The following is a 114,102-nucleotide window of genomic DNA, read 5'->3' as shown; positions in this document are numbered from 1 at the left end:
GGACGGGGTGGCAGGCGGTGAAGACGAGCCGCAGCAGGTCGTCGTCGATGTCGTCCGGGTCCGCCGGCTCGGGCGGCGGCGGCGCGTCCTCCAGGGTCCGGCCGACCTCCGCGAGCTTGCGCGCGTACGTCTCCTTGCGGCGGACGAGGTCGATCGCGCGGTGCTTGGCTGTCGCCATGAGCCAGGCTCCCGGCCGGTCCGGGACGCCCGCCGCGGGCCACTGCTCCAGGGCGGCGACGAGGGCGTCCTGGGCGAGCTCTTCGGCGATGCCCACGTCCCGCACGATCCGGGCGACTCCGGCGATGATCCGCGCGGACTCGATCCTGAACACCGCTTCGACCGCCTGGGCCGTACTCGCTGCCGTCACGGCCACCCATCAGAGCAGCCTCGGGGCGGCGGGGCAAACAGGCGGGCCCGGCGGCCCGGGGAGGACGCCCGGGCCGGCCTGCGGGGCCGGCCCGGGGGCGCCGTTTCCGACGCCGCGCCGGGCGGCCGGCCCCGCGAGCGGATCACATCTCGGCGATCTCGCGGACCTCGGCGCTGAGCGTCCAGTGTGCCGGGTGGATCTCCAGGAACCTGCGGGTCCACTCGATGGCCTCGGCCTTGTCCTTGCACTGGCTCAGGGAGTAGCCGCCGATGACCTCCTTGGTCTCGGTGAAGGGACCGTCGGTGCAGCTGATCCTCCCGTCGGACCAGGTGACCCTGGTGGCCTCGGAGGTCGGCAGCAGCCCGGCGGTGTCGAGCATGACCCCGGCCTTGGTGATCTCCTCCAGCAGCGCGCCCATGCGCTCCTCGAACTCCGGGGGGAAGCCCTCGGCGGGCAGGTTCCGCTCGTCGATACGGATCATCGTCAGGAAGCGCGGCATGGTGACTCCTCGGTCGGTGGGCGGGGTCCGTCCCCGCCTCTACCCCTGCGTCGAACGGGGGACGACCGAATCGACAGCCCCCGGAAGATTCTTCGAAGAACATTTCCGGCTCCGGCCGCCGGGGCCCGCAGACGCGCCGACGGGGCCGTGCGGCCGGGTGTGCCGCTCCCGAGGCGCGGCCCCCTGGACAACAGGCGCTTTCGGCTGTGTCCTGGGGAAGGGCGGGGCACGGGGCGGGGCAGGGGACGGGGGCGCTTGCGGTGGCACGGGAACACGAGCTCGACGGGACGGCCGGACAGCGGCCGCCGGAACGCACCGAGCACGATCCCGTGGGCGATCCCGCGGGCGTGGAGCGGGCGGACGGCCACTCGTACCAGGGAATGGACGGCGACGCCTTCGTCGATTTCGACCGGTTCGTCTGCTCCGTCTGCGACTACGCGTGGCCCGTACTCGATGTCGGCGACCCCACTCCGCCGCGCGAGCGGTGCCCCCACGACGGCTCTGCGCTGACGTACCGGACCGCCGGATGGGGACCCGGTGCTGAATGACTTCTGGAAGGGTGTGGGCGGAAAGCTCTCCGACCGCTGGTTGACGGCCCTGTTCTCACCGGCCTGGCTGTTCTGGCTGGCGGGGCTCGCGGCCTGGCTGCGGGGCGAGGGGTGGCCCACGGTGCAGCGGCTGGGCTGGCTCGGCGCGGCGAAGGAGTGGACGGCGGGGCTCACCGGGCTGCCCGTGCTCGTGCAGGCGGCCGCCGTGGTGGGGCTGTTGCTGCTGCTCACCTTCTCGGGCCTGCTGCTGCGCTTCTTCTCCCGCCCGCTCGTACGCGGCCTGGAGGGGTACTGGGTCTTCACGCGTCCGCGCCGGCGGCTGCGTGAACGGCTCGGGCGGCGCGCCGACGCCGACATCGCGCGGCTGCGTCCGCTCGCCGCCCGGCCCGCCGACTCCCTCGACGCCGAGGCCCTCGCGGAACGCGGCCGGCTGGCCCTGCGGGTGCGGTCCGCGCCCTTCGACCCCCGGCGCAGGATGCCGACCCGGTTCGGCAACGTGCTGCGGGCCTCGGAGGAGCGGATCCGCGCGCACTACGGACTGGACCCGGTCGTGTGCTGGCCCCGGCTGTGGATGGTCCTCCCGGACGCGACCAGGAACGAGGTCGTCGCGTCCCGCCGCTCGGTGCACCTCACCACCCAGGTGTGGGTCTGCGGCGTCCTCTCCTCGGTGTGGTCGGTGTGGACGCTCTGGGCGCTGCCCCTGTCCGTGCTCGTCGCCGCCACGGCCTACCGCGGCTTCCTGCTGTCCGCCGCGCGGGTCCACACGGAGCTCCTGGAATCCTGCTTCGACCTGTACCGGACGCAGCTCTACCAGTCCCTTCGCTGGCCTCTCCCGGAACACCCGCTCGCGGAGCACCGCGCGGGGCGGCGGCTCACGACGTACCTCTCCAGCGGGTCCCGCCGCCCGGAGCCGCTCTTCGCCGATCCGCCCGGGCCGCTGCCCCCGTTCGGGCCCGGTGCTCCCTCCGGAGGTGCGTGACCGTGCTGGGAGAGCTTTTCGCCCGGGCCTGGCAGCTGCCTCGGGAGGCCGACCCGGACACCTGTGTCGAAGCGTGGGAGGCGGTGCTCACCCACCCCGGTTTCGGCGCTCTGCCGGTGCCCGAGCGGTGGTCGACGCTGGCCGCCCTCGGCACGGCCCGGCTGGAACGCTGCACGCGGGACGGCCGTCTGGAGGACCTCGCGGGGGCCCTGAACTGCCTGGAGCGCGCCTTGGCCCTGCCCGCCATCCCTGCCGCCAAGCGGGCCGCGGTCTCCTTCAACCTCTTCCGCGCACAGGAGCACCGGTACGCGCTGACCGATACGGCGGAGGATTTGCTCACGGCGGCCCGGACCCTGTGGTCCCTCGTGGACGAGCCGCCGCCCGGCATGACCTCGCGCCAGATCTGCCGCACGCTGTTCACGTTCGTCGACGACGCCCCCGACGAGCTGACACCACCTCTGCGCCGGCTCCGCCGCACGGTGCTGGAGCGCCTCCTGACGGACCCCGTGGATCCGGACCGGCCGCGCTACCAGCTGACGCTGGCCGCGGCCCTCGCCGGCGATTTGGGCGGCGGGCCCGCGGCCCATCTGGCCCAGCTGGCGCGCGCGGTCGAGCTGGCGGCGGAGGGCGAGAGCGGACTGCCCGACGGTGCGGACCGGCGCTCGGCGTCGACGCTGCTGGCGAAGCTGCGGAGCCTGCACGCGTGGGCCGAGGAGCACGTTCCCCGGGAACCCGCTCCCGCGGCGCCCGGCCGGATCGACGCCTTCGAGTTCATCGACGACGTCAAGAGGCTCACCGACCGCGACGCCCGCCTGGCCCGGCTCCGGCAGGCCCTCGCCGACAACCCGTACGAAGCCGGCGGGGAGGGGTGGGTGTTCCTGTGCGCGTCGCTCGCCGAGGAGGTCCTCTCGCCGCGCACCAACGGAGAGATCGACACGGACGAGGCCGTCGCCGCCCTGCGGGCCGCCCTGGCCGTGCCCGAGGCCGTTGAACTCGGGATCGCCCTGGAGCTCCGGTACAACCTCGGTATCGCCTACGCCCGGCGCAGGGAGGGCGACCGCGCGGCCAACGAGGCCGAGGCGCTTGCCCAGTTCGAAGCATGTCTGGCCGAGGTGACCCCGGCTCACCCCCGCTATCCGGCGGTCGTCGGGTCCCTCGCCCAGCGCCTGCTGAACGAGGCCAACCGCACCGACCGGCGCGGCGGCATCGGGCGTGCGATCGGCCTCTGCCGCACCGCACTCGCCTCCCTGCCCCACGATGCCGAGGACTCCGTCCGGGCGGACCTGTACGGCACGCTGGCGAAGCTCCTGCCCCGGCAGGCGGCAGGCGACCCCGCCCGGCACATCGAGGAGGCGATCGGCGCGGCCCACCAGGCCCTCGACCTGCTCGATCCCGTCGCGGACCGCTTGCAGCGCGGGGACGTCCACCACAACCTCGCCCACCTGTACCGGGAACGGCTCGCCGAGGGCCGCGAGGCGAACCTGTGGCGCGCCATCGAGCACTACCGCGCATCCCTCACCGCGCAGCCCAAGGCGGAGATGCCGGTCGACTGGGCGATGTCCCAGACCTCACTGGGCGTGGCCTACAGCATGATGCGGGGCCGCGACGTGGAGGCCACCCAGCGGTTGGCGGTCCAGGCCTTCATGGCGGCCCTGTCGGTCTTCACCCTCGAAGAGCACCCGGGGCACTGGGCCCAGGCGCAGTTCAACCTCGGGGTCGCCCTCGGGGACCACGAGGTGCGCGCCGAGCCCCGGCCCGACAGCGCGATCACCCATCTGACCTCCTGCCTCCAGGTCTTCACCGAGGAGGCGTCCCCGCGCGAATGGGCTCTGACGCAGTCCTTCCTCGGGATCATGCGCGCCCAGACGGGGGTGCCGGAGCAACGCGCGGCCGCCATCGAGCACTTCCGTGCCGCCCTGCGGGTGCTGACGTTCGAGAACAGTCCCAGGGACTGGGCGGTCATCCAGGTCAACCTGTCGCAGCTGGAGCCCCCGGAGGACCGCACCGCGCACGAGAACATGATCAAAGCCTTGATGGAGCGGGGCCAGGGCAACGAGGCTGTCACGGCCTGCATCCTCTACCTGCGGTTCCTCGGCGCCCAAGGGGACTGGTCGGCCGCGGCGGACGCCGGAGCGCGGGCCGCCGAGCTGCACGAGGGCCTGTACCAGGACGCCCTGCTGCGGCAGAGCCGCCACATGGAGCAGCGGGCGGTCGCGCGGGACGTGCTGGAGATCGTCACGGCCATGGTCAGGGCGGGGCGCACCCTCGACGCCGTCCTGCTGCTGGAACGGACCCGGGCCCGGGAGCTGGGCGAGACCCTCCAGCAGGATCAGGACGTGCTGCGCAGCGCGCGCGACGCCGATCCCGCCGCCCTGGACGCCTACCGGGCTGCCGCCGAGCGGCTCGCCCGGCTGGGGAGCGCCGAGCGGTCGTTGCCCGTCGCGGGTTACGGCACGGACGATGTCGAGCGGCTCCAGTTGCAGCTGGTGCGCTCGATCGCCGGGGCGCGGAAGGAACGGGACGCCGCGCTGGCGCGGCTGACCGCGGCGGCCGAGCCGCTGCGCCCGCCGGGCGTCGGCGAGTTGTCGGCGGCGGCGCCCGCGCACCGGCCCCTGGTGTACCTGTACCTGTTCGAGGAGGCCGCGCACCTCCTGCTGGTCCGGCGCGACGGCGAGGGCGGGTTCGACCTGGACACCCGCCGGGTGGGACTGCGGGAGGCCGCGGCGGACGGCGCCCTGGGCACGGCTCTCCAAAGGGAGCGGCTCACGGCCGTGCTGGCGGCATGGCTGCGGGAACTGGGCGCGGACCAGGTGACCCTGGTCGCCTGCGGGGCCCTGGCCGGGATGCCGTTGCACGCCTACGTCCACGACGGCCGCTGCCTGCTGGACGAGTTCACGGTGTCCTTCGCACCGTCGGCGGCCGTGCTCGCCCGCAGGCCGTCGCCCCGGCCGGGACCGCCGGTGCTGGCGGCCGTCGGCGACCCGACGGGCGATCTGCGGTTCGCCTCGGCCGAGGCCGCGGCCGTCGCCGAGCTGTTCCCCTGGTCCCGGTCCGCGGTGCTCCGGGGCGCCGCGGCCGCCGCCCCTGTGCTCCTGGCGCGGGACCTGCCCGGCGCCACGCACGTCCACCTCGCGTGCCACGGCGTCTTCGACCCGTCCGGCCCGCTGGAGTCGGCCTTCGTGCTGGCGGGGGGCAGTCGGATGACGCTCCGCCGGATCATGGCGGACCGCGCGTTCCGGGGGGTGGGGCTGGTCTTCGCGTCGGCGTGCCGCACGGCGTCCACGGACGCGTTCCTGCCGGACGAGGCGATCGGGCTGGCCTCGGGGCTCCTGCAGGCCGGTGCGGTAGGGGTCGTCGCCTCGCTGTGGAACGTGGACGACCTGGCGGCGATGCTCGTCGCGACGCGGTTCTACCGCGAGCTGGCGCGTGGCGGGGACCCGGGGGCTGAGGCAGAAGCGGGCGACGGCCCGGGCGCAGGAACAGGAACAGGAACAGGAACTGGCGGCGGCACCGGCGGCGGTTCGCGGTTCGGCACGGGGCAGGCGTTGCGTGCCGCGCAGCTGTGGCTGCGGGATTCGACGGCCGCGCAGCTGTCCGCGTGGTGCGCCGAGCTCGCCGACCTCGTACGGGACGATGCGGCCCGCGTCCGCCTGCGCGAGGCCTGCGCCCGCCTCGACGGCATGCCGGGGGCGGTTCGGGTGTACGCGGAGCCGCGTTTCTGGGCCGCGTTCGTCCATGTGGGGGCCTGACTGACCGGCTACTGGTGAGTAGGATCGCGTGTCCAGGCCCCTCCGAGAGGAATCCCGATGCCACGCGTCCCCTCCTCCCCGCTGTTGCTCGCCGGCCTGCTGGCCGGAGCGGCGGTCGCGCACGCCGTCGCGCCCCGGCAGTTCGACGCGATCGTGCCGCGCTCACTGCCGGGCAGCCCGCGCCAGTGGACGTATGCCAGCGGGGTGGCCGAACTCGCCCTCGCCGCCGGCGTGGCCCATCCCCGCACCCGTAAGGCGGCCGCGCTGGCCACGGCGGCCTTCTTCGTCGGGGTGTTCCCGGCGAACGTCAAGATGGCCGTCGACGCCCGGCGCCGCTCCCCCGCCACGCGGGCCGTGGCCCTCGGCCGGCTGCCGATCCAGCTGCCGCTGGTGCTGTGGGCCCGCAAGGTGAGCCGGGAGGCCGGAGGCCGCTGACGGCCCGCCGCGAAAACGCCGGCCCGGCGGCGCATCCGGTCCGGGGCGCGTACCGGAAGTACCGACCAGAGCTCCCGGTCCCCGTCGGCGGACCGGGAGCTCGTACGCCGCGTCCGGACGCGGACGGCCCGCGGTCAGCGGCTGTCGCCCACCCAGTCCCAGCGGCCGGGGTCGGCGGACCGCCGGCGGTAGTGGGCGCGGCCCCCGGCGCCGTAGCGCCCGATCTCCGTGGGGAGCCGCACCTCTTCGTCGAGCCGGGGCCCGCTCCAGCCCGTGACGTCCAGCAGCAGGCCGTCGAGAGGTCCGCCCACGAGTTCGCCGTAGACGTGTCCGCCGCGCGGCCCGGGGTCGGGGTCTTCGTGGTCGGCGCCGTAGACCCGGCGCCGGAGCATCCTGTCGTCCATACCGGTCAGCTTCACAGGCACCACTGACAACGGGACCCTCCGCGAAGTCCGCAGCCGTAGCGGGAGGGCCGCCCGGCGCTGCCCGGAGGGCGGAGCGGCGATGATGGTGGCCCCGCCCCGCCGACCCGGGGCGTACGAGCGAGGAGCGGCACGCATGGCACGTCGGGTACACCAGCCCCTGGAGGACCAGGAGTTCGACTTCATCCTCTCCCTGTCGGCGGGCCCGGTCCTGGCCTACTTCTGCGGCAGCTGGCCGAAGGCCGTCGAGGCGTGCCGGGCGATGGACGGCGTCGTCGGCGATGTGGCGCGGGAGTACGGGGATCGGTACACCGCCGTCCGGACCGACATGACCCGCTGCCCCGGCACGACCCGGCGGTTCGGGGTGGCCACCGCCCCCACCTCGGTACTGATCAGCGGCGGCGAGGCGGTCGCGATCCGGGCCGGGGCGATGACGCACGAGGAGTTCAGGGAGTTCCTCGACGCCCACCTCTGAGCAGGCCCTTCCGAGCGTGGGGCGGCGGGCGCGCCGCAGTCCCATCCGATTTCCTGTACAGTCGTCCATAAATTCCTGGACGACTGTCCATGAAGCCTGCCCACGCGACGGGAGACACACCATGCACACGGCCGCCCAGATCCTGATCGGCCTCGTGGCCGCGCTGCACGTCTACATCCTGGTCCTGGAGATGTTCCTGTGGCAGCGGCCGCCGGGCCGCTCGCTCTCCGGCTTCGACGCGGACACCGCCCGGATCACCGCGCCGCTCGCCGCCAACCAGGGCCTCTACAACGGCTTCCTGGCCGCCGGACTGGTCTGGGCCCTGGCCATCGACTCCCTCGCGACGCAGGTCTTCTTCCTCGTCTGCGTGATCGTCGCCGGTGTGTACGGGGCCGCGACCGCCAACCGCCGCATCCTTGTCGCCCAGGCCCTGCCCGGCGCCCTCGCCCTCGGCGCGGCGCTGCTGGCCGCATGACGCCGCAGGACGGGCGCCCGGAGGGCGGACGGGCGCGGGGCGTGCGGGCCGAGGACCCGCGCACCGCGCGGACGAAGGCACGTCTGCGGGAGGCCCTGCTGGACCGGTGCGCCGGGCGGAGCCTGGCCGAGGTCAGCGTCTCGGAGGTGGTACGGGGGGCGGGCGTGGGCCGCGCCACCTTCTACCTGCACTACGAGGACCTCACCGCGCTCGCCGTGGACGCGTGCGCCGAGGTGGTGCACGCCGCCGTCGACGCCCTGCACGCCTGGCAGGCCGACGGCCCCTCGGCGCCCGCCCCGGCGCGACCGCCCGGGGCGCTGGCCGCGTTCCTGGCCGAGGCCGGCGACCGGGCGCCGCTCTACCGCACCCTGCTCCTGCCGGGCGGGGGCGGTCCGCTCGGCGACCGCCTCCACCGGGAGCTGCGCGCCCGCACCCGCGCCGAGCGCCTGGCCGCCGGCGCCCCGCAGGCGGACCTGGTGGCCTCGGCGGTGGCCGCGACGTTCACGGGCGTCCTCGCGGACTGGCTCCACGGCACGATCCCGGCGCGACCGGCAGCGCCGGCCGCCGCCACCCCGCCCGCGAATCCGGCCGCGCTGACCGCCCCCACCCCGCCCGCAAATCCGGCCGACCCGGCGGGTCCGCCCTCACCGCCCTCACCGCCCTCACCGACCGATCCGGCCTCCCCGACCTCCCCGACCGATCCGGCCGCGCTGGCGGACCGGCTCTGGCGCCTGCTCCTCGCCCTGCACCGCGCGCTACCGCACGACGTGGCCTGACGGCGGGCCCGGCGCGCTACCCGGCGCGCTTGCGCAGCGCCACCACCTCGCCGGCATCCGGATCGCCCATCAGCACGAACAGCTCCGGCCGCTCGTCCGTACCTGCCACCTGCCAGCCCAGCTCCGCGCCCTCGCAGTCGGGGACGGCCAGACGTACTCCGGCGCGGCCGCCGTGCGCCGCCTCCCCGGCCTTCCATGTCCCGGGCCCCGAACAGCGGCCCACGACGTCGAACCCGTCGTGGACCGGCAGCATGCGCGCCGTCGCCCCGCCGTCGGCGCCGAGCTGCAGGCGGACACCGTCGCCCGCCCACACGCCGACGTAGTCGGCGCGCTCCAGGACCGGCGGCCGGTACTGCGGCGCGGCGGCTCCCACGTAGAGGGAGGCGACGACGCCGACCGCGGCCGGCGCCAGCACCCACCGCCGCACCGCGGCTCTCGGCACCAGTCGCATGCGCGCGAGCACGGCCACCCCCACGGGGAGAACCCCGGCGGCAGCGATCCAGCCGAACGCGGCGGCATAGGAGGTGTCAGCGGCCAAGGACACCGGTACGGCGTACCCGGCCGCGAGCACGCCGACCGTCGGCAGCGCCCACCACGGCGCGGCCAGCCGGGTACGCATGCCCGCGGCGTTCGAGGCCACCATCACCGGCGTGGTGAACAGAAAGCTGTGCACGCAGCCCAGCAGGACCGCGACGAGAGGGCCGAGGACGCATGTGACGACCAGCCCGAAGAGCACCGCGATACCGCCGCCGTAGCCCAGACCGTAGGGCTCGGCCGCCAGCGCGGCGAGCTGCGCGTACAGCAGTGCGCAGAGGATCTGCGCTCCCCCGACGGTCTCCGCGCCTGGCGCGATACTGCTCCATGCGACGGTGTGCCGCTCCGTCGCCCCCGCATGGTTCCGCACGGCGAGCTCCCCCGCATTCATTGAACACGTTCAATTGACGTGAACCCTACACCTCGCCCCTCCGCGCGCCCCGAGCAGGCTCCGCCCGGCCCCGGGGCCGTTGTGCTGAACCGCGGCGGCGCCGCGCATCGCGCCCGCCGGGACCGGGCAGCCAGCACAGGTGACCCCTCTCGCAGTGCGTCCCGCGCCGCCGCCGGCCGCCGCCCACCCGCGGCGCGCGCTGCTCGCGGGCTCGGCCGGCAATTTCGTCGAGTGGTACGAGTTCGGCGTCTACGGCTGCTTCGCCACGGTCATCGCCGCGCACTTCTTCACCCCGCCCGACGCGGCGGACCCCGGCGCCGGGCCGCTCCTCGCCACGTACGCCTCCTTCGCGCTGGCCTTCTTCTTCCGTCCCGCCGGGGCCGTGCTCTTCGGCCGGCTCGCCGACCGGGTCGGCCGCCGTCCCACGCTCATCACCGTGGTCTGCCTGATGACCCTCGCCACCACGGCCATCGGCGTACTCCCGACGCGCGCCACGGCCGGCGACGCCGCCCCCTGGCTGCTCACCCTGCTGCGCGCCCTGCAAGGCCTCTCCGCCGGCGGTGAGTTCGGCGGCGCCGTCGCCCTGATGACGGAGTCCGCTCCGCCCGGCCGACGGGGCCGATACGGCGCCTGGCAGTCCTTCACGGTCGCGCTCGGGCTGCTCTGCGGCGCCGGAGCCGCGGCGCTGCTGGCCTCGCTGCTGTCGCCGGAGGCCCTGTACGCCTGGGGCTGGCGGATCCCGTTCCTGACCGCCCTGCCGCTGGGGCTCGCGGCGCTGTGGCTGCGTACCGGCCTGACGGAACCGGACCGTCCGCCCCCGGCCCGTACGGTCGGCCCAGCGAGGCCGGCCGGCCCCGCGGGGACCGCTGATCCGCCCGTACTCGCCCGGATGATCGCCCTCGGCGTCGGACGCGTCATGGGGTGGTCGGCCGCCGGGTACACCTTCCTCGTCGTCCTCCCGTCCTACCTCCAGGCCACGCTCGGGGCCTCGTTCCGGGAGGCCCTCCTCGCCACCACGCTCGCCAACATCGGATTCGCCGCGTCGATCCTGCCCGCCGGGGCGCTCAGCGACCGCGTCGGCCGGCGGCCCGTCATGCTCTGCGGGGCCGTCACCGTCACCGTGTTCGCCCTTCCGCTGCTGCGCCTCCTCCAGGACCCCGGCACATCGACGGCGGTCCGGGCGGCCGCCGTCCTCGCCGCCGGGGCGGCGGTCGGCCTGCTCGCGGGGCCGGGGCCCGCGATGCTCGCGGAGATGTTCCCGGCGGGCGTGCGCTGCACGGGGCTGGGAGTGGCGTACGCGCTCGCCAACGCGGTGTTCTCCGGCTGCGCGGGACTCGTCATCACCGCCCTGGTCTCGACCACCGGCAACGCCGACATCCCCGCCTACTACGCCGCCGGCGCGTGTGCCCTGAGCGCCGTGGCCCTGGCGGGCCTGAACGGCGACGACCACCGCCGGGAGCTGCGATGAGGGTCATCGGCCTGATGTCGGGCACCTCGTACGACGCCGTCGACGCCGCCGCCGCCGACCTGACGGTCGAGGACGGGGGCGACACCCTGCGGCTCGTGCCGCTCGGCATGGTCAGCGCGCCGTACGGGGAGGAGCTGCGGCGCGCGCTGGCCGACGCGCTGCCGCCGGCTCCCACCAGCATGGCCGAGGTGTGCCGGCTCGACACCCTCATCGGGCGGTCCTTCGCCGCTCTCGCCCTCCGTGCCGATAGTGAACTGTGCGACGGCCGGGCCGAGTTGATCGCCTCGCACGGGCAGACGGTGTTCCACTGGGTGGAGCAGGGCCGGGTGCGGGGCACGCTGCAACTGGGCCGGCCCGCCTGGATCGCCGAGTCCACCCGCCTGCCCGTCGTCTCCGACTTCCGTCCGGCGGACGTCGCGGCGGGCGGGCAGGGCGCCCCGCTGGTGAGCCTGGTCGACGTGATGCTGCTGCGCGGCCGGCCCGGCGTCCCCGCGGCCCTGAACATCGGCGGGATCGCCAACCTCACCGCCGTACCCGCGACGGGGGCCCCCGTGGCTTTCGACACCGGCCCGGGCAACGCGCTCATCGACGCGGCGGTGCGCGAGCTGACCTCGGGGCGCCTGGACTTCGACGAGGACGGGGCGGGCGCGGCGGCGGGCCGGGTCCACGAGCCGCTTCTGCGGCGGCTGCTCGACGAGCCGTACTACCGGCTGCCCGTCCCCAAGACCACGGGCAAGGAGCTGTTCCACCACGGCTACCTGCGCGCGGCCCTGGACGGCTGCGGCGCCGTGGCGCCGAACGACCTCCTGGCCACTCTGACGCGGCTCACCGCCCGCACGGTCGCCGAGGCACTGGCCCCGGTGGGCGCCACCGAGGTCATCGCCTCGGGCGGCGGCGTGCGCAACCCGGTGCTGATGTCGATGCTCCGCGAGGAGCTGGCGGGGCGGGCCGCGGTGCTCACCTCCGAGGTCCTGGGGCTGCCGGGAGCCGCGAAGGAGGCGTACGCCTTCGCCGCCCTGGGCTTCCTGACCCTGCACGGGCTGCCGGGCAACGCTCCGGAGTGCACCGGCGCACGGGGCCCGCGCGTGCTCGGCTCCCTCACACCGGGCCACCGCCCGCTGCGGCTGCCGCCCTGTCCCGACCACCCGCCGCGCGCCCTGGTGGTGGGCCCGTAACCCCTCAGCCCCGGCCCGAGGCCGGTGGCCGAGGACGCGCCCGGGCACGCGAGAGCCCCGCCGGACTGGCCGGCGGGGCTCGGCTCACGGGCGAAGCTCGTGAAGCGGCACTACGGGGGCGGCCCTACGAGAGCGGAACCACCCGCTCGGCCTGGGGACCCTTGGGGCCTTGGGTGACGTTGTACTCGACCTTCGCGTTCTCCTCCAGCGACTTGAAGCCGCTGGTCTCGATGGCGGAGAAGTGCACGAACACGTCCGGGCCGCCGTCGTCCTGCTGGATGAAGCCAAACCCCTTCTCCGAGTTGAACCACTTCACGATGCCTGTTGCCATCTGGCTGATCCTTCACAACGTTCCACTGCGGGCCGCACACGCGGCCGTCTCGATCCTGCCCAAGGCTTCCGTAGAGCACACGCTGAACGCGGCCAACCGGGGCGCGCCGCGCATTCGAACTTCCGGCCGACTCGTCCGTGGATCGGGGGAGCGGCGCCTTCGCGGCGCTCGCGGGGGCGCACCCGCGACGGGTCCCCCGGGCGCGTCGGGACCCTCGCGGGGAGCGCGGGCCCTCGCGCGTTCAGGCGCCGGCGTCCGTCGCGGGCAGCGGCGCGGAGGACCGGCCGCGAGGGACCGCCGCAGGGGCTCGCCGGGGCTTCGCGGCTCGGCAGCCCAGGCAGTCCGCGTGCCCGGCGCGGGCGGCGGTGTCCCTGGTCCGCCAGTCCCACTCGGCCTCCGGCCGCGGCCCGCTCGGCTTGCCCCAGCCGGCGAGGTGCAGCAGCCAGGTGACCACGCCCGCCAGGGCCACGACCGCGAGGCCGAGCCACACCCCGGGGCTCCAGGCCGCGCACACGGCGGCCCCGGCCCCCGTGAAGCCCACCAGGGCCAGGGCGGTGCCGGTCCAACCGGCCACGGTGTGGCCGAGGTCGACGTGTCCGTGCGCGCTCATGATTCCCCTTGATCGGAGGGTCGGCAGTAGGCTCGGAGAAGGATTATTTACCTCACGAGCTAAGTAACTTAGATGCTAAGGAGAACTCGGGTGGAAGGCAAGCCCCGCCCCCCGGCGACGGCCGCGGACGCGCTGTCCCGCATGGACCAGTACGTGGCGCTCGGCATCGTCGCCCAGCAGGAGATGGCGCACCGGCTCGGCCTCAACGTCACCGACCTGACCTGCCTGGGCCACATCCTGGGAGCCGGGGACGCCCCGCTCGCCGCCGGCCGGCTCGCCGAGCTGGTGGACCTCACCACCGGCGCCGTCACGGGGGTGCTCAACCGGCTCGAACGCGCCGGGTACGCGCGGCGGGTCCCCGACCCCGCCGACCGGCGCCGGGTGCGGGTGGTGGCTGAGCCCGCGGCCGCCGCCCGGGTGGTCGCGGTCTACCAGCCGTTCTACGACCGCCTCGGCGCCCTGTTCGCCGACTACACCGCCGAGGAGATCGCGGTGATCGCCGACTGGTTCGAGCGCGCCGCGGCGGAGGTACGGGCCCACGGAGTCCTGCTGCGGTCGGGCCAGCTCGACCCCGACGAGGTCTGAAACCGCCCGGCGGGCCGCTGGTACCATGGGCGGTTGACCATCTCCTTCCCCCGCTTTCGAAAGGCCCTGCATGAGGAACCCGTCAGCTCATGGACGCTTCGGTGTGAAGGGCGCTGCCAGGTCCGGAGCCACGTCCGGCGGCAAGTCGCCGCGGAGCGTCGGACCGCAGGGCGAGTTCACGGCGCACCAGCCGAAGGTGCCGGCGCTGCCGCCGGTGGCGTCGTTCGCAGAGCTGGACCTGCCCGCCGAGCTGACGGCCACGATGGCCGACCTGGGCGTGACGGAGCCGTTCCCCATCCAGGCCGCCACCCTGCCGAACGCCCTGGCCGGCCGGGACGTCCTCGGCCGCGGGCGGACCGGCTCCGGCAAGACCCTGGCCTTCGGCCTGGCCCTGCTGGCACGGACGGCGGGCCGGCGCGCGGACCCGAAGCGCCCGCTGGCGCTGATCCTCGTACCGACGCGCGAGCTGGCGCAGCAGGTGACCGAGGCGCTGGACCCGTACGCGCAGGCCCTGGACCTGCGGCTGGCCACCGTCGTCGGCGGACTGTCCATCGGCCGGCAGGTGAGCACGCTGCGCACCGGCGCCGAGGTCGTCATCGCCACGCCGGGACGCCTCAGCGACCTGGTCGGACGGCGTGACGTCCACCTGGAGCGCGTGCGGACCACCGTGCTCGACGAGGCCGACCAGATGTGCGACATGGGCTTCATGCCGCAGGTCACGGAGATCCTCGACCAGGTCCACCACGCCGGCCAGCGGATGCTGTTCTCCGCCACCCTGGACCGCAACGTGGACCAGCTGGTGCGGTCGTACCTGAAGGACCCCGTCTCGCACTCCGTCGACCCGCAGGCGGGCGCGGTGACCACGATGGACCACCACGTGCTGCACATCCACGCCGCCGACAAGATCTCGACGGCGACCGAGATCGCGGCCCGCGACGCCCGGGTGCTGATGTTCCTCGACACCAAGCACGGCGTCGACCAGTTCGTGAAGCACCTGCGGGCCATGGGCGTACGGGCGGAAGGGCTGCACAGCGGCAAATCGCAGCCGCAGCGCACCCGGACGCTGGCGCAGTTCAAGACCGGCGCCGTCACCGTCCTCGTCGCCACCAACGTCGCGGCGCGCGGCATCCACATCGACGACCTCGACCTCGTGGTCAACGTGGATCCGCCCGCCGACCACAAGGACTACCTGCACCGGGGCGGGCGGACGGCCCGGGCCGGCGAGTCCGGCCGCGTGGTCACACTCGTCACCCCCAACCAGCGCCGGGACATGGTCCGGCTCATGGCGGACGCCCGGATCCGGCCGACCATCACCCAGGTGCGCTCCGGCGAGGACGCCCTGAGCCGCATCACCGGCGCGAAGGCGCCCTCGGGCGTGCCGCTGGCCGGATCCGCCCCGACCGACGCCAAGGGCAAGCCCTCCGGTTCGGAGCTCGGCTTCCGCGGGATGGGCACCCGGCCCGGCCGCACGGGCCGCGGCAAGGAGTCCCGCAAGACAGCCGAGGCCAGGCAGACCGCCGAAGCCCGCCGCGCGGCCCGCGTGCGCCGGGGCGCCTGACCCGGCACGCCCCCGAAACGGGTACGCCGGCCCCCTGTGCGGGGGGCCGGCGTACCCGACCGGTCCGGTCGCGGAGCGGTCAGCGCCTGCGGCGGCGGTTCCGGGCGACGATCGCGCGGGTCACCACGGGCGGCAGCAGGTCCTTCGCCAGCCTGCGCCAGCGGGCGCCCGGTCGCCGCACGGCGGCGGGCGCGGGAGCCGGGGCCGGTTGCGGCGCGGGGTGCAGGGGCTCCGGGGGCGGGGGCGGCACGGCGCCCTGGTCCCCGATACGCACCACCGGGCGGCCGTCGATCACGTCCACGCCGTGCCAGAGGTCGGCCCGCTCCTCCAGCCACGCGAGCAGCGCCGCCTGGTGGGGCGCGGGGTCGTCCCAGGTCGCGTAGAGCTTCGAGGCGGACACGCAGATGGGGTGCAGTCCGCCCGTGACCACCGCGGTCCACACGGCGGCCGCGACGCCCGGGCAGTGCTCGGACCGGTAGTCGTCGAAGACCACGACCGCGTCCGCGTCCGCGACGAGGCGCGAGGACTCGATGTCCGTGACGACGTGCTCGTAGAGGTGCGAGGCGTCGACGTGCACGAACCGGCAGCTCGCCGGCTCGACCCGGCCGGGGACGACCGAGGTGGGGGCCTGTACGAGCGTCGGCAGCGCCTCGTGGAAGGCCAGGTAGTTCGTCTCGAAGCCGCGCCGGGTGAGCGTGGGGTAGGAGCTGCGGTTCTCCGCGACGTTGAAGTCGTCCGCGGCCGGGGAGTCGAAGAGGTCGCAGACGGTGAACTCCTCCCCCGGCCGCACGTACCGGCCGAGGAAGATCGCGCTCTTCCCCAGGAAGGCGCCGAGCTCCAGCAGATCACCGGGCCGCCCCCCGACGCCGTTCTGACGCGTCAGGAACCAGTCGAAGAGCACCTGGTCGTACGCCGAGAACCAGCCTTTGACCTCGCTGTACGTGGTGGGGACGAGCGGAGCCGGCTCACCGTCGGGGGTGGTGACGGAAGCTTGTGGAACGTGCGACACGGAGAGTCATCCTCCAGCGAAGTGGCATCGGTCTTCACGCTGATACCCGGCCGGGTAACGGCACCTTAAGCCCTCGGTGGACGTGTGACGAGACGTGTGCGGGACCGGTGTTCGGGACGCGTGCGCGTGCCCCTTCCGCCAGTCCCGGCACGGTGCGCGCGGACCCGCGGCGCGGCGCTGTAGACCCGCGGCGCGGCGCTGTCAGACCTGCGTGCGGCGCCGCAGCCGCTCGTTGGCGGCGTTGCGGACGCGCCGGGTCCGGGCGGCGCCGGCGAGCAGGCGCAGCGCCTCGTACGAGTCCAGGCTCTGGGCGGCGGTGCGCTGGCACCAGTCGGAGGCCCCGGTGAGCTGCGAGGCGGACCAGGCGTCGCCGCGGGTGATGGCCTTGAGCAACGACCACTCGCGCAGCCGCCGCTCCGGGAACGCCCAGCCCCGCAGCACGGTGGCCATGGCCCCGGCCCAGGCCGGGAAGGCGCCCTCGGCCGGGAGCTGCGCCGCACGGCGGTTCAGGTGGGTCACGACGGCGCTCTCGGCCATCACCGGATCGGGGTCGCGCAGGACGGCGGCGACCACCTCGGCCTCGCCTTCGCCGCCAGGCGCGACGGCGGCCAGGGATTCCAGGTGGCGCTCGTAACGCCAGTGCTCGGCCGGCATGGCGCCGTCGGCGGGCGTGAGGCTCATCGGGCGCCGCCCGCGCGGAGCCGGCCCGTCCGGCCGGCGACGGCCCGGATGCCGGCGACCCGGGCGCGGTGGACGCTGTGCGGTGTGCCGGCGGTGCGTGTCCGCCGGTGCTGGCCTCTCCCCATGGCACCCATTCCACACGACCGCCGTGCGCGGTCGACATCCAGGGTGCCCCCGGGGTCTCCCCCGGCGGCGTCCCCGCGCGGCGCCCGTCCGTCCGCCGGGCTCCAGCCGCGCCCGTCCGTCCAGCGGGCTACATCTCGTCCGTCCGCCGGGCTACATCTCGTCCGCTTCGATCCCGGACCCCGGCAGCGGCGCCCCGGTCTCCAGCAGTGTCTTGAGGCTGGAGGCCAGCAGCGGCCAGGCCTGGCCGCACATACCGATCAGCGTGCCGCCCGGTTCGAAGCCCTCGTGCAGGATCGTCAGGCGCGCGAGCGCGTCGCCCACCGGCTCGATCTCGTACGTGACCTTGGTGCGCGGGCGGCTGGCCAGCTCGGCCCGCAGGTCCTCGTCGATGCCCACCGAGGCCGCCCACGCGGGACTGAACGTGTGCCAGGTGTAGGAGAGCAGCCGGTCCGGGACGCAGGCGAGGACCAGCTGCGCGGGATCGCTCGTGCGGGCTCCTCGCTCGACCCAGTCCATCGGCGATCCCACCGCCCAGTCGGTCTCGAAGCTCAGCCCCCAGTACCGGCGGGTGAGGGCGGGATCGGTCAGGGCCTGCCAGACCCGGGCGGGGTCGGCCTGGACGTACAGGGTGTAGGTGATCGCGGTGTCGCTCATGGGCCCATGCTGCGGGACCGGGGCCGCCGGACGCCGGATTTCCCGATCATGGCGGTGGCCGTCGGATCACCAGCGGATGCCCTCCTCGGGGAGTTCCGCGGGCGGTGTGCGGGCGGCGGCGGGCAGCGAGAGGCGGATGCGCGCCGAATGGACCGCGGCGAGCTCCCGCTCGCCGGCCGGGCCCCAGTCGCTCAGTTCGCGGACCTGCTCGGGGGTGGCCAGCAGCCGGGCGTACGCGGGATCCGCCGCCGGGGCGAGCCCCGTGAGGCGCGCCGCGGCCCGGAGGTGGGCGCCGCGGCCGTCGTACCGGTAGCCGAGCGGCGCGCTCCCGGTGACCGTCCCGGCCGTCGGGGACGGGAGTCGGGCGGCGCCGGTCGCACGGGCGATCAGGACGAGGACCCTGCCGTCCGGCGCGAAGAGCCAGCCCGCCCGGTCGCGGACGGGCAGGTGGGCGGGGACCGGGCCGGGGCACCAGTCCCAGTGCTGGCGGGGCCGGGGCGTACGGAGCACTCCGAGCCGGTCGAGCGCCGTGGGGGCGGTGGGGCGGCCGTCCTCCAGCAGCGCGGCGCCCGCGCCGCCGATCCGGGCGCGCAGCGCGGACAGGGTCCGGCGGGCGTCCCCCGGGTCCATGAGCGCGGGCAGGGTGGCCGGTTCGGCGAAGTGGATGGCGGTGATCTCCTGCGCGGGCAGCCGGACGGAGTCGATCCGCTCGGCCGGCCAGGTGCCGCCGTCGTACACGTAGAGGACCTCGCCGGGGAAGCCCATCTCGGGCGGGATGCCCGGGGCGTCGGACGGGATCCAGTCCACGGCGAGGCCGCGGGGGAAACGGCCGTCGATGCCGAGTTCCTCGCGCACCTCGCGGGCGGCGGCCGCCGACGGGGCCTCGCCCGCGTCGACGGCTCCGCCGGGCAGCAGCCGGTCGGGGCGGTAGTCGACGCTCTGGATCAGGACCCTGCCGTCGCTGTCGGTGACGAGGACCACGGCACCCGTCCAGAGGGTCGCGCGCGAGGCCGCGTAGGCCCGGGGGGTCATCCAGGTCCCGGCCCGCCCGTCGCCGCCGGTCCGCGGGCACCCGTCGTCGGTCCGCGGGCACCCGTCGTCGGTCGCGGCCCGGTCCGTCGTGTCACCGCCGCCGGGGGCCTCGTCCGTCACGGCTTCGTCGGTCAGCTCCGGCATCGGTACTCCGTTCACCTGGGTGGACCCGCCGGCTGTGAAACAGCGGGCCGGGTCCCCGGGTTACGGCGGGTGCCCGGACGCGGGACCCGGATCGCCTCTTTGCCATCCCTATACCTTCTTATGACCTGATTACGCGGGCCCTGCTACCTTCGCCGGGCGGACTGGCGGCGTGAAAACCGCTGGTCCGACCACGTCACCGGACCGGGCCGGACGAAGGGGGACCCCGGCGGGCGTCGGAGGGGTGCCGGAACGGCGGAGGCGGCAGGGTCGGAGGCGGGGACGCCCGTGGCGGGGACAGCAGAGGCAGCAGAGGCAGCGCCGTCGGGTACGGCGGTGGTGGGGGCGGGGATGTCGGTGGCGGGGATCGCGAAGTCCGGAGTGACGGGGGGCGGCTCGGCGGAGGGCGCCGTAGCGACGGGGGGCGGCTCGGCCGTGGGCGCCGTAGCGACGGGGGGCGGCTCGGCCGTGGCGGCGGCAGCGGGCGGGGGCATCCGCCCCGGCGGCCGGCTGGCGGGAGTGGACGCCGTGCGCGGCTTGGCCGTGCTCGGCATGTTCGCCGTCCACGTGGGTCCGGGCGCCGAGCCCGCAGGCGCCGGCTATCTGCTCGTCGCCGCCGACGGACGGGCCCCGGCGCTCTTCACCCTCCTCGCGGGATTCTCACTGGTCCTCTCCCAGCGCGGCCGCAACCCCTCGGACGCTCCCGGCGGCTGGGCGGCGCGCTACCGCCCGCTGCTGATACGGTGCGCGATCCTGGCCGCGCTCGGGCTGGGGCTGGCCTCGCTCTGGCCCGGGATCCTGGTCATCCTGGCCTTCTTCGCCGTGTACTTCCTGGCCGCCGAGCCGTTCACCCGCCTCTCCACCCCGGTGCTGACCGCCGTGGCGGGCGTGTCGGTGGCGGCGGGCCCGCTGCTGTCGTTCGTGCTGGGCCCGGTGTTCGGCTACGGCTCCTCCGGGCGGGGCATGGTGCCCGAGGCCTCGGATCTGACCAGCTGGGCGGGGCTGGGCGACGTCGTGACCGCGCTGCTGCTCACGGGCGCGTACCCGCTGGCCACCTACTTCCCGTACGTGCTGGCCGGGATGGCCCTGGCCCGGCTCTGCGACATACGGGAGCGCGCGGTGTCCGCCCGGCTGGCGGGCTGGGGTGCGGCGGCGGCCGCGGCCGGCTACGGCTCCGCGTGGCTCGCGACCCATGTCCTCGGCAGCCGGGAACGGCTGCTGGAGGCGATATCGGTGCACCACCCGGAGGCGTTGGGCGCCGCCGATCCGGTGCGGGAGGTCCTGAACGGGCAGTACGGCGCGGTGCCCAGCACCTCGTGGGACTGGCTGCTGGTGGCCGACCCGTACAGCCAGACCCCGCTGGAGACCCTCGGCAACGCGGGCGTGGGCGCCGCCCTCATCGGGCTGTGCGCGCTGGTCGCGCGGCACCGGCTGGGCGCCGGCCTGCTGCGGCCGCTCACCCTGCTGGGAGCGATGGCGCTCAGTGCGTACGTCGTCCACGCGCTGGTACTGGCGGGCCCGGCCCACGGCGCCGCGTCGTGGGGCGCGTGGATCGCCTTCAGCGGGGGTGCGCTGGGGCTGACCTGGGTCTGGCAGCGGGCCTGCGCCGACAGCCCGCTGCGCCGGGGCCCGGTGGAGTACGCGCTCCGCCTGGCCGCGCAGGGTCGAGCCTAGGCCGGCCTTTTCGGATCTTGCCGGGCGCCCCAGCGCCGCGGCCGGCGGTTCCGGCGAGCCGGGACCGCCGGAGGCGGGACTGCGGGGAGCGGCCGGGAGCCGCTCGGGAGCAGGTGTCAGGCGTTCTCGTCGCGGGCCTTGTCGGCGCGCTCCGCGTTCCGCTCCTTGATGCGTACGGCTTCCTTGCGGACGTCCGCCTGGGTGGCGCGCTCGCGCTGGAGCCACTCGGGCGCCTCGTTCTTCAGCGCGTCGATCTGCTCGGTGGTGAGGGCTTCGGTGACTCCGCCACGGGCCAGGCCCGCGATCGAGACGCCGAGCTTCGCGGCGACCACGGGGCGCGGGTGCGGGCCGTTGCGTCGCAGGTCCTGCAGCCACTGCGGCGGGTCGGCCTGCAGGGCGCTCAGCTCGGTGCGCGAGACCACGCCCTCCTGGAACTCGGCGGGGGTGGCCTCAAGGTACACACCCAGCTTCTTCGCCGCGGTCGCGGGCTTCATCGTCTGGGTGCTCTGGTGCGATGTCATGGTCCCAAGGGTATCGAGCATGTGCGCTACCTCCGACCACGACCGGTAACCTGGCGGGGTGACAGGCTCGGAAGTATCCCCATCATCGTTCCGGCTCGCGTATGTACCGGGGGTGACTCCCACCAAGTGGGTGCGGACCTGGCACGAGCGGCTGCCCGACGTTCCCCTGACTCTCGTGGCGGTGTCGCCCGCCGAGGCCTTCGACGTGCTGCGCGGCGGCGGCGCGGACGCCGGCTTCGTCCGGCTGCCGGTGGACCGCGACGACCTCAGCGCGATCCCGCTGTACACCGAGACGACCGTGGTGGTGATCCCGAAGGACCACCTGGTGGCGGCCGTCGAGGAGATCTCCGTCTCCGATCTCGCGGACCAGATCGTGCTGCACCCGCTCGACGACACCCTCGACTGGGAGCGCCCGCCGGGCCTGCCCGCGTTCGAGCGTCCCGCCACGACGGCGGACGCCGTCGAACTCGTGGCGGCGGGGGTGGGCGTGCTGGTCGTCCCGCAGTCCCTCGCCCGCCTGCACCACCGCAAGGACCTGACCTACCGACCCGTCTCGGGGACCCCCGAATCGCGGGTCGCGCTGTCCTGGCCGCAGGAGCGGACCACCGACCTGGTGGAGGAGTTCATCGGGATCGTCCGGGGACGGACCGTGAACAGCACCCGGGGCCGGCCGCCGACACCGCCGCAGCCGAAGGCCAAGCGCGCGGACAAGGCCGGAGCGCAGCGCAAGCCGGCCGGCGGCAAGGCCACGGGCCGCAACTCCCGTGGCGGTGCGGGCGGTTCGGTCGGCGCCAAGGGCGGCAAAAACGCCAAGGGCGCGAAGGGCGCGAAGAGTTCGAAGCCGCGCCGCAGGCCGTAGCCGCGCCGCGGCGCCCATCCACTCCCCCGGTTGTCCCGCTCGTCACCCGTCCGCGTGACGGGTGGGACTCCGGCGGTGCGCGTACGGCAGGGTGGGCGGATGCAGCTGCGCCGGGCCCTGCCCCTGACCCTCGCCGCGTTCGTCATGGCGACCGGATGCGTGACGGTGCGTCCCGCGCCCGGCGCGCCGCGTCTCGCGCCGGCCGCGGCCGGTGCCCCCGGGGATCCGGCGGAACGGGAGGGGGCCGCCCTGCCGCTGAGCCGACTGCCGCTGGCGGCGCAGCCCTCGCCGGCGCCGGCGGGTCCCGCGGCCCCGGACCACCCGGGACCGGACGCGGTCGCGGAGCGGCCCCCCGCTCCGGCCGGCGCCGGCCCGCGGCAGCGTCCCCGAGCGGTCGAACCGCCGCGGCGGGCCCGGCCGGCGAAGCCCGCGCGCCCCGCCCCGGCGAAGCCCCGCAAACGGCCCGCGCCCCCGAAGTCCCGTAGCGCGCCGCAGCGTTCGTACGACATGGCCGACCTGTGCGAGGCGGCCCGGGGCACGGTGTCGCCCTCCATCGTGGCCCTGTGCCGATAGGCGGACCGCGGGCCGGGTCATCCGCGATTCCCGGCGGCTGTCCCCCGACACCGGGGAGCCGTGGACCCGGCCGGCCCCGGTAGCTGGTCGCCGCCGTACCGGCCGACGCCTGAGGAAGGCACCCGGCGGGACGCGCCGTGCGGCTACCGAGTGTTCCGGGCGCCGCCCCCGGACTGCCCGGGATGCGCGTTTTCGTATGGTTCCCCGCTGGAAAACGGGTGGATGCGCACCCAGCGCGTACCTACAGTGACGGGGCACCACACCGTCGAGCAGGAGCGGACCATGCGCACCCACTACCCCCGCACACCGCACCTGCCCTGGTCCCCCGGAGCCACCCCGGACGACGTACGGGCGACCGGGCCGGCGGGGCTGTCGGGGCTGGCCGGGCGCGAGGTCGTGGTGACCGAGAAACTCGACGGCGAGAACACCACCCTGTACGCGGACGGGCTGCACGCGCGCTCGCTCGACTCCGCGCACCATCCGTCCCGGGCCTGGGTCAAGAGCCTCCAGGGCCGCGTCGGCGCCCGGATACCGGCGGGTTGGCGGGTGTGCGGGGAGAACCTCTACGCCCGGCACTCGCTCGCGTACGACGACCTGGACAGCTGGTTCTACGGGTTCTCGGTCTGGGACGGCGAGCGCTGCCTGGACTGGGACCGGACAGTCGTCTTCCTGCGGGACCTGGGCGTGCCCGCGCCGCGCGTGCTGTGGCGCGGCGTGTTCGACGAACGGGCGCTGCGCGGGCTGCGGTTGGACACCTCCCGCCAGGAGGGGTACGTCGTGCGGACGGTGGACGGCTTCGCTCGTGAGGACTTCGGCCGGTGCGTGGCGAAGTGGGTGCGCGGGGGCCATGTGCGGACGGACACGCACTGGATGTTCGCGCGGGTGGTGCCCAACGGGCTCGGTGCGGCCGCCCCCCTGTGGGCCGTGCGCTCGGGCGCCGGGGCCGACGCGGCGGACCTGCTGGCGGCGGCCGGGGTCGGGGCCGGTGCGGCAGCGGGTCCGGTGGGGGCGGTGGGTGAACCGGTTGGAGCGGGTGCACCGCGTCCAGCCGATGGGGCGAGCGCCTCGGACACCGGCCCCGCCGTGGCCGATCCGGCCGTGGCCGACGAGGTCGCCGCGCTGCTCGACGGGCCGGATCGGGAGCGCACCGGGGACGCCCGACTGGCCGGAGTACTGGCCGCCTTGCTGCACCGCGCGCCCCGGGCCCGGATCGCGGCCAGGCTCGCGGCGGGCCCGCTCGGAATGGGTCTCGCCCGCCGGGTGGCCGACCTGGTGGGCCTGTACCCGTACCTCCAGCGGCCGTTCCCCGAGGCGGAGCGGCGGGCGGGGCTGGTCCGGCTGGCGGAGGCCGCCGACCTCGGCATCCTGCACGCGCTCGCCGGCGCGGCGGCGGGGGACGCGGAGGCGCGGGAGTGCGTGGAGTGGTCCGCGCTGTGCGCCGAGGACGCGGGGCTCCTCGGCCCGGATCCGTTGGGGTTCCTGCGGGACGGGCTGCGGACGGACCTCGCGGGACTGGGCGCCGACGCGGCGGACCGCTGCTGGGCCGAGGCGCGGCGCGCGTTCGGCGCGGGCCGGATCAGCACGGCGGAGGAGGCTGTGGCGGCCACGTGGCGGTGGCGGGACGGGGCGTTCCCGCGGCTGATCCAGCTGTGCGGGCCCTCGGGCAGCGGCAAGAGCACCTTCGCGCGCGGCCTGACCGGCGTGGACACGTACATCGGTCTCGACGACCTGCGGACCGCGCGGGGGTCCCGGGCGGACCAGAGCGCCAACCCCCAGGTGCTGCGCGAGGCTCTGGACCGGCTCGACGACGCCCTGGCGCGGGGCTCCACCGTGGTCTGGGACGCCACGTCCCTGAACGACCGGCAGCGCGCCATGGCCGGTTCGGTGGCGCGCCGGCGGGACGCGCTGGTGACGCACGCCGTGGTGCTGGTCGAGGAGGCGGAGCTGCTGCGGCGCAACGCGGCGCGGGTGCACCCGGTGCCGGCGGGGGTGCTGGCCGGGCAGCTGCACCGCTTCGGCCCGCCGTATCCGGGCGGGGCGCACCGGACCTGGTACATCGGAGCGACCGGCACGGTCGAGGACGTGGCGGGCGGCCTCGGCGGCGGCCCGCCGGGCCGCCCGGCGCGTTCGCCCGGCTCGCCGGCCGGGACGCGTACGGCAGCGGGCGGGGAGCACTGATGCGTACCAGCGAGGAGCTCTACCACCAGGTCCGCTGGGACCCCCGGTTCGATCCGGCCCGGTTCGTCCTCGGACTGCTGCAGCGGGGAGCGGACCCCAAGCGGGTGCCGCTGCCGTCCTTCGTGCCGGGCGGCGACATCCCGTGGCACCGGGTGCTGTTCGTGGAGGCGGACGGCGAGCTGGTGTGGGACCGCGCGACCGGTGTGGACCGGATCGACCTCACCGGCGCGGGGCGGGTGCGCGACCCGCGCCTGCTGCGCGCGCCGTTCTTCACCGCGCGCACCCCGTACGCGTGGGACCCGGCGGGAGCCGGCGCCTGGAGGCCGGCCGACGCCGTGCCGCGCGCCGCGGGGACGGGCCCGGCGACGGTGCGGCTGCTGACGTGGAACACCCTGTGGGACCGGTACGACGCGCCGCGCATCGACACCGCGCGGCGCAGGCCGCTGCTGCTGGCCGAACTGGCCGCTGCCGACGCCGACGTCATCGCGCTCCAGGAGGTGGAGCCGGAGCTGCTCCGCATGCTGCTGGCGGAGCCGTGGGTCCGGGACGCGTACACGGTCGGTACGGATCCGGGCGGCCGCGACGTCGCCGCGTACGGGCTGCTGGTGCTGAGCCGGCTGCCCGTACGGGAGGCGGGGCTGCGCGAGCTCAGGGCGCACAAGGCGGTGGCCGCCGTGACGGTGGACACGGCGGCGGGTCCACTGGTCGTCGCGGACACCCACCTGACCAGCGACCACTCGCAGGACGGCGCGGCGCGGCGATCGGCCGAACTGGCGCTGCTCGCGGAGGGCCTGGGCGGCATCGGAGCCGAGGTGGCGCTGCTCGGGGACTTCAACGACGGCCGTTCCGGGACCGAGGGGCCGGCGAACGCGCTCGGGTTCCGGGACGCCTGGACCGAGGTGCACGGCGCGGCGGACGACACGCCGACCTTCGACCCGGCGGCCAACCCGCTGGCGGCGGTCGGTTCGCTGTCCGGGCGGGCGGCCCGGCTCGACCGCGTCCTGCTGGAGTCGGGGTCGTCCCGCAACCCGCCGGCGCGCGTGACGGGGGCGGCGCTGCGGGGCGACTCCCCCGGTCCGCAGGGGCTGTTCGCCTCCGACCACTTCGGCGTGGAGGCGTCGGTGGAGTTCGACGGCCCGTCGGACGGCGGTCCCGCCGTGCTGGACGGTGCGGCGACGACGCGGACGGCGGTGGCCTGGCTCCCGCCCCGGCTCCCCTCAGGGATGGAGGAGCTCCGGCGCGAGCACGACCCGCGGGCCGAGCGGTGGCCCGCGCACGTGAATCTGCTCTTCGGCTTCGTACCGGAGTCCTCGTTCACGCGGGCGGCCGAGCTGCTCGCCGAAGTCGCCGCAGGGGTACGGCCGTTCCAGACGCGACTGGAGGGCGTGCACAGCTTCGGGCACCGCGAGGACGCCACGCTGTGGCTGGACCCGGCGGCGGGCGGCGACGCCCCGTGGCAGGAGCTGCGGCGCGCGCTCGTCGAGCGGTTTCCCGGGTGCCGGGGCCGTGCGGACGGTCCGGACGGCTACACCCCGCACCTGACGCTGGGACGCGACCGCGCCCCGGTGCGGGCGTCCGCCGCCTTCGCCGACCGCCTCGGCGCGGGTGTGTCGGCGTGGGTCGGGGAGCTGGCCGTGCTCTCGCGGCGCGGGGACGGGCCGATGCGGGTCCGGGCGACGGTGGAGCTGGGCACGGGGCGGGTGCGGTGGGCGGCGGAGCCGCCGAGCCCGGCGGCCGTCTCGCCCCCGACACCCCCGACACCCCCGTCACCTCCGGGACGCGAGGCCGGAGGCCGGGACGCCGGGGATCGCGGTGACGGTGACTCTGGCCGGGACGCCGGGGTCGAGGCGTCGGCGCGGGTCGTCGCGCGGATCGCCGGGGCACTCGCGGACGGGGTGGTGCACGTCGCCGGGTCCCGGCGGATGGGCTGCGCCCTGCCGGACGCCGACCTCGACCTGGTGGCGGCGCTGCCGGGCGAGGTGCGCGTCGCCGACGTACGGGAGCGGATCTCGGCGGCGCTGCCGGACGCCGAGCGGCTGCGGGAGGTCACCGGGGCGCGGGTGCCGGGACTGCGGCTGCGGGTCGCCACGCTGGACGTGGACCTCGCGGTGGTCGCCACCGGTGCGCTGGACCCCGCGGCGGCCGTCGGGCGCCGGGCCGCCCTGGGCGAGGCGGCGGCCGTGGCGCTGAGCGCCGTGAGCGACGCGGAAGCGATTCGGGGCTTCGCGGGCGCGGAGCACGCGGCGTTCGCCCGTCTGGCCCGGGAGGTCAAGGCCTGGGCCCGGGCGCGCGGGCTGGACTCGGCGCCGTTCGGCGGGCTGCCGGGACTGGCCTGGACGGTGCTCGCCGCCCGTACGGTTGGCGAGGCGGGGCCGCGGGCGCCCGGCGTTCTGCTGCGCGAGTTCTTCGGCATGTGGGCCGCCTGGGACTGGCGGGAGCCGGTCTCGCTACGAGCGGCGGGCCGGGCAGTGCCGGCGCAGACCGCCGGCACGCGGGACGCGGCGGCCCGAGCAGCGCACGACGCCGTCGGCGCCGCCGGTCCGGTGACCGTGCTCACTCCCTCGGAACCGGTGCGCAGTTGCACCGCCCAGGTCGGGCCCGGCATGCGGGACCTGCTGGTCCGGGAGTTGTACCGGGCCTGGGAGCTGCTGGAGGGCGACGGGGTGTCCCTCGCGGAGGTGACGGTCCCGCCGCCGCTGCACCGGCGGCACGCGGCGTGGGCGGTCGTGACCGTACGGGCCGCCGGGCCGCGGGAGTTCGAGCAGTCCCTGGGCCGGACCCGGGGGCGGCTGCGGGCGTTGCTCCGCGCCCTGGAGGAGGCCGGCCACGGGGACGTCCATGCCTGGCCCCGTCCGTTCGAGTCCGGTCCGGGGATCGCCCGTTACGCGATCGGGCTGGGCGCCGCCCCGCCCGACGCGGCTCGGTTGTCGGCCCTCTCCGCCTCCTGGTCGTCCGGGCTCACCGGCGTGGAGGTAGCCCGGGTGGCGTGCGGCGACGTCCCCGACCTCCGTTGAGCGCGTGGCCGGGCATGCGGCGCGGCGTCGCCGGGTGCGGCGCCGCACACGGACCAGCGACGAGTAACGAGTAACGAGTAACGAACGCATCATCACCTCTGGGGTGCGGCGGGGCACACTTCCCGAACGCGGTCCGAGCTCCGTCCCGCCCAGCGGGCACGGCGGGACAGAGCGGCCATGAGCATCAGTACAGCCATGCCACCTTTTTTCGTCAATACTTTTCACAAGGATTGAAGAAACGCCGAGTTCACAGGCCTGGCGCGGAGTTGACATCCCGTTCGGCCTTCAGTTCATGAACGCTCAAACCCTTGACGGTGTGCCCGGGGGGCAGTTCACTCACGCTTCGGTCCCCCCGGATCCATGACCTCAGGAGCCCCCACATGCCCCTCCTCTCCGATCGCCCGCCGCGGCTCACCGCCGCGGCGCTCGCCTCCGCCCTGATCGCGGCCCTGCTCGTGCTGCTCCCCGGCGCCGCCGCCCACGCGGCTCCCGTGCTCCTCTCCCAGGGCAAGCCCGTCACCGCGTCCAGCCTGGAGGGCGCCGGAACACCCGCCGGCGCGGCCGTCGACGGCGACAACGGCACCCGCTGGTCCAGCCAGTTCGCCGACCCGCAATGGATACAGGTCGACCTCGGGGCCCCGGCCCAGCTGAGCCAGGTGGTCCTGCGCTGGGAGGCCGCGTACGCGAAGGCCTACCGCATCGAGCTGTCCCTGGACGGGACCAACTGGAGCACCGCCTGGTCCACCACCGCGAGCCCGGGCGGGGTCCAGACCCACGACATCACCGGCACCGCCCGCCACGTCCGCGTGTACGGGACCGCGCGGGCCACCGGGTACGGCTACTCGCTCTGGGAGTTCCAGGTGTACGGCACCTCCGGCACCGGTCCGGTGATCCCGGGCGGCGGCGACCTCGGCCCGAACGTGATCGTCTTCGACCCCTCGACGCCGAACATCCAGGCCAAGCTGGACGAGGTGTTCACGCAGCAGGAGGCCGCCCAGTTCGGTTCCGGCCGCTACCAGTTCCTCTTCAAGCCCGGCACGTACAACGGCCTCAACGCCCAGATCGGCTTCTACACCTCGATCTCCGGCCTCGGGCTGAACCCCGACGACACCACCATCAACGGTGATGTGACCGTGGACGCCGGCTGGTTCGGCGGCAACGCCACCCAGAACTTCTGGCGTTCGGCCGAGAACCTGGCGCTCAACCCGGTGAACGGCACCAACCGCTGGGCGGTCTCGCAGGCGGCGCCCTTCCGCCGGATGCACGTCAAGGGCGGCCTGAACCTGGCCCCGAACGGCTACGGGTGGGCCTCCGGCGGCTACATCGCGGATTCGAAGATCGACGGCCAGGTCGGCAACTACTCGCAGCAGCAGTGGTACACGCGCGACAGCTCGATCGGCGGCTGGTCCAACGCCGTCTGGAACCAGGTCTTCTCCGGCACCCAAGGCGCCCCGGCGCAGTCCTACCCGAACCCGCCCTACACCACCCTCGACACCACGCCCGTCTCGCGGGAGAAGCCCTTCCTCCACCTGGACGGCACCGAGTACAAGGTCTTCGTACCGGCCAAGCGCACCAACGCCCGCGGCACCTCCTGGGGCAACGGCGCACCGCAGGGCAGCTCGATCCCGCTGAGCCAGTTCTACGTGGTCAAGCCCGGCGCGAGCGCTGCGACGATCAACGCGGCGCTGACCCAGGGCCTGCACCTGCTCTTCACCCCGGGCGTCTACCACGTGGACCGGACGATCCAGGTCAACCGCCCGGACACGGTCGTCCTGGGTCTCGGCCTCGCCACGATCATCCCGGACAACGGGGTGACCGCGATGAAGGTCGCCGACGTGGACGGTGTGAAGCTGGCCGGCTTCCTGATCGACGCGGGTCCGGTCAACTCCCCGACGCTGCTGGAGGTCGGCCCGGCCGGTGCCGCCGCGGACCACTCGGCGAACCCGACCACCGTCCAGGACGTGTTCATCCGCGTCGGCGGCGCGGGTCCGGGCAAGGCCACGCTCGGCATGGTGGTCAACAGCGACGACACGATCGTCGACCACACCTGGATCTGGCGGGCCGACCACGGCGACGGGGTGGGCTGGGAGACCAACCGCTCCGACTACGGCTTCCGGGTGAACGGGGACGACGTCCTGGCCACCGGCCTCTTCGTCGAGCACTTCAACAAGTACGACGTGGAATGGAACGGCGAGCGCGGGCGCACGATCTTCTTCCAGAACGAGAAGGCGTACGACGCCCCCAACCAGGCGGCGATCCAGAACGGTTCCACGAAGGGCTACGCGGGCTACAAGGTGGCCGACTCGGTGAACACCCACGAGGGCTGGGGCCTGGGCAGCTACTGCTACTACAACGTGGACCCGACGATCCGCCAGGAGCACGGGTTCCAGGCCCCGGTGAAGCCGGGAGTGAAGTTCCACGACCTCCTGGTCGTCTCGCTCGGCGGCAACGGCCAGTACGAGCACGTCATCAACGGTATCGGCGCTCCCACCTCGGGCACCTCGACCGTCCCGTCCACCATCGTCTCGTTCCCCTGACCCCGCCTGACCCACCCCTGTTCCCATGACCTCGCCTGACCTACCCCTGACCCCGCCTGACCCAACCCCTGACCACCCTTGACCCCCACCTGACCCCCGCAGGACGCGGGGCGGCCCGGCGGCCGCCCCGCGTTTTGCGGGCCGTTCGAGAGAGCGCTCTCCCAACCGGGAGGCGCCCACACCACCGGAGGAGCAGAAGTGAATCTCCGACCGCGGACCCTGTCCGCCCTGCTGGTCTCGGCGGCTTTCGCCCTGACCGCGACCGCCGGCCTCGGCGGCCTCGCCCTGACCGCCCAGGCGGCCCCCGACGCCGGAACCGCTCCGGCCGCACACGCCAACCACGCGGCGGCGGCCCCGTCGGCCACCGGCGACGACCCCGACGGGGACGGCTACATCCCCGCCGTGCCGCAGGTCACCGGGGTCACCCCGTCCTGGGCGAACCCGCCCGACCGCTACTTCCACGAGTTCCAGGCCAACTGCGCGGTCACCCGTACCGCCGCGGACGACCCGATCGTGTTCGCGGGCCGACCGGGCGCCTCGCACGACCACACCTTCCTGGGCAACACCACGACCGACGCGTTCAGCACGACCGCCTCCCTCAGCGCGGGCGGCACGGCCTGCACGGCCCCGGGCGACCTCTCCGGGTACTGGATGCCGACGCTCTTCAACGGCGACCGGCCGGTCCTGCCGACCGGCCCCCAGGTGATCTACTACAAGACGGGCGTGACCGACTACACGAGCGTGCGCCCCTTCCCCAAGGGCCTGCGGTTCGTCGTCGGCAGCCCGACGCAGAGCGCCGCCGAGTTCCGCGGCCACCGGGGCTGGGTCGAGGGCTGGGAGTGCGGGGACAGCTTCAAGAACACCGAGTTCCCGGCCCACTGCCCTGCCGGGACCCAGCTCAACATCCGCATGCAGTCGCCCAGTTGCTGGGACGGAAAGTACCTGGACACGCCCGACCACAAGGCGCACATGGCGTACCCGGTGGTGAAGCCTGGCAACAACGACAACGTCTGCCCGGCCAGCCACCCGGTAGCGGTCCCGATGGTCGAGTTCAAGATGGCCTTCCCCGTGAGCGGCGACATGTCGCGGGTCCGGCTGTCGAGCGGGAGCGGGCACTCCTTCCACTACGACTTCTTCAACGCCTGGGACGACCGGACCCTGAAGGCGCTGGTCGACCACTGCGTGCGTGGCGGACTGCAGTGCAACGCGCGCGGCTACGACGAGACCCACCCCGGGGCGGGCGCGGCACTGGGCCCGGACTTCCGGCTTCCGTAACCGGCGGCGGGCTCCCGTAACCGGCTGGTGGCTACTGGCGGACTGCTGCCGTCTGACCGCTGACGGCTGTCCCCTTCCGGGTCCGTGCCCGACCGCCGCCGAGCGGACCCCGCGCGTGCCCCGTACCGGCCGGCCTCAGATCTCGATGACGATCTTCCCGGCCGTGTGGCCCTGCCGGCTCAGCTCGAAGGCCGCCCCCAGCTCGGACAGCGGGAACGTCCGGGCCACGGACACGGTGAGCTGCCCGGCGTCGGCGAGGCGGCCGAGCGCCTCAAGGTCGCTGCCCACGGGTCGCACCCACATCCACTCCCCTCCCGAACCGGTTACGGTGGGGTCGGCGATGGAGGCGTGGCGGCCGTCGTCGTGGAGGACTTCACGGGTGACGGCGAGAACCTCGCCGACGAAGTCCGCCACCACGGTGACTCCGTCGGGGGCCAGGGCGCGCACCCGCTCAGCCAGGCCGTCCCCGTAGGCGACGGGCTCCGCGCCCAGGGCCCGTACGCGGTCGTGGTTGCGGGGGGAGGCGGTGCCGATGACCCGGGCGCCGAGGGCGCGGGCGATCTGCACGCCGAAGGAGCCGACGCCGCCCGCCGCGCCGTGGATGAGGACGGTGTCGTCCTTTCCGGTGCCGAGGCGGGTCAGCACCTGGTAGGCGGTGAGCCCGGCGAGCGGGAGGCCGGCGGCCTCGGCCCAGCCCAGCGAGGCCGGCTTGCGGGCGAGCGCCCGTACGGGGACGCAGACGAACTCGGCGCAGGTACCGCCGTGCACGTAGTCCTTGCGGACGTAGGCCATGACCTCGTCCCCCTCGGCGAACTCGGGCGTGTCGATACCCGTCCGCTCGACGGTGCCGGACACGTCCCAGCACGGCACCACGGGGTACACCACGTCCATGAGGGCGTCGAGGCCGCCCGCCATGATCTTCCAGTCGACGGGGTTGACGGATGCGTACTTCACCCGGACAAGGACCTCGCCGGGACCGACCTTCGGCAGGGGGAGCCTCGTCTCGGCGAGCACCTCCGCCCCGCCGTACGTCTCGTACGCCATCGCCCGCATGGTGTTGTCGTCCTGCTGCATGTAGCCGACCTCTCCGTGAGTTGCTGCGCCGCCCCCGGCTCCCATCCCACCACGCACGCCGCGCCCGCCCCGAGAAGCGGGGCGGGCGCGGTGCGGCGGGGCGTCAGCGGGCGCCGCGCGGGGCGCGGCTCCCGGGGGTCAGGCCGAGTCGCGGACCACCAGCTCCGGTGCGAACAGCACGGCGGCGGGCTCCGTACCTGTCGGGGCGCCCTTCGCCGGGCCGGGGTCGGCGCCTGCCGCGGCGCCCGTGACGCCTGTGATGCCCGTGACGCCTGTGATGCCCGTGACGCGGTCCAGGAGCAGGCGGACCATCTCCGCGGCCATGTCCTCCACCGGCTGCCGGACGGTCGTCAGTCGCGGCCGGCTCGCCGCGGCCGCGCTGGAGTCGTCGAATCCGATCACCGCCACGTCGTCGGGAATCCGGCGGCCGTGCTCGCGCAGCACCAGGCAGGCGCCCTGTGCCATCAGGTCGTTCGCGGCGAACACCCCGTCCAGGTCGGGCTGTTCGGCCAGGAGCAGCCGCATCGCGTGTTCGCCGCCGTCGAGGGTGAAGTCCCCCGTACCGGCCCGTACCCGCCCTCCCGCGGCCGCCACCGCGTCGCAGAACCCGGCCACGCGCTCCCGGCTCGCCGGGATGTCCGCCGGGCCGCCTATCACCGCGAGGCGCGCGCACCCCCGCGCCAGCAGGTGCCGGGCCGCCAGCGCCCCGCCCTCCCGGTGCCGCAGATCCACGTGGTCCAGCGGCACATCCGCCGGGGGCCGCGCGAACAGCACCGCCGGTACCCCCGCCGCCGCCAGCATCCCGGGCAGCGGGTCCCGCGCACGGGTGGTGACCAGCAGGGCTCCGTCCGCGCCGCCCCGGGTGAGGTACGAGAGCACCTCGGCGCGGTCCTCGCCCGTATCGGCGAACATCAGTACTGGATGGACGCCGCGAGGCCGCAGCCCCCGGACGACTCCGCCGACCACCCGCCCGAAGAAGGGGTCCTGGAACACGCGCGCCGCGAACTCGTCCCGGCCGCCCGTAGCGGCGGAGCCCGTACCGCACACCACCAGGGCGACGGCGCCGGACCGCCGGGTCACCAGCGAACGGGCCGCCCGGTTCGGCACGTACCCGGTCGCCGCGACGGCCCGCTGGACCGCCTGCTGGATGGCCGGGTCCACGTTGCGGACACCGTTGACCACGCGGGACACGGTGGCCCTGGAGACCCCGGCGGCGCGGGCCACGTCCTCCAGTGTCGGCACACCGCCGGCTTCGCCCGCCCGGCCGCGCCCGCGCGCGACCGCACCGGCCCGCCCGTCCGTCCCCGTACCCCGCCCCGTGTCCATGGCCGCACTGTAGCGGCACCCCCCGGACACCGAGGAGGACCTCGGTGGGGGTGCGCCCGGGGGCGGCTACGGCCGGGCGCGGAGGTACGGTTCCAGTTCGGCGGCTCCCGTCAGCATCGCGCGGCCGCGGGCGGACAGGCGGGCGTTCCAGTCGTGGAGGGCGGCCTCCAGGGGCTCCAGGCCGCCCGCCGCCCGTACGTGCGTGAGCAGCGGGGCGATCTGGTCCAGCGGGTAGCCCCCGCGCCGGAGTTGGCGGGCGAGTTGCGCGTCCCGCGCGTCGGCGGCGTCGTAGACGCGGTAGCCGGTCCGCGCGTCGCGGCGCGGGCGCACCAGTCCGGCGCGCTCCCACGCGCGCAGCGTGGCGGGCCGGATCCCGAGCTTCCGCGCCAGCGGGCCGATGAAGGTGACGCCGGGCGGGGACGCCGTATCCGGCCCGGGGGCCGCGTCCGGCTCCAGGTCGCGCAGGGCACTCCGTACGGCTTGCAGGGTCCGCCGGTCCTCCAGGAGCTGCGCGTGACTCTCGTCGATCAAGCGGAACGCCTCGTCGACGGCGCCCCGGTTCACGGCCCGCATGATCGAGGCCGCCACCGGATGGCCGTGGCCGGGCAGCAGGGCCACGAACGCGCCCAGGGCCGCCGCGTGCAGCGGGGTGTAGGTGCGGTAGCCGTGCGGTGTCCGCCGGGCGGCGGGGAGGATGCCGGCCTCCTCGTATTTCCTGACGGCCTGGGTGGACAGGCCGTGCGCGCGCGCCAGGTCGATCGGCCGGAGCCGTTCCCCTTTTTGAGGCTTCTCCCCCATTATTCCGCCGATTCTGTGCCTCTCGTGCGCTCAAGTCTCAACGGAAAGTTCAACGATAGCGTTGACGGCATGGCATCCGACATCGAGAAGCTCACCCGTTCCGTCGCCGCCTCCGCCGCCATGGAACTGTTCCCGGCTCGGCCCCGGCTGCTCGCCCTGGGCGAGCCCACCCACGGCGAGGAGTCCCTGCTCGACCTGCGCAACGAGCTCTTCCGGCAGCTCGTCGAGCAGGAGGGCTACCGGACCGTCGCGATCGAGAGCGACTGCATGGCGGGCCTGATCGTGGACGACTACGTCACCGCGGGCCCGGACGCGGCGACGGAGACCTTGGGGGCGGCCGCGGCGGCAACGCTCGACGAGGTCATGGAGCGCGGATCAGCCACGGCTTCGGCGCGTCCGCGGCCAACCGCGAACTCGTGCGCTGGCTGCGCGCGTACAACGACCGCCGACCCGCGTCCGAGCGGATCCGCTTCGCCGGGATCGACGGCCCGCTGGAGATCACCGCGGCCGCGAGCCCCCGGCAGGCCCTCACCGCCCTGCACGACTACCTCGCCCCCCGCGTGGACGCGGAGCAGCTTCCCTGCGGGGCGGACACACTCGACCGCCTGCTCGGCGCCGACGACAGGTGGACCGAGCCCGCCGCGATGAGGGACCCGTCCCGCTCCGCGGGGCAGTGCGCCGAGGCCCTCGAACTGCGCCTGCTCGCCGAGGACCTCGGGGCGCTGCTGCACGCCCAGGCGCCGCACCTGATCGCGGCGACCTCGCGGCAGGACTGGGACCGGGCGTGCCTGTACGCGCGGACCGCCCTGGGACTGCTGCGCTACCACTTCTGGATGGCTGACACCTCGCCGGGCCGCATGGCGCGGCTGGCCGGCCTGCGGGACCAGATGATGGCCGACAACCTCCTCGCCGTCGCCGAACGGGGCCCGGCCCTCGTGCACGCCCACAACGCCCACCTGCAGCGGGACGCGAGCACGATGCGGATAGGCGGCCTGCCGGTGCGGTGGTGGAGCGCCGGGGCGCTCGTGAGCGCCCGGTTGGGCGAGCGGTTCGGATTCCTCGCCACCGCCCTCGGAACGATCCGGCACCGGGGCGTGGACACACCCCCGGCGGACACGCTCGAAGGACTCCTGTACGCGCTCCCGGAGGCCCCCTGCCTCCTCGACGCCCCCCGACTGGCGACGGCCCTCGGCGAGACCCCGCCCGCCCCGCGCATGTCCCCGTACTACGGCTACGCCCCCCTGGACCCGGCACACCTGGCCGGGGTCGACGGGATCGTCTTCCTCAAGGACCTCCCCAAGCCCTGAGCCGGGCGCACCGGGGCACCGCGCACACGTGGTGTGGCGGCCCCGCACAGCACCAGGCGCCGCCGCTGTCCCCGGCTGTTCGCCCACAGCAGCCGCAAACAGGCGGAAGCGTCGCCACGTGCGCACGGGCGGCTTCCAAGCCAGGTTGCTCAAGGGGCGGCTGTGTGATGGGTGGATCCGCGGCGCGGGTCATCGCCGGCCTGCAGCAGCTTGAGCAGGTCGACGGTGACCCGGACGCAGGTGATGCGGCCGTCCTCGATGTGCGGCCGACCAGCGACGGGGAAGGGATCGGCATCCCCGTGGTGGGAGGGGTGCCGCACTTTCCCCCGGACGAGATCCGCCTGCCTGCACCGGGATGGCTCGCTCACCCCTAACGCTGAGCCCCCGCTCAGCCCGTTCTTCCTGACGTACGGGGGTGAACAGGGGTCCCGCCCCATCCGCCGGCTTGACTCACCGGGCTTCCGACAGTTGGGGAGCCTGGCTCCGTTCAGCACGGGTCTTCGTGAACTGAGTACGCTGCAACAACTGTCCACTTGCCAGGAACGCCGGAAGCGATTCGCACTCCAAGCCGAAGCCGGAGTGCAAGCCAGTTACTCAGACTGTTCCCGCGGAAGAGCACGGCTGCTGATCGCGTCGGCGATGGCGTAGGCGATGCGGACGAAGGACGCCCATCCCGGGGCTCATTGGGCCCGGCGGCGCGGGTGACGGTCCGGGCAGGCCTCAGGTGAGGGCGGGATAGTCGGTGTAGCCGCGCTGGTCGCCGCCGTAGAAGGTGGTGTGGTCCGGGGTGTTGAAGGGTCCTCCCTGCGCCAGGCGGCAGGGCAGGTCGGGGTTGGCGAGGAACATCGCGCCGTAGGCGAGCATGTCGGCCGTACCGTCCTCGATGAGAGTGAGGGCGTCGGGGCCGGTGGCTGCGGGTGCCGTGAAGGGGTTGAGGATGAAGGTGCTCGGCCACGCCTTGCGAAGTTGCAGCGTCAGGTCGCGGTCTGGGCCTTCAAAGACGTGCAGATAGGCCAGGTCCAGCGGTGCGAGGCGTTCGAGAAGGGTGCTGTAGGTCGCGGCTGCGTCGTTTTCGGTGATGTCGTTGTTCGGGTTGCCCGGGGAGATGCGCAGCCCGGTGCGTTCGGCGCCGATGGCGTCGGCGACGGCGGTGGCGACCTCGATGGCGAAGCGGACGCGGTTGTGAATGCTGCCACCCCAGGCGTCGGTGCGCTGGTTGACATTGGTGGACAGGAACTGGTGGATGAGGTAGCCGTTGGCGCCGTGCAGTTCGACTCCGTCGAAGCCGGCGGCAATGGCGTTGCGTGCGGCAGTGGCGAATTCAATGATCGTCTGTTCGATCTCCCGCTCGCTGAGCTCCTTGGGGACCACCATGTCCTGCGGGCCCGTGGTGGTGAAGACCCGCCCCGTGCCGGCGACCGGTGAGGGAGCGACAGGGACCATGCCGTCGGGCAGGAGGCTGGGGTGGCCGATGCGGCCGGTGTGTAGCAGCTGAGCGAAGATGACCCCTCCCTCGCGGTGCACAGCGTCGGTCACCGGACGCCAGGCGGTGATCTGTTGCGTGGTGTGCAGCCCGGGGGTGTTCGGGTAGCCCTGGCCGACGACGGAGGGCTGGATGCCTTCGGTGATGATCAGGCCGGCGCTCGCGCGCTGCGCGTAGTAGAGGGCGGTGTCCGGCGTGGGAGAAGCGCCGGGGCCGTAGGCGCGGCTGCGGGTCATGGGAGCCATGGCGATGCGGTTGGCCAGGGGTGTGCCGGCGAGGTCGATGGGGTCGAAAGCGGTCGTCACGAAAACTCCAAGATCGTGGTCGGCAGGTTGTGAGGCGTTCGGTATGTGCTGGTGCGACAAGGGCCGCTGAGGCAGCGCCCGGGTCTCGTTACGGTTTGGACCGTCGAGCGGCCCCGCAGGTTTGAGGGGCCGTTCAGCGGCCGAAGGCGTGTCAGCCGAAGAACTGCTGCAGTTCGCGGGTGAGGTCTTCGGGACGCTCCTGGGAGAGAAAGTGGCCGGCGCCCTTGAACTCCACGTAGCGCACGTCGCTCGCCTTGCCGTCGAGGAGGGCGGGGACGAAGGCGAAGTTCATGCCGCCCATGGCCAGGACGGGCATGGTCAGCTGGTCGTAGGTGCGGGCGTCTTCGATGTCCTGGCTGAAGGTCTGGTACCAGGCGTTGGACGCGCGGACCGCGCCGGGCTGCTCGTAGGCGGCGGCATAGATGGCGCGGCTGGCTTCGTCGATGGCGTGGGGGTCGAGGGTTTCGAGGCTGATGATGTGGTCGAGCAGGAGCCGGTAGCGGCCTGCGAGGAGCTTTTCGGGCAGGTCGTCGACCTGGTTGAAGGCGAACCACCACAGGTGCGGTTGTCCGGGCTGGGGCATCATCCGCAAGTCGTTGAAGACCTCGCCGGGATGGCCGACCTCCCAGAAGGCGAGCTTGTTGGTGGCTTCGGGGTGGTTGGCGGCGAAGGCGTAAGCGACCATCGCGCCGATGTCCTCACCCGCGATGTTGACCTTCTCGTGCCCGAGGTGGCGGACGAGCTCGTAGATGTCGCGGGCCATCGTCTTCTTGTCGTAACCACCCTCGGGCTTGGCCGAGGCGCCCATGCCGCGGTAGTCGACAGCGATGACCTCATACCGCTCGGCGAGAGCGGGCATGACCTTGTGGAACTGCCACCACGTCTGGGGCCAGCCCGGCAGGAGCACCAGCGGCTCCCCGCGGCCGCCGCTCACGTAGTGCAGGCGGGTTCCGTTGACATCGGCATAGTGATGCGCGAAGCCCTCGAGAGCTTGTTCGGCGAGGGAGGTGGTGGTCATGTCTGTCCTTCGTTGTTCCCGGACAGCAAGGTGGTCCAGGAGGGGATGTGTGCCGGCCTGGCGGCGAACCGCAGCACAAGCCGGTCGGGCGAGCCGGCCAGGCCCACGGTGTGCAAACGGCTGTCCGCCCTCAGCTCGGTGACGAACCACCAGCCGGTAGCCGGGGGGCGGAATGGCTGCGGTACTGCGCCTTGGGAGTGCGACGTCCGGTAGGGGGCCGTAGCCGGCCGGTGTGTCGGCTACGGCCCAAGACCACGTCGCTCGTTCCAGCGACGTGAGGTGGGCATCAAGGCAACAGGACAGCCTTGCCCCGGTTGCGGTGGGCTTCCAAGTCGGCCTGAGCCAGAGCGGCCTCGGCCAAGGGGTAGGTGCGCCAGATCGGCACGGTCAGTTTTCCGGAGGCAGTCAGTTCAGCCAGTTCGGGCAACGCCTCCGGGACGCGGTCGGAGGGGTCCATGCCGGTGAAACGCACACCATGCTGGGCGGCGTTCATGTCGGCTATCGTGATCACACGCTCCGGGCCGCCGACCAGCGCGATCGAGTCGGCAAGCACGCCCGCACCAGAGGTGTCGAACACTTTGTCTACGCCCTGCGGTGCGGCCGCGCGCACCCGTTGAGCCCAGCCGTCGCCGTAGGGAACGGCGATGGCACCCAGGCCCGAGACGCGCTCAAGGTCAGCCGGTGCGGCAGTACCGATGACGGTGATGCCGCGGGCAACCGCGAGCTGTACGGCGATGGCGCCGACGCTACCTCCCGCTCCATGGATCAGCAGCGTCTGACCGGCTTTGAGATCCAGGTGCCGTAGTGCCCGGTAGGCGGTCTCGCCGACTGTGGGCAGGGCAGCAGCCAGTTCCCACGACAGGCCCTGCGGCTTTACTACTGGTGCGGGCATCAGGGCGTACTCGCCGTAGGAGCCTGACGGTGTCACACCGAAGACGTCGTCGCCGACCCGAACACCGTTGACGGCCTCTCCGACGGCGTCAACTACACCGGCAGCGTCCAGGCCCGGGATGATCGGAAAGTGGGCCGGGAAAATGTTGACCAGCTCACCACGGCGGATCTTGTTGTCGACCGGGTTCACCGAGGCCGCCCTCACCCGCACGCGGACCTCATGCGGGGCGGGCTGGGGAACGTCGATCTCTGAGACGGTGAGAACGTCGGGGCCGCCGAAGCGGGTGTAGGTGATAGCGATAGCCATAGGTACTTCCCTGGATGAGCGGCGGGCGCAGTCTTCGCCGGAGTCCTGCGGGGTGGGCCGCGTGGCCCGGGGCGTCGGCCGAGGTGCGTTGCCCTCCGCGGGGGGCCTGCCCCGGACCGGCCGGTCCGGGGCAGGAGTGGCCTTTGGAGCTGGAGGATGGGGTTACTGCGGCATCAGGCCGGCGACGATGGGGAGGATCTTCTGCCCGTTGGCGCCGGTCCAGGACTGGGCGAGTTCGGCCAGGAGCTGGTTGGTGGAGGTGATGGTGGCGCCGCCGGTCTCCATACGGCGCAGGGCGACCTGGTCGGCCAGGGCGGTGGGCGAGCCGCCGGCGTCGGCGACGACCTGGACCTGGTAGCCCTCGCTGAGGGCGGTGAGGGTGGGGAAGACGGTGCAGACGTCGTTGGTGACACCGGCGATGATCAGGTTGCGCTTGCCGGTGGCCTTGACCGCGGCAGCGAAGTTCTCGTCGTCCAGCGCGTTGACGACGCCCTGGCGCTGGACACGGGCCGCGTGCTCCTGGGGGGCGATCTCCTCCAGCTCGGACAGCAGCGGGCCCTGGGCGTAGCTCTCCATCGAGGAGGTCAGGACGAGGGGGATGTCGAGGGCCTTGGCGGCCTTGGCGAGGGCCAGGGCGTTGGCCTTGAGCTCGTCGAAGCCGATGGACCGGACCCATCCCATGGTGCCGACCTGGTGGTCGATCAGCAGCATCGCGGTGTTCTCGGCGTTGAAGGTCTGCTCGGACATGGTGACTCTCTCCAGGTGAGGGTGGCGCGTCTCGCCATCGGGACGACGTTGGGGGATCAGCCAGACCTAACCAAAAGGTACGGTTCTTTGGTCGGCCAATCTTCTCTTCCAACCTACGACGCCTCGTCGCCATTCCCAAGCACCCAGGAAAGTTTTTTCGTCCTGTCCGGACCCGCACCGGGAGCCCTGAGGTGCCTGTGGAGGGGTGCTCTGGTGGTCTTCAAGGAGGTCAGAGCTGTCGGAGGGCGGGGGCGACTTCCCGGGCGAAGAGGGCGAGCTGGCGTTCGTGGTCCTGCTCGGGCCAGTAGACGAAGCCGTTCATGCCGAAGCCTTCGACCAGCTCGTGGATCTGCTCCACCCACTGCTCGGCCGGGCCGTGGAACGGTCCGGTCGAGGTGGGCGTGATCAGACCGTTCAGGTTGTAGACCTTGCGGATCGCGGAGGGGTCGCGGCCGGCCTGGAGTGCGGCGTCGTCGATGCGGGCGGCGGCCTCAGCCAGGCGGTCGGGGCCCAGGTAGGACAGGGAGGGAAGCCAGCCGTCGGCTTTCGCTCCGGTCAGGGCCAGCATGCGGGGCCCGTAGGCCCCGAGCCAGAGACCGAGATCGACAGAGGGCGTGGGACCCGGGTGGATCCCTGCCACCCGGTAATGGGCGCCGCCCGCCCGGGCCGAGCGCTGCCCGCTCCACAGCGCGCGGATGACCTCGATGGCCTCAGCGAGTGCGTCAACGGCTTCGCCCTTGGCGCGCCGCGGGCCGCCCATCGCCTCGATCGCCTCCCAGAAGGCACCCGCGCCCAAGCCCAGGCGCAGACGGCCCCCGGAGAGGACATCGAAGCTGGCGGCCGCCTTGGCCAGCATCGCGGGCGGGCGCAGGGGGAGGTTCGCGACGGTGGGCACGAAGGCGACCCGGTCGGTGCGGGCAGCCAGGAAGGACATGAGGGTCCACATGTCGTGAAAGGCGGCCTGGTAGGGGTGGTCCTGGATCGTGATCAGATCCAGCCCGTCCTGTTCGGCTTGGGCGGCCAGCCGCAGAGGGCCGCCCGCCTCAGCCCACGCGGGCTCGATGTTCGCTCCGAACAACACCGCCATACCCATAGAGATCACCCTTTCCGGACATTCAGTATGGAGCGCCATCCTTGGCCGCGTCCGGATGCGCCACGGCCGCAAATCCCCAGTCGGCGCAGCAACCCCAGCGAGAACATATTGGCCGACCAAAGCGTCGGGTGGGTGGGAGAATGACAGATACCGGCCGTCGGCCGACGTGTTCACCGAGGAGGCTTTCCATGGGCGTAGTGCCGTCTGACTCCGTGCCGCAGGAGATGGTGCCGCGGGCCCCCGGGGCCCCGGTCAGCGAGGCGTTGTTCCGGGCCGCCCGCCTGCACCGCGTGGCGGCGGGGCACCTGCTGCGCACCACCGGTCTCTTCCCTGGCCAGGAGATCCTCATGATGCAGCTGTGGGAGCACGGTGAGCAGCGCCAGTCCGACCTGATCAAGGCTTTGGGACTGGATGCCTCGACGGTCACCAAGATGTTGCAGCGCATGGAGCAGGCCGGATTCGTCACCCGTCGGCGTGCGGAGCTGGACCGGCGCATCATCCTCGTCTCGGCCACCCGGGCCGGCCAGGCGCTGCGCGGCCAGGTCGAGCAGGCCTGGCGTGAGCTGGAGGTCCTCACCGTCGCCGGCATGAGCGACGAGGAGCAGTCCTTGGCGATGCGGATCCTGGAACGGTTCGAGGCCAACCTTGGAACACCGCAGTGCCGCACGCCCGGCCCTGCCTCGGACACCTGAGCCGGCCTGCGGTGCCCAGCAGGATCTCGGGCCCGCCGGGGCACGCCATCAGTTTCGTCAGGCGGCGCGCGGGCGCTTCGTACGTGCGCTGCGGATATCGCGCAGGTAGAGCAGGGCCACGCAGGCGAGGATCCAGGCGGTCAGGATGGCCAGGGCGGACCAGAGTCCGTCGTTGTGGAAGTAGGACATGCCTTGCAGGGCGCGCACTCCGGCGCCGACGGGCAGTACGCCGGAGAGCGGGTGGAGCCAGTCGGGCAGGTAGAAGGCTGGCATCACTCCGCCGCTGGTGGCGTTGCCGAAGATCAGCAGGACCACCGAGGCGATGGCGGCGCCCGCGGATCCGGTCCATTTCACGATGGCCATGGTGGCGCCGCCCGCCGCCATGGCCATCAGTGCGGTCACCACTGCGGTGCCGGCGAAGGAACCGGGTAGGGCGCCGAAACCGGTGTCGCCCGCGAGGAGGGCGACGATGATGCCGCCCAGGGCCCCGAAGAGGGTCAGGCTGGCGATCCGCTGGCGAAAGCGCAGAGCCGGCGCGGCCTGGTAGGTCATCATGCCGAAGAGGTAGCCGGCCAGGACCAGGCCGAAGGCTGCGTAGAAGACCGACAGGCCGCGGGTGTCGCCGGCGGACACCGGAAGGATGTCCTCGCCGGCCGGGGGTGGGCCACCAGGGGTGGCGGCCTGGGCGAAGGCTGCGGTCAGGGTGGCGGTCACGGAGGGGCCGTTTGCGCCGGCGTGGAGCAGCGTGCCGCTGCTCTGGCCGTGGTCGGGGAGGTAGGCGGCGTAGACCTCGCGGTGCTCGACCGCCTCGCGGGCTGCGGCTTCGTCGCCGTAAGGCCGGACCTCGAAGCCGCCGGGGAGGGCGCGCTCCAGGTCGGCTTCCAGGCGGTGCGCCTCGGCGGCGGTGCCGACGGCCGCGACGGGGAGGTCATGCGGGCGCGGGGCGTGGAATGCGGCGAGGTAGACGCTCACGAAGATCGTCCCGATGACCAGGACCACGGCGACGGGCAGCAGGACGCCCTTCAGGCCGGAGCGAGGATGCGGTTCGGGGGCGGGGTCGGGTATGTCGCCGTGGGCGGCCGGCAGGGCGTCGGCGAGATGGAGGGAGGTGGGGGCTGGCATGAAGGAGGAACCGTCCACAAGTTGTAAGGTGCCTGATAACCGAAGCAGTAAAACATAAGTTGCCTTACAAGTGGGGTTCATGTGAGCGAGCAGCCCATCCACACCGGCTATCTGGCCTGGCACTTCGCCCAGGCCATGGCCACCCGCTTGGAGAGGGAACTGCGCACCCTCGAGCTCAACCTGGCGCAGTACAACGCTCTCCAGCAGGCCGATCGCCAGCCGGGGATCTCAAGTGCCGACGCCGCCCGCCATGCCGGCATCACGGCCCAGTCCATGGGGCCCGCCGTGGGCAGCCTCGCCGAACGCGGCCTGATCACACGCTCACCCCACCCCACCAACCGCCGCATCCTGTGCCTGCACATCACCCCCGACGGCTCTGGGCTCCTCGAGCAGGCCAGAGACGTGGTCCGCCGGGTCAATGAAGAGGCACTGGCGGTTCTGGAACCCCAGGAGCAGACCTCGGTGCACCACCTCCTCCACCGTCTGGTCACCCATCTCAACCCCGGCGCCCTGCCCCCCACCGCCGGCCCCACAGCAACGCCCAACCCGTGAGACCAGCCGCGTACCTGCTCGCACCACTCGCGTAGGTGACTGGAGGGCCGCCCCGGCGCGCACGCGGGGGGCCCGTCCTCGTCATACTTCAGAGCTACGCAGCACAGCAGCTCTGCAGGGTGACGCCGACGACGGCCGCTCATCCCTAACGTCGGTGGAGGCACCCTCCCGACACCTCAGACCATGAACACCACTCCCGGCCTGCCACCGCCGTACCCGGTGACAGCCGGCCTCACTCGATGCAGGTGAACGTGAACGACGAGCTCCCCGCCGACCGGCCCGGGGAAGTGAACGCCCTCCACATGGTGGCGCGCACCTTGTTGCAGGATCTGCTGACGCTCAGGCGCGACCCGCTGCCGCCCCTGCGTCGGCCCCGTCGACTGGGCCGGCTGCCCCACGTATGCGTCGCCGCGGCCGCCGTCGTCGTGGTGATCGCCACCAGCGATCAGCTCGGCCACCGCAACCAGCTCGGCCTGAGCTACGGCATCCTCCTCGCGCTGCTCCAAGGCGGCGCGCTCCTGCTCGCTCTCGCCCACCCCGCGCCCGCCTGGTGGCTGTCCCTGACGGGGGCCGGCGTCGCGGCCGCGGTCAGTGCTCCTCATCTCCTTGAGAACACACCCTGGCCGTGGACCATCCCAGGCCTTGTCGCGCACGCCGCAGTACTGCTTCTGCTCTCTCTGCGCGTCCGCACCCCCACCGCATGCGCGGCCCTCGCCGCCTCCATCCTCATCCCCTTCCTGATCGAACTCGCTGCGGGAGCCGGCCGGTACGAGGGCAACAGCTTCCTGACGTTGATGCTGTTCTCGCTCTCCGTCGTATTCGGTGGCACCATGCGCGGTCGGCGCGCGGCCCGGGCGCAGCTGGCCGAGCAGGCCGCGCTGACCACCGCAGAACGAGCACAGCGCACCCTGCTGGAGGAACGCGGACGCATCGCCCGAGAACTGCACGACGTCGTCGCCCATCACATGTCGGTGATCTCCATCCAGGCACAGGTCGCCCCCCACCTCACCGCCAACCCGCCCGAGCTGGCCGAGAACCTGGCAGGCATCCGGCAGAACGCGCTGGACGCTCTGACCGAACTGCGCCGCATGCTCGGAGTACTGCGCTCCGACGACACCGAGAGCCTCCACGGCCCGCAGCCCACCCTGGACGACCTCGATGCTCTGGTGGCCAACGTGCGCGGAACCGGCCTGACCGTGACCACCGAGATAGCGGACCGTCCTGTCCAGCCCCTCGACCCGGGCGCGCAGCCGGCGCTCTACCGCATCGTGCAAGAAGCGTTCAGCAACTGCCTGCGCCACGCCCCCGGCGCCCACGTCCACCTGCGCCTCGCCCACAGCGGCGACGCGATCGAACTCGACATTGCCAACACCGCCCCCACCACACCCGCTCCGCCCTCCCCCGGCTCCGGACACGGACTTCTCGGCATGCGCGAGCGCACCACCATGCTCGGCGGCCACCTCACCGCCGGCCCCGATGACACCGGCGGCTACCGCGTGCGCGCGCGCATCCCGCTCAGCGGGCTCCTCACCGCCCACCGCGATGACGACACGTGCACGGAGAAAAGCACCACATGACACCGGCCCGCGCTGCGACGGCGGCCGCGGTGGACCGGGACGTCGCCGCTGCGGCGCGCCCTGCCCCCAAGGCAGCCGCCCGGTGCACAGCTGCTGTGGCCAGAACAACCGGCCCAACACGAACGAGGACGCCATGCCCCAAGACGCCCACACCCCGCTCCACACCCGCTACGGCGCCGACGACCCCCACGCACTGCGCGAACGCATCCACGAGACCCTGCTCGCAGAGATCACCGGCGGTACGCTGCCGCCCGGCACGCCTCTCGACGAAGAGGACACCGCCCGGCGGCTGGACGTTCCCCACGTTCGGGCGCGGGAAGTCCTGCTGACGCTGGCCTCACAGCGCCTGGTCGAATACACGGGCCCGGACAGCGCACACGTCACCCACACCAGCACCGCCGAAGCCCGGCACACCGCGACCGTCCTGCACGGCCTCTACCGCACCGCCCTCCTCACCGCCCCCTGGCCCCTCACCGACGACCGCGTCCAAGCCGTGCGCAACTGCGCCGCAGCACACACCCGCGCCGCTTCCGCAGGCGATGGCCCCGAAGCCCTCGCCTGCGAACTGGCCCTGTGGGACACCATCCTCCACACCTGCGCCAACCCGCCCCTCCATGACGCCGTCAACCACCTCAAACCCGTATGGCAACGAGCCCACCGCCTCCACCCGCCCACATCAGGTGTCAGCGACGCCGACTGGAACCCGCTCCTGACCGCCTGCGCCACCGGCGACCGCGCACAGGCCCTCCACCACCTCGACCACCACTGGCAGCGCATCGACCGCCGCCTCGCCCACCCCGGGACCTGAGACACCGGGCACCATCAAACGTCAGACGTTCACGACCCATGCAGAGGCTCCCGGCAAAGCGGTCAACGACGTGGCGGCCCGGCGCTGTCTCCCCCACCAGTCGAGGAGGAACGAGCACCGCGTTCAGGACGTCACCACTCCCCTACGCCGCAGCAAGCCGCACTCCCGGCCGGGGAATCTCCGAGGCCGACGGCCGCCAGGTCTCGCCGCCGGGCCGCCGCCGGGGCTCAGCGGGACCGTAGACCCGGCCGCTTGCGGCCAGCCCCGGTACGACAACGCCGCGACGCGGCACAGGCCCGGACTGTCGGAACACGGGTCGAGGCATCGGCCGCCACTTTGCACCCCGAGCGCCGGCTACACCTGACCGGCCTGCCCAGTGGGTGAGACCGCCTGGCCGCCGGTCTCCTGTTGCGCATGCCGGGTCGCGGCGACGGCCAGACTCGCCTCGATCTGCTCCAGAATCTGGACAGCCTCGGCCTGCCGCTCCTTGGGAAGCTGCCCGGCGGTACATTCCTCCAGCTCCGCCCAGACCTCGTCGACCCGGTGGCGCAGGGCGAGGCTGGCCTCGGTCGGCTCGATGATGGTCGCCCGCTTGTCGGTGGGGCTGGGGCGGCGGCGAACGAAGCCCGCGTGTTCGAGCCGCTTGACGGTGCGGGTCATGGTGGCCGCGTCGGAACCGAGCAGCCGTACCAAGTCGATCTGACGCTGCGGCCCCAGGTCCCACAACTGCATCATCACCAGTTCCTGACCAGGGTGAAGGCCGACCCGGCGCAGCAGCTGCCCGGCGAGCATGCGGTGCAGGCGGGCAACCCGGATGATCGCGTGGGCCATCGGCCCGGCCTGGACCGAGGGCGGCAGCGGCATGCCGGCCGCCTCGGCAGTGTCAGGCCGGGGAGCCTCGGAGTCTGGGCCGATCATGTGATGCTGCGCTCCTTCATTTAACTGCTCGAACATCTATATCCTGAGTCTATCGCTCCAGACCGGCCAGGACCGAGCGCTGTTCGGGACGAAATCCACCCATTTTTGAGTCGATCGAGCGAGACAGAATACCCAGGGCACTTTACTTGTTCGAGCAGGTAACGTCAGACTGTGTTCAGCGGTCCTGCGAGGGACCCGCCGCACGAACGAGGAACGATCACATGAACAAGGCTTTCTCCCCCTACGACCTGGCCGGCAAGCGTCTGGCCAACCGCATCGTGATGGCGCCGATGACCCGCAGCCGCGCCTACGGGCCCGGCCAGTCAGCCACTGATTTGATGGCCACCTACTACGGTCAGCGCGCCGGTGCAGGTCTGATCGTCACCGAGGGCGCCCAACCGTCCGTGGTCGGTCAGGGCTACCCCGACACCCCCGGTATCCACTCCGCTGAGCAGGTCGAGGCGTGGAAGAAGGTCACCGGCGCAGTCCACGAGCGCGGCGGGGTGATCTTCCTGCAGCTGATGCACACCGGGCGGGTCGGTCACCCGAGCCTGATGGGCCTGACCCCCGTCGGACCCTCTGCGGTCAAGGCCGCGGGCCAGGTCTACACGAACGAAGGCCCGCAGGATTTCGTCACCCCGCACGCGCTGACCGAGGCGGAGATCGCCCAGACCATCGCCGACTACGCCACCGCCGCGCGCAACGCGGTCGAGGCCGGTTTCGACGGCGTGGAACTGCACGGCGCCAACGGCTACCTGATCCACCAGTTCCTCGCCCCGAACTCCAACACGCGCACCGATGCATGGGGCGGCTCCCGGGACCGCCGTATCCGCTTCGCGGTGGAGACGGCGCAGGCAGTCGCCGAGGCGATCGGGCCGGAGCGGGTCGGTTTCCGCATGTCGCCCGGCAACCCCTTCAACGACATCTCCGAGGCCGACCAGGACGACGTGGAGCTCACCTACGCCGCTCTGGTCGAGGCGCTGGCTCCGTTGAACCTGGCCTACCTGCACCAGATGGAGTCCGCCGGGGCCCGCGGGCTGACGCTTCGGCTGCGTCGCCAGTGGCCGGGCACCTTCATCCTCAACCCGTTCACCGGCACCGAGCCCACCGGCCCCGAGGAGCTGGGCTTGATCGAGGACGGCGCCGCCGACCTGATCGCCTACGGCGCCCTGTTCCTGGCCAACCCCGACCTGCCCGAGCGCCTCGAACGCGGTGGCCCCTTCAACACCCCCAACCGGGCCACCACCTACGGCGGCGACGAGCACGGCTACACCGACTACCCCGCCCTGCCCTGACCCCACACACACGACCGACCCAAGGAACGAAGGCACCCGCAATGAACGCTGGCCCCACCAGCTCGGCAGCCCCGAAGAAGCCCAAAGCGCGGCTGAACGGCACCGTCGACCGCACGACCACGATTAACGCCCCCTCCCTAGAGCAGCTGGATCTCACGTCCAAGCGCGTACTTGTCGTCGGCGGGACAGGGGGCCTGGGCCGGGCCGTGGCCCAGCAGGCCCTGGATCTCGGCGCCGAGGTGACCGTGGTCGGACGGACCTTCCGCGACCAGGCCACGGACCGGCTGGCCTTCGTCCAGGCGGACCTGTCCTCGATGCGCGAGGCAGTCCGACTGGGCAAGGAGCTGCCCACCGAAACCTACGACGTCGCCTTCTTCTCCCTGGGCATCATGGCCGCCAAGACCCGCGAGGAAACCGCCGAGGGCATCGAGCGGGACCTGGCCGTCAGCTATCTCAGCCGCCTCGCGGTGCTACAGGGCCTCAGTTCCAGGCTGGGAGCCGCCCGCCCGATCAGCGCCCGCCAACCTCGGGTGTTCATCATGGGAGCACCCGGGGCCGGCAACATCGGCCGGCTCGAGGACCTGAACTCCGAGCGCGGCTACAAACCGATGGCCGCGCACATGACCACCGTCGCCGGCAACGAGATCCTCGTACTCGCGGGCCACCGCAGGCTGCCCGGCCCGGCGTACTTCGGCCTGAACCCCGGACTCATCAAAACCGACATCCGCTCCAACTTCCTCGGCGAGGGCAGCCTCCTGCACCGTCTGGCCGAAGTTGCGGTCGGCGTGGCTGGGCCCTCCCCGCAGACCTACGCGACGAGAATCGTCCCCCTGCTGTTCACCGACGACCTCAATGGTCGAACCGGTCTGATGTTCAACAACAAAGCCCAGGTCATCCTGCCGAGCGCCGGACTCGACACGGCCTACAGCGACCGCTTCCTGGACGCCTCAGAAGCACTCCTGCGCCGCGCCGCAGGCTGACCCCGAAAACCGCCACCATCAAGGCCGCGTTTCGCGTCCCGAGGAGAGACCCCCATGACGTTCACCGTCACCGACGTCCCGAGCCTGCCCGCCGGGTTCACCGACACCTTCACCAGCCGCTCCGTCACCACCAGGGAGGTCACCCTGCACGCCGTCGTCGGCGGTGACGGCCCGCCGCTGCTGCTCCTGCCCGGCTGGCCCCAGTTCTGGTACAGCTGGCGCCTGGCCATGCCCGCCCTCGCCGAGCACTTCACCGTCATCGCCCCCGACCTGCGTGGCATGGGTGCCAGCGACAAGCCCGCCACCGGCTACGACGCCGCCACCCTCGCCGACGACATGGCCGAGCTGATGACGGCCCTGGGCCACGACCGCTTCGCCGTCGTCGGCTACGACCTGGGCATGCTGGTCGCCTACGCCCTGGCCGCAACCCACCGCGACCGCGTCACCCGTTTCGTCGGCGCCGAGGCGATCCTCCCCGGCCTCACCCCGTTCCCGCCGATGCTGACGGACCCGGCCACCAACGAGTTGATGTCGCACTTCGTCATCAACCGCCTCGCAGACCTCAACGAACGCCTGATCGCCGGTCGCGAGGAGATCTACTTCGGCCACCAGTTCGCGACCAAGACCGCCACCCCCGGCGCCATCCCGCAGTACGCCGCGGACCTGTACGTCGACCATCTGCGCGACCCGGCCGCCCGGCGTGCCAGCTTCGAGTACTACCGCACCCTCGATACCACCGCCGAGCACGTCCAGCGCTGGCGCGACCAGGGACCGCTGACCATCCCGGTCCTGGCCATCGGCGGCCAGTACAGCACCGGCACCATCCCCGCGGAAACCATGCGCCTGGTAGCCACCGACGTCACCGAACTGGTAATCCCCGGAGCCGGTCACTTCCTGCCCGAAGAAGTTCCGCAGGAGCTGACGAAGCGGCTGCTGGAATTCCTGCGCTGACCCGACCGGTCAGCATCAGCCGCGAGGTGAGGGGCCCAGTGAACGCTCCCTCACGCGCTTCCTGACGGCGGACGCAGCCACCCAGGAAACGGAACGGCGCCCCGGAGGCCGGCGCCAGCTTGCCCGGGATGCAGATCACATGCCGAATCCGGCCATGGGAGCCATGCTGAAAGAAGGCCTCACGGGACGGGACAGGCTGTGACCTGGCCGTTGGCGCGCACCGGCCGGGAGGCGCCCGCCCCGACAGCTCCGGCAGGACGGTTCTACGGGGCGGCGGCTCACGAGCTTGTCCGGCATCGACTCGTGTGGCGCGGGCGGCCAGCGCAACGCACAGGATGCTGCCGGACGCGCCTGCCATGGGAGCAGCTCCCGCAATGCACCGGCCGTGTCCCAGCGGATGCCGGTGGGCGCCCGCGGAACCCGACTTTCACTGGGGCCGGTCGCCAGGGGTTTCGATGGCGTTCGTGTTCACCGACGGTTCGAAGGCGACGATGGACCGCCCACGGTCGTGGGCAAGGCTCTTTCGTCTGGCGACGCCGCCGCCTAATTCAGCAGCTTTGTCGAGAGGACGACCGATGAGCATGCCCTATCTCGCCCAGGCCGAGCAGCAGGAGACTCTTGAATGGCTTCACGGCGGCACTTTCTCGGTCCTGCTCGATGGACGGGCGACCGACGGTCAGCTCACCGTGGGCCGCTTCCGCGTCCCGAAGGGGGAGGCCCCGCCGTTCCACCTGCACACCCGGGAGGACGAGATCTTCCTCCTCATCCAGGGCTCCGCGCTGCTGTGGGTGGGCGACGAGCAGATGGAACTTTCCGAAGGAGGCATCGTCTACCTGCCCCGCAATGTTCCCCACGGCTACCGCATCACGTCCGACACCGCGGACCTCCTCATGATCACAACGCCGTCGGGGATCGAGGGCATGTTCCGCCAGGCGGGACGTGACGTCACCACTGACCGGCCCGAGGGTTTCGAAATTTCACGCGACGTGCTCGCCGAAGCCGCCGACCTCTACGGCCAGGTGATCGTCGGACCGCCACGCTGAGGCTGTCGTGCGCTGCTGCCAGGCGCCACCCCGCCACCGTGAGGGGTCTGATCAAGCCGCACCCCAGGAGCCTGCGCTCCCACGACCGAGCGCCATGGTGAGCAGCTGCGTTCCTGGGGAGAGTCCTGGAAGTCACCTACGCCCGACTTCGCAACCCTGCGGGCCGGTAGCTCAACAACGACCTCGACGACCTGCACTTCCTCGCGTGTGCGGCTGGGTACGCCAGCTACGTCGTCGCCGAGAAGAAGACCGGACACCTCCTGCAGGCAGCGTTCTCTGGCCGCCCCACGCGCACGCATCCACCTCAACGCCTACGGCCTGGGCAGCGAGGATCCCGGAAGGATGCGGCACGGTGCTACAAGGCCCTCGCAACAACGCGTCGCCTACGTGACGCCAGGTTGGGTCAGTACATGTACCCCTCGCGCCACCGCCGGGCCCCCAGAATCGAAGCAGACCTCTTCGATGGCAGCGCACGCACGGTCCGGACGGGATGGGGCCCAGGTCGCGACTGCGGTGCGTGGAGTGGGGGTGCTCATGAGCAGGTTCCTCTCGGCGGCGGCACTGTAGTGAACCGTTTCGCCGACCCGGCACTCCCGCCGACACACAGCACCACACGGACGCCACAAGCAGTCACCAGACCGCGCTCCAGTATCTGGGTAGCAGTGGTCCCGGAAGGGGTGCAACGCGCTCGCGTAACAGCGCGTTGCACGCGTTGCGCCAGGTCAAGAACGCAACGCACGGTTGCGTTCGACCGCGTTGCACCGCCGGTGTTGCAGGGCGCCCGCGTGCAGACGGCGGGACTACCTCCTGCCGTCCGCGCCCCAGCCGCCGAGGAAGTCGGCCAGGGCACGGCGCTGCTGCTCCTCGCGGGCGATCTGCTGCGCGAGCACGGTGCGGTCGATGTACGGGTCGACGGCGGCGAGGACCAGGCGCTGGAGTTCGTCCGGCTCCAGTGCCTCCACCTCCCACTGGACCAGGCGCTCGATGTCGAAGCCGTAGCGGCGGGCGAAGGCCGGCCACCTCGGGTCGCCGCTCTTGCCCTCGGTCGCCGGGAGCCCGTACGCGCGCATCTGCTCGTAGGTGAGCAGCACCCGGGTCACCGAGCTCCAGCAGCCCGTGCGCTCTACCCAGTCCCGCCCGATGTCCTCGCCGGAGCAGTCGAAGTCGCCGACCACTGCAAGGTGGGCTTCGCGTTGCTCCCGGTTGACGCGGTCGCGGACGACATCGGCGTAGGACTGGGAGCTGAAGCCGCGGACCACGAGCACGGGGATGCCTGCGAACTCGAGCCAGCCGGGCAGCTGCTGGCGGAGGGTGTCCTTCTCGGCGGCGACGTACAGGGCCTGCTTCTGGCCCGTGGTGCGGTCCAGGCGGAACCAGGCGGGCATCTCGGCGACGAATGCGTCCGCGTCCGGCCAGGCCGGTGGGACGTGGACTTCGCGGATGGTGTCGATCAGGTCGGGGAAGCGGCCCTCCCGCCGGGCCTGGGCCAGCTGCGAGGACAGCCGGCGGTACATCGGCGGCGTGTGCGGCAGCACGCCCTCAGCCGCGAGGCGGTACATCACCTGCCTGAGCGTGACTTTCAGCGGCGCGTACCCGTCCACGATCTCCCGGGCGCGGTCCACGACGAGAGGCCACCGGATCCGTTCACGAGCCATACCGGTACATGTACCCCTGCGGCGGCACCGGCCCCCCGGACACGGGACAGACCTCTTCGTCCGGCTATCGCGGACAAAGAGGTGTCGTTTTCCGAAGAGGGCTTGCCCACGGCATCTGACCTGCACGAATGTAAGATCACCAGATTCGGGGGGTCCCACTCACGGTCACACCTGCGGTCCCCCGCCTAGTACAACCGTGCAGATAACCCTCCAGCCACCCTCCGGTGCAACCCGTCGCGGAGTATCAGCGGGAGGGCTCCCAGGCTTCCGGGCCGGCGCCTCGCCACTCCACGAAGTCGGGGTCGGTGAGGTCCACGTCGTCGGCGTTCTCCAGCCCGGCGGCCGCGAGGAAGACCCGGATGTCGGCCGGTCGGTGCGCGACCCCGATGGCGACGCCGTCGTAGCGCACCCGGCGCCAGCCCTGCTCATCGGGCGGGTAGACGATCAGCTTCGCGGACATGCGCCCAGCCTGTTCCCGTCGCCCCCACTTCGCCTAAGGCTTGCCCAGGCTTTCAGGCTTCTTCGTCCTTTCACCCCCCACACGGGATACGCCCGCCCGGTGCCATGGCAGTGGCGGCACGATCCGTCGCCTCCGGAGGAGCCATGCGCGTTGAAGTTGTCGACGGCATCGCGCAGGAGCCGGGCGAGGCCGTCGACGTGACCAGCGTGGAGGGCAAGCTGGTGGCGCTTGCCGACCATGATCTCCAGCGCGGTCCCGGGCGTGGCAGCGCCCAGTTTGTAGGTGATGTCGCGGGTGACCGTCGTGATCAGTTGATGTAGCTGGCTCATCGTCTCCCCGCCTGACAGTTCCACTCGCGCGGTGAAGCCGATGTCGCCGGGCTGGGTGAGGGAGAGGAACGCCCAGATGGTCCGCTCCTACGTCGCCGGCCGCCGCAAGCAGATCCTGCTGCTGGCCGGCCGGGGCCCGGATTCGGTGTTCATCCCGCAGTCCCACGTCCCCGGCGCGGAGGCCGAAGTGGACTTCGGGGACGTGCACATCGTGCTCGCAGGGGTCCCCACCCGCTGCTACCTCTTCTCGTTCCGCCTGTCGTACTCGGGCAAGGCGGTCCACCGGGTCTTCGCCTCCTGCGGCCAGGAAGCGTTCATCGAAGGCCACGTCCACGCGCTGAAGACCCTGGGCGGCGTCCCTCGCGGCAGGGTTCGCTACGACAACCTGAAGGCGGCGGTCTCCCGGGTGATTGGGCTGGGCCGCATACGGGTGGAAGCCGAACGCTGGACCCAGTTCCGCTCGCACTGGGGCGTCGATGCGTTCTACTGCCGGCCTGGAATCGAAGGCGCCCACGAGAAGGGCGGAGTGGAGGGCCAGGTCGGGTACTTCCGGCGCAACCACTTCGTGCCCGTGCCCGTCGTCGACTCGCTGGCTCAGCTCAACGAGATGGTCTCCCAGTGGGACATCGACGACGAGGCCCGCCGGATCAGCTCCCGCCCCCACACGATCGGCGAGTACTTCCGCTCCGAACAGCCACGGCTCAAGCCTCTACCGGAGGAGCCGTTCGAGACGGGCCGCTGGTTCACCCCGCGAGTGGACCGCTACAGCCAGATCACCGTCCGCACCAACCGGTACTCGGTGCCGGTCCGCCTCATCGGTCAGTCGGTGCGGGTGCTCCTGCACGCAAACGACCTGGTCGTCTACGACGGCCGCAACGAGGTCGCCCGGCACGAGCGCCTCAGCACCAGGGGCGGCTCCCAACTCGTCCTGGACCACTACCTCGAAGCTCTCATCCGCAAGCCCGGCGCCTTCCCCGGCTCGACCGCGCTGGAGCAGGCCCGTTCAGCGGGCAGGTTCACCCCGGTCCATGACAACTGGTGGGCCGCGGTCCGGCCGGCGCACGGCGATGCCGAAGGCACCCGAGCCCTGATCCAGGTGCTGCTGCTGGGACGCCATGCGGCACGAACACGTCGTCGCCGGCCTGGCCGCGGCCTTCCGGGCGGGCGCCCTCACCGCGGACGCGGTCGCGCTGGAGGCCCGCAGGGCCGCCGAGGGCGACAGCCCAGCGCCACCCTCTCCGGCACCCGAACCACCTGCCCCAGCGGTCGAGGAACACGCGACGGTGACCTTCCTCGCCGACTACCGGCTGACCCACCTGCCGCCCGACACCCGGCCTCTGCCCTCGGTGGCCGCCTACGACCAACTGCTCAACCGCCGCCGGACCGGCGGCCACGGCACCAGCCAGGGAGACGCGACATGACTATCCCCCGCCAGCGCGAAATCACCGAAGAAGCCGCCACCCCCGCGATCGACCAGGCATGCCGCATGCTGCGGCTGCCCACCATCCGAAGCCAGTTCCCCGACCTCGCAGCCGCGGCCTCCCGCGAGCAGATGTCCTACCGCGGGTTCCTGGCCGAGCTGCTGATGTCCGAGTGCGACGACCGGGCCCGACGCCGGTCCAAGCGCCGGATCAAAGCCGCTGCCTTCCCCCGCGACAAGTCCCTGCGGGCCTTCGACTTCGACGCCAACCCGAACGTCGACCCGGCGGCCATCCACACGCTGGCCCAGTGCGAGTGGGTCCGCAAAGGCCAGCCGCTCTGCCTGATCGGCGACTCCGGGACCGGCAAGTCCCACCTGCTGATCGCGCTGGGCACCGAGGCCGCGATGAAGGGCCACCGGGTCCGCTACACCCTCGCGACGAAGCTCGTGAACGAGCTCGTCGAGGCCGCCGATGAGAAGCAGTTGACCAAGACCATCGCCCGCTACGGCCGCGTCGATCTCCTCTGCATCGACGAACTCGGATACATGGAACTCGACCGTCGTGGCGCCGAGCTCCTCTTCCAGGTTTTGACGGAGCGGGAGGAAAAGAACAGTGTTGCGATCGCCTCGAACGAATCGTTCGGAGGCTGGACCAAGACGTTCACCGACCCCCGGCTCTGCGCGGCCATCGTCGACCGCCTCACCTTCGGCGGCAACATCATCCAGACCGGAACCGAGTCCTACCGCCTCGCCCACACCAAGGCCCAAGCTGATCGCGCCGAAGTTGGCTGACCAGCAGTTCTTCCCCAAAATGCTGGGTCATTCGAGGAGAGCGCCCGTATGTTGGCGTCATGGTGGATGAGGGAGACCAGCAGCTTTTCGTGAACCGGTGGGGCGAAACGTCCGGCGCAGAGCCGGCTGGACGCGAGCCCTGCCAAGAGACCTGCCGCTGCTTCGACCAGCGCAAGCCGCACCCGCGTGCTCGGGTCGGCTTCCATGCCGAGCTACAAGACACCTCGGCTCCGGGCTGGCAGCACCTCCTTGAGCTCATCGACGAGGCAGCCGCCGACGGGCGGGAAGAGTTCCGTCCCCTTGTTGAGCTCAGCCCCCAGGAACGGCGGCAGGTCGTCACTCTGCCGCCGGCCATCCGCAAGCTGACCGCGGTCAAGCACCTCGTGCTCTACGGCAGCAACCTCGTCCGGCTCCCACCCGAAATCGGTGCGATGACCAGCCTGGAGGAGTTCACCCCTTACACCTCCTACCGGCTGCACTGGTTCCCCTACGAAATCACCAGATGCACCCGGCTCGTGAGGAGCACGGTCAGCACGCGTTCTCTGTTCGGAAACTACAAGCTGCGGGCACCGTTCCCCCGGCTGGCACCCGCTCTCAGCTCGGTCGCCGGCCTCGACACGACAGGCTTGGACGCACGTCGCTGGGGCACGACAGCCGTCTCATCATGCAGCGTCTGCGACCAACCCATAGAACAGGGCGGACTCCATCCGGTCTGGATCTCCTTGCTCGTGGCCACGGATGTCCTGCCTCTCCTGGTCAACGCATGCTCTCCGCAATGCGTGGCTGCCCTTCCCGAGGCGCCCCAGGACTACGTCCAATCCGCGCATACGGGCGGCCGGGTCAGTCAACCCGCAGCTGACTGGGACTGAACAGCAAGCGCCTCATCGCACAGGCAGGCGACATCAAATCTCAATGACTTGGATCTTCGTACTGCCGCCGCAGTGCCATCCGTCGTCATCGACAAACGCCTCCCGAAAAGGAAGACATAGCCACCCACCCATTCACAGAGACAGTCCTTCGCACGCATGCCCGCTGAAGATGTCTTCAGCGGGCATGCGTGTTCAGTTCGCGGCTGCGTGGGAAGTGTCGTCAGCCCTGGTCGAGCCAGGCTCTGAGGTTTTCACCTTCCCATTCGGACAGTTTTCCCTTTCCCATCACGTACTGGGCGTACCGGCGGATGACCGGGACCCGGTGCGGGTCGGGCAGGGCCAACACGGCCATGCACTGCTCGTACGTCGTGCCGATGATGACGACACTCCCCGACAAGGACATGGTGAGCAGCCCGCCCGTCCAGGGGCGGCAGGGGCCCGTGATCGTCGACGGGCTGTGTCCGGCGACGTTCCAGTTCTCGCCGAGCCGGACCCGGGCCCAGACCGAATCCGATTCTTCGTCGGCTCGCACACCGAGAAGGAATTCCCGTTCCTTCCCGAACAATCCGAACCGCGACGCTAGGCGGATCCATGCATCGTTGACATCACGAAGAGGGTCGGGGCTGCCGTACTGGATGATCTCATCCACCCGGCCGTCCTCCGGCCCGCACGAAGTCGCCAGGCCGACGACTGCCGGAGGGCAGGTCGTCACCGTCTCCGCGACTCCCACGAGGGAAATTCCGGAGGAGGCAAGAGCAGCCGACAATGCGTGCGTATCCATGATTTCCTTGATTATCACAGGCATCCGGCTTCGAACTGATTGAGATTGCCGTAGTTGTGGCCTCCATCGGGGCCGGGCGGGAACCACGCATACTTGTCCGGCTCGCCCGGCTTGGAGCGGACGACCAGACGGTACCCGTTGTCTCCCGGCCTGACGTCGTAGATCCTCGACGTCACCCGCTCATTGGCAGGAACGCCCGCATTCTCCGGAGTCGTCCCCCAGAACCTCCGCATCGACGGGCTGAGATCCCTTCCGGAGAAGAAATCGAGGGTCCCATCGGGGTTCCTGCGCTGAGGCCGGGTGCCGGCCAGTACATCCCGAGCCGCGTCGCTGACGAAGTTCGGCATCTCGCGGGGGGTTCTGCTGTTGTGCACCAGCAGCGGCACGGCGCCGGCGAGCACATAGTACGTGTGGAGGGAATTGACGGTGAGGTTGTAGGCCCCCTGGAGGGTCTTCCAGTGCCGCGTGCCGGAAATGCGAGCCGTGCTGTCGTCCGCAAGGCGGAGCTTCTCGCCGGTCTTGAGCGCGGCGGCCTCGGTCCACTTGCGGGTCGACTCGGACCAGAAAGGGTGGTTACCGGTGGCCGTGACGGAGGCTCCGCCGCGTGCGGGATCGAGGGTGATGTCCGTGAAGTCCCGGTCGTCTGGGGTATAGAGGGTAGCGTCGACCCGACGCGGTCCGGCGGCGTCGGTGACGGGGTCGGTGGCCTGGACCATGTCGCCCACACGGATCTTCTCGATGGCCTTGGCCGAGCCATCCCCCATGAGGACGCGCGTGCCCGCCGGGAAGCTGTTCGTGCTCACGCCACAGGTGAGTGCCCTTTTCCACAGGTTACCGAGCTGCTCGTACACTTCCTTTGACTTGGGGCCGAGGTTTTCGGCGTGCCGTGCCCACTTTTCCGGTGTAGTGGCCCAGCCCGCGAAGGGGATCATCGAGGCGCAGGCGAGTCCGGCGTTCATCCACAGGTCCTCGCCGCCTGTGGGCGAGAAGTGGTCGATAACCCCCTCGATTGCGTACAAGGCGCAGCTGGCGCCGTCTGCGGGCTCTCCGATACCCGGGAGCGTCCCGAAGCCGTCCAGCAAGGCGTGGGTGAGGTCGATCTGGAATCGAGCGTCTTCGAGTGACGTGATCCCGTTGATGGCCAGGGGGATCTTAATCCAGGCGGGCAGACGGTCGAAGGGGCTGTCTGTGGTGTCGGTTGCCTTGAAGCGGAGGGCTTCCTGGATATCTGCGAGGAATTGGTCGACCTGGTAGCGGTCGAGCGTAGTCCGGTATTTGTCTGCGGCTTCGTTTGCGCTGAGGCCAGCGTCAAGGGCCGATGTACGAGCCGATTCGGCTGCCTTGTAGGCGTCTTCGGCATATCCGACGGCAGTGACGAAACTCGCCTGGGCAGATGCAGCTGAGTCATCCGCCCTGCGGGCGCTGAAGGCAGCCTGGTCTTCGGCCTTGCGTGCGGTGGCGGCTGAAGCCAGGGCGTCGCTCGCGGACTGGTTGGCACGGTGGGCTGACTGCTGGGCCTCGTTGGCGTAGTCGGTGGCCTGCTTGCCGTAGGTTATTGCCTTCTGGGCGTGGCCCTTGGCCACGTCGGCGAAGCCCTGGGCCGTGGCCGCGGCCGTGGCGGCGTCGTAGGCGTCCTGGTACGCGGTGGCCGCGATACCACTGGCCTGCGCAATGATCCCCTGGACCTGGGCGATGTGGGCCGCAGTCAGTTGGTCTTTGCGTTTGGCGCGGTACTGGCCGGACTCTATGAAGGTGATCAGGTGGGTGTCGGGGCTGGCCAGTGCGGTCTCGGCCGCGGCCTTGAGCTGGGGGCCGCCGCCATCGGACAGTCGGACTGCCTCGACGCGGTAGTCCTCGATGCGTGCCCGGTGCTGCTTGGTGGTCAGGAAGTCGGTGAGGGCCTTGGGATTGGGATCGGCGAGGGCCGCCTTGACGGCGTCCTTGACACCATCCCCGCCCGCATCACCGATGCGGGTGACCTCGATGCGTTGGTCGGGGGCTGCGGCCTTGTACTGGCCTGCGGTGAGGAAGGTATGAACCTGAGCGGTGTCTCCCTTCATGGCTGCCGCCGCCGCGGTACGCACGTCTTCGTAGGGTGAGTCCTGCGAGAGGCGGTTGACCTGTTCGCGTTCGTCCTGCTCCTGTGCCTTCTTCCAGCCGATGCGGGCGTACTCCACGACAACGGCGTCGGCGCCGATGAGGGCCGCCTCCGCCGCGGATCGGCTCCATGACCCACGGGATTGGACGGCGGTCAGTGCCATCCTGCGTCCGGTGGCCGCGATCTGCGTTTCGTTGGCGCCGGGCTGGGCCGCCTGCTCGGCGAGCGTGGTGAAGGCGGCGTCGAGCTTGACCGCTGCCTGCTCAAGGCGGACGGCTTCGGCCGTGAGGAGTCTGGCTGCTTCCTTGGCGTCTCGGGCCAGGTTAACGGAGGCCGCAGTGCGTGCAGTGACCTCCTCAGCCTCGGTATTGCGGGCCGCCTCCTGGACGGACTGGGCCTGCTTGACGGCGCTGTCGGCGGCCTCGGCCGACTTGAGGGCCTGCTCGGCGTTGACCTTGGCCGCGTTGGCAGCCGCTTGCGCGTCGCCTGCGTGCTCGGCCGCCTTGAGGGCGGCCGCAGCCGCGTTACGGGCGTGGCCGGCGGCCGAACGGGCGGCGTCACGCGCCTGGCGAGCAGCAGCGACTGCGCCGGCCGCGTGGCCCTGGGCGGCGGCGGAAGCGCGCTTGGCCTCGGCGGCATGGCGGCGGGCCGAAGCTGCGGCAGCCTGCGCCTCGTCGGAGTTGACACCTGCCTCCTTGGCCCATTTACCGGAGGAGTCAGCCAAGTCGGCGCTGGCGAGCATGTCGTCGATGGCCTTCATCGACGCCACCAGAGCGACGTCGGCCTGCTCAAGCGTCTTGGCCATCGCTTCGGCCGAGTCAGCGATCTTCTCCGCCTGCTCGGCAGCCGTGAGGGCGTCGGCCGCGACCTTCGCGTTGACCTTGCCATGGGCGGCGGCGTCCCATGCCTGGGTCGCAGCGTGGGAGGCGTGCAGCGCCGCGTTGGAAGCATTGTGGGCGGCGATCGCCGCAGTCTGGGCAGCCGCGTTGGCCGCGCGGGCCGAGGCGATGGCCGACTTGGCGGCAGAGGCGGCGCGTCGGGCGGACTCTGCGGCGCGCCGTGAGGCGTCCGCAGCTTTGGCTGCATCGTTCTTCGCGGCCTCGGTCTCGGCGGCGGCCTTCGCGGTCTCCTCCTTGGCCAAGCGAGCCGAGTTCTTGGCCTTCTCGGCCTCTTCCAGCGCGCTCTTCTTGGCCTTCTCGGCCGCGACGCCGGCGTCCGCGGTCTGCTTGGCCAGCTGCGAGATCGTGGCGTGTTCCTGGTCCTGGGCCCGGGCGATGTACTGACCGTAGGTGAGGAAATCGCGGACGTCCTCGATGCCCGACTTAAGGGCGTCGGCGGCCGCACGCTTGGTGGCGGGGCCACCTGCGGATTCGATCTGCGTGACCCGCACTCGGGCGTCGTCGTCTCGCTGCTTGTACTGGCCCTCACTCAGGAAGGCGCGGATTCCCTCGATCGAACCGCGCATCGCCGCGTCGCCAACCTCGCGGACACCAGGTCCCCCGGCGTCGATGATGCGCGTCGCGTGAACGCGTTCGTCGTCTGCGAGGGGCTGCTTCCAGCCCTCCTGCATGAACGCGGCGAGATCCTGTGGCGTACCAGCCAGCGCTGTGGCGGCGGCCGCGCTGAGGCCGGGGCCGGCGTCGGTGACGAGTTTGAGCGCGGCCTCACGCAGGTCGAGTTCCTCGGCGACCTTCTGGCCGTTAGCGAGGTACTGGCGGACCTGCTCGTCGCTGCCGGCCAGTGCTGTGCCGGCGGTGGACTTGACGGAGGGTCCACCGGTCTTCCAGTGCTGGAGGACCTGCTCACGCTCCGTCAGCGGCGGGACGACCGGGCCTTCGGCGGCGGCGGGCGTCGCGGATATCAGGCCGGCGAGCAGAGCGAGCGGAAGCAGGCCTCGCGCGGCGCTTCTGACGCTCGCGATTCCTCTGCCCCGGGCTCGGGCCCACCGGTCTTGGTTATGACGCACGGAAAGGGCTCCCCTTGCTGGTCTGTTGATGCCGCCACGCGCGCGGGAAAGCCCCCTTGAGGGGGCAGTGGCGCCATTGCCAGTCGGCGCGCGCAGAGTGAGGGCCTGCCGCCTTCTGCGATTCGGCGTCCCCAGGCCGGAGGCGGCGGACCCGATCTCGGGCTTGCGGCCCGGTACAGATCTGCTTGATCACGAGCAGAGATCCACTCAGGGTCCGGATGGTTGTACACCAGAGTCAAGTCTTTCTCTCTTCGTTACATTCACTGCGCTGACCTGGACCGCTCTGCCCCTCCTGCCGCATGGCACCGGGTAGTTGTGGCTATGCTGCTCTACGGCCCCCAGGCGATCACGGCCGTCCGCAACGACGCGGTACGGTCCCCCATTTCCTTACGCCCTCCCCCTTCAGACGGTGAGGGCGTTGTCATGAAAGCGATCCCACACCAGTGCGCATACGCAGATGGCTGCCCGTAGCCACCGTCACCGCGGCCGTCGCCATGGGAATGCCCGTGCCGCTCGCCTCGGCAGCCGGCGAGACGCCGGCCAACGCCGACGCCCCCTATGTGCTCGAGGACGGGGCCTACCCCTACGGCAACGACATCCTGGCCGCCACGGGGGCCAGCCTGATCGCCGGTGACGGCAACATCACCCACACCAGCTGCTCCGGCCCGTTCCAGATCCAGGTGTGGGCGCGAAACCTGAAGACCAGCGAGTCCACGCTCTGCTTCAAGGCCGCCAACACGGGCTACCTGTCCGTTAACATCCCGCGCGCTTACCGCATCGAGACCGTCGCCCGGGACATCAAGGCCACCGTCTCGACCAGCGGAGCCACACAGACCCTGGACTTCCCCGCAGGCAGTGCCCAAGCAATCGGCGAGGGCACTGCCGCCGACCCCAAGCAGACCGTCCTGCTGGAAATGCGCGTCACCGGCTCCAGCACTCCGGCCGCGCAGCCGCCGACGGGCGACAATCCGCTGGCGTTCGCGGGCAAGCTGCAGATAGGCGACACCCGCTCCTGCACGGCGACGCTGGTCGACCCGCGCTGGGTGGTCACCGCCAAGAGCTGCTTTGCCGACAAGCCCTCCGAGAGCATTGATGTTCCGGCTGGAGCTCCCAAGCACAAGACCGTTCTGACCGTCGGCCGCGCCGACCTGGCCACCAGCGGCGGCCACACCACGCAGATCGTGGAACTCGTACCGCGCACGGACCGCGACCTGGTGATGGCCCGCCTCGACCAGCCCGCCTTCGATATCACCCCGGTGGCCGTGTCGGCGAAGGCGCCCGCCGCGGGTGAGGAACTCAGTCTGGCCGGCTTCGGCCGCACCCAGAGCGAATGGGCTCCCAGCAAGCTCCACACCGCCGCGTTCTCCGTTGGCAGCATCGCTGCGACCGGCTTCGACACCACGGCCAAGACTCCCGCCGACGCGGCCGTCTGCAAGGGCGACGCCGGCGGCTCCGCGGTACGCACCGAGAACGGCAAGGCTGCTCTCGTTGCGGTGAACAGCCGTTCCTGGCAGGGCGGCTGCCTCAACAGCAGCGAAACCCGTACCGGCGCCTACAGCACCCGTGTCGACGATCTCGGCCAGTGGATCGGCGACCTGCGCGCACGGCGTTCCGCTGCCGTGAACGAGGCCGGCGGCAGTGACCGGGTGCGCTGGGCCGACTTCGACGGCGACCGCAAGCCCGACTACGTCACCGTCGCCGACAACGGCGCGGTGTCGGTGTGGCTGAACAAGGGTGGCGACGTCGCCGGCGGAGGCGGCTGGCAGGAACTGGGCAAGGTAGCTGTCGGCACCACCGCCGACCGCAGCCGCGTCCGCCTGGTGGACTTCGACGGCGATGGCCGGTTCGACTACGTGGTCATCAACGCCAACGGCAGCGTGAATGTGTGGCTCAACCGCGGCGGTGACAAGCCCGGCTACGACGGCTGGGAGGACATTGGCCAGGTCGCGTCCGGCACCACTACCGACACCTCCAAGGTTCGCTTCGCGGACTGGGACGGCGACGGCCGCACCGACTACCTGACCTTCAACGACGCCAACAACGTCGACGTGTATCTCAACCGCGGTGGGGACAAGGTCGCCCCCTGGCAGCACGTCGGCAAGGTCACCACTGCCACCAACGACCGCAACCGGGTCCGGTTCGCGGACAACGACGGTGATGGCAAGGCCGACTACCACCTGATCAAGGCAGACGGGAAGGTCGACCTGTACCGCAACCGCGGCGGCGACGTCGTCGCCAACGGCTGGGAGGTGGTCGGACAGATCGCCAACGGCATCACTCTCGACCACACCAAGGTCCAGTTCGTCGACTTCACCGCCGACACCCACGCCGACTACATCCTCATGGGCGCTGACGGCAGCGCCATCGTCTACGCCTGGAACGGCGGTGACTCGGGCAACGGCTGGGCCAACCTCGGCAAGGCCGCCTACGGCGGCGTGTAGGCCAGAGGTGGTCTGACACAGCGGGCCCGTACGGCGGATGTGGATGTCCGCCGTACGGGTCCGCTTCGTTCAAGCGCCCATAGCGCGCCTGCGGTCGACGGCGCTCGCCCGCTCACGGGTACGGCCGCACCTCCACTTTCCCCTGACCTTCGGCAGCCGCCGGCTGGCCGCGCCGAATACGAGAAGGCACCGATTCATGAAGAAACTGACCGTCTCCCTCGCGCTGGCCGCCGCCCTCGCAGGCACAGTCCTGGCCACTCCCACCCCCGCATCGGCCAGGGCTGCCGAGGCATCCCCTCCGCACCCATTGAGAATCATGCCTCTGGGGGACTCGATCACCTTCGGTGAAGGCAGCTCCACCGGCGCCGGCTACCGGGGCCCTCTGTGGGACCTGATGGCCCAGCAGTCGCGCTACGCGCCGGACTTCGTCGGATCCGGCCGCTTCGGCAGCATCGCCGACCCCGATCACGAGGGTCACAGCGGCTATACCGTCGCCGGTGTCCGTGCCGGCATCGACCGGTGGCAGGCGGGAGCCGGCCCCGACATCGTGTTGCTGCATCTGGGCATCAACGACCTCAAAAATGACCACACCGACCCAGTGGTCGCCGCGCAGCAGTTGCTCGGCCTGGTCGACCGCGTCCGGGTCAACCAACCCCAGGTGACCGTCATCGTCCAGGGACTTCTCACCGACACGCCCGGCCTGGAGCAGCAGACCGCGGCGTTCAACGCCGTCGTACGCGCCGAGGAGGAGCCTCGCCAGGCTTCCGGGCAGCGTTTCCGCTATGTCGAGGCGCCCCGGATGGACGTGGCGGCTGATCTGCCCGACCGGCTGCACCCGTCCGATTCGGGATACCGGAAGATGGCGGCGGCCTTCCGTCCCGCGATCGACGCGGCCGTGGCCGACGGTTGGACGAGCCGTCCTGCACGCTCGCGTGCCGGCAACGAGGCCGGCGGGAGCGGTGCGCTGCGGTGGGCTGATTTCGACGGTGACGGCAAGCCCGACCACGTCACGATCGCCGAGAATGGCAGGGTGTCGGTGCGGCTGAACAGGGGCGGTGACGTGCCCGGTGGTGGTGGCTGGCAGGACTTGGGCCAGGTCGCCTATGGCACCACGCTCGACCGCAAGCGAGTGCGCCTGGCCGACTTCGACGGCGACGGCCGCTTCGACTACCTGGTCGTCAACTCCGACGGGTCCGTCAACGCGTGGATCAACAAGGGCGGCGACAAGGCCGGCTCCGCGGGCTGGCAGGAGATCGGCCAGGTGGCTACCGGGCTGACCGCGGATCTGACCAAAGTGCGTTTCGCCGACTGGGACGGCGACGGGCGCACCGACTACCTGCTGTTCAACGACGCCAACAACCTCGATGTCTGGCTCAATCACGGTGGCGACACCGCCGGCTCCAACGGGTGGCAGCACACCGGACGCGTCACGACCGCCACCCACGACCGCAACCGTGTCCGCTTCGCCGACAACGACGGCGACAACAAGGCCGACTACCACCTCATCCAGCCGGACGGAAAGGTCGACCTATACCGCAACCGCGGCGGCGATGTCGTCGGCGCGGGTGGCTGGACGGCCGCCGGACAGATCGCGACCGGCGTGACCACTGACCACACCAAGGTCCAGTTCGTCGACTTCAACGCCGACACCCACGCTGACTACATCCTCGCCGGCACCGACGGCAGCGCCGCCATCTACGCCTGGAACGGCGGCGACGCCGTCGGCTCCAACGGCTGGACCCACCTCGGTACCGTCACCGGCAGCGCGTCTGACTGAGGACACCGACGCCCGAACCAAGACCGAGGGTCCGGGCGCGGGCAGGACCCAACCGAGTGGCTCATCGTGGAGATCACCGACGCCTTCGCTATCTGGACTGAGGCCCACTCCGTGCACCCCCCTCTGCATCCGTCGCACGATCCCGAAGGAAGACGCATGTCGCACCACCGTCCGCGCACCCCGCGGATGACCGGACTCCTGGTCACCGCTACCGCAGTCACCGCCGGCTTCGCCTCTGCGAGCACCTCGCAAGCGGTTACCGGATCCGAAGCCCTGGCCGGCCAGCACCCCTACACCGTCAAGCTGCACATCGGCGACAAGGCGAACAGCCGCGCCTGCACCGGCTCGCTCATCGACGCGTACTGGGTCGCTACCGCCGCCAGTTGCTTCGCGGCTACGCCGGGGCAGCAGGTCCCCGCGGGCAAGCCCAGCCTGGCGACCGCGGCCACTCTCAGCAGCGGCCAGGCCGTCGAGATCACCGAAATAGCGCCGCGCGCGGACCGAGATCTGGTTTTGGCCCGCCTGGCCGTGCCCGCGACCGGTATCACCCCCGTCACACGGGCGAGCGCCGTCCCCGTCGCTGGCGCAGACCTGACCGCCGCCGGATTCGGGCGCACGAAGACCCAGTGGATTCCGGGCAATCTACACACGGGCACGTTCAACGTCAGCACCAGCGACACCACCACCCTCGCCGTCACCGGTAGGGGCACCGACTCCATCTGCAAGGGTGACACGGGCGGGCCTCTCCTGAACGCGGCTGGCGAACTCGTCGCTGTCAACTCCCGCTCCTGGCAGGGTGGCTGCCCCGGCACCGACCCCGCCGAGACCCGCACCGGAGCCATTGCCGCGCGCACCGACGACCTCGGCGAGTGGATCGCGAAGACCGCAGAGCCCCGACGCTCCGCTGCCGCGAACGAGGCCGGTGGCAGTGATCGGGTGCGTTGGGCCGACTTCGACGCTGACCGCAGGCCCGACTACATCACGATCGCCGACAACGGCACGGTCCACGTCTGGCTGAATCGCGGCGGCGACACGGGTGGAGGCTGGGAGACCGTGGGACAGGTCGCCTCCGGCACCACCACCGAACGCAACCGCGTACGCCTAGCGGACTTCGACGGTGACGGCAGGTTCGATTACCTCGTCATCAACGCCAACGGATCTGTCGACGCATGGCTCAACAAGGGCGGTGACAAGGTCGCACCGTGGCAGGGCATCGGCCAAGTAGCCGCCGGGATGACCACCGACGTGAGCAAGGTTCGCTTCGCGGACTGGGACGGCGACGGCCGCACCGACTATCTCCTCTTCAACGACGACGGCGCTGTGGATGTCTACCTCAACCGTGGGGGCGACAAGGTCGCACCCTGGCAGCACATCGGCCGCGTGACGACTGCCGCCAACGACCGCGGCCGGATCCGCTTCGCCGACAACGACGGCGACGGCAAGGCCGACTACCACTACGTCAAGCCCACCGGCGGCGTCGACCTCTACCTCAACCGTGGCGGCGACGTCGTCCCCGTCAACGGCTGGCAGTTCAAGGGCCAGATCGCGTCTGGGGTCACCACTGACCACACCAAGGTCCAGTTCGTCGACTTCAACGCCGACACCCACGCTGACTACATCCTCGCCGGCACCGACGGCAGCGCCACCGTCTACGGCTGGAACGGTGGCGACGCAACCGGCCCCAACGGCTGGATCGACATCGGCAAGGTCGCCCACGGCGGCGTCTAGGAATTCTCCGACTCCTCGATGCTCATGGCCGTTCAGGATTCAGGAAACTGCGGCCAGGAATGCCGGCCCCGACATTATGCGAGGCCTCTTCACCGACATCCGGCCTGGAGGAACCGGACCCACGAATATCCCGAAACGCGAGATCCCGACCAGCCTCGCCGCCCAACAGCCAATTGCATGACCGTCTGCCGCTAAGGAAGCCCGAGTGATACGCCACGTCAGCAAATCTGTGACCACCATGGCCGCAGTCGTCCTCCTCGCAGGTGCCAGCGTCACCGCCTACGCCGTCGCCCCGTCGGCTGCGGTCACCGCAGACGGTGCGGCCGCCATGCCGTACGCCGTCGAGGACTTCGCCGGCTACGTGCCAGGACCGGCGCCTGTGACGTTGGAAGCCACCTTCAACGACCCGGACAAGACGACAGAGCGTCCACACGGCGTCAGTCCCAGCGCGTGGGGCGACCAGAACGCCCTCCGCGACCAGCTGATCGACCTCATCCAGCGTGCGGAGAAGGGCTCACTCGTCCGCGGCTCCATGTACCTGTTCACCGACGACGAGGTCCGCAAGGCACTTCTCTCACGCAAGGGCGAGCTGCGGATCCAGCTGATTCTGGACGGGGACACGGTGGCCGCGGGAGGCGGCGAGTACCAGACGCTGAGCGAGGCACTGGGGAAGGTGGAGTACGGGCAGAGCGTCGACGCCGACACCGCCGGCTCGTTCGTCCTGGCCTGCCCACAGGACCGCGGATGCGTCGGCAACCGTGTCCTCCCCCCGGCGAGCGGTTCGGGTGAGGGCGAGTCCGCCATCAACCACAACAAGTTCTTCGTCTTCGAGAAGGTCGGCACCACCGCGAACGTGGTCTTCCAGTCCTCGGCGAACCTGACCACCAACCAGCGTGTGGGCATGTACAACAACGCCGTCACCATCCCCGACGCCGGGCTCTACCAGGAGTACAACCGCTACTGGAAGCAACTCCTCATGCACGGCTCCCAAGGCGCCGGCCTGGCGGACAACTACACGGCCAAGGACGTCGGCCCGTACAAGACGTACTTCTTCCCGCGAGTGGAGTCCGACAACGACACCGCCCTTGGTTCCCCCGTCGACCCGCGCAACGACGCGTCGAGCGACACAGTCGTCTCCCTCCTGAAGAACGTGGACTGCAAAGCCGTACCCACCACCCAGATCCGCATCGGTATGTACGCCTTCACCCGCACCCAGGTCGCGGAGAAGCTCCGTGACATGCGGGCCGCGGGATGCCAGGTTCACGTGGTACACAACGGGGACCCCGGCAACGTCGGCAGCACGGTCAAGAACGTCCTCACGACCGCCAAACTGAACAGCCTGAGCAAATGCCAGGGCACCGAGGCAGGTGGCACGGCTCGGGGCATCCACTCCAAGTACCTGCTCATCGACGGAACCTACCTGGGCACCGGCGGACGCAAGCTCATCTTCACCGGCAGCCACAACTACACGTACCCGAACCTGCGCTCCCAGGACGAAACCCTTCTGAAAATCGAGAACACCGCCCTCTACGAGAAGTTCCGCGAAAACTTCGACCAGACGGTCCTCGCCGGCGGGCACTGCCCTCCGGCATGACTCACGATTGGGTCTGTCAAACGAAGGGCGCCCAATCGACGCCGCGGATCACACAGGGCCTTCGGAGTCGGACAGGCCACCTCAATCCCGTCCAGGCCCGCTGTCAGCTTGTCCCAGACCAGCCGATAGCCGACCTCGGGGAACAGACACATCGCGAGCAGGAAGTACATCCCGACCCGCGACGGGAGACCACGCAGTCGCCGCTGCACCGACCGCGTTTCCTCCAGGACCGCGTCGACCAGCTCAAACGGCACGACGGCTGTCAGCTCGCCCAGGTGCCCCGGTGCAAACCGGCCCGCCGCCACGATGGCCGTACGGGTGATGGCCACCACCGGGGCCGACAGGACATGATGGAAAGGCAACGGAGCTCTTCGGGAACAAGCTGTCTTGGACGACTGCCTGTTGCTAATACTCCAGCTGTAGATCGTGATCTTCATGTCTGCGTTGCGGCTTGTCGCCGGTAGTGGCTGGTCTGGGATCGGGCCTGATGGCGACGGCGCCAGTTGGACCAGGCGAGACGGTTGGCCGTGTTGTGGACGGACTGGACGACGATGGCGATGAACAGTCGCTGTACTTCGTTGCAGGACAGCGGGATCAGATCGGCGGGGTCGGCGGCCCGGTCGTGTTCGTCGGCCCGGACGACAGCGAGGAAGGCATGGGCGAGCATCGCCAGAGTGACCCAGCGGGTCCAGGACACGAATCGTCGGACCTGATGCTCATCAAGTCCGGCCAGACCCTTTCCGGCCTGGAAGGTCTCCTCCACCCGCCACCTTGATCCGGCGATCCTGACCAGGGTGGTCAGCGGCACGGCCCCGGGCGAACAGCAGCGGTAGTAGGCGAGTTCGCCGGTTGCGCGGTTGCGGCGGATCAGCAGCTGACGGTGCCCGGGGCCGGGGTCGACGGTGTCGATGACGGCCCAGTCGTAAAACCGGTGCCCCTTCGCGCCGGCCCCGGCGGACAGCTTTTGCCAGGCCCGCCTGGGCAGCTTGCCGGCCAGGGCGTCGGCCCTGAACTTGCCTGCCTGGGTGGTGATTCCGGCTGAGCAGGCGACGGCGAGGACGTAGCCCATGCCGCGTGTTTCCAGTGCGGCCCGCAGTTTCGGGTTGCCGCCGTAGACCTCGTCCCCGGCCGCCCAGTCGGCGTGGTGCCCGGCGTCCAGGAAACCGTTCGATCATCACGGCGGCCAGTTCCGGCTTGGTCGCGAAGGCCCGTTCCTCTGGGATGCCCGCGGCCTGGCAGCGGTCGGGATCGGTGGTCCACGCGCGCGGAACGTACAGCTCTCGGTCCACCGCGGCGTGCCCGCGGCTGCCGGCGTAGACGAGGTAGACGGCGACCTGGGAGTTCTCGATCCGGCCCGCGGTGCCGGTGTACTGCCGCTGGACCCCGACGGTGTGCGTGCCCTTCTTCACGTCGCCGGTCTCGTCGACGACCAGCACCGCCGCGTCATCACGCAGATGCTCGACCACGTAGTCACGGACGTCATCACGGACCGTGTCCGCATCCCAGGACGCCCGGGACAGCAAGTGCTGCAAACCGTGCGGAGTGGGATCCCCGGCCCACTCCGCGATCGTCCAGCAGTTCTTGCGCGGCAGGTCCGCCAGCAGACCGAGCACCAGCCACCCGGCCCGGCGCCGGGGTTCAACCCGTGCGAAGCGGCCCGCGATCCTGCCCATCAGGGCCTCGAACGCACCCCGCCAACGGGTGGGATCTATGCTGTGACCTGCGGCCACCGTCTCTTCGTCAGTCCACACAACTCACGATGATCAACGGTGGCCGCACCTGTGTCCGCACAGGCCCTGACCAGCGAGATCACTGTCCATGTGCCTGCTTGCTAGACTCGACTCAGGGGGCATCTCAAGGACGGAGATGACTCCATGCCCGCCATCCTCTTCGTCCGGATCACATCCGGACTCGATGCGCAGGAGTTCGAGCGGCGCCTGCTGGAGCGGCGGCCCCGCTTCCATGACGTACCCGGTCTCCTGCAGAAGGTCTACGGCCGCGACAGCGCAACCGGCGACGTGTGCGGCATCTACTTCTTCGAGAGCCGCGAGGCGCTCGACGCGTTCCGGGAGACCGAGCTCGCCCGCACAATCCCTGCCGCGTACGAAGCCGTCGAGGTCCGCCGCGAGGTGTACGAGGTGCTCTATTCGCTGCGGCCCGACCGGGGGCCCTTCGCCGAGTCCGGCCACCCGGCGGACACGACAACGTGACCCGCCGACGACTAACGCGACCGCACCAGACCGAGCCCGTGCCGGCCACTACCAGCACCAAGCAGCCCAACAACCGCAAAGATCACGATCTACAGCTGGAGTACTAGTGGGGCACTCCCCGCAGCAGTAGCGGTGGCGGATATTCGCCTTCTCGGCATTTCCCTCTACCTATCGACCCGCCCTCCTCGTTCAGCCAAAAGGGCGCGCCGGTCTACCGCACCTTGGTCAAGCCACTGGTGACCTGACCCGTTCGGCCGACAAGGGGATCGAAGGCGGCGCCCGGGCACCCCGCCGCGCGGTGTGCCCGCCCGCGGCGCGGTGGTCGGCGTTCTCAGGGCCGGTCGGCGGGGGCGCGGGGCGCGACCTCCATCGGGACGTGGTCCGGGTGGGCCATCGCGGAGGCCGCTTCCCGGGGGGTGTGGCCGGGGACGGGACGCAGTTGCCAGCGGGCCAGGAGCGTGGCGAGGACGATGGTGGCCTCCGTCCACGCGAAGGCATCCCCGATGCACCTGCGGTTGCCCGATCCGAAGGGCACGAACGCCTCCCGGGGGATGTGCGCCCGGCGCTCGGGCAGCCACCGGTCGGGGTCGAAGCGGTCCGGGTCCGCGTACAGCGCGGGGTCGCGGTGCAGGGCGTAGAGGCTGAAGCCGACCTCCTTGCCGGCGGGGATGGTGAACCCTCCCAGCTCGACCTCCTCGGTCGTGCGGCGCATGAGGAGCGTGACACCGTGCAGGCGGATCACCTCGTCCAGCACCCGCCGGATACCGGTCAGGCGGGGGACGTCCTCGATGGTCACGGGGCGGCTGCCGACGATCTCGTCGACCTCGGCCACCAGCTGCTTCTCGACCTCCGGGTGCCGGGCGATCTCGTGGAGGGCCCAGGAGAGGGTGGACGCCGTGGTCTCGGTGCCCGCGAACAGGATGGTGACGAGCTCGTCCCTGACCTCCTCGTCGGTGAGCGCCTCCCCGGTGTCGGCGTCGCGTGCCGCCAGCAGCACGGACAGCAGGTCGGCCTGATCGGTTTGCCCCGACCGGCGGGTGCCCGCGATGACGTCGTCGATGACCTGGCGCATGCTCTGCGCGGCGGCGTCGAACGCCCGGTTGGGGGGAATGGGGAGGCGGTCCAGCAGCTTGGGCGACGCGGCCCGCAAGAGCATGTTCTTCAGGATGACGGGCAGGTCCCGGCGGACCGCGCCGACGGCCGGGCGTCCGATGTCGGTCGAGAACATGGTCTCGGCGAGGATGTCGATGGCCAGCTCCCCCATCACCTGCTCGACGGCGATGCGCCGGCCGGGGGTCCAGGACTCGGCGAGGGCGACGGCCCGGTCGCTCATGATCTGCGCGTAGTCGGCGATGCGCGTCTGGTGGAACATGGGCTGGATCAGCCGGCGGTGACGGCGGTGGACATCTCCCCCGGCGGTGGCCAGGCCGTTGCCGACCAGGGGCCGCACCCGGTCGTACAGTCGGCCCTTCTCGAAGGCGCGGGCCTGGGTGACCGTGACGTCGCGGACGAGTTCGGCGCTGGTGACGACGTAGAGCGGCATCGTCCCCAGGTCGACCCGCACGAGGTCGCCGACCTCGCTGAGCGACCGCAGGAACTGCAGCGGCCGGCGTCCCAGCTTCACGGCGTGCCCGAGGAGCGGGATCCCCCCGGGGGCACGTGGGACCGCCTTCAACGGTAGTGACACGGCGAATCCTTTCTTCTACGCGGTCGTGGTGCCGTGCGCGAACGGGGCGCGACCGGGGGCGGGGTGGTGGACCGTACGCGGAGGCCCGGCGGGCAGCAGGTCCCACCACCAGGAGATGGCGGGGATGTCCAGGGGGTCGGGGCTGGTGTCGCTCGGCGAGTCCGTGAAGTGCGTGGGCAGGGAGGCCGGATCCTCGGGGGTGGTGTAGCGCAGCGAGGTGATGCCCCAGTCCTGTGAGCCGCGGATGAACGAGGCGAGGCTCTGGAGGTACTGCCGCAGCTGCGGGCTCGCGTCGTCCAGCAGGGAGTCCCAGAGGCGCAGGAAGGCGCACAGCACCCGGTCCCGCTGGCCGATCGCCAGGGCCAAGGCCTGGTCGAGGGTGATCGCGTACTCGTGCTGGAGCACCCGCAGGACATTGAGGTAGTAGCCGGCGCCGCGGCTCTCCTTGTGGTGGGAGAAGAGGTCGTTGTCCCAGGTGATGACGAACGAGGCCATCTCCGCCGCGGCCCGCACGTCCGGCCGGTCCCGCTCGTGCGCGCCGAGTTCGTACCCGTGCCCCATCTCCAGCAGCGGGAACACCACGGTGGTAGCCCCGTCGTAGAGGCGCATCAGGGTGTAGTCGTTGAGCGAGGGCACCGTGCCCGCGGTGCGGTGGGACGCTTCCCACACGACCGAGAAGAAGTACTCGCGGAGCGCCGCGACCCAGGCCGCGGTCTGGCCGGCCGTGCCGTAGCGGGCGACTCTGCGCCTGAGGTCGCGCAGGCCCCGGGCGAGCGGGTCGTCGAGCAGCATCGGCGCCTCCGGGTTCTGCGCCACGCGCAGCAACCGGTGCAGTGCGGCGGTGAGATCGCCCGGTCTTCGCCCCAGCGCCCCCTCCTCGCAGAAACCGTCGTCCACACCGAACAGCCACAGCACGAAGTCGGAGAGGAGCGCGACGACCTCCTCGTGGCCCGCGGGCAGGATCCGCGCGGAGAAGGTGCCGATGTCGTGGCGGACGAGCCGGCCCCGCAGCTCCTCGGAACCGATCGCGAACGTCTCGGCCCAGGCGGCGGTCTGGGCGTCGACCGCCGCGTGGCGGGGATGGATGGCGGGGGGTATCGGAGCGTAGGTGGGCGGAACGGTGAACTCGGTCCCCTGCCTCATTCTTGGTTGCCTCTCAGCCGTCCGTGCGAACCCCTGACCACACGAGGACGGTGTGGGTCTGTGCCGGAGGCACACTCAACGCCGGGCAAGGGTGATCAACATCCCGGCGATGGTACCCACCGGAATCCGCCCGTCCAAGGGGTCCCCGTACCGGCACCGGAGCGGTACGGGCCGATCGGGGACGAGTTGGCGACGCGCGGCCGCCCCGGCGGAGACGTGCGGGCGACGTACCGGCGACGTCCGGGCGGCGATCCAGCGGCGGGCCGCCGACCGTGCGGCGGCGCTCCGCCGGCGTCCGGTCAGCGCCGCGGGAGCAGGGACTTCCACCACGGCCGACGCGCGGTCAGGACACCTCCCGGCACACCTGACGGCACGCCCGAAGCCACGCCCGACGGCACGCCCGAAGCCACGCCCGACGCCACAGCCGCCGCTCCCCCCTGCGTCACCTCGGGGAGCTCCGGGAGCCGGACCCGGGACCGCGTCGTGGAGCCGTCGCCGGCCGGTGCCCGGCGCGCCGGGAAGGTGACGGGCAGCGTGTCCACGCGCTGCGAGACCCACGAGGTGCTCGTCCTGAGCTCGCTCTCCGGGACGGTGAGCGTCAGACCGGGCAGCTCGGTCATCAAGGTGTCGATGGCCTCGGCCGCGATGGCCCGGCCGATGTCCTGCCCGGGGCACTCGTGCGGACCGCTGCTGAACGCGAGGTGCGAACGGTTGCCGTGGACGGGGGCGGTCAGGTCGGGGCGGATCTCCGGGTCGGCGTTGCCCGCCGCCACTCCGAGCAGCAGCATGTCGCCCTTGCGGATCTGCCGGCCGCCGAGGACCGTGTCTCCCGTCGCCCACCGTCCCGGGATGACCGACAGCGGCGGCGCGTCCCACAGCACCTGCTCCAGCGCGTCGGGGAGCGTCATGTGGCCGCCGGCCAGGTTCGCGCGGAAGCGCGGGTCGGTGAGCACCATCCTGAGCGTGTTCGCGATCAGGTTCACCGTGGTCTCGTTCGCGGCGACGAGCACGAGACGCAGGTGCTCCATCACCTCGTCGTCGCTCAGGCCGGCCTCGTGGCCGATGAGCCAGCTGGCGAGGTCGCGGCCGGGCGTCTCTCGCTTGCGCCTGACCAGCTCGCGCAGCGTGACCACCAGCATGTCGTTGCTGGCGAGCGCGGTCTCGCTGCCCTTCATCAGGTCGAGGCAGGCACGCACGAGGCGGGGACCGTACTCCTCCGGCATGCCGAGGAGTTGCGTCATGACGAGCATCGGGAGCTTCTCGGCGTACTGGGGGATCAGGTCGGCCCGGCCCGCCTCGGCGAAGGTTCCGACGAGCTGCTTAGTGTGGCGGACGACATAGCGGCGTACGCCCCGGCGGTCGAACTGGGCCAGGCTGTCGGTGACGGCGCCCCGCAGCCGCTGGTGCTCCTCGCCGTCGGCGAAGACGCAGATGGGCTGCCAGCCGACGGTCGGCCCCAGGGGGGAGTCGGCCGCGACCCTGCCTTCCTGGAACATGCGCCAGCGGCGCGAGTCGCGGGAGTAGAGCGAGGGGGTGCGTGCCACATCGAGGTTCTCGCGGTGGCCCAGTACCAGCCATGCGGGGAGGTCACCGTGCAGGAGGACGGGGGCGACCGGGCCGTACTGCCGGCGCAGCCGCTCGTAGAGCGCGGCCGGGTCGCGCTCCGCCTCCGGCCCGTGGAGCCGGGATATGCCGGCGTCACCCTGCCCGTGCGCAGGACAGCCCGGGGGCGGCACGAGAGCGGAACCGTCGCTGGGGTGTTCTGGACGCAGGGTACTCACAAGGCCTCCGAAGGCACTGCCGGACGGGACGGAGGACACGCGAGCGCGCGGGCGGGGGCGCCGGTGCGGCGCTCGCGGTGTCACTGGCGCCGGTCCGTCGACCACGCCGGTGTGGTCGTACGGGCTCCCGGGCCGGTGGCAGCATATCGCTCGCCGAAATCGGCCGAGCACGGAGGGAATTCAGGACAGCGGCGGGGAACTGGCAGGTCAGTGCCACCACTTGCCCACAGCCCTGAGCCGGCGGCCCGACGGGCCCCACCCGCGGCACACGCACGCCCCTGGTGGCCGCGCGGTGTCCCGACCCGGCGGTGATCACGCCGCGCGGGCGGCCAGTAGAGTGCTCGGGGCCCGTGCCGCGCCGGCGGCCCCCACCCCCGAGAGGAGAGTCAGCACGGTGGACGAGGACCTCTGGGCGCTGATCACGGAGACCGCCGCCCTCACCGGCCTGCTGGAAGAGCTGACCGCGGCCGAGCGTGCCGGGACACCGCCCCCGCCCGTGAAGGAGCGCGAGTACCTGCTGCGCCGCGCGATCGTCGGGCAGCTGCACTTCGCGGTCAGCCCCGCCGACCCCGGGGTCGCCGAGCAGGCGCGCGAGTGCGCGGACCGGCTGCGTGACTGGGACGCCGGCCACCGCACCTCCCGCGGCGCCGTCCCGGCCGCCGACCCGCGCTGGGGCGGCCCCGAGGGCGCGCGGGAGTACGTACTCCAGGAGGCCGAGGCCGCCGCGTAGGCCGCGCGGGTGCCCGACCCCTGGGAGGGGGCCGGGCCGTGCCTCAGCCGTCGCCGCCGTAGCGGGCGCGGTTCAGCGGCGGCACAGGGCCGTGTCCACGGCCTTCCCGACGCGCCCCGCGACCGCCGGGTCGTCCGGGACCATGGTCACCGCGACGTTGGCGGCGCGGCCGTCGTCGGTGACTCCGCCCCGGGTCTCGTACCCCACGATGTCACCGCCGTGGCCCCAGTAGACACCGCCGCACGACAGCGGCCGGCGCATGAGCCCGAGGCCGTACGCGAACTCGGTGCCCTCGATCGGGACGGTGGTGCGCATCTGGGCGAGCTGGGCCGCCGGGAGGAGGTCGCCGTCCATGAGCGCGGTGAAGAACCGGTTGAGGTCGGAGTTGGTGGAGACCATCTGCCCGGCCGCCCAGCCCGCGGAGGGGTCGATCTCCGTGGAGTCGCGCAGCGGCGCGCCCGGCGCGTCCCTGCGGTAGCCCTTGGGGTGGGGCTCGCGGAGTGTCTTGTCGCCGGCGGCGGGGAAGTACGTGTGGCGCAGCCCGAGGGGCCGCACGATGCGACGGTCGATCTCCTCCGCGAGGGGCCTGCCCGTGACCTTCTGGATGAGCAGGCCGGCCACCACGTAGTTCGTGTTGCTGTACGACCACCGCTTTCCGGGCTCGAAGACGGCCTTGTGCTCCAGCGCGATGTCCAGCAGCTCGCGGGGCTCGAAGTAGCGGTGCGCGAGGACGTCGTCGGGTATGTACGTCCCGTACTCGGGCAGTCCGCTGGTGTGCTGGAGGAGCTGGCGGACGGTGATGCGTCCTGCGTCGATCCCCTCCCCGCGGAGGAGGCCCCGCAGATGCGTGTCCACCGTGTCGTCGAGGCCGATCTTTCCCTCCCCGACCAGCTGCAGCACGACGACCGCGACGAACGTCTTCGTGTTGCTGCCCATGCGCACCTGCCCGTCCCGGGGCACCTTCGCGCCGGTGGCGATGTCTCCGACACCGGCCGTGTAGGTGCGGGTGCGGCCGCCGCGGTCCTGGACGCTCGCCAGCGCGGCGGGCAGTCCGTCCGAGCGCACCAGCGCGTTCAGCCCCTGCTGGACGGTGTCGGGCCCGGCGGCCGCGGCGGCCGCGGGCGGCGCCAGGACCCCCACCGCCATGATGCCGGCGGCCATCGCGGCGGCGATCCCGGCGGCCGCGCGTCGGCCGCCCGTCTGCCGCCGGGGGGAACGCAACCTCTGCCATGCCTGTTCGCGCACGAGACAACTCCTACGGATCCGTCGGGTAACCAGTGGTATGTGCCGGATCCAGCCTGTCCGCGGACGGCCGCCCGGACGATCCCGCTACCCGCCCGACCCCGGGTGGGGTCCACCCCCGGCTCGCGGGGGTGGTGGCCTCCGGTGCGGTCCGCGCCCGCATCACTCGTACTCCGTACCGCCCTTGCGGGTCAGGTACGCCGGGCTGACCGCCTTGGCGATGGCGCGGCCGCCCACGACCGGGCTGTACCGCTCGACCGCCGGCCTGATCACGACGCCCTCGCGCAGGTGCAGGCCCCGCCCCGACACCGTCTCGCGCCCCGTGGCCACTGCCAGGACCGCACCGAGCTCGTACGGGCCCTCGTACAGCTTCGGCACCAGCGGGAGTTCACCGTCCGCCAGCACCGCCGCGGGGTCGAACCACCGCACCTGCCCGTCGATCTCGGCGGACACGTCGAAGACGGCGTATCCCGGCGGCGTCTCGGCGGTGCGCACGTCGTGGCCGTACGCCAGGTCCTGGACGCCCACGCCGTACACCTCGGCGAAGATCCCCACCCGGGTCGCGCCGAGCCGGGCGGCGAGGTCCGCGGCGACCGCGTGTACGGCGTGGCCGTGCACGGCACGCCAGTACAGGTTGCGCTCGTCCTCCTTGAGCGCCAGGCCCTTCGCCCCGAAGCCCTTGGAGGAGACGAGGGCCCGCTCACCCTCGACGACGTACGTGAACAGGCAGGCCGTCCCGTGCAGTTTCTCGGTGAGGACGACGGGCTCGCCCGGCTCGAACAGCTCCGGGTAGCGCTGGAGGTTCTCGATGTCCACCCACGGCAGCAGGTCGGGGGCCGACTCGACGTCACCGCTCATGTGGGTCGGTATCAGCGGCACCCACTTGGTGATGCCGAGCAGCTCCGCGAAGTCCGCTCCCTCCTTCGCGGCGACTTCCAGATCGACGCCGTCGAGCGCGCGCGGCCGGCAGACGAGGCCCTGCGAGATCTCGCCGCGCAACCGGACGGCCTTGACCCGGTCGGCGGAGCCGCCGGCGAGGCGGCCGGTCAGCCCCAGCTCCTCGATCAGTACGGCGGGCAGGACGGCCTGTTCCGGTATGTAGAGGGCGAAGTCGCCCGTGCGGTACGCCCCCTTGGCGACCACGGCCCGGTAGAGGCCGACCTGGGCCAGCTCCAACGCGTCGGCGTTCGGATGCTCATGGACGGTCAGCTCTTCGACCGTGACACGGAGTGTGGACATGGAGACCCCCAGGGAGTGGCGACGCGGAGAGATCGGGACAGGACGGTGCTGAGCGGGCCGGGCGGAACGCAGTGCTGCTCGCCCCGGCCCCCGACCGACTGCGAACTCCACTCTCCGGTCGACATTTTCGCTGGTCCAGCGTTTATCGCGATGCTAGTCTCCACGCCGCCCCGCCCCGGCCCGCGGACGCTCGCACCGCCCGGTGGGTGGCGGTCCTCGCCCGGTACGCATCGACGTGCGGAGGTGTCAGCCGAACGCGGCCCGGGTGGCGGGACCGTAGACACCGCGGGGGTCGCCGGTGATGTCGCGGTCGTCCTGGAGTTGGGCGACTCCGCGCCGGGTGTTGCCGTCGTAGACGCCGGTGGTGTTGACGTACGTGAACCCCTGCTCCCGCAGGCGCTCCTGGAGAGCCCGCACCTCGGGGCCCCGGTCTCCGGGGCGCAGGGTCCCGTCCCCGGCCGCCGTGGCCCGCGGGGTGGGGCGGGTGGCGGACGGACCCGGCGGCACGGTCGGGAGCCCCGGGTCCTGGGCGGCCGACGCGTCCGGCCGCGGCGAGGACGAGGGCGCGAGGGAGGGCGTGCGCGACGGCGACGCGGGTACGGAGGCGGACTCGTCGGGGTCAGGGCCCCGGCTGTGTGCCGGGAGGACCGGAACGGGCAGCCGGAGCGGCTCCGAGGCCTTCGGCGGCGCCGGGTCCGGCCCGAGCAGGAGGGAGGCGAGAGCGCCGACCGCGGCGAGCGCGAGCAGGGCGAGTACGGCGACCTTGAGCCGGCTGCCGCCGCGCCCCTCCGCGGCCGCGGGCACGGGCGGACCGCCCCCGCGGACGGCGGCGGATCCGGCGGCCGTGCGCGCCGTGTGCGGTCCCGCCTCCCCCGGGAAGGTCGACGGGCCGCTCTCCCGCCAGGCCGGGCCGGGCGCGGCCCACGGGCCGGCGGCCGACTCCGGGTCCGTGAGATCGGCGGGCACCGGTGCGAACGGGGACAGGGGCGGTGACAGCGGCCCCGGGGCCGCGACGGGCGCGTACGGGCGTACGAGGCGGCGGTCGTCCGGGGCGGCTGCAGCGCGCTGAGCGGGATCGTGGACCATGGTGTCTCCCAGCGGGCGGGGGGCGGCGCGACGCCTCCTCCCCACCCCGCCGGTCAGGCCGCCCGCCGCCGCGCGGCCTGGGCCGGACCGGGGGCGACGGGCCGGCGGGACGCCACTACCGCGCCGCGCGTGCCGGGGGCGGGGCGACCGCCGGGTCTGGCCGGGGCGGGCGACAGGCGGGCGAATCTGAACATCTGCGGCATCTCCGGAGTGCGGCTCAAGCGTGGTGACGGCGGTAACGGCGGGTAACAGTGCTTCCCGGTCGGCGCACTCTCGCCCTCAGCGGCGGCCCCGTCAAGCCGGATGTCCGATCCCTCCCCTTGTTTCCCATCCTGCGGGTCGGCTCGCCCGGCAGGCGCCGCACGACGGGAGCCCCTGGCCCTGCCGGTTGGCGGCCTCTAGGGTGCGTGGATGCGGCGTGTACTGGTGGTGGGGATCAGTGGGGCCGGGAAGTCCACCCTGGCCCGAGCCCTGGCTGCGCGCGCGGCGTCGGGAGTAGCGGCCGGTCGCGCCCACGCCCCGTACGGTCCCGGGGGCGCCGCGTCAACCGCTCGCCCGCCGCCGGCAGCTCGCCCGCGCCGGCTCAGGGCCGGTGTCCGCGGGCGTGGGCGCAGCGGCGGGACGTGTGGCGCCGGGCCTCGCGCAGGCGCCGCACGGCGGTGTGGCGCCGGCGCCGCCACTCGCCGCGCGGCAGGGCGGCCCGCTGACCGCCGCCCGCGATCAGGGCGTTGACCGGCGTCATCGGGTCGGCGGACAGGGTCTTGGCGAGCAGGACGCCGACCACGAGCGGGACCAGGGCCACGGCCAGGGCCGAACCGGCGGTGGTCACGTGCTGCATGCGCGGGCGGATCGCGCGGCCCGGGGCGTCGGAGGTCATGCCCCTATTCGACCAGCGGCCGCGGCCCGGGGAATCGGGGCGGATACTCAGGCCGTTGGGCATGGGGTACTCAGTCGGACGGGGTTGTGGGTGGTGTCCGTGGCAGGGCAGGGGTTCGAGGCCGCGACGGGCGATGGCCCGGAACCGCCCGAGGGCAGGGCGGCGGAGCTGCGCACGGCCCACGAGGGGCTGCTGCAAATCCGCCGTCTGGTGAACGGGCCCGCCGGTACGGCGGTTCCCGCCCCGTGGGAGCTCCGGCGGCCGGCGCACGCGGTGGCCCTCGTACTGGAGGCGGCGGGGCTCCCGCCGTCGGCGCTGGACGCCCGGGGGCGGCGCACGCGGACGGGCTACCGGGTGGCCGCCGCCGCGTCGGGGGCGAACCGCGTCGAGGTGACCTGGGTCGGGCCGCCGGGCAGTGGCGCGGCGGCGCAGGAGCAGGAGCGGCTGGCGGCCTGTGCGGCCGTCCTGGAGCGGCTGGGGTGGGTCTGCCTGCTGTACCGGGGCCCGCGCCGCCACCGCTTCCTGGAGGTGGAGGCGCCGCGCTGACACCGCCGGATCGGAACCCGTTTCCGATCCGGCGGTGCCGACGGCGACGCTCACCCGACGGCGACGCTCACCCCGGGGGGCAACACTCACCCGGCGGCGACGCTCACCCCGGGGGCGGCCCGCCCGCGGCGGTCGGGCGTCCGGCTCACGGCGCGCCGAAGGTGAGTGTCAGCCGCGGTGTGCCCTCGTTGGCCTGTGCCTCCGAGGACCACAGCCACAGGGCGTCCGTGCCCGTGCTGCTCAGCGCCAGGGAGTAGCCGCTCCCCAGTGCCGCCGCGAGCGTCGCGGTGTCCAGTCCGGCGGTGTGCACCGCCGAGCCGTCGGCGATCCCCGGGAAGGCGCCGAGGGCCGGGCCGCCCAGTGCGGGACGGTTGGCGTAGGTCGTCCCGTCCTCGGTCCAGGAGCCGGTGACCGGGAGCACCGAGACGGTGTCCGTCGTGCCGGCGCCGCTCATCGTGCTCGTCTTCACGCCCAGTACGGCCGATTTCAGTACGGTGCCCGGCGGTGCGGCCGGCAGGTCGAAGCGGAGGTACGAGGCGTAGAACGAGGTTCCCCGCACCGCGAGCGAGCCGGAGGTCCCGTAGTTGCCCGCGGGGGCTCCCGCGTTGGCGTAGGTGTCCGCCGCGGCTGTGACCTCGACGACCGAGTCGGCGGGCGCCGTGGCCAGTGCGTAGTGGTGCTGCACCTGCGCGGCACTCAGGACCGTCGGGTAGACGGCGGTCTCGTCCAGCAGGCCGGCCCAGTAGTCGCTGAGCGGCCGGTCCGGCCAGCCGCCGAGGCTGTCGCCGCCCGCGTGCCAGTAGCCCGAGAAGTTCTCGTGGGCGGTGACGCCGAGGGTGCCCTTCTGCACGCCGTCCACGTACAGGACCATCCCGCCCGGGCCCTGGGTGGCGACGACGTGGTGCCAGCTGTTGTCGTTGTAGCGCTCGGGGCCGCCGGTGGTGATGGTGCGGGTCGCGCCGGTGTAGACGCCGAAGACGAGCCGCCCGTCGTTGGTCATGTAGAGGTGTTTGTCGTACTGGCTGCTGCCGCGCGCCTGGTTGTTCCCGAAGCCGACGAGCTTGCCGCCCCGGGTCGTGCCCGTCCGGAACCAGGTCTCGACGGAGTAGCTCGCGCCGACCGTCTGCCGCTTGTCCCCGTACACCTGGGTGTCGGCGCCGTCGAAGCCGATGGCGGTGCTCGCTCCCGACACGGCGCCGGGTGCCTGGCGCAGTGCGGGGTCGTTCAAGTGGACCCCGCTGCGGTCGCCGCCGGCGGAGGAGTCGGCGACGAAGGGCAGCGCCGACTCGTCGTAGCGCCAGTACTGCTGGGCGCCGTCGGCGCGGACCTGGTGGGGATAGCCGTCCGCCTTCAGCGGGACCGTCACGGCCGCCGTCCCCGACAGGGGGCTGGTGTTGCCCGCGGCGTCGGTCGCGGTCACCCGGTACGTGTACGACTGGCCGGGCACGACGGTGGTGTCGGTCCAGGAGGCCTGCGGGCGGCGGAAGAACAGCGAGTCGGCCGTGACGGTCGCGATCGGGGCGGCCGCTCCGTTGCGGTGGATCCGGTAGGTCAGCGCACTGTCGTCCAGGTCGAGGCTCGTGCGCCAGCGCACCTGGGCCTCACCGGGCTTGAAGCTGACCGCGCTCGCGACGGGGACCGTGGGGGCGCCCGTGTCGCCGGTGGAGGCGAAGCGGGTCAGGCCCTGCTGGGCCGCTCCGTTGACGGTGGTGAACTCGCCGCCCACCCACAGGTACTGGACGCCGGCCTTGGACCCGACCGTCATCACGCGCGGGCCGATGCCCTCGCCGATGCCGTCGTTGGTGTCGGGGGCCCAGCCCAGCTTCGCGGTGCCGCTGGTGGGCTGGGCGAGGAGGTGGTGGCGCTGGCCGTCGGGGAACTCGCCGACGCTGGCGCAGTCGTGGGCGTGCGAGGCGCTGTAGAGGACGCCCCCGTACGGCAGCACGGCTTGGGTGGCGCCCAGGCAGGTGTCGCGCCAGCGCTGGTTGAAGCCGGGCAGGTCGAGCCCGATCCGGCCGTCGAAGACGCCGCCGCCCGTGCCCTCGTTGGCGGTGTAGAAGCCGGTCTCGTCGGTCGCGATGTCCTTGACGACCGAGTTGGTCTCGATGAAGCCGGGGTAGGACCTGGTGAGCGCGCCGCTGGTGGCGTTCACCACGGCCAGCGCGTGCGTGTTCACGCCGTTGACCGTGAAGAAGTCCCCGCCGAGGATCACGTTCGCGCCGTCCGGGGTGACCTCGACGGCGCGGCCCGGTTCGTCCGCGTGGGCGGTGAAGGGTTTGAGTGCCCCGTCGGTGGCGCCGACGGCGGCGAAGCGGTGGCGGGGCTGGCCCGCGACGGTGAGGAAGTCGCCGCCCGCGTAGACCGTGTCGCCGGTGACGGCCAGCGCCCTGACGGTGGCCGCGAAAGCGGGGCGGAAGGACTGCTCGACGGTGCAGGTCGCCACGTCGACGGCGGCGAGGCTGGAGACGGGGGTGCCGTTGACGGCCCCGAAGTAGCCGCCGACGTACAGGGTGCTCTTGTCCGGGGACAGCGCGAGGGCGCGCACGGTGGCGGTGCCCGAGCCGATGGTGAAGGACAGCTTGCAGGAGGTCGGGGCGCCGGTCGCGGCGTCGAGCGCCACGAAGTTGACGGCCGGCTGCTCGCTGCCGCCGCCGCCCGCCGGCGGCCGTACGGTGGAGAAGGTGCCGCCGGCGAAGACCTGGCCGCCCGCCTCGGCGAGGGCCCAGACGATGCCGTTGGGTTGCCAGGTCGCCAGCGGGTCCGCGGTGAAGGCGACGGGCGGGGTGAGTGCCGCGGCCTGCGGGGCGAGGCCGAGCCCCACTCCCGCCGCGGTTCCCACCAGGGTCAGGGCGAGCGCGGCCGCCGGTCCTCGGGATCTACGCATGAACCCCCCAGTTCGGTGTGCGGAACGGCCGTAGGGCGCGCGACCGTCGGGCCATGGCCGAAAACAGCCGACCGGCCGTGCGCGACCATGCGTACGGGCGCACCCTAGGGGGATTCGGCGCTCTGTTCACCCCACTTGACGCATCGGATGCCGAACCGCGTCCGGGCCCCGCGGCCGCTGAGCCGCCCGCGACGGCGGCGGCATGGCGCCGGGCGGTCACGTCCAGGGTGGTGTACCTGCTGGGCGGCCCCTCGGCGGAGTATTCCCGCACCGTCACCAGGGACAGGTGTCCGGTACCCGTGGTGACGCGGATACGCCACTTCGGGCGATGCCGCGCGGCCACGCAGGGTCACCCGCGCCGCTTCGGGCACCCCAGCGCCCCAGCACCCGGCCTTCCGAGGGTTTCCGGGAGCGGCGGGGCCCGTTCGGCCGGACGTGGGCCACACTGGGGGAAGCAGGAGTGTCGTGGGGGGTCGTGATCGGAGGCCGTCGTGAGCACACCTTCCCCCGTACGGATCGCCGCCGTCCTGTCCACCGAGCATCGCGGACGGCTGATGTCGCGGGCCCGAGAGGTCAATTTCCCGGAGGGCACCCGGATCTTCGACGAGGGCGCGCGGGCCGATTCCTTCTGGATCGTGCGCTCGGGCACCGTGACCCTGGAGATTCCCGTACCGGGCCGCAAGGCCGCGCAGGTGGAGAACCTCGGCCCCGGCGAGCTGGTGGGCTGGTCGTGGCTGTTCCCGCCGTACGTGTGGCAGCTCGCGGCGGAGGCGATGACCCCGGTGCGCGCGTACGAGTTCGACGCGACCGCCGTGCGGCTGCTGATGGACGCCGATCCCGCCTTCGGCTCGGCTGTCGGGCACTGGGTGGGGCGCGTCCTGGCCCTGCGGCTGCACCAGACCCGGACCCGGCTGCTCGACCTGTACGCCCCCCGCCTCACGGCGAGCTGACCGAGGAGGTTTCCGGGGCGTTTCCCGGCGGTGTTCAGCCGATTCGGCGGGCCGCTCCGGCACTGGTCAGCCGCCGACGACGGCTGCGGTCTGCGCTCATCCGCACACGATCGGTGACGAGAAAACGAGGTACGAACGGGCGTTCGCGCCCCGCCTGGGCAAGACTCTGTCCGCTATCCGAAACACCGACTCAAGGGAGTGTTCGAAATGCGGTCCATCACAAGGGGTCTCGCCCTCGGTTCCGCCGCGATGACGCTCACCGCGCTCACGGCGCTGGCCTGGCCCGGAGCGGCCGGCGCCGCACCGGCGGGCACGGCGAGCCTCTACCCGCCGTCGGCGCTCGTGCTCGGCCTCACGGCCGGCGAGGACGCCGACGCGGGCACCGTGGTGCGCGCGGTGACACTCGTGTGCGCGCCGGCTCCGGCCGGGACGCACCCCGCTCCGGCGGCCGCGTGCGCCGAGTTGCGTGCGAACCGGGCCGGGTGGGACGCGCTCGCGGCGCCGGCTGCGGACACCGCCTGTACCAGGGAGTGGAACCCGATGACGGTCACGGCCGACGGGGTCTGGGAGGGCGCGAGGGTGGACTACGCGTACACCTTCGCCAACCCGTGCGGCCTGAGGAACTCCACCGGCGTGCTGTTCGACTTCTGACGGGCGCCGCGCGCGACGGGGCGGAACGAGGCCGGACCCTCGGGCCGGGCGGCGCCGTGCGACCGCCGTCCGGCCCGAGGCCCCGGCCCGAAACCCGGGCCCCGAAGCCCCGGCCCCGCCGCCCGCGGCCTCAGCCGGCGCAGATCACGTCGTCCAGCCGGATGGGCCGGGAGTCGAGGCGGACGTAGGCGGTGAAGGTGTCCGTGTCGTCGGCTCCCCAGTGCGTGGTGACGGTGGCCCAGCCGACGCCGGCCGACTGGGCGACGGTGACCGGGCCGACGCCGATGCCCTGCGGCTCGTTCTGGGCGCAGAGCAGGACGTCGACCTCCTTGTTCACGGTCTGCTTGTCCTTGAGTACCTGGGAGACCTCGTTCTCGCGGCTGTGCGCCGTGGGGCCCCGGTCCCCGTAGAAGGCGCTGAGGAAGCGGCTGATGTCGGCGGCGGTGTGCCCCCGCTGGATCTGGGCGGCCCGGTCCGCCTGGGCGGCGGCCGAGGCGGAGGCCGGGGCCGACAGCGCGAGAAGGGCCGGCAGCAGGGCGCCGAGGAAGTAGGGCTTGAGCTTCATGTCCGGCTCTGTACCCGCTCGGCGGGTGCACCGGGCCGGGTAGCGGGTGGATCTCACTCCGGTGGGGGGCGTGATTCACCGGGCACCGGCCGTCCGCGCGCTCGGCGGCGGCGACCGTACGTAGGACCGAGACCGAGGCGGGCGGCCCTACGCGGCCTCGCGTCACTCCCCGTCGGCGGCGCGGCGCATCGCCGCCACGTCCAGCTTCTTCATCCCCAGCATCGCGGCGGTCGCGCGCGCGGCCCGCTCCGGGTCCGGGTCGGCGACCAGCTCGATGGCCTCCTCCGGGGTGACCTGCCAGGACAGGCCGAACTTGTCCTTGACCCAGCCGCAGGCCGATTCCTGGCCGCCGTCCCTGGTCAGCGCCTCGTAGTAGTAGTCCGCTTCCGCTTCGTCGGCGCAGCGGATCTGGAAGGAGACCGCCTCGGTGAAGGGGAACTGCGGGCCTCCGTTGAGACCGATGAACCGCTGCCCGTTGATCTCGAACTCGACGACCATGACCGAGCCGGCCGGGCCCGGCCCCGCCTCCGTGTAGCGGCCGACGCGGCCGAGCCTGCCGTCCTTGAAGACGGACAGGTAGTAGTCGGCGGCGGCTTCCGCGTCGCCGTCGAACCACAGGCACGTGGTGAATCCGTTGCTGGTCATGGCTGCCTCCAGGCGCGTGGGGGGGCGGTTCGATCCGTTCCCTCCCATACAGACCGGCCCCGGGCCCGAAATTCATCGGTGGGCCCGGAGCCGGTCCGTGTTCGCCTGCGTTTCGCCCGTCCGGCCTACCTCGCGGCCTCGGCGCCCTTCGCGAGCATGCGGTCGACGACGCGCTCCGCGGCGCGGCCGTCGTCGAGGTCGCAGAACTCGGCGCGGAACGCCGCCCGCGCCGCGGCGTACTCGGCGCTCACCGCGTCCAGGTCGCGCACCGCCCGGACCAACTCCGCGGAGTCCGACAGGAGCGGGCCGGGGGCCTTCTCCGCCAGGTCGAAGTTGAAGCCGCGCAGCGTGGTGCGGTAGTGCTCCAGGTCGTAGGTGAAGAGCAGGATCGGCTTGTCCGTCAGCGCGAAGTCGAAGATCGCGGAGGAGTAGTCCGAGACCAGCACGTCGGCGACGAGCAGCAGGTCGGTGGCGTCGGGCCAGCGGGAGACGTCGACGACGAAGCCGTCGCGGACGCCGTCGCGGACCTGCTCGCTGACGTGGTGGTGGCCGCGGACCAGCAGGACGTGGTCCTCACCCAGTGCGCGGCGGGCCTGTTCCAGGTCGATCCGCAGGTCCAGCTTGTAGCCGCCCGACCAGCCTTCGCAGTTCTCCCGCCACGTCGGCATGTAGAGGACGACCTTCTTGCCCTCGGGCAGGCCGAGGCGGCGGCGGACCTCCGCGACGCGCTCCGCGTCGGGCCGCACGAGGGCGTCCGTCCGCGGGCTGCCGACCTCGATGACCTCGCCGTCGTAGCCGAGCGCGCGCTTGAGCAGCGGCGTGGCGTAGGAGCTCGGGGAGGCGAGCAGCGACCACTGGGCGCTGTCGTGCGCCAGCCCTTCCAGGATCTCGGGGCTGGTGTAGTAGTCGTGGACGAAGTCGTGGCCGATCTGCTTGATCGGCGTGCCGTGCCAGGTCTGGACGACAACCTGTCCGGGACGGCGCTGGAAGCGGATCGGCACGCTGTCGTTGGTCACGAAGTACCGGGCGCGGGCGAGCAGTTCCCAGGACTCGACGCTGCCGTACTGGACGGCGCGCGCGGTCGCGGGGACCTCGGCGCGGCCGTCGCGGACCAGCCAGACGTGCTCCAGCTTCTCACCGCGGCGCAGCAGCTCCTCGTGGATGGCGCGGGGCGAGTCGCCCGCGCCGTTCCCGCGGAACGTGTCGTAGAGCACGACGTCCTTGACCGGGAGGGCGCGCTGCGCCGGGTAGGTCTCGAAACGGGCCACGCGCTGGGCGAAGTTGGAGCGGTCGTGCGGGCTGAGCAGCGGGTCGGCGACGAGCACCACGCGGTCGTAGAAGCGGGTCTCGACCCGCATGCGGCGGCCCAGCACGGTGAGGGGCACCGGTCCGGCGAAGAGCAGCCCGGGGGCCACCTGCACGGGGGCGCCGCGGTCGACGCCGAGCAGGCCGGCCGTGGTTCCGCCCTGGGCGGCCGGGCGAAGGGTCGGCCACCAGCGGCCCTCGGGGAGGGTGGTGCGGCCGGCGTACGCCTCGGGGAGCACGGGTTCGAAGGTGGTCTCGAAGGTGTCGCCGTCGCGGGTGACGGGGTAGCTGAACTCCGCGCCGTGCGCGTTGTGCAGGACGAGCTCGTAGGGCTCGTCGGTGGGCGCGACGAACCGGCCCCGCAGGGTCACGGCGCCGTCCTTCGCGGCGACCGCGTCGACCAGCGGCGGCGAGGGCTGCACGGAGAGGGTCAGGTGCCCGGTGTTGCCTCGCTTGGCGAACAGGGCGCGGCCGGTGTCCTCGCCGGGCAGCGGCAGGACCAGGCCGGCGAAGCCGCCTCGCTCGTCGTGGACCAGGCGGTGCTCGGTGCCGTCGGCCGCGAGCACCGAGAGGCTCCAGGGCTCCGGGGTCCACTCGCCCGGCTCGCACGCGGCGTCCGGTACGGCGGCCAGGTCGGCCAGCGGCACGCGGACGGTGAACGGGACGCGTCCGGAGCCGGCGGCGGCGCCGGTCTCCAGCGGGAAGGAGAGGGTGGCGCCGGTGCTGACGTGGACGGCCCGCAGGGCCGTGGCCCCGACCTCGGCGGCGACCTCGCCGGCGATCTCCACGGCGTCGTCACCGGCCGGGCGGACGTCGAGGGCGCGGGCCCGTACGAGCTCGACCTGGACGGTGAAGGCGCCGGCCACGGTCGGCACGATCCGGACGTCCGGGGCGACCCAGTGCGGGGGCGGGTTCTGCCCGGTGTTCTGCTCGCCGCCGCGCAGGCGGGCGCGGTGCAGGCCGCCCGCGCCGGTGACGGCGACCGAGGTGGTCCATATCCCTTCGCGCCAGGTGCCGCCCGACTGGAAGATCGAGGGGTCGACGACGGCGGTGAAGCCGGCCCAGTCGGCGTGCCGCAGCGCGAGGTGCGGGGCGTTGACCGAGGCCATGGGTGAGGCGACCGTACGCGTGCTGACGACGGAGCGGCGGCGCTTGCCCCCCTCGCGGAAGACGAGCATCTTGCGCGAGCCGAGGCGGCTCTCCGCACCGAGGTGGCCCGGCAGGGCGTAGCCGCGCAGCAGCAGCTTGCCGTCGGCCCAGGCGGCCTGTTCCAGGCGGCTGACGACGCGGCGCTCGCGCGGGCCGAGGGTGAGGATCTTGGCGGGGACCGGGGGGCGGCCCTGCAGGAACGGGTAGTCGGCCTGCGGGCGGGCGAGGCCCTTGACCGGCACGCTGTAGTGGTAGTCGCGCTGGTGGTCCTGGAGGGCGATGAACTCCTCGACCCGGCCCTCGCTGGCGAGGTACGCCTTGAGGCGGTCGGCGACGGTGAGGTCGGACCAGGGGCCGGTGCCGATCTCCCGGACCAGGCCGCCGACCTCCTTGACGAACGCGGCGCGGAAGTCGGCGCCGCCCTCCCCGACGTACTTGTAGATGAGCGGGAGCTCCTCGCTCAGCACGTTGTAGTCGTAGTCGCGCAGGTAGCGGGTGTACTTGGCGCCCTGTCCCTGCTTGGCCTTGAGGGACTCGCGGACCAGGCGGACGGAGGTCACGCGGTCGATGAGGGAGACCGGGTCGGTGGAGCGCTGGGTGATGGAGCGCTCGCCCGTCTCGCGGACCCGCCAGTGGTAGACGCAGTCGCTGAGGATGTCGACGCTGGAGGCGAAGTAGTGCGCCGGGATGCTGACGGGCGCGTCCTCGTAGAGGATGCCCTCGGGGTACTGGAAGCCGTGCCGGTCCCAGAAGCTGCGCCGGTAGACCTTGTTCCACGCGGTGCGGTCGGTGACCAGCGCCGGGAACTTGGAGATGTGCGTCTTCAGCTGGGTCTTGGCGAAGGCCGCCCGGTGGCCCCAGGACTGCTGCATGCCGACGGAGCGGAAGCGCTTCACGTTGCCGCCGGCGAAGTCCGAGCCCGTCTCGTCGAGGGCTTCGATGAGCCGCTGGTACGCGTAGTCCGGCATCGTGTCGTCGCTGTCGACGAACGCCAGGTACTCGCTGTCCTTGTCCGCGTGCCGAGCACCCGCGTTGCGGGCCGCACCGAGGCCGGCGTTGTCCTGCATGACCACGCGGAAGCGCTTGTCCCGCGCGGCGAAGGCCTTGGCTATGACGGCGCTGGTGTCCGTGGACCCGTCGTCCACGAGGATGACCTCGAAGTCTTCGAAGGTCTGAGCGGCGATGGATTCCAGGCACTCGTCGAGGTAGAGCTCGACGTTGTAGACGGGGACGACGATGCTCAGGCGCGGGGGCATGGGTGGCGGGTTCTCCAGCTTTTTATGCTTTATCGATGATCAGCTACTCACAGCATCTTACTCTGTAACAGAATCATAAAGTCGCCGCATCCCGGACATAGTGCGGCCGATCGTCGGGGCGGACGGCAAAGAATTAAGCCGCCCGCCACCTCGACGACGCGGTCCGACGGGCTCGCGAGCCGGTCAGATCTCCAGTTCGGCCTCGATCTTCTTCAGTTGATGGCGGGCCATCGCGAGGTTGGCCCGCTGCTTGTCGAGTGCCAAGTAGAGGAAGAAGCCGGTGGAGTTCCGGCCCTTCATCAGCCGGATGAGGTGGTACTGCCCGCCGAGGGTGATGAGGATGTCCTCGATCTCGTCCTTGAGGCCGAGCATCTCCATCGTCCGGACCTTGGCGCGCACCACGTCGGTGTTGCCCGCGGCGGCGACCGTGAGGTCGAGTTCCTTGCCGCCGCCGACGGTGCCGAGGGCCATGCCGCTGCTGTAGTCGACCAGGGCGGCGCCGATCGCGCCCTCGATCGTGGTGGTGGCTTCCTTGAGCGCGGTCTCCACATTGACCATGACGTGTTCCTCTTTCTCTTTCACTGGCTACGGGGCCCGGTGCGCGGGTCCCGGTCTTCGGGTGCGGTGCGGTCGCACCGCGGGGACGCGGGGTCAGGCCGACGGGGCGCCGGGGCCCCGCCTGCCGAGGGTGTGGTCGATGAGCTCGGATATCCGCAGGCTGGAACGTCTGGCTTCCAGGTGGAGCCGTCCGACGTTGACACGCGGTTCCGCGATGAGGGTGAGGACGGCGGCCTCGCCCGCCGCGTAGGTGGCGGTGTACCCGCGCTCACCCCGTACGAGCAGCTCGCGGAATCCCCCCTGGCCGGTGCAGTCGCTGAGGCGCTGCGCCACTCCGAGGGCGGCGGCCGTCAGGGCGGCGACGGATTCGGCCTCGGTGGCCGCGCTGTCGTGGGCGAGCACCAGGCCGTCGGCGCTCGCGGCGAGGGCGCCGGTGAGCTGGGGCAACCGGGCGCGCAGTCTGCGGAGCTCGGCGAGTATCTCGGCCGCCGCCTCGGCTGGCACCGTACTCATGTCGGCCTTTCTCCTTTCGGGCTGCCTCCGCTCGGGGCGGTCGGCGCGCAGGACCGGTCGCAGCGGGAGCCTCACAGGCTTGCCTCCAGTGCGTCGCGTAACCGGCGGAGCAGCGCCACGTCCGGGGACTGGGCCTGGGTCATCCAGTCGGGCAGGCGGGGCGCGGCCGGCTGGGGGGCCGGCGCGTGGGGGGTCTCGACCAGTCCGGCCGCCGCGAGGCGCCGTACGTCGAGCAGGGTGTGGAAGGCCGGCCGGCCCAGGACCCACGCCAGGTCGGCCGGGGTCCGTAAGCCGTCGGCGCGGTCCAGCAGGAACCGCTGCCGGGCGGTGACCGTCTGGCCCGGGGCTGCGGTGCGGGGCACCACCGGCGCGGTGTCCAGCAGGGGGTAGGGCCAGACCGCGTCGAGCAGCTCGCGGCGGCGCCGGGTCTCGCGTTCCACGGCGGCGGCCGGTACCGAGCGGACCGAGCCGATCCAGTGGGTGGCCCCGCGGCGGAACCGGGAGGGGCCGCTGCCCGGCGACAGGGCGAAGAACGCGGCGTCGAAGATGGCGGCCAGATGGCAGATCTCCAGCTCACCGCCGGCGAGGCCGCCGCTGTCGACGAGGAAGCGGGCCACCTGGCGGCGGGCGCCGGCCCGGTCGACGGCCTCGCGCCAGCGTTCGGGGGCGAGGCCCCCGCCGGCGGTGAGCAGGACGTCGAGGCCGGGAGTGGCCGGGCTCTCGGCGTGCACGATGCGGCCGTCCTCCAGGAAGAGGGTGCCGCGGTCGCGGAGCAGGGCTCCGGTCGCGCGCTCGGCGGCGAGGCGGGTGAGCAGGGGGGAGACGGCGACGGAGATCCCGGTCGCCGCGGCCGGGGTGGTCACCTGAGCACCAGCCCTTCGGCCAGGGCGCGGAGTCTGAAGCGGGCGAGAGCCAGGTTGCCGTCGGTGCGGTCCAGCCACAGGTGCAGGAAGACGCTGCTGTCGAAGCTGGTCTCGACGAAGCGGAGCACGTGGTAGCCGGTGCGGGTGGTGACGATGAGGTCCTCGACGGGTGGGCCGGCGGAGTCCCCGTCGTCGGATATCAGGCCGGGTACGGGTGCGAAGGACTCGTACTCGGCGGCCGCCCGGGCCAGCTCGGCGGTCTCGGCGGCGGTGGTCTCGTGATCGCCGACGGGTGACTCACCGGCGGTGCCGAGGGCCAGTCCGCTGCTCCAGTCGACCAGCGCGGCCCCCCGCGCACCTGGCAAGGCCATGGCTTCGAGCAGGCATTCGTCGATCCCGGGCACGCGGGCTCCCCTCCCGGCCGGACGTGCGGGCTGCACGGTCGTACGGCGCGACAGGAGGGAACTTACTCAACTTCCACAGGCCGAAAGGGCGTTCTGGCATTTTCCGCTGGAACATGCGTCGAACGGCGTGAGAGCTTGGCCGGAACCCGTCGACTTTTGATCACGAAGCGAGCGGAAGATCGTCCGCGAGCCGGAACGAACCGTCCTCGTGCTGGACGTAGCCCTCGTGGCTGAGGGTCCGCAGCAGGTGGTAGACGGTGGGCAGCGGGATGCCCGTGAGCCGGGCGAGCCGTTTGGCCGTCGCGCCGCCCTCCGCGTGCATCGCTTCCACGAGGCGCAGGGCACGCTGCACGGAACCGATGAGAGTGGGTGTGCTGGCCTTGTGGCTGCGGTCGGTGCCCATGAGTAGTCCCCCTGCTCCGGTGCGAGGCCTGGCGAACCCATCAAAGTCCTTCACCGGCCGCAAAACCAGCGGACGCGCGTAAACCTGAGCATAAGATCAACTCATGCGGTGTCAGGCCGTGTCCGCCGCGGGAGCGGCCCGGCCCGCTCCCCGCGCCGACGGGACCCGGCGGCGGACCGACGGCGGGCCCGGCGGCGGGCGCGGTGGCGGCGCCGGTGTCGCGGCCCTCCCCAGCGCCCCCTCCCCCGTGTCAGGCTGCGCCTCATGGAGCGGATCATCGAGGAGATACGCGAGGACCTGGCCCGCCGCATCGCGGTCGCGGCGGACCGGCTCGCCGCCCTGACCCTGGCCGAGGATCCCGCGTACGCCGCCCTGCTCGGCCGGGCCGAACTGCGCGAGCGGATCCACCACAACCTCCGCCAGGCCGTCGAGGGGCTGGTCCGCAGCTCCCGCGGCCTGCCCGTCGAGCTGGCGGACGCCCGTGCGACCGGGACCCTCCGCGCCGAGCAGGGACTGCCGCTGACCTCGCTGCTGCGCACCTACCGACGGAGCGGGCGGCTCCTCTGGCAGACCCTCACCGAGGCGGTGGCCGCGCACGACCGGGCGGCGCTGCCCGGGATGGTGCCGGGCGCGACCGCGCTGTGGGACGTGCTGGACCAGATGACGGACGCGGTGGCCGAGGCCTACCGGCACACCGAGGCCACCCGGACCGACCGCGACCGGGAGCGCCGCGCCGCCCTGCTGGACGCCCTGCTGGACGGCGCGGGCGCGGCCGGAGGTCCCACCGCCTCGGAGGCCGCCGTCCAGTTGGGACTGCCGGACCGGGGCCGGTTCGCCGTGGTCGTCCTGGGGCAGGGGCCCGCCGCCTGCGGGCCGGGGCCCGCCACCGCCTCCGCGGCGGGCACGGGCGCTGCCCCGGCCGACGGGCCCCGCGTGCTGTGGCGCGTCCGCGCCGACGGGGAGGCCGGGGTCGTCGAGCTGGGCCCCCACCCGCTGGAGTCCGTACGGGAGCTGCTCGCGCCGCTCGGGGTCCGCGCCGGGGTCGGTCCGGTCGTGGCGGCGCCTGCCGAGCTGGCCCGGTCGTACCGGCTGGCGGCGCTGGCGCTGCGCACCGTACCGGTGGCCGCCGCCCCCCGCACCGCGCTGCTGGACGAGCGGTTGCCGGCGGCGCTGGTCGCCGCTCAGGCGGAACTCGCCGACCGGCTCCGCCGGGTGGTGCTGGGGCCGGTGCTGGCCCTGCCCGCCGAGGACCGCCGGGTGCTGTTGACGACCCTGGGCACCTGGCTGGGCTGCCAGGGCTCGACCGCGTACGCCGCACAGCGGCTGTACTGCCACCGCAACACCGTCTCCAACCGGCTGCGGCGGCTGGAGCAGCTCACCGGCCGCTCCCTGTCCGACCCGGCGCACGTGGTGGAGCTGGCGCTGGCGCACACGGCGGTGCTCCAGCGGGCGGCCGGGGAGCGGGGTCCCGGACGGCCGGAACCCTCGTAGCGGCGGAGCCCTCGCCACCGCGGCCGTCGCCCGGCTTGGGGCTTCGCCGCCGCGGCCCTCGTGCCTACCGCTCCGGGTCGGCTGGCTCCGGCTTCCCGGCGGGGCGCGCGGACTCCAGCAGGTACGGCACGTCGATCACCGCGACCCCCGGCGTGAAGAGCAGCCGCGCCTTGAGCCGCAGCGCGTTCTGGTTGTGCAGGGGCTGCTCCCACCAGTGGCCGCACGACGTACTCCGGGATCACCACGGACAGCATGTCGTTCGCGGAGGCGGCCGACAGCTCCTGGACGTGCGCCAGGATCGGCCCGACGACCTCGCGGTACGGGGAGTGCAGGATCTTGAGCGGCATCCCGGGGTCGTGCTCGGCCCAGTCCCGGCGCAGTCGCGCCGCCTCCTCCTCGTCCGCCGCGACGGTGACCGCGGTGAGGGTGTCGGCCCGCAGTCCCTGCGCGTAGCCGAGGGCCTTGAGGGTGGGTGCCTGGACGGAGGCCACCAGGACCAGCACATGGTGGCGGGCGGGTTTGCGCGGCCTGGCCCCGGGGGCGGCGGTGACCTGCACGGCGACCTCGTCGTAGTGGCGGCGCACGCCCTTCATGCCGAGGAAGAGGAGCGGCATGGCGATCACGACGAGCCAGGCTCCGTGCGTGAACTTGGTGATGAGGACGATGACGAGGACGAGGGCGGTCATGGTGGCGCCGACGGCGTTGATGGCGAGCCGGCGGTGGATGTGCACCCGCTCCTCGCGCGGGGTCGCGGGGGCGGCGAGTTCCCTGCGCCAGTGCCGGACCATGCCGGCCTGCGAGAGGGTGAAGGAGACGAAGACGCCGATGATGTAGAGCTGGATGAGGCGGGTCAGCTCGGCGTCGAAGGCGACGATCAGGGCGATGGCGGCGAGCGCGAGGAGTACGACGCCGTTGGAGTGGACGAGTCGGTCGCCGCGGTTGAAGAGCTGGCGGGGCGCGTACCGGTCCCTGGCCAGGATCGAGGCGAGCATCGGGAAGCCGTTGAAGGCCGTGTTGGCGGCCAGGATCAGCACGCCGGCGGTGACGGCCTGGAGCAGGTAGAACAGGAAGTGCCAGCTCCCGAAGGTGGCGCGGCCGATCTGGGCGAGGGCGGTGGAGGTGGGGGTGCCGGGCGGCAGCCCCAGTTCGGTGGGGTCGGCGGCGACGTGCACCTCGTAGGACATGGCGAGGGCCGTGATGCCCACGAACATCGTGACGGAGAGGACGCCCATCACCGCGAGCGTGGTGGCCGCGTTCTCGGCCTTCGGCTTCCGGAAGGCGGGGACGCCGTTGCTGATCGCCTCGACGCCGGTGAGGGCGGTGCAGCCGGAGGCGAAGGCGCGCATCGTGAGGAGTACGAGGGCCAGGCCGGTGTACGTGCCCGCCTCGACGATGGGCAGGTCGGCGGATTCGGCGCGGATGGTGGCGCCGGTCGCCATCCGGACGGCGGCGAACGCGAACATGAGGTAGATGACGAGGACGAAGCCGTAGGTCGGGACGGCGAAGACCCGGCCCGACTCGCGTACTCCGCGCAGGTTCATCAGCGTCAGCAGCACCACGGACCCGACGGACAGGCCGACTTCGTGGTCGTCGAGTGCGGGGATCGCGGACGTGATGGCGGCGATGCCGGAGACCACGGAGACGGCGACGGTCATCACGTAGTCGACGAGCAGCGCGCTGGCCGCCGTGAGGGCCGCGGTGGGGCCGAGGTTCTCGGAGCTGACGACGTAGGCGCCGCCGCCGCCGGGGTAGGCGTGGCACGTCTGCCGGTAGGAGGCGATGACCACCACGAGCAGGAACACGATGGCCGCGGCGCGTACCAGCTGAGGTGGAGCAGTGCGACGCCGCCGAGGGCGAGGATCAGCAGGATCTCCTCGGTGGCGTAGGCCACGGAGGAGAGCGGATCGCTGCAGAAGAGCGGCAGGGCGAGCCGTTTGGGCAGCAGGGTCTCGCCCAGGCGCGCGGTGTCGAGTGGCTCGCCGACCAGCATGCGCTTCGCATGGATACGCCTCATCCGGGCATGATTATCCATTTTGGCCGCATTGATGACCCCGTGAGCGCTGTGTCCTGCCGGGAACCGCTCGGCCGCCGAGCGGTGGCGATCTTGGGAAGGCGCTGCGATGGTGATCGCATCGGCGCCGCCGCGGTCGATGCGGCACGGGGGCGGCCGCCGCCCGGACGGAAGGAGGACGGCCATGCATGCGTCTGCCTACCTGGCCTACGACTACCCGGTACTCGGTGCGTTCTGGACCGTGATGTGGATCTTCCTGTGGGTCATGTGGCTGGTGCTGCTCTTCCGCGTCATCGTGGACATCTTCCGCGACCACGAGATGAACGGCTGGCTCAAGGCCGCCTGGCTGCTGTTCCTGATCCTGATCCCCTTCCTCGGCGTGCTGGTGTACGTCATCGCCCGGGGCAAGAACATGGGCAAGCGCGAGATCACCCACGCGCAGGAGCGCCAGGAGGCGTTCAACGCCTACATCCGGGACACCGTCAAGGATCCGCAGCGGGCGACCGCCGACGACCTGGTCCGGCTCTCCGAGCTCAAGGCGAAGGGCGACCTGAGCGACGACGAGTACCAGCAGGCCAAGCAGAAGCTCCTGCGCTGACCCGCCGGCCGTTCCCGCCCGTCCGACTCCGGCGCGGCCGCCCGCTCACCTGCGGGCCGCCGCGCCACGGACAGCCGGGGCGGAGGTGCGGACACACCGGCCGGGATGAACAGGTCGCCCACACCGGCGCGGGCGGGTCGGGCGCGGCCGCGAAGAATACCTCGGGTACGAAATGCTCGTACAGGTCGGCCGTACGATCGACCGACGCCGGAGGCGGGGCCGATTTCCGGCCGCCTCTGCCGCACGCGCCGCTCCCGCCGCTCCTGGCGCTCCCGCACCTCCCCCTACTCCCCCGGCCCCCGGCTTCCGCACCTCCCCCGGCTCCGGCCTTTTCGGCTCGACGCGGCACCGGGCCGAGCGCACGATGGAGGGGAGGAAAGGGAGGTGGTCCGCCATGACCATGTTCATGGACGTCCACACCGGCATGAAGGGCATCACGACCGAGCAGCTGGCCGCCGCCCACAAGGCGGACCTGGCCGTCGAGGCGGACGAGGGCGTCCACTTCCAGCGGGCCTGGGCCGACCCGGAGTCGGGCACCGTCTACTGCCTGTCGGAGGGTCCCTCCGCCGACGCGGTCCAGCGGGTCCACGCGCGCGCGGGGCACCCCGCCGACGAGATCCACCCGGTACCGGTCATGGTGTCCTGACGCGGCGTCCGTTCCGCGCTCCGGCACGGCTGACCGGATTCGTTCGCACGGGACGGTGCGACCGGAAGGCCTCGGGCATATGTCGGAAGCAAGGACGTGGCGGATGTTGCCAAACGCCTTACACGTCGTGGCGGCCTGTGCAACAGTCGTTACCGGTCCTTCCTTCAGACTTGGCCGTGCCGCGCCTGTATCGGAGTTCTCATGCCGTCCCACCTGTTCGCGGACCGTCCCGCGCAGCCGCCCGAGCCGGGGTCGGTGGACGCCCTGATCTCTCAGACCCGGCGGCTCCGGGGAGAGGTGGACGCGGTGCGCCGCGACACCGTCGTGGACGACGACGACGCCCAGGGCCGCTGGCAGCGGGCGCTGTGCGATCTCGCCGTCCACCACCTCGACGACCTGGGCCAGCACCTGGGCCAGCTCAAGGAGGGCCTGCCGCCCGTCCCGGAGCTGGTCGAGCTGCTTCCTCCGCCCGCTCCCGTGCCGGCTCCCGAGGACCGCCAGACCCGCGTCGGCAGCGCCGAGTGGAACCTCCTGACCGACGAGGTCAGTTGGTCCGACGAGCTCTTCCAGATCTTCGGGCGCTCGCCCGAGGCCGGCGCGCTCCCCCTCGACGAACTGGGCTCCACCCTGTTCTCCGAGGACCAGCCGCTGCTCACCGCCTGGGTCACCGCCTGCCTGGTGGACGGTAAGCCCATCGACGGCGAGTTCCGCATCGTCCGGGCCGACGGCCGCGTCCGGACGCTGCACATGAGGGGCGAGCCGGTGCTCGACTCCGACGGCTGCACGGCTTCCATGTGGGCCGTGCTGCGGGACGTGAGTGAACTGCGCCGAAGCCAGCGGGCGGTTCGCGAGTCCCGTGACTCGCTCCAGCGCCAGCGGCAGATCGCGCAGACCGAGCACCGGCTGGCGGTCGAGCTGCAGGAAGCCGTGCTCCCCCCGTGGCGCGGCTCCCTGCGGTTCCCGCAGCACGGAGTGGGCACGCTCGACGTGGCCGCGCACTACCTGCCGTCCGCGACCAGCGCGCTCATCGGCGGCGACTGGTACGACGCCCTCGAACTCCCCGACGGACGCTCGATGCTGACCGTCGGTGATCTGACCGGGCACGGCGTCACCGCCACGTCCGGGATGGCGATGATGCTGGGCGCCCTGCGCGGGATGGCCATGGCCGGGATCGAACCCGGCCCGCTGATGGGCTGGCTCAACCAACTCCTGGAGACCTCCGTACAGCCCGCGCTCGGCTCGGCCGTGTGCTGCAGTTACGATCCCTCCCGCCGCGTGCTGTCCTGGGCGCAAGCGGGCCATCCGGCGCCGCTGCTCTTCCGCCGCGGCTCCGGCCGCTCCCTGCTGCCGCCCGAGGGCGTGCTGCTGGGGGCGACCTCGGGAGCGACGTACGGGCAGGCCGAGGAACGGCTCGAAGTGGGCGACGTACTCGTCCTGAACACCGACGGACTGACCCCGCGCAGCATCGAGTTCAGCCGCGCGGACGGGACCGAGCGGCTGCTGGCACTCGCCCCGAGGTTCTCGGCGGCGCGCTCGGCGCAGGACTGCGTACGGCTGGTGATCGAGGAGTTCGGAGAGAGCGAGCGCGAGGACGACGCCTGCGTGCTCGTGGCCCGGGTGGGCGGCCAGGCGGACCGGCAGCCGGGCAGGCTTTGACGAGGTGACCTCGGGGCGCCCCCGGCTCCCCGACCGGTGGCCGCGCCGTTGCGGTGGCCGCGCCGCGACGGCGCGGCCTTCTTCTCGTCCCCGTGCCTGCCACCGCTCGGCCTACACCTCCGATCCGTGCGGAGCGCGCCGTACGGGGGCGTCCGGCAGAGCCAGCTCGATCTCCTGGCGCAGGTCCTCGATGCGCGCGAAGCCCGAGTACTGGCCGGTGAGCCGGTACATCTCCCGCAGCCGGTCCCAGGTCCGGTGCGAGGACGTCTCGTTCATGGAGACAAGGGCCAGGCGGGCGTAGCGGTCGGCCTGCTCCGGCTCGTCCGCGATGAAGCAGGCCGAGGCCATCGAGATGTAGTCGAAGATCTGCGACCGCTGGTACCCCTCCCCGCGCAGCCGCAGCGCCTTCTTGGCGTGCGACGCGGCGACCGGCGCCGCCGCCGCGTCGTGGTCGGCGAGCGTCCGGTACGCGAGTGCCTGCATGCCGTGCAGGTCCGCCTCGTCGAAATGCTGCATCCAGCTCGGCGGCGGAACGTCGCCCTTGTCGGAGACGAACAGCTCCTCCGCCTCGCCCAGGGTGCGGCGCATCGCCTGGCCCTTGCCCATCGCGGCCTGCGCCCAGGCCTCGATGGTGTGCAGCATGGCCCGGGTGCGCGGCAGAGTCTGCTCACCGGAGCCGGACTGGGCCAGCTTCATCAGGTCCAGGGCCTCGTTGGGTTTGCCGAGGTGGACCATCTGGCGGGCCGCGCGCGACAGCGCCTCACCGGCGCGGGGCCGGTCCCCGCCCTCGCGGGCCGCGTGCGCGGCGATGACGAAGTACTTCTGCGCCGTCGGTTCGAGGCCCACGTCGTGGGACATCCAGCCCGCGAGCACGGCCAGGTTGGCCGCGACGCCCCACAGCCGGCGCTGGAGGTGGTCGGGGTGGTGGTAGGCGAGCATCCCGCCCACCTCGTTGAGCTGGCCGACGACGGCCTTGCGCTGGAGTCCGCCCCCGCGGGAGGCGTCCCAGGCGCGGAACACCTCCACGGAGCGCTCCAGGGCCTCGATCTCCTGCGAGCCGATGGGTGCGGCCTCGTAGCGGTCGTAGCCCGCCGGATCGGCATGGAAGGCCTCACCGAAGTGCTGCGCCTCCCTGGCGAGGGCGGGGTCGGTGTGCAGCCAGTCGTACATGGCGTTGCTGAGGGCTGAGCCGGAGGTGAGCGCGGCTCCCGCGCCCATCAGACCGCGTCGGTTGAGCATGAGGTCCATTCCCGTGAATTCGGTGAGGACCGCGGCTGTGCGTTCGGGCGCCCAGGGCATTCCTTCGGGGTTCTCCTGCGCCCCGTCCGGCTGCCGTTTGGTGGTGCGCCGCTGCCGTACGAACCCGAGGTCCTCGATGGTCACGACACGACCGAGCCGCTCGGTGAACAGTGCTGCCAGTACCGTGGGAACCGGTTCGCGCGGGGCTTCCCCCATGTCGATCCAGCGCCTCACCCGCGAGGTGTCGGTGGCGAGCTGGTGGTGGCCCATGGCCGCCGCCTGCCGGTTCACCATCCTCGCCAGCTCGCCCTTCGACCAGCCGGCCAGGCCGAACAGGTCGTTGAGGCGGGTGTTCGGACCTTTGCTCACGTCAAGCCCCCAGGTTCTCGGCTGAGTTGACAGTAACCCGCCGTCAGATGCCCAGCGACTATTCGCCAGGGTTCGCCAGGGCACGCCTGATGGTCCGCCACCCGCGGCCGGGTGTCAGGTAGGAATGCGCCTCCCCGACCCGGTATCACCGGCGGAACTCCCCAGGGTGAAGCACGGGATCCGGCGGGGCGGCGTACGCAATCGTCGGCGCACGAAGGGATCCGTAACGCCATGTACGCAGCAACGTCCTCCGTGTCCGCCCCGGTCCGGCCGCACCGCACGCTCCAGGCGGGCGGCGGTCCCTATCTCGAACCCGGTCGGCCCGCGGCCCCGGCGCAGGGCGCCGTGCGGGCCCGGCGGATGCCCGGCCTCGGATCCCAGCCGCCGCTCAGCGGAAGAATCGACCTCTCCGGCCCCCAGGGTGCGCAACTGCGCACCGCGCTGGCCTCGGTGCAGCGGATCTGTCCGGAGTTCGCGCCGGTGCAGGTGCTGCGGCGCAGCGGCCGCTCCGTCCTCCTGGTGGGGACGACCGGCCGGACGACGGCCGTGGCGAAGGTCTTACTGGACCAGTCGCCCGAGTGGCGCGAGCGGTACCGGCACGAAATAGCTGCGTACCGGGCGTTCGTCCGGCACCGGCCCCCGGTCCGTGTGCCCCGGCTGATCGCCGCGGACCCGGAGAACTGCACGCTGGTGGTGGAGCGCATGGCGGGCCGGGTGGCCGCACTCCAGCGCCACCCGGTGGAGGCGCCCCCGCGCGTCGACCTGCGGGCCGCCCTGGGCGCGGTGTGCCGGGTCAACCAGTGGCGTCCGCCGGCCGAGCTCTTCGGGACCCCGCTGAACTACGCCCGGCGGATCTCCCGTGACTACGAGTTGGGCCTGCTGACGGACCGGGACCTCGGCGACCTGCAGAAGCTGCTGCACGGCGTCAAACTGTCGGGCACGGGCCTGCAGTTCAACCACGGGGACGCCCTGCTGTCCAATCTGCTGCTGTCGCCGGCCGGTCCGGTGCTGCTGGACTGGGAGCACACCGGGTGGTACCTCCCGGGATACGACCTGGCCACGCTGTGGACGGTACTGGGCGACGCCCCGGCCGCCCGCAGCCAGATCAGCCGGCTCGCCCAGTCGGCCGGGCCGGCCGTGCGGGACGCCTTCCTCGTGAATCTGATGCTGGTGCTGACCCGGGAGATCCGGATGTCCGAGACGGCCGTCCAGCGCTCGATGCAGGCGACCGCCCCGTCCCAGCCGCTCGCGGCGGGTGCGCTGTCCTGCGGTGAGGAGCAGCGGCTGCTGCTGCGCCGCCTGCACGACGACGCCGGCATGGCGCGCAGGGCGGTGCGCGCGGCGGTCGGCACCCGCTGACTCCGCGCCCCCGAACCGAAGCCCCGTGGCACCCACCGCCACGGGGCTTCGCCCGTGTCCGGGGCGCCGGATGCCTTGACATCACATGATCCCCCGAACACCTTCTCTGACGCAGCATCAGAATGCTGGAGCCGCCGCCTGTCCCTCCCCTCTCCGCTGGAGCCTGCCCATGACCGCGAGCCCCGCCCCGTCCAGCAGTTCCTCCTCACCGCTCCCCTCCCGGCGGACCGTACTGGCCGGTGCGGGGGCGGGAGTGGCCGCGACCGTCCTGGCGTCCGGCGCGGCGCGGGCCGCCGACGGGCCGCTGCTCGGCGAGTACGACGTCGTGGTGGTCGGATCGGGGGCCGCCGGCATGACCGCCGCACTCACCGCGGCCGGTCGCGGGCTGAGCGTTCTGGTGGTGGAGAAGGCTCCCACCTTCGGCGGTTCGGCCGCACGCTCGGGGGCGGGGATCTGGCTGCCCAACAACTCCGTGATCCTCGGCGCGGGCGTTCCGGACACCCCGCAGAAGGCCGCCGCCTACCTGGCGGCGGTCGTCGGGCCCGAGGTGCCGGCCGACCGGCAGGCCGCTTTCCTCGCCAACGGCCCGCGCATGCTGGACTTCGTCATGGCCCGCAGCCCGCTCCGGTTCCGCTTCATGGACGGGTACAGCGACTACTACCCCGACCTGCCGGGCGGCCTGCCGAACGGGCGGTCGATCGAGCCGGACCAACTCGACGGCAACATCCTGGGCGGCGAACTGGCCCGCCTCAATCCGGCGTACCTGCCCGTCCCGGCCGGCATGGTGGTGTTCAGCGCGGACTACAAGTGGCTGAACCTGGCCGCGGTGAGCGCCAAGGGGCTGGCGGTGTCGACCGAGTGCCTGGCGCGCGGCACGAAGGCCGCGCTGCGCGGCGAGAAGCCGCTGACGATGGGTCAGTCCCTGGCGGCCGGGCTGCGCGCGGGCCTGCAGCGGGCCGGAGTTCCGGTGTGGCTGGACAGCCCGCTGGTCGACCTGGTCCAGGAGGGCGGGGCGGTCACCGGCGTCGTGGTGGAGAGAGCGGGCGTACGGGGCACCGTCCGCGCCCGGCGCGGGGTGGTGATCGGCTCCGGGGGCTTCGAGCACAACGCGGCGATGCGGGCCCAGTACCAGCAACAGCCGATCGGCACCCAGTGGTCGGTGGGCGCGAAGGAGAACACCGGGGACGGCATCCGCGCGGGGCAGCGGGCGGGCGCGGCGCTGGCGCTGATGGACGACGCCTGGTGGGGGCCGTCGATCCCGCTGCCCGGGGAGCCGTACTTCTGCCTCGCCGAACGGACGCTGCCGGGCGGGCTGATCGTGAACGGCAACGGCGCGCGGTTCGTGAACGAGGCGGCCCCGTACAGCGATGTGGTGCACGTGATGTACGACAAGGACCGCAACGCGGCCGGCTCCCACATTCCGGCCTGGCTGATCGTGGACCAGAACTACCGCAACAAGTACTTGTTCAAGGACATCCTGCCGACGATCGTCTTCCCGGACGCCTGGTACGAGGCGGGGGCGGCGAAGAAGGCGTGGACCTGGGACGCGCTGGCCGCCCGGATCGGGGTGCCGGCGGGCGCGCTCCGGGCGACGCTCAACCGGTTCAACGCGCAGGCGTGGACGGGCGACGACACCGATTTCCATCGGGGTGCCACGGCATACGACCACTACTACACGGACCCGAACGTGCACCCGAACTCGTGCCTGGCGCCGGTCTGGGCCCCGCCGTTCTACGCGTTCAAGATCGTGCCGGGGGACCTGGGAACGAAGGGCGGCATCGTGACCGACGCCCGGGCCCGTGCGCTTCGCGCGGACGGGTCGGTGATCCGCGGCCTGTACGCGGCGGGCAACGCGAGTGCGGCGGTGATGGGCCGCAGCTACGCGGGGGCCGGATCGACGATCGGCCCGGCGATGACGTTCGGCTACGTGGCGGCGAACGACATCGCGGACGCGTGACGTCCTGGGCCGTCCCTCTCGGACAGTGCCGGGCCCGACACGATCCGGGCGAGGGGGTCTAGCCCTGCTGGAAGAGTTCGGCGGGCAGCGGCTTCAGGAGCGCGTAGAGGTCGTCGGTGATCGGGCGGTCCCAGCTGGCGATGGTGACCAGCACGTTGTCGCTGCGGTCGAACTGGACGCAGGAGATGCGGGACTCCGAAAGCTTGATCTTCCGGACGATGAGGAGGTTGTCGCCCTGCATGACGGGGCAGTCCTCGGCGCCGGTGACCTCGACGTCCTCGTCGTTCTCCAGGGCGTCGAGGAGCTGGGCCACCTCGAAGGGGACCTGCCCGTCGGAGAGGTCCCGGGCGGGCGAGCCCTCGGGGAGGTTGCCGATGATCATCGCGGGGCCGCGTCCGCCGAACAGGTCGTAGCGGAGGAAGACACCCTGGCAGCTGCCGTCGGGTGCGGGCAGCAGCCCGGCCCCGAGATTGCCCGGCCAGTCCCCCGGATCCATGGCCAGGACGTCGAAGTCCGGGCCGGCGGGTGTGGCGGCGCGGTGGCGGCGGAGGAAGGACATGCCGCCATGGTACGTGGCCGGAGGGGTTTTCCGGCCCCGGGCCCCCTGAAACCGGCGGTGCCCGGCGGGCCGGCCGCCCCCGTCCCGGCCGCCGCGCGGGCGGATCCGTCAGGGCGGCGGGACGAGCCGTCCGTACGCCGGCAGCGGTACCGCTCCCCCGCGCCCGGCGGGGCGTCCTCGCGGGACCGCCGGGACCGCCGGGACCGCCGGGACCGCCGGGACACCCGTGACCGCCGGGACGCCCGGGATCCGGTCGGTGTGCCCGGTGCGCCAGGTCCGCGCAGCACGTCGGGACCGGGACGGTCGCGCCGGATGCGGCCGACGTAATGGTGCACGCCCCCGGTCCTCACCGGGGGCTGCGGGCGAACGCCTCCAGCGCGGCGGGCAGCCCGGAGACGTCCGTACCCAGCTTGCGGCAGACGCCGGACAGGTCGGAGTCCCCGCCGCACGCCGCCGACACCTGTACCGGCACCGGCCCCCCGACGAAGGTGCCGGTGCCGAGCGGGGCCAGGGGCGGCGGTGCCGGGCTCGGGGACGGGAGTCGGTCGTGGGAGGGCTTCGGGATCCGTCCGGTCGGTGTCGCGGTCGGGTCCGCGGCCGGGGCCGGGGCCTGCGGGGGCGGCACCGCGGTGCGGGTGGCGTGAACCGCGCGTTCCGCCGCCCGGAGCTCCTCCTCGGTCGGCGCGTCCTCCCAGGACGCACCGGAGGGCGCGGCTCCGCCGAGGGCCAGCAGCGCACCCGTCGCGTCGTCCACCAAGGCGTCCGCCCCGCACTCCCGGGCCGTCACCACGGCCCGTAGCAGGATGTCCGGGTCGCGCAGCTCGGTTCCCAGGGCGGCCAGCGCCTGCGCCAGTTCGTACCCCGCCGGGGAGACGGTCAGCAGTGCGACCGCTTCCCGCAGCAGGTCGACCCGGTCCTGCGGGGCCGCCACCTCCGCCGCGACCCGCAGGGCCTGGCCGACGCCCGAGGGGGCGCCGAAGGCACGGGCCCGCCGGACCGCGTCGGCGGCCAGGGCCCGGGCCCGGTGCGGCTCGTCCGCCGCCACCGCGCGGGCGAGGTGCAGCTGCCACGGGCACCAGGCCGGGTTCTGGATGCCGCGGGGGGTGAGCCTGCGGTCCACCGCCTCCAGTTCGGCGGCCGCCGCTCGCGCATCGCCGCGCGCCAGCAGGAGTTCGGCGTAGACGGTCTGGGAGTCCGGGAAGACCACGGCGGCCGGGAAGGGACTCCCGTACTCGTGTTCCCGTGCGAGCTCCCAGGCCTCGTCCGGCCGGCCGCGGGCGAGCAGGGTGGTGAGGAGGATCGCGATGGAATACCAGTGCACGGGGGTGCGCCGGCCCACGCGCTCGGCCAGGCGCAGCCCGGCGCGGGCCAGGTCCTCGGCCTCGGTGAGCCGCCCGCGGCGGTAGCGGATGTAGGCGCGGAGGCTGTAGGCGAAGGAGAGGTGCGCGCCGCGCCAGCCCTGCCGTTCGAACTCGGCGGTGCCCGCGTCGAAGAGCTCCTCGGCCCGGCCGGGCCGGTCGGCGTACACGTGTGCCATGGCGACGAGCACCGGTACCTCGAAGCCCCGGTCCTCGTGGGCCCAGCTGAAATGCTCCTCCAGGACGCGGCCGGCGTGGTGCAGCACCACGTCCACCGGTTCGCCGCGCAGGCAGGCGTCCCAGGCCCGGAGCCCGATGACGTACCGCTCGGTGAGGTCGCGGCCGGTCAGCCGGTCGGCGAGTTTGGCCAGCCGGCGCGAGCGGGCCGGGGAGTCGGGCTCGGCGGCGTTGAAGGCGTCCCACATGAACTGCTCGGACTGCAGGCGCAGCCTGGCCCGTGCGTCGTGGGTGTGCGGGATCTCCCGGGCCAGTGCTTCGGAGGCCTCCAGCAGATGGTCGCTGTGGGCGAGCACCTGGGCGAGCCGGATGACGATGCCCTGGCGCAGCGCCGGGTCGTCCACGGGCTCGGCGAGGGCGGCGCGCAGGTGGTTGACGGTGTTGGCGGGCTCGGTCAGCAGGGATGCGCAGCCCAGTTCGTAGAGGACGGCCGCGCGCTCGTCGAAGTCGGGGGGTTCGCGCAGGGCGCGGGCGAGCTGGCGGCGGGCCGCTTCGGGCGCGCCGGCCCGCAGGTTCTCGGCAGCGGCCTCGCGCAGGGTCCGCACCACCCAGGGGTCGTTCTCCGGGTGGGTCTCCAGGAGGTGGCGGGCGGCGGCGGAGGAGCCGAGTCCGGCGTCGACGACGGCCGCGGCGGCCTTGCCGTGCAGGGCGACGCGCAGGGCGTCCGGGATGGCGCGGTAGATGGCGGTGGCGATGAGCGGGTGGACGAACTCCAGCCCCTGCGCGTCCTCCTCCGGCCCGGCGGCGCTCTGAGCGGGGTGCGCGGCGGAGGCGGGCGCCGAGGACAGGATGCGGACGTCCCGCAGCCGCTCGGTGGCGTCCACGGCCTCCTCCGCGCCGAGGGCGGCGACCCGGGCGGCGATCTCCCGGGGGATGGCGGTGCCGAGGACGGCGCAGGCCCAGGCGAAGCGGACGGTGGAGGGGCCGAGCCGTTCGAGGCGGGCGACGAGGCCGCTGCCGCGCTGGGCGGCGGCGAGCTCGCGCAGTCGCGGTGCGCTCGCTCCGACCGGGTCGATGCCCTTGTCCCGGATCCGGGCGGTGAGTTCGACGGCCTCGAAGGGGTTGCCGGCGGTGACGGCCCAGGCCTCCCGGCAGAAGGCGTCGTCGGCCCGGCCGCCCAGCGACTCGCGGATCAGGGCGGCGACGGCGGCCTCGGTGAGCGGGGCGAGGGACAGCGGCCGCTGTCCCGCCCGGCCGGGCAGCGTACGGAAGGCCTCGGCGTGCGCGGGCAGTTCGTCGGGGCGGTAGGCGACGACGAGGAGCAGGGGGAGGTGTTCGGCGCGCGGGGCGAAGGCGGCCAGCCAGCCAAGCGATTCCGGGTCGGCCCAGTGCGCGTCGTCGAGGACGAGGGCGACGGGAGCGCGCTGGACGACGAGGTGGGTGAGGACCCAGTCGAGTCCGTCGCGCAGGCCCTGGGGGTCGGGCGGCGCGCCCTGCTCGGGGGCGCAGAGGCCGAGCGCCGGTCCGACGATGGAGTACCAGCTGCCGAGCATGTCGCGCAGTTCCTGCTCGGAGCTGCCGGCGAGCTGGGGCTGTATGAGCTGGCGCGCGACGTGGAAGGGCTGGTGCTGCTCCTGCTCGCCGCCGCGGGCGGCGAGGACGGTGCAGGAGCGGGCGCGGGCCCGTCGGCGCACTTCGGCGAGGAGCGTGGTCTTGCCGAGCCCGGCGGGGCCGGAGAACGCGAGCAGTGCACCGCCTGCGTCCGGTCCGGCGCCGCCGAGCTGTTCCAGGGCCTCGTCGACGACGGCGAGTTCGGCCTCACGTTCGACCATTGAGCGACGTCTGCGGCTGCGGCGGTCCGCCATGGCTGGTACCCCCCAGGCCTGTTCGGGGGAACAGCGTACGCCCGCGCGCGGCGGCGCGGAGCCGATAGGCGGGAAGTTTCCGATCTTCTCCGCCGAGCCCTGGCCCGGGCGTTACGGAGCGCCGCGGGGGCGGGGTGCGGGCGGGGTGCCCGTGCCGTCGCGGAGCCGGTCGGGGCGGCCCACCGGGGCGGCGGCTCCGCGCCCGGTGGTGCCGCGGCCACGGCCTACGTCAGGTCGAACTCCCCGCCCCGCGCCCCCAGCACGAACCTGCGCCACTCGTCCGGCGCGAAGATCAGCGACGGGCTCTCGGGCCGCTCGCTGTTGCGCATCGCGATGAACCCCTCGACGAAGGCGATCTGGACGTCCCCCGCGCCGCGGCTGCTCGACTGCCAGTCCGCCTCGGTGAGATCGAGATCCGGCTTGTCCCAGCCGGCCAGGGTTTGTGAGGTGATGCTCTCGGCCATGTGCGTGCTCCTCCCGGTACGTCGTCCGGGGCCAGGTTAGCCATCGCGGCGGGTGCCGCACAGGCCACCGTGAGTCACTCGTGACCGGTGCGGCACCACCCGGCGGCCCGTCCGGGACGGGACGGGACGGGACGGGCGACGCTGCGGCGCCCTCTCCGGGCCGGGAGCCCGGCGGCGCGCCGGGCCGCGAGACCTTCAGGAACTGGGCGGCTCGGAGCCCACCAGCCACATCGCGAAGAACTGAGCGCCCCCGCCGTACGCGTGGCCCATGGCCCGGCGGGCCCCGGGGACCTGGTGCTCCCCGGCCTGGCCCCGGACCTGGAGGGCCGCCTCCGCGAAACGGATCATGCCGGAGGCCCCGATCGGGTTGGTGGACAGCACCCCGCCCGAGGGGTTGACCGGGAGGTCGCCGTCGAGTTCGGTGACGCCGGCCTCGGTGAGCTTCCAGCCCTCGCCCTCCTCCGCGAAGCCCAGGTTCTCCAACCACATGGGCTCGTACCAGGAGAACGGCACGTACATCTCCACCGCGTCGATCTCCCGGCGGGGATCGGAGACGCCCGCCTGCCGGTACACGTCGGCCGCGCAGTCCTTGCCCGCCCGGGGCGACACGAAGTCCTTGCCCGCGAAGAGCGTCGGCTCGCTGCGCATCGCCCCGCCGTGCACCCACGCCGCGGGTTTCGGCGAACGGGCCGCGCCCGCTCGGTCGGTGAGGACCATCGCGCAGGCGCCGTCGGAGGAGGGGCAGGTCTCGGAGTACCGGATCGGGTCCCACAGCATCGGTGACGCCTGGACCTTCTCCAGGGTGATGTCGTGCTCGTGCAGGTGCGCGTACGGGTTCTTCAGCGCGTTGCGGCGGTCCTTGTACGCCACCAGCGAGCCGACCGCGTCGGGCGCGCCCGTGCGCCGCATGTAGGCGCGTACGTGCGGTGCGAAGAAGCCGCCGGCGCCGGCGAGGAGCGGCTGCTGGAAGGGGACGGGCAGCGAGAGGCCCCACATCGCGTTGGACTCGGACTGCTTCTCGAAGGCGAGGGTCAGGACGGTGCGGTGGACGCGCGCCGCGACCAGGTTGGAGGCGACGAGGGCGGTGGACCCGCCGACGGAGCCGGCCGTGTGCACGCGCAGCATCGGTTTGCCGACCGCGCCCAGCGCGTCCGCCAGGTAGAGCTCCGGCATCATGACGCCCTCGAAGAAGTCGGGGGCCTTGCCGATGACGACCGCGTCGATGTCCGCCCAGGTCAGTTCGGCGTCGGCCAGGGCGCGGGCGGCGGCCTCGCGGACCAGGCCGGCGATGGAGACGTCGTGGCGGGCGGCCACGTGTTTGGTCTGGCCGATCCCGACGATGGCCACGGGCTCTTTGCTCACCGCGAGTCTCCTTCCAGGACGGCGACCAGGTTCTGCTGGAGGCAGGGGCCGGAGGTGGCGTGGGCGACGGCCCGGTCGGACTCGCCCCGGTGGATGCGGGCGGCCGCCTCTCCGATCCGGATCAGGCCGGCGGCCATGATCGGGTTGGCGGCGAGGGCTCCGCCGGAGGGATTGACCGCCACGTCGGCGCCCAGCCCGAGGGCCTTGCGCAGGACGACCTCCTGCGAGGAGAACGGCGCGTGCAGTTCCGCCGTGTCGACGGGCCGTTCGAAGAAGCCCGCGCGTTCGGCCGCGAGGCGGGTCGACGGTGAGTCGGTGAGGTCGCGCAGGCCCAGGCCGTGGGCCTCGATGCGGTGGTCGATGCCGGTGATCCAGGCGGGCCGCTCGCACAGCCGGCGCGCCAGGTCGCCGGCGGCCAGGATGACCGCGGCGACGCCGTCGCCGATGGGCGGGCAGTCACCGGTGCGCAGCGGCGCCACCTGGTAGTCGCCCTGTGGGACGGCGCCGGTGAGCTGGGCGTGGGGGTTGCTCTCGGCGGCGGCCCGGCTGCGGGCGCCGATGGCGGCCAGGGCCGGTTCGTCGGTCTCGCCGGCGTCGATCAGCGCCTGGGCCTGGAGGGCGGCCAGGGCCACGGAGTCGGGCCAGAGCGGGGCGAGGTAGTACGGGTCGAGCTGGCGGGTGAGGACGTCGCGGACGGAGCCGGGCGAGGACTTACCGTACGAGTAGACGAGCGCGGTGTCGGCCTCGCCGGTCTGGATCTTCACCCAGGCCTCGTAGAGGGCCCAGGCCCCGTCCATCTCCACGTGGGACTCGGAGATCGGCGGCCAGGCCCCCACCCCGTCGAGGGTCATCGTGAAGGAGAAGGCGCGCCCGGCCAGGTAGTCGCTGGAGCCGGAGCAGGTGAAGCCGATCTCGCCGGCCTTGAGACCGGTCGCGGCCAGCACCTGGTGCAGGACCGGCATGACCATCTCGACTTCGCTGGATTCGTCGGTGCGGCGCAGGTGCTCGCTCTGCGCGAAGGCGACGACGGCCGCCTCGCGGGCGTATCGGGACATCAGATGAGCTCCTTGTACGCGTCGTAGTCGGCGTCCGGCTCGCCGGTGGGGCGGTAGTGGTCGGGGTAGCGGCCGCCCTCGGTCCAGACGGGTTCGACGCGCAGGCCCATCCGCACCTGGTCGTACGGGATGCCGCCGATCCGGCCGTGGAGGGCGAGGCCGGCGCCGTCGAGGGCGATGTGGGCGTAGACGTAGGGGACGTCGATGTCGAGGTTCCGCGCCTTGATGTTGACGATGCAGTACGTGGTGACGGTGCCGGCCGGGCCGACCTCGACGCGGTCGGTGGTGGCGATGCCGCAGGTGGGGCAGGCACCGCGGGGCGGCACGTACACCTTGTGGCAGGAGGGGCAGCGCTCGCCGACCGTCCGCCGCTCGGAGAGGGCGTTGATGTAGGCGGTCTGGGCGCGACCGGGGCTGTAGGTGTAGTCGAGGCGGGCCTCGGCGACGATGCCCGTGACGGCGTCCTCGAACACTCCGTCGTGGGGGGTGCCGTGCGGGGTGCCGTGCGGAGTGTCTTCGTCCGCGGGGTCGCAGGGCTCGAAGCAGGCGATGTCGGTGATGGCGCCGCTCGGTTCGCCGGTCCAGCGGACGCGTACCCGCATGCCGGTGCGCACGGCGTCGGGGCCGGGCGCGTCGAGGACGTGCAGGAGGGCGGTGTCGGCGCCGTCGAGCCGGACCAGCACCCAGGCGAAGGGGGTGTCCAGGGGCTGCTGGGGGCGCGGGTGGCCGTTCCAGGCCCAGGTGGTGACGGTCCCGGTGGCACCGACCTGGACGAGGTCCCGGATCTCCTCGGCGGTAACGGGGTCGTACTCGACGGGCGGGACCATCACCCTCCCGTCCGAGGTCTTCACGCCGAGGACGACGCGGTCGCGCAGGCCGCTGAGGAAGGCGGACTGGACGGGTCCGAGTGAGCGGGTGAACGGGAACTCGACGACGAGGGGCGCGCGGAGCACCTCGGGTGGCGACGCGGGGGCTGTCATGGGCGACTCTCCGATCTTCGCAACGGACAACACAACAAAGCTGTCTCTCGCTCCCCCGACCCCCCGGCCGGGGGCCGCTCCACCCCCGCCGGGGGCAACTCCACCCCCCGGCCGGGGCCACTCCAGTCCCGCCAGGGCGACTCCAATCCCGGCCGGGGGCTCACCACCCCCGCCGGGGGCAGTTCCAGCCCCGCCGGCGTTTGAGGCGCGGGGGTCCGGGAGGACCTCGCCACCCCCGGCCGAGGGCCACTCGACTCCCCGCCGGGGGCCACTCCAGCCCCGCCGGCGTTTGAGGCGCGGGGGTCCAGGGGACCTCGCCGCCCCCGTCCGGCGGCCACTCGACTCCCCGCCGGGGGCCACTCCAGCCCCGCCGGCGTTTGAGGCGCGGGGGTCCGGGGGCCGGCCCCCGGCAACGCCGCCG

The 114,102-nt window shown here is 72.4% G+C and carries 92 protein-coding genes and 6 pseudogenes (1 of these 98 cut by a window edge); 47 read left to right on the top strand and 51 right to left on the bottom strand.

Going from position 1 to position 114,102, the window contains the following annotated elements; translation table 11 throughout:
* On the bottom strand, nt 1–373 hold the 5' portion of the coding sequence (locus ACFWUQ_RS01925; RefSeq protein ID WP_384531579.1) for an RNA polymerase sigma factor. It extends 872 nt beyond the left edge of the window; the window shows 373 of its 1,245 coding nt (coding positions 1–373); its start codon is at nt 371–373; its stop codon lies off the left edge, out of view.
* A 136-nt stretch (nt 374–509) separates the two neighbouring features.
* Entirely contained in the window at nt 510–866 is a 357-nt protein-coding gene (locus ACFWUQ_RS01920; protein WP_384531577.1) for a YciI family protein, read from the bottom strand.
* Nucleotides 867–1,126: 260 nt separating this feature from the next.
* On the opposite strand from ACFWUQ_RS01920, the gene ACFWUQ_RS01915 reads away from it, so the two are divergent.
* From ACFWUQ_RS01915 to ACFWUQ_RS01900, 4 genes are read left to right on the top strand one after another with little or no spacing between them, the layout of a single operon-like run.
* Nucleotides 1,127–1,414 carry a hypothetical protein gene (locus ACFWUQ_RS01915; RefSeq protein WP_384531576.1) on the top strand — a complete coding sequence of 96 codons (288 nt, stop codon included), beginning with the start codon at nt 1,127–1,129 and terminating at the stop codon, nt 1,412–1,414.
* Complete coding sequence (locus ACFWUQ_RS01910) at nt 1,404–2,393, top strand: hypothetical protein (RefSeq protein ID WP_384531574.1); 990 nt, start codon at nt 1,404–1,406, stop codon at nt 2,391–2,393. The genes ACFWUQ_RS01915 and ACFWUQ_RS01910 overlap by 11 nt, the downstream gene beginning before the upstream one ends.
* A gap of 2 nt (nt 2,394–2,395) precedes the next feature.
* Complete coding sequence (locus ACFWUQ_RS01905) at nt 2,396–6,142, top strand: CHAT domain-containing protein (protein ID WP_384531572.1); 3,747 nt, start codon at nt 2,396–2,398, stop codon at nt 6,140–6,142.
* Nucleotides 6,143–6,199: 57 nt separating this feature from the next.
* Nucleotides 6,200–6,577, top strand: a complete 378-nt coding sequence (locus ACFWUQ_RS01900) for a hypothetical protein (RefSeq protein WP_384531571.1) — start codon at nt 6,200–6,202, stop codon at nt 6,575–6,577.
* 134 nt (nt 6,578–6,711) lie between these two features.
* Here ACFWUQ_RS01900 and ACFWUQ_RS01895 read toward each other — a convergent pair whose 3' ends face one another.
* A complete protein-coding gene (locus tag ACFWUQ_RS01895) occupies nt 6,712–6,981 on the bottom strand; it encodes a hypothetical protein (protein WP_384531569.1) in 270 nt (89 codons plus the stop codon).
* 154 nt (nt 6,982–7,135) lie between these two features.
* Between ACFWUQ_RS01895 and ACFWUQ_RS01890 the strand changes: the two genes are divergently transcribed.
* The 3 genes and pseudogenes from ACFWUQ_RS01890 to ACFWUQ_RS01880 form a co-directional block, all read left to right on the top strand.
* Nucleotides 7,136–7,474 (top strand): thioredoxin family protein, encoded by a 339-nt coding sequence (locus ACFWUQ_RS01890; RefSeq protein ID WP_384531567.1) that lies wholly within the window; start codon nt 7,136–7,138, stop codon nt 7,472–7,474.
* A 121-nt stretch (nt 7,475–7,595) separates the two neighbouring features.
* Nucleotides 7,596–7,949 carry a DUF1304 domain-containing protein gene (locus ACFWUQ_RS01885; RefSeq protein ID WP_384531566.1) on the top strand — a complete coding sequence of 118 codons (354 nt, stop codon included), beginning with the start codon at nt 7,596–7,598 and terminating at the stop codon, nt 7,947–7,949.
* Nucleotides 7,946–8,500, top strand: a pseudogene (locus tag ACFWUQ_RS01880) (TetR/AcrR family transcriptional regulator); the annotation flags it as partial. The gene ACFWUQ_RS01885 and the pseudogene ACFWUQ_RS01880, both read left to right, overlap by 4 nt.
* A gap of 241 nt (nt 8,501–8,741) precedes the next feature.
* On the opposite strand, the gene ACFWUQ_RS01875 reads toward ACFWUQ_RS01880, so the two are convergent.
* Nucleotides 8,742–9,629, bottom strand: a complete 888-nt coding sequence (locus tag ACFWUQ_RS01875; protein ID WP_384531564.1) for a hypothetical protein — start codon at nt 9,627–9,629, stop codon at nt 8,742–8,744.
* A 160-nt stretch (nt 9,630–9,789) separates the two neighbouring features.
* Here ACFWUQ_RS01875 and ACFWUQ_RS01870 point away from each other — a divergent pair, with 160 nt between their 5' ends.
* Nucleotides 9,790–11,118, top strand: coding sequence for an MFS transporter (locus ACFWUQ_RS01870; RefSeq protein ID WP_384531563.1), 1,329 nt, complete (start codon nt 9,790–9,792; stop codon nt 11,116–11,118).
* Complete coding sequence (locus tag ACFWUQ_RS01865) at nt 11,115–12,293, top strand: anhydro-N-acetylmuramic acid kinase (protein WP_384531561.1); 1,179 nt, start codon at nt 11,115–11,117, stop codon at nt 12,291–12,293. The genes ACFWUQ_RS01870 and ACFWUQ_RS01865 overlap by 4 nt, the downstream gene beginning before the upstream one ends.
* Before the next feature lie 124 nt (nt 12,294–12,417).
* Here ACFWUQ_RS01865 and ACFWUQ_RS01860 read toward each other — a convergent pair whose 3' ends face one another.
* On the bottom strand, nt 12,418–12,624 hold the full coding sequence (locus ACFWUQ_RS01860) for a cold-shock protein (RefSeq protein WP_384531560.1): 207 nt from the start codon (nt 12,622–12,624) through the stop codon (nt 12,418–12,420).
* A gap of 241 nt (nt 12,625–12,865) precedes the next feature.
* Nucleotides 12,866–13,234: an HGxxPAAW family protein gene (locus tag ACFWUQ_RS01855; protein WP_384531559.1), complete on the bottom strand. Its 369-nt coding sequence runs from the start codon at nt 13,232–13,234 to the stop codon at nt 12,866–12,868.
* Nucleotides 13,235–13,324: 90 nt separating this feature from the next.
* Between ACFWUQ_RS01855 and ACFWUQ_RS01850 the strand changes: the two genes are divergently transcribed.
* Both ACFWUQ_RS01850 and ACFWUQ_RS01845 read left to right on the top strand, forming a co-directional pair.
* Entirely contained in the window at nt 13,325–13,819 is a 495-nt protein-coding gene (locus tag ACFWUQ_RS01850) for a MarR family winged helix-turn-helix transcriptional regulator (protein ID WP_384531557.1), read from the top strand.
* A 70-nt stretch (nt 13,820–13,889) separates the two neighbouring features.
* The gene (locus tag ACFWUQ_RS01845) at nt 13,890–15,377 is read left to right on the top strand and encodes a DEAD/DEAH box helicase (protein ID WP_384531555.1); all 1,488 of its coding nucleotides are present in this window, start codon (nt 13,890–13,892) and stop codon (nt 15,375–15,377) included.
* Nucleotides 15,378–15,456: 79 nt separating this feature from the next.
* Here the strand turns inward: ACFWUQ_RS01845 and ACFWUQ_RS01840 are convergent, their stop codons facing one another.
* From ACFWUQ_RS01840 to ACFWUQ_RS01825, 4 genes are all read right to left on the bottom strand, one after another.
* On the bottom strand, nt 15,457–16,386 hold the full coding sequence (locus ACFWUQ_RS01840) for a class I SAM-dependent methyltransferase (protein WP_384531553.1): 930 nt from the start codon (nt 16,384–16,386) through the stop codon (nt 15,457–15,459).
* 201 nt (nt 16,387–16,587) lie between these two features.
* A complete protein-coding gene (locus ACFWUQ_RS01835) occupies nt 16,588–17,067 on the bottom strand; it encodes a hypothetical protein (RefSeq protein ID WP_384531551.1) in 480 nt (159 codons plus the stop codon).
* Nucleotides 17,068–17,343: 276 nt separating this feature from the next.
* Nucleotides 17,344–17,847: an SRPBCC domain-containing protein gene (locus ACFWUQ_RS01830; RefSeq protein ID WP_384531549.1), complete on the bottom strand. Its 504-nt coding sequence runs from the start codon at nt 17,845–17,847 to the stop codon at nt 17,344–17,346.
* A gap of 66 nt (nt 17,848–17,913) precedes the next feature.
* Entirely contained in the window at nt 17,914–19,023 is a 1,110-nt protein-coding gene (locus tag ACFWUQ_RS01825) for an NUDIX domain-containing protein (protein WP_384531548.1), read from the bottom strand.
* A 285-nt stretch (nt 19,024–19,308) separates the two neighbouring features.
* Here ACFWUQ_RS01825 and ACFWUQ_RS01820 point away from each other — a divergent pair, with 285 nt between their 5' ends.
* Nucleotides 19,309–20,694 carry an acyltransferase family protein gene (locus ACFWUQ_RS01820; RefSeq protein WP_384531546.1) on the top strand — a complete coding sequence of 462 codons (1,386 nt, stop codon included), beginning with the start codon at nt 19,309–19,311 and terminating at the stop codon, nt 20,692–20,694.
* Nucleotides 20,695–20,810: 116 nt separating this feature from the next.
* Here ACFWUQ_RS01820 and ACFWUQ_RS01815 read toward each other — a convergent pair whose 3' ends face one another.
* The gene (locus tag ACFWUQ_RS01815; RefSeq protein ID WP_384531544.1) at nt 20,811–21,215 is read right to left on the bottom strand and encodes a DUF5997 family protein; all 405 of its coding nucleotides are present in this window, start codon (nt 21,213–21,215) and stop codon (nt 20,811–20,813) included.
* A gap of 58 nt (nt 21,216–21,273) precedes the next feature.
* On the opposite strand from ACFWUQ_RS01815, the gene ACFWUQ_RS01810 reads away from it, so the two are divergent.
* The 6 genes from ACFWUQ_RS01810 (at nt 21,274) to ACFWUQ_RS01785 (ending at nt 31,651) form a co-directional block, all read left to right on the top strand.
* A complete protein-coding gene (locus ACFWUQ_RS01810; protein ID WP_384531542.1) occupies nt 21,274–22,074 on the top strand; it encodes a LysR substrate-binding domain-containing protein in 801 nt (266 codons plus the stop codon).
* Nucleotides 22,075–22,173: 99 nt separating this feature from the next.
* Nucleotides 22,174–22,647 carry a hypothetical protein gene (locus ACFWUQ_RS01805; protein ID WP_384531540.1) on the top strand — a complete coding sequence of 158 codons (474 nt, stop codon included), beginning with the start codon at nt 22,174–22,176 and terminating at the stop codon, nt 22,645–22,647.
* Between the two features lie 282 nt (nt 22,648–22,929).
* On the top strand, nt 22,930–24,825 hold the full coding sequence (locus ACFWUQ_RS01800) for an RNA ligase family protein (protein WP_384531647.1): 1,896 nt from the start codon (nt 22,930–22,932) through the stop codon (nt 24,823–24,825).
* Nucleotides 24,825–27,839, top strand: a complete 3,015-nt coding sequence (locus ACFWUQ_RS01795) for a poly(A) polymerase (RefSeq protein ID WP_384531539.1) — start codon at nt 24,825–24,827, stop codon at nt 27,837–27,839. Before ACFWUQ_RS01800 ends, ACFWUQ_RS01795 begins: the two co-directional genes overlap by 1 nt.
* Nucleotides 27,840–28,219: 380 nt before the next feature.
* Nucleotides 28,220–30,376, top strand: coding sequence for a discoidin domain-containing protein (locus ACFWUQ_RS01790; RefSeq protein WP_384531538.1), 2,157 nt, complete (start codon nt 28,220–28,222; stop codon nt 30,374–30,376).
* 198 nt (nt 30,377–30,574) lie between these two features.
* Nucleotides 30,575–31,651 (top strand): DUF1996 domain-containing protein, encoded by a 1,077-nt coding sequence (locus tag ACFWUQ_RS01785; RefSeq protein WP_384531537.1) that lies wholly within the window; start codon nt 30,575–30,577, stop codon nt 31,649–31,651.
* Between the two features lie 135 nt (nt 31,652–31,786).
* Here ACFWUQ_RS01785 and ACFWUQ_RS01780 read toward each other — a convergent pair whose 3' ends face one another.
* The 3 genes from ACFWUQ_RS01780 to ACFWUQ_RS01770 all read right to left on the bottom strand — a co-directional run bounded on the left by ACFWUQ_RS01780 (nt 31,787) and on the right by ACFWUQ_RS01770 (nt 34,849).
* Nucleotides 31,787–32,704, bottom strand: coding sequence for an NADP-dependent oxidoreductase (locus ACFWUQ_RS01780; RefSeq protein ID WP_384531645.1), 918 nt, complete (start codon nt 32,702–32,704; stop codon nt 31,787–31,789).
* A 159-nt stretch (nt 32,705–32,863) separates the two neighbouring features.
* The gene (locus ACFWUQ_RS01775) at nt 32,864–34,051 is read right to left on the bottom strand and encodes a LacI family DNA-binding transcriptional regulator (protein WP_384531536.1); all 1,188 of its coding nucleotides are present in this window, start codon (nt 34,049–34,051) and stop codon (nt 32,864–32,866) included.
* Nucleotides 34,052–34,117: 66 nt separating this feature from the next.
* Nucleotides 34,118–34,849, bottom strand: coding sequence for a TioE family transcriptional regulator (locus ACFWUQ_RS01770; protein WP_384531534.1), 732 nt, complete (start codon nt 34,847–34,849; stop codon nt 34,118–34,120).
* A 69-nt stretch (nt 34,850–34,918) separates the two neighbouring features.
* On the opposite strand from ACFWUQ_RS01770, the pseudogene ACFWUQ_RS01765 reads away from it, so the two are divergent.
* Nucleotides 34,919–36,156: pseudogene (locus ACFWUQ_RS01765) on the top strand (erythromycin esterase family protein).
* Nucleotides 36,157–36,323: 167 nt separating this feature from the next.
* Nucleotides 36,324–36,530 carry a hypothetical protein gene (locus ACFWUQ_RS01760; RefSeq protein ID WP_384531532.1) on the top strand — a complete coding sequence of 69 codons (207 nt, stop codon included), beginning with the start codon at nt 36,324–36,326 and terminating at the stop codon, nt 36,528–36,530.
* A 346-nt stretch (nt 36,531–36,876) separates the two neighbouring features.
* Here ACFWUQ_RS01760 and ACFWUQ_RS01755 read toward each other — a convergent pair whose 3' ends face one another.
* The 5 genes from ACFWUQ_RS01755 to ACFWUQ_RS01735 form a co-directional block, all read right to left on the bottom strand.
* Nucleotides 36,877–37,944, bottom strand: coding sequence for an alkene reductase (locus ACFWUQ_RS01755; protein ID WP_384531531.1), 1,068 nt, complete (start codon nt 37,942–37,944; stop codon nt 36,877–36,879).
* 151 nt (nt 37,945–38,095) lie between these two features.
* Nucleotides 38,096–38,962, bottom strand: coding sequence for an alpha/beta fold hydrolase (locus tag ACFWUQ_RS01750; protein ID WP_384531529.1), 867 nt, complete (start codon nt 38,960–38,962; stop codon nt 38,096–38,098).
* 286 nt (nt 38,963–39,248) lie between these two features.
* Nucleotides 39,249–40,160: an NADP-dependent oxidoreductase gene (locus ACFWUQ_RS01745; RefSeq protein ID WP_384531527.1), complete on the bottom strand. Its 912-nt coding sequence runs from the start codon at nt 40,158–40,160 to the stop codon at nt 39,249–39,251.
* A gap of 162 nt (nt 40,161–40,322) precedes the next feature.
* On the bottom strand, nt 40,323–40,907 hold the full coding sequence (locus ACFWUQ_RS01740) for an isochorismatase family protein (protein WP_384531526.1): 585 nt from the start codon (nt 40,905–40,907) through the stop codon (nt 40,323–40,325).
* 229 nt (nt 40,908–41,136) lie between these two features.
* Nucleotides 41,137–42,000: an LLM class flavin-dependent oxidoreductase gene (locus ACFWUQ_RS01735; protein WP_384531524.1), complete on the bottom strand. Its 864-nt coding sequence runs from the start codon at nt 41,998–42,000 to the stop codon at nt 41,137–41,139.
* A gap of 188 nt (nt 42,001–42,188) precedes the next feature.
* Here ACFWUQ_RS01735 and ACFWUQ_RS01730 point away from each other — a divergent pair, with 188 nt between their 5' ends.
* A complete protein-coding gene (locus ACFWUQ_RS01730) occupies nt 42,189–42,692 on the top strand; it encodes a MarR family winged helix-turn-helix transcriptional regulator (protein ID WP_384531522.1) in 504 nt (167 codons plus the stop codon).
* A gap of 57 nt (nt 42,693–42,749) precedes the next feature.
* Here ACFWUQ_RS01730 and ACFWUQ_RS01725 read toward each other — a convergent pair whose 3' ends face one another.
* Nucleotides 42,750–43,814 (bottom strand): ABC transporter permease, encoded by a 1,065-nt coding sequence (locus ACFWUQ_RS01725; RefSeq protein ID WP_384531521.1) that lies wholly within the window; start codon nt 43,812–43,814, stop codon nt 42,750–42,752.
* An 81-nt stretch (nt 43,815–43,895) separates the two neighbouring features.
* Here ACFWUQ_RS01725 and ACFWUQ_RS01720 point away from each other — a divergent pair, with 81 nt between their 5' ends.
* The 3 genes from ACFWUQ_RS01720 to ACFWUQ_RS01710 all read left to right on the top strand — a co-directional run bounded on the left by ACFWUQ_RS01720 (nt 43,896) and on the right by ACFWUQ_RS01710 (nt 46,751).
* Nucleotides 43,896–44,366 (top strand): MarR family winged helix-turn-helix transcriptional regulator, encoded by a 471-nt coding sequence (locus ACFWUQ_RS01720; protein ID WP_384531519.1) that lies wholly within the window; start codon nt 43,896–43,898, stop codon nt 44,364–44,366.
* A 239-nt stretch (nt 44,367–44,605) separates the two neighbouring features.
* The gene (locus ACFWUQ_RS01715) at nt 44,606–45,943 is read left to right on the top strand and encodes a sensor histidine kinase (protein WP_384531518.1); all 1,338 of its coding nucleotides are present in this window, start codon (nt 44,606–44,608) and stop codon (nt 45,941–45,943) included.
* A gap of 133 nt (nt 45,944–46,076) precedes the next feature.
* Nucleotides 46,077–46,751, top strand: a complete 675-nt coding sequence (locus ACFWUQ_RS01710; RefSeq protein ID WP_384531517.1) for a GntR family transcriptional regulator — start codon at nt 46,077–46,079, stop codon at nt 46,749–46,751.
* A gap of 354 nt (nt 46,752–47,105) precedes the next feature.
* Here the strand turns inward: ACFWUQ_RS01710 and ACFWUQ_RS01705 are convergent, their stop codons facing one another.
* Nucleotides 47,106–47,615, bottom strand: a complete 510-nt coding sequence (locus ACFWUQ_RS01705; protein WP_384531644.1) for a MarR family winged helix-turn-helix transcriptional regulator — start codon at nt 47,613–47,615, stop codon at nt 47,106–47,108.
* A gap of 275 nt (nt 47,616–47,890) precedes the next feature.
* Here ACFWUQ_RS01705 and ACFWUQ_RS01700 point away from each other — a divergent pair, with 275 nt between their 5' ends.
* From ACFWUQ_RS01700 to ACFWUQ_RS01685, 4 genes are all read left to right on the top strand, one after another.
* Entirely contained in the window at nt 47,891–48,964 is a 1,074-nt protein-coding gene (locus tag ACFWUQ_RS01700) for an alkene reductase (protein ID WP_384531516.1), read from the top strand.
* A gap of 41 nt (nt 48,965–49,005) precedes the next feature.
* The gene (locus ACFWUQ_RS01695) at nt 49,006–49,944 is read left to right on the top strand and encodes an NAD-dependent epimerase/dehydratase family protein (protein WP_384531515.1); all 939 of its coding nucleotides are present in this window, start codon (nt 49,006–49,008) and stop codon (nt 49,942–49,944) included.
* A gap of 54 nt (nt 49,945–49,998) precedes the next feature.
* A complete protein-coding gene (locus tag ACFWUQ_RS01690) occupies nt 49,999–50,895 on the top strand; it encodes an alpha/beta fold hydrolase (RefSeq protein WP_384531514.1) in 897 nt (298 codons plus the stop codon).
* A 575-nt stretch (nt 50,896–51,470) separates the two neighbouring features.
* On the top strand, nt 51,471–51,938 hold the full coding sequence (locus tag ACFWUQ_RS01685) for a cupin domain-containing protein (RefSeq protein ID WP_384531512.1): 468 nt from the start codon (nt 51,471–51,473) through the stop codon (nt 51,936–51,938).
* A gap of 800 nt (nt 51,939–52,738) precedes the next feature.
* Here the strand turns inward: ACFWUQ_RS01685 and ACFWUQ_RS01680 are convergent.
* A complete protein-coding gene (locus ACFWUQ_RS01680; protein ID WP_384531511.1) occupies nt 52,739–53,593 on the bottom strand; it encodes a hypothetical protein in 855 nt (284 codons plus the stop codon).
* Nucleotides 53,594–53,837: 244 nt separating this feature from the next.
* Nucleotides 53,838–54,053 carry a hypothetical protein gene (locus tag ACFWUQ_RS01675; protein WP_383805084.1) on the bottom strand — a complete coding sequence of 72 codons (216 nt, stop codon included), beginning with the start codon at nt 54,051–54,053 and terminating at the stop codon, nt 53,838–53,840.
* A 143-nt stretch (nt 54,054–54,196) separates the two neighbouring features.
* Between ACFWUQ_RS01675 and ACFWUQ_RS01670 the strand changes: the two genes are divergently transcribed.
* The 4 genes and pseudogenes from ACFWUQ_RS01670 to ACFWUQ_RS01655 all read left to right on the top strand — a co-directional run bounded on the left by ACFWUQ_RS01670 (nt 54,197) and on the right by ACFWUQ_RS01655 (nt 57,463).
* Entirely contained in the window at nt 54,197–54,373 is a 177-nt protein-coding gene (locus ACFWUQ_RS01670; protein ID WP_384531509.1) for a hypothetical protein, read from the top strand.
* Between the two features lie 49 nt (nt 54,374–54,422).
* Nucleotides 54,423–55,238: pseudogene (gene istA, locus ACFWUQ_RS01665) on the top strand (IS21 family transposase); the annotation flags it as partial.
* Between the two features lie 561 nt (nt 55,239–55,799).
* Nucleotides 55,800–56,594 (top strand): IS21-like element helper ATPase IstB, encoded by a 795-nt coding sequence (gene istB / locus ACFWUQ_RS01660; RefSeq protein ID WP_384531642.1) that lies wholly within the window; start codon nt 55,800–55,802, stop codon nt 56,592–56,594.
* A gap of 59 nt (nt 56,595–56,653) precedes the next feature.
* Complete coding sequence (locus tag ACFWUQ_RS01655; protein ID WP_384531507.1) at nt 56,654–57,463, top strand: leucine-rich repeat domain-containing protein; 810 nt, start codon at nt 56,654–56,656, stop codon at nt 57,461–57,463.
* A gap of 220 nt (nt 57,464–57,683) precedes the next feature.
* Here ACFWUQ_RS01655 and ACFWUQ_RS01650 read toward each other — a convergent pair whose 3' ends face one another.
* Both ACFWUQ_RS01650 and ACFWUQ_RS01645 read right to left on the bottom strand, forming a co-directional pair.
* Complete coding sequence (locus tag ACFWUQ_RS01650; protein ID WP_384531506.1) at nt 57,684–58,244, bottom strand: hypothetical protein; 561 nt, start codon at nt 58,242–58,244, stop codon at nt 57,684–57,686.
* Nucleotides 58,245–58,258: 14 nt separating this feature from the next.
* Nucleotides 58,259–62,308, bottom strand: coding sequence for a polymorphic toxin-type HINT domain-containing protein (locus ACFWUQ_RS01645; protein WP_384531505.1), 4,050 nt, complete (start codon nt 62,306–62,308; stop codon nt 58,259–58,261).
* Nucleotides 62,309–62,751: 443 nt separating this feature from the next.
* On the opposite strand from ACFWUQ_RS01645, the gene ACFWUQ_RS01640 reads away from it, so the two are divergent.
* The 4 genes from ACFWUQ_RS01640 to ACFWUQ_RS01625 all read left to right on the top strand — a co-directional run bounded on the left by ACFWUQ_RS01640 (nt 62,752) and on the right by ACFWUQ_RS01625 (nt 69,848).
* Nucleotides 62,752–64,749 (top strand): FG-GAP-like repeat-containing protein, encoded by a 1,998-nt coding sequence (locus ACFWUQ_RS01640; RefSeq protein WP_384531504.1) that lies wholly within the window; start codon nt 62,752–62,754, stop codon nt 64,747–64,749.
* Between the two features lie 196 nt (nt 64,750–64,945).
* On the top strand, nt 64,946–66,526 hold the full coding sequence (locus tag ACFWUQ_RS01635; protein ID WP_384531502.1) for an FG-GAP-like repeat-containing protein: 1,581 nt from the start codon (nt 64,946–64,948) through the stop codon (nt 66,524–66,526).
* 156 nt (nt 66,527–66,682) lie between these two features.
* Nucleotides 66,683–68,254, top strand: coding sequence for an FG-GAP-like repeat-containing protein (locus ACFWUQ_RS01630; protein WP_384531500.1), 1,572 nt, complete (start codon nt 66,683–66,685; stop codon nt 68,252–68,254).
* 205 nt (nt 68,255–68,459) lie between these two features.
* A complete protein-coding gene (locus ACFWUQ_RS01625) occupies nt 68,460–69,848 on the top strand; it encodes a phospholipase D-like domain-containing protein (protein ID WP_384531498.1) in 1,389 nt (462 codons plus the stop codon).
* 17 nt (nt 69,849–69,865) lie between these two features.
* Here the strand turns inward: ACFWUQ_RS01625 and ACFWUQ_RS01620 are convergent.
* Nucleotides 69,866–70,192, bottom strand: a pseudogene (locus ACFWUQ_RS01620) (transposase domain-containing protein); the annotation flags it as partial.
* Nucleotides 70,193–70,281: 89 nt separating this feature from the next.
* Nucleotides 70,282–71,521 (bottom strand): annotated as a pseudogene (locus ACFWUQ_RS01615) (IS701 family transposase).
* 201 nt (nt 71,522–71,722) lie between these two features.
* Between ACFWUQ_RS01615 and ACFWUQ_RS01610 the strand changes: the two are divergent.
* Entirely contained in the window at nt 71,723–72,058 is a 336-nt protein-coding gene (locus ACFWUQ_RS01610) for a YdhR family protein (RefSeq protein ID WP_384531496.1), read from the top strand.
* Between the two features lie 331 nt (nt 72,059–72,389).
* Here the strand turns inward: ACFWUQ_RS01610 and ACFWUQ_RS01605 are convergent, their stop codons facing one another.
* The 3 genes from ACFWUQ_RS01605 to ACFWUQ_RS01595 form a co-directional block, all read right to left on the bottom strand.
* Nucleotides 72,390–73,745 carry a cytochrome P450 gene (locus ACFWUQ_RS01605; protein ID WP_384531494.1) on the bottom strand — a complete coding sequence of 452 codons (1,356 nt, stop codon included), beginning with the start codon at nt 73,743–73,745 and terminating at the stop codon, nt 72,390–72,392.
* Nucleotides 73,746–73,760: 15 nt separating this feature from the next.
* Complete coding sequence (locus tag ACFWUQ_RS01600) at nt 73,761–74,888, bottom strand: selina-4(15),7(11)-diene synthase (protein ID WP_384531493.1); 1,128 nt, start codon at nt 74,886–74,888, stop codon at nt 73,761–73,763.
* 299 nt (nt 74,889–75,187) lie between these two features.
* Entirely contained in the window at nt 75,188–76,669 is a 1,482-nt protein-coding gene (locus ACFWUQ_RS01595) for a cytochrome P450 (protein WP_384531492.1), read from the bottom strand.
* A 394-nt stretch (nt 76,670–77,063) separates the two neighbouring features.
* On the opposite strand from ACFWUQ_RS01595, the gene ACFWUQ_RS01590 reads away from it, so the two are divergent.
* The gene (locus ACFWUQ_RS01590) at nt 77,064–77,399 is read left to right on the top strand and encodes a hypothetical protein (RefSeq protein ID WP_384531490.1); all 336 of its coding nucleotides are present in this window, start codon (nt 77,064–77,066) and stop codon (nt 77,397–77,399) included.
* 72 nt (nt 77,400–77,471) lie between these two features.
* Here the strand turns inward: ACFWUQ_RS01590 and ACFWUQ_RS01585 are convergent, their stop codons facing one another.
* The 4 genes from ACFWUQ_RS01585 to ACFWUQ_RS01570 all read right to left on the bottom strand — a co-directional run bounded on the left by ACFWUQ_RS01585 (nt 77,472) and on the right by ACFWUQ_RS01570 (nt 81,843).
* Nucleotides 77,472–78,644: a serine hydrolase domain-containing protein gene (locus ACFWUQ_RS01585; RefSeq protein ID WP_384531488.1), complete on the bottom strand. Its 1,173-nt coding sequence runs from the start codon at nt 78,642–78,644 to the stop codon at nt 77,472–77,474.
* A gap of 159 nt (nt 78,645–78,803) precedes the next feature.
* Nucleotides 78,804–79,880 carry an RNA ligase (ATP) gene (locus ACFWUQ_RS01580; protein WP_384531487.1) on the bottom strand — a complete coding sequence of 359 codons (1,077 nt, stop codon included), beginning with the start codon at nt 79,878–79,880 and terminating at the stop codon, nt 78,804–78,806.
* A 246-nt stretch (nt 79,881–80,126) separates the two neighbouring features.
* A complete protein-coding gene (locus ACFWUQ_RS01575; RefSeq protein WP_384531485.1) occupies nt 80,127–80,966 on the bottom strand; it encodes a peptidoglycan-binding protein in 840 nt (279 codons plus the stop codon).
* A gap of 583 nt (nt 80,967–81,549) precedes the next feature.
* A complete protein-coding gene (locus ACFWUQ_RS01570; protein ID WP_384531483.1) occupies nt 81,550–81,843 on the bottom strand; it encodes a hypothetical protein in 294 nt (97 codons plus the stop codon).
* Nucleotides 81,844–81,933: 90 nt separating this feature from the next.
* Here ACFWUQ_RS01570 and ACFWUQ_RS01565 point away from each other — a divergent pair, with 90 nt between their 5' ends.
* On the top strand, nt 81,934–82,389 hold the full coding sequence (locus tag ACFWUQ_RS01565; protein WP_384531482.1) for a hypothetical protein: 456 nt from the start codon (nt 81,934–81,936) through the stop codon (nt 82,387–82,389).
* A gap of 145 nt (nt 82,390–82,534) precedes the next feature.
* On the opposite strand, the gene ACFWUQ_RS01560 is transcribed toward ACFWUQ_RS01565, so the two are convergent.
* Nucleotides 82,535–85,273 (bottom strand): LamG-like jellyroll fold domain-containing protein, encoded by a 2,739-nt coding sequence (locus tag ACFWUQ_RS01560; RefSeq protein ID WP_384531481.1) that lies wholly within the window; start codon nt 85,271–85,273, stop codon nt 82,535–82,537.
* A 491-nt stretch (nt 85,274–85,764) separates the two neighbouring features.
* Here ACFWUQ_RS01560 and ACFWUQ_RS01555 point away from each other — a divergent pair, with 491 nt between their 5' ends.
* Nucleotides 85,765–86,223 (top strand): Crp/Fnr family transcriptional regulator, encoded by a 459-nt coding sequence (locus tag ACFWUQ_RS01555; protein WP_384531479.1) that lies wholly within the window; start codon nt 85,765–85,767, stop codon nt 86,221–86,223.
* 207 nt (nt 86,224–86,430) lie between these two features.
* Complete coding sequence (locus ACFWUQ_RS01550) at nt 86,431–86,874, top strand: subtilase-type protease inhibitor (RefSeq protein WP_384531477.1); 444 nt, start codon at nt 86,431–86,433, stop codon at nt 86,872–86,874.
* Between the two features lie 130 nt (nt 86,875–87,004).
* Here the strand turns inward: ACFWUQ_RS01550 and ACFWUQ_RS01545 are convergent, their stop codons facing one another.
* The 8 genes from ACFWUQ_RS01545 to ACFWUQ_RS01510 all read right to left on the bottom strand — a co-directional run bounded on the left by ACFWUQ_RS01545 (nt 87,005) and on the right by ACFWUQ_RS01510 (nt 94,535).
* Complete coding sequence (locus tag ACFWUQ_RS01545; protein WP_384531475.1) at nt 87,005–87,439, bottom strand: hypothetical protein; 435 nt, start codon at nt 87,437–87,439, stop codon at nt 87,005–87,007.
* Nucleotides 87,440–87,601: 162 nt separating this feature from the next.
* On the bottom strand, nt 87,602–88,084 hold the full coding sequence (locus tag ACFWUQ_RS01540; protein WP_384531473.1) for a VOC family protein: 483 nt from the start codon (nt 88,082–88,084) through the stop codon (nt 87,602–87,604).
* Nucleotides 88,085–88,209: 125 nt separating this feature from the next.
* Nucleotides 88,210–91,794, bottom strand: coding sequence for a CDP-glycerol glycerophosphotransferase family protein (locus tag ACFWUQ_RS01535; RefSeq protein ID WP_384531472.1), 3,585 nt, complete (start codon nt 91,792–91,794; stop codon nt 88,210–88,212).
* Nucleotides 91,795–91,977: 183 nt separating this feature from the next.
* Complete coding sequence (locus ACFWUQ_RS01530; protein WP_384531470.1) at nt 91,978–92,352, bottom strand: hypothetical protein; 375 nt, start codon at nt 92,350–92,352, stop codon at nt 91,978–91,980.
* Nucleotides 92,353–92,445: 93 nt separating this feature from the next.
* Nucleotides 92,446–92,865, bottom strand: coding sequence for a roadblock/LC7 domain-containing protein (locus tag ACFWUQ_RS01525; RefSeq protein ID WP_384531468.1), 420 nt, complete (start codon nt 92,863–92,865; stop codon nt 92,446–92,448).
* 71 nt (nt 92,866–92,936) lie between these two features.
* The gene (locus ACFWUQ_RS01520) at nt 92,937–93,728 is read right to left on the bottom strand and encodes a transcriptional regulator (RefSeq protein ID WP_384531466.1); all 792 of its coding nucleotides are present in this window, start codon (nt 93,726–93,728) and stop codon (nt 92,937–92,939) included.
* A complete protein-coding gene (locus ACFWUQ_RS01515; RefSeq protein ID WP_384531464.1) occupies nt 93,725–94,132 on the bottom strand; it encodes a hypothetical protein in 408 nt (135 codons plus the stop codon). Before ACFWUQ_RS01515 ends, ACFWUQ_RS01520 begins: the two co-directional genes overlap by 4 nt.
* Before the next feature lie 160 nt (nt 94,133–94,292).
* Nucleotides 94,293–94,535 (bottom strand): helix-turn-helix domain-containing protein, encoded by a 243-nt coding sequence (locus tag ACFWUQ_RS01510; RefSeq protein ID WP_384531463.1) that lies wholly within the window; start codon nt 94,533–94,535, stop codon nt 94,293–94,295.
* 264 nt (nt 94,536–94,799) lie between these two features.
* Between ACFWUQ_RS01510 and ACFWUQ_RS01505 the strand changes: the two genes are divergently transcribed.
* Nucleotides 94,800–96,026, top strand: a complete 1,227-nt coding sequence (locus tag ACFWUQ_RS01505; RefSeq protein ID WP_384531461.1) for a helix-turn-helix domain-containing protein — start codon at nt 94,800–94,802, stop codon at nt 96,024–96,026.
* Between the two features lie 103 nt (nt 96,027–96,129).
* Here the strand turns inward: ACFWUQ_RS01505 and ACFWUQ_RS01500 are convergent.
* A pseudogene (locus ACFWUQ_RS01500) lies at nt 96,130–98,040 on the bottom strand (APC family permease); the annotation flags it as partial.
* A 181-nt stretch (nt 98,041–98,221) separates the two neighbouring features.
* On the opposite strand from ACFWUQ_RS01500, the gene ACFWUQ_RS01495 reads away from it, so the two are divergent.
* The 3 genes from ACFWUQ_RS01495 (at nt 98,222) to ACFWUQ_RS01485 (ending at nt 100,937) form a co-directional block, all read left to right on the top strand.
* Nucleotides 98,222–98,635: an SHOCT domain-containing protein gene (locus tag ACFWUQ_RS01495; RefSeq protein WP_384531459.1), complete on the top strand. Its 414-nt coding sequence runs from the start codon at nt 98,222–98,224 to the stop codon at nt 98,633–98,635.
* A gap of 394 nt (nt 98,636–99,029) precedes the next feature.
* Nucleotides 99,030–99,281 carry an SCO4226 family nickel-binding protein gene (locus ACFWUQ_RS01490; protein WP_384531457.1) on the top strand — a complete coding sequence of 84 codons (252 nt, stop codon included), beginning with the start codon at nt 99,030–99,032 and terminating at the stop codon, nt 99,279–99,281.
* Between the two features lie 201 nt (nt 99,282–99,482).
* A complete protein-coding gene (locus tag ACFWUQ_RS01485) occupies nt 99,483–100,937 on the top strand; it encodes a PP2C family protein-serine/threonine phosphatase (protein ID WP_384531455.1) in 1,455 nt (484 codons plus the stop codon).
* A 111-nt stretch (nt 100,938–101,048) separates the two neighbouring features.
* On the opposite strand, the gene ACFWUQ_RS01480 is transcribed toward ACFWUQ_RS01485, so the two are convergent.
* Nucleotides 101,049–102,545 carry a hypothetical protein gene (locus ACFWUQ_RS01480; protein WP_384531454.1) on the bottom strand — a complete coding sequence of 499 codons (1,497 nt, stop codon included), beginning with the start codon at nt 102,543–102,545 and terminating at the stop codon, nt 101,049–101,051.
* Nucleotides 102,546–102,776: 231 nt separating this feature from the next.
* Here ACFWUQ_RS01480 and ACFWUQ_RS01475 point away from each other — a divergent pair, with 231 nt between their 5' ends.
* Together ACFWUQ_RS01475 and kstD are read left to right on the top strand one after the other, a co-directional pair.
* Nucleotides 102,777–103,904 (top strand): aminoglycoside phosphotransferase family protein, encoded by a 1,128-nt coding sequence (locus ACFWUQ_RS01475; protein ID WP_384531453.1) that lies wholly within the window; start codon nt 102,777–102,779, stop codon nt 103,902–103,904.
* 169 nt (nt 103,905–104,073) lie between these two features.
* Nucleotides 104,074–105,861 carry a 3-oxosteroid 1-dehydrogenase gene (gene kstD / locus ACFWUQ_RS01470; protein ID WP_384531451.1) on the top strand — a complete coding sequence of 596 codons (1,788 nt, stop codon included), beginning with the start codon at nt 104,074–104,076 and terminating at the stop codon, nt 105,859–105,861.
* A gap of 58 nt (nt 105,862–105,919) precedes the next feature.
* Here kstD and ACFWUQ_RS01465 read toward each other — a convergent pair whose 3' ends face one another.
* The 6 genes from ACFWUQ_RS01465 to ACFWUQ_RS01440 all read right to left on the bottom strand — a co-directional run bounded on the left by ACFWUQ_RS01465 (nt 105,920) and on the right by ACFWUQ_RS01440 (nt 113,681).
* Nucleotides 105,920–106,420 carry a hypothetical protein gene (locus ACFWUQ_RS01465; RefSeq protein ID WP_073918350.1) on the bottom strand — a complete coding sequence of 167 codons (501 nt, stop codon included), beginning with the start codon at nt 106,418–106,420 and terminating at the stop codon, nt 105,920–105,922.
* A 346-nt stretch (nt 106,421–106,766) separates the two neighbouring features.
* Nucleotides 106,767–109,787: an ATP-binding protein gene (locus ACFWUQ_RS01460; protein ID WP_384531449.1), complete on the bottom strand. Its 3,021-nt coding sequence runs from the start codon at nt 109,785–109,787 to the stop codon at nt 106,767–106,769.
* A gap of 257 nt (nt 109,788–110,044) precedes the next feature.
* The gene (locus ACFWUQ_RS01455) at nt 110,045–110,284 is read right to left on the bottom strand and encodes a DUF397 domain-containing protein (RefSeq protein WP_384531448.1); all 240 of its coding nucleotides are present in this window, start codon (nt 110,282–110,284) and stop codon (nt 110,045–110,047) included.
* A gap of 195 nt (nt 110,285–110,479) precedes the next feature.
* Nucleotides 110,480–111,646, bottom strand: coding sequence for a thiolase domain-containing protein (locus ACFWUQ_RS01450; protein ID WP_384531447.1), 1,167 nt, complete (start codon nt 111,644–111,646; stop codon nt 110,480–110,482).
* On the bottom strand, nt 111,643–112,701 hold the full coding sequence (locus ACFWUQ_RS01445; protein ID WP_384531445.1) for a thiolase domain-containing protein: 1,059 nt from the start codon (nt 112,699–112,701) through the stop codon (nt 111,643–111,645). Before ACFWUQ_RS01445 ends, ACFWUQ_RS01450 begins: the two co-directional genes overlap by 4 nt.
* Entirely contained in the window at nt 112,701–113,681 is a 981-nt protein-coding gene (locus ACFWUQ_RS01440) for a Zn-ribbon domain-containing OB-fold protein (protein WP_384531443.1), read from the bottom strand. Before ACFWUQ_RS01440 ends, ACFWUQ_RS01445 begins: the two co-directional genes overlap by 1 nt.
* Between the last annotated feature and the right edge of the window lie 421 nt (nt 113,682–114,102).

Origin of the sequence: Streptomyces sp. NPDC058662 (assembly GCF_042716255.1) — a bacterium.
In the GTDB taxonomy this organism is placed as follows: Bacteria; Actinomycetota; Actinomycetes; order Streptomycetales; family Streptomycetaceae; genus Streptomyces.
Note: the sequence above shows the minus strand (reverse complement) of the source record. Positions and strands in the feature narration are given on the sequence as shown.

Excerpts from the sequence above, each read along its gene's own strand:
- ACFWUQ_RS01920 (WP_384531577.1), bottom strand. The coding sequence starts at position 866 with ATGCCGCGCTTCCTGACGATGATCCGTATCGACGAGCGGAACCTGCCC.
- ACFWUQ_RS01900 (WP_384531571.1), top strand. The coding sequence starts at position 6,200 with ATGCCACGCGTCCCCTCCTCCCCGCTGTTGCTCGCCGGCCTGCTGGCC.
- ACFWUQ_RS01895 (WP_384531569.1), bottom strand. The coding sequence starts at position 6,981 with ATGGACGACAGGATGCTCCGGCGCCGGGTCTACGGCGCCGACCACGAA.
- ACFWUQ_RS01890 (WP_384531567.1), top strand. The coding sequence starts at position 7,136 with ATGGCACGTCGGGTACACCAGCCCCTGGAGGACCAGGAGTTCGACTTC.
- ACFWUQ_RS01885 (WP_384531566.1), top strand. The coding sequence starts at position 7,596 with ATGCACACGGCCGCCCAGATCCTGATCGGCCTCGTGGCCGCGCTGCAC.
- ACFWUQ_RS01865 (WP_384531561.1), top strand. The coding sequence starts at position 11,115 with ATGAGGGTCATCGGCCTGATGTCGGGCACCTCGTACGACGCCGTCGAC.
- ACFWUQ_RS01860 (WP_384531560.1), bottom strand. The coding sequence starts at position 12,624 with ATGGCAACAGGCATCGTGAAGTGGTTCAACTCGGAGAAGGGGTTTGGC.
- ACFWUQ_RS01855 (WP_384531559.1), bottom strand. The coding sequence starts at position 13,234 with ATGAGCGCGCACGGACACGTCGACCTCGGCCACACCGTGGCCGGTTGG.
- ACFWUQ_RS01845 (WP_384531555.1), top strand. The coding sequence starts at position 13,890 with ATGAGGAACCCGTCAGCTCATGGACGCTTCGGTGTGAAGGGCGCTGCC.
- ACFWUQ_RS01835 (WP_384531551.1), bottom strand. The coding sequence starts at position 17,067 with ATGAGCCTCACGCCCGCCGACGGCGCCATGCCGGCCGAGCACTGGCGT.
- ACFWUQ_RS01830 (WP_384531549.1), bottom strand. The coding sequence starts at position 17,847 with ATGAGCGACACCGCGATCACCTACACCCTGTACGTCCAGGCCGACCCC.
- ACFWUQ_RS01825 (WP_384531548.1), bottom strand. The coding sequence starts at position 19,023 with ATGCCGGAGCTGACCGACGAAGCCGTGACGGACGAGGCCCCCGGCGGC.
- ACFWUQ_RS01815 (WP_384531544.1), bottom strand. The coding sequence starts at position 21,215 with ATGACATCGCACCAGAGCACCCAGACGATGAAGCCCGCGACCGCGGCG.
- ACFWUQ_RS01805 (WP_384531540.1), top strand. The coding sequence starts at position 22,174 with ATGCAGCTGCGCCGGGCCCTGCCCCTGACCCTCGCCGCGTTCGTCATG.
- ACFWUQ_RS01800 (WP_384531647.1), top strand. The coding sequence starts at position 22,930 with ATGCGCACCCACTACCCCCGCACACCGCACCTGCCCTGGTCCCCCGGA.
- ACFWUQ_RS01795 (WP_384531539.1), top strand. The coding sequence starts at position 24,825 with ATGCGTACCAGCGAGGAGCTCTACCACCAGGTCCGCTGGGACCCCCGG.
- ACFWUQ_RS01790 (WP_384531538.1), top strand. The coding sequence starts at position 28,220 with ATGCCCCTCCTCTCCGATCGCCCGCCGCGGCTCACCGCCGCGGCGCTC.
- ACFWUQ_RS01780 (WP_384531645.1), bottom strand. The coding sequence starts at position 32,704 with ATGCGGGCGATGGCGTACGAGACGTACGGCGGGGCGGAGGTGCTCGCC.
- ACFWUQ_RS01775 (WP_384531536.1), bottom strand. The coding sequence starts at position 34,051 with ATGGACACGGGGCGGGGTACGGGGACGGACGGGCGGGCCGGTGCGGTC.
- ACFWUQ_RS01770 (WP_384531534.1), bottom strand. The coding sequence starts at position 34,849 with ATGGGGGAGAAGCCTCAAAAAGGGGAACGGCTCCGGCCGATCGACCTG.
- ACFWUQ_RS01760 (WP_384531532.1), top strand. The coding sequence starts at position 36,324 with ATGGGTGGATCCGCGGCGCGGGTCATCGCCGGCCTGCAGCAGCTTGAG.
- ACFWUQ_RS01750 (WP_384531529.1), bottom strand. The coding sequence starts at position 38,962 with ATGACCACCACCTCCCTCGCCGAACAAGCTCTCGAGGGCTTCGCGCAT.
- ACFWUQ_RS01745 (WP_384531527.1), bottom strand. The coding sequence starts at position 40,160 with ATGGCTATCGCTATCACCTACACCCGCTTCGGCGGCCCCGACGTTCTC.
- ACFWUQ_RS01740 (WP_384531526.1), bottom strand. The coding sequence starts at position 40,907 with ATGTCCGAGCAGACCTTCAACGCCGAGAACACCGCGATGCTGCTGATC.
- ACFWUQ_RS01735 (WP_384531524.1), bottom strand. The coding sequence starts at position 42,000 with ATGGGTATGGCGGTGTTGTTCGGAGCGAACATCGAGCCCGCGTGGGCT.
- ACFWUQ_RS01730 (WP_384531522.1), top strand. The coding sequence starts at position 42,189 with ATGGGCGTAGTGCCGTCTGACTCCGTGCCGCAGGAGATGGTGCCGCGG.
- ACFWUQ_RS01725 (WP_384531521.1), bottom strand. The coding sequence starts at position 43,814 with ATGCCAGCCCCCACCTCCCTCCATCTCGCCGACGCCCTGCCGGCCGCC.
- ACFWUQ_RS01715 (WP_384531518.1), top strand. The coding sequence starts at position 44,606 with ATGCAGGTGAACGTGAACGACGAGCTCCCCGCCGACCGGCCCGGGGAA.
- ACFWUQ_RS01710 (WP_384531517.1), top strand. The coding sequence starts at position 46,077 with ATGCCCCAAGACGCCCACACCCCGCTCCACACCCGCTACGGCGCCGAC.
- ACFWUQ_RS01705 (WP_384531644.1), bottom strand. The coding sequence starts at position 47,615 with ATGCCGCTGCCGCCCTCGGTCCAGGCCGGGCCGATGGCCCACGCGATC.
- ACFWUQ_RS01700 (WP_384531516.1), top strand. The coding sequence starts at position 47,891 with ATGAACAAGGCTTTCTCCCCCTACGACCTGGCCGGCAAGCGTCTGGCC.
- ACFWUQ_RS01695 (WP_384531515.1), top strand. The coding sequence starts at position 49,006 with ATGAACGCTGGCCCCACCAGCTCGGCAGCCCCGAAGAAGCCCAAAGCG.
- ACFWUQ_RS01690 (WP_384531514.1), top strand. The coding sequence starts at position 49,999 with ATGACGTTCACCGTCACCGACGTCCCGAGCCTGCCCGCCGGGTTCACC.
- ACFWUQ_RS01685 (WP_384531512.1), top strand. The coding sequence starts at position 51,471 with ATGAGCATGCCCTATCTCGCCCAGGCCGAGCAGCAGGAGACTCTTGAA.
- ACFWUQ_RS01680 (WP_384531511.1), bottom strand. The coding sequence starts at position 53,593 with ATGGCTCGTGAACGGATCCGGTGGCCTCTCGTCGTGGACCGCGCCCGG.
- ACFWUQ_RS01675 (WP_383805084.1), bottom strand. The coding sequence starts at position 54,053 with ATGTCCGCGAAGCTGATCGTCTACCCGCCCGATGAGCAGGGCTGGCGC.
- ACFWUQ_RS01670 (WP_384531509.1), top strand. The coding sequence starts at position 54,197 with ATGCGCGTTGAAGTTGTCGACGGCATCGCGCAGGAGCCGGGCGAGGCC.
- istB (WP_384531642.1), top strand. The coding sequence starts at position 55,800 with ATGACTATCCCCCGCCAGCGCGAAATCACCGAAGAAGCCGCCACCCCC.
- ACFWUQ_RS01655 (WP_384531507.1), top strand. The coding sequence starts at position 56,654 with ATGGTGGATGAGGGAGACCAGCAGCTTTTCGTGAACCGGTGGGGCGAA.
- ACFWUQ_RS01650 (WP_384531506.1), bottom strand. The coding sequence starts at position 58,244 with ATGGATACGCACGCATTGTCGGCTGCTCTTGCCTCCTCCGGAATTTCC.
- ACFWUQ_RS01635 (WP_384531502.1), top strand. The coding sequence starts at position 64,946 with ATGAAGAAACTGACCGTCTCCCTCGCGCTGGCCGCCGCCCTCGCAGGC.
- ACFWUQ_RS01630 (WP_384531500.1), top strand. The coding sequence starts at position 66,683 with ATGTCGCACCACCGTCCGCGCACCCCGCGGATGACCGGACTCCTGGTC.
- ACFWUQ_RS01610 (WP_384531496.1), top strand. The coding sequence starts at position 71,723 with ATGCCCGCCATCCTCTTCGTCCGGATCACATCCGGACTCGATGCGCAG.
- ACFWUQ_RS01600 (WP_384531493.1), bottom strand. The coding sequence starts at position 74,888 with ATGAGGCAGGGGACCGAGTTCACCGTTCCGCCCACCTACGCTCCGATA.
- ACFWUQ_RS01580 (WP_384531487.1), bottom strand. The coding sequence starts at position 79,880 with ATGTCCACACTCCGTGTCACGGTCGAAGAGCTGACCGTCCATGAGCAT.
- ACFWUQ_RS01575 (WP_384531485.1), bottom strand. The coding sequence starts at position 80,966 with ATGGTCCACGATCCCGCTCAGCGCGCTGCAGCCGCCCCGGACGACCGC.
- ACFWUQ_RS01570 (WP_384531483.1), bottom strand. The coding sequence starts at position 81,843 with ATGACCTCCGACGCCCCGGGCCGCGCGATCCGCCCGCGCATGCAGCAC.
- ACFWUQ_RS01560 (WP_384531481.1), bottom strand. The coding sequence starts at position 85,273 with ATGCGTAGATCCCGAGGACCGGCGGCCGCGCTCGCCCTGACCCTGGTG.
- ACFWUQ_RS01550 (WP_384531477.1), top strand. The coding sequence starts at position 86,431 with ATGCGGTCCATCACAAGGGGTCTCGCCCTCGGTTCCGCCGCGATGACG.
- ACFWUQ_RS01545 (WP_384531475.1), bottom strand. The coding sequence starts at position 87,439 with ATGAAGCTCAAGCCCTACTTCCTCGGCGCCCTGCTGCCGGCCCTTCTC.
- ACFWUQ_RS01540 (WP_384531473.1), bottom strand. The coding sequence starts at position 88,084 with ATGACCAGCAACGGATTCACCACGTGCCTGTGGTTCGACGGCGACGCG.
- ACFWUQ_RS01535 (WP_384531472.1), bottom strand. The coding sequence starts at position 91,794 with ATGCCCCCGCGCCTGAGCATCGTCGTCCCCGTCTACAACGTCGAGCTC.
- ACFWUQ_RS01530 (WP_384531470.1), bottom strand. The coding sequence starts at position 92,352 with ATGGTCAATGTGGAGACCGCGCTCAAGGAAGCCACCACCACGATCGAG.
- ACFWUQ_RS01525 (WP_384531468.1), bottom strand. The coding sequence starts at position 92,865 with ATGAGTACGGTGCCAGCCGAGGCGGCGGCCGAGATACTCGCCGAGCTC.
- ACFWUQ_RS01510 (WP_384531463.1), bottom strand. The coding sequence starts at position 94,535 with ATGGGCACCGACCGCAGCCACAAGGCCAGCACACCCACTCTCATCGGT.
- ACFWUQ_RS01505 (WP_384531461.1), top strand. The coding sequence starts at position 94,800 with ATGGAGCGGATCATCGAGGAGATACGCGAGGACCTGGCCCGCCGCATC.
- ACFWUQ_RS01495 (WP_384531459.1), top strand. The coding sequence starts at position 98,222 with ATGCATGCGTCTGCCTACCTGGCCTACGACTACCCGGTACTCGGTGCG.
- ACFWUQ_RS01490 (WP_384531457.1), top strand. The coding sequence starts at position 99,030 with ATGACCATGTTCATGGACGTCCACACCGGCATGAAGGGCATCACGACC.
- ACFWUQ_RS01485 (WP_384531455.1), top strand. The coding sequence starts at position 99,483 with ATGCCGTCCCACCTGTTCGCGGACCGTCCCGCGCAGCCGCCCGAGCCG.
- ACFWUQ_RS01475 (WP_384531453.1), top strand. The coding sequence starts at position 102,777 with ATGTACGCAGCAACGTCCTCCGTGTCCGCCCCGGTCCGGCCGCACCGC.
- kstD (WP_384531451.1), top strand. The coding sequence starts at position 104,074 with ATGACCGCGAGCCCCGCCCCGTCCAGCAGTTCCTCCTCACCGCTCCCC.
- ACFWUQ_RS01465 (WP_073918350.1), bottom strand. The coding sequence starts at position 106,420 with ATGTCCTTCCTCCGCCGCCACCGCGCCGCCACACCCGCCGGCCCGGAC.
- ACFWUQ_RS01460 (WP_384531449.1), bottom strand. The coding sequence starts at position 109,787 with ATGGTCGAACGTGAGGCCGAACTCGCCGTCGTCGACGAGGCCCTGGAA.
- ACFWUQ_RS01455 (WP_384531448.1), bottom strand. The coding sequence starts at position 110,284 with ATGGCCGAGAGCATCACCTCACAAACCCTGGCCGGCTGGGACAAGCCG.
- ACFWUQ_RS01445 (WP_384531445.1), bottom strand. The coding sequence starts at position 112,701 with ATGTCCCGATACGCCCGCGAGGCGGCCGTCGTCGCCTTCGCGCAGAGC.
- ACFWUQ_RS01440 (WP_384531443.1), bottom strand. The coding sequence starts at position 113,681 with ATGACAGCCCCCGCGTCGCCACCCGAGGTGCTCCGCGCGCCCCTCGTC.